The sequence below is a fragment of the Ruegeria profundi genome (assembly GCF_020171505.1).
In the GTDB taxonomy this organism is placed as follows: Bacteria; Pseudomonadota; Alphaproteobacteria; order Rhodobacterales; family Rhodobacteraceae; genus Ruegeria; species Ruegeria profundi.
Map to the genome: position 1 here is coordinate 1094219 of NZ_JAIUZS010000001.1, position 82159 is coordinate 1176377.

General features: G+C 57.8%; 83 protein-coding genes and 1 riboswitch (1 of these 84 only partly in view). Of the genes, 38 read left to right on the forward strand and 45 right to left on the reverse strand.

From position 1 onward, the window contains the following. Positions 1-318, reverse strand: partial view of a redox-regulated ATPase YchF gene (gene ychF / locus LCM21_RS05265; protein ID WP_068337730.1) — the 5' end (the start) only. 780 nt of this gene lie to the left of the window's left edge; the window shows 318 of its 1098 coding nt (coding positions 1-318); its start codon is at positions 316-318; its stop codon lies beyond the left edge, outside the window. Positions 319-516: 198 nt separating this feature from the next. Between ychF and LCM21_RS05270 the strand changes: the two genes are divergently transcribed. The 7 genes from LCM21_RS05270 to LCM21_RS05300 all read left to right on the forward strand — a co-directional run bounded on the left by LCM21_RS05270 (position 517) and on the right by LCM21_RS05300 (position 6532). Then, positions 517-1002, forward strand: coding sequence for an acyloxyacyl hydrolase (locus tag LCM21_RS05270; RefSeq protein WP_224889623.1), 486 nt, complete (start codon positions 517-519; stop codon positions 1000-1002). Positions 1003-1081: 79 nt separating this feature from the next. Beyond that, entirely contained in the window at positions 1082-1873 is a 792-nt protein-coding gene (gene trpA, locus LCM21_RS05275; protein WP_224889624.1) for a tryptophan synthase subunit alpha, read from the forward strand. A 137-nt stretch (positions 1874-2010) separates the two neighbouring features. Next, a complete protein-coding gene (locus LCM21_RS05280; protein ID WP_224889625.1) occupies positions 2011-3177 on the forward strand; it encodes an alpha-hydroxy acid oxidase in 1167 nt (388 codons plus the stop codon). Between the two features lie 247 nt (positions 3178-3424). Beyond that, positions 3425-4084, forward strand: coding sequence for a 50S ribosomal protein L25/general stress protein Ctc (locus tag LCM21_RS05285; protein WP_224889626.1), 660 nt, complete (start codon positions 3425-3427; stop codon positions 4082-4084). A gap of 135 nt (positions 4085-4219) precedes the next feature. Then, positions 4220-4900 (forward strand): aminoacyl-tRNA hydrolase, encoded by a 681-nt coding sequence (gene pth / locus LCM21_RS05290; RefSeq protein ID WP_224889627.1) that lies wholly within the window; start codon positions 4220-4222, stop codon positions 4898-4900. Positions 4901-4981: 81 nt separating this feature from the next. Continuing rightward, a complete protein-coding gene (locus LCM21_RS05295) occupies positions 4982-6145 on the forward strand; it encodes a serine hydrolase domain-containing protein (RefSeq protein ID WP_224889628.1) in 1164 nt (387 codons plus the stop codon). Between the two features lie 9 nt (positions 6146-6154). Beyond that, a complete protein-coding gene (locus LCM21_RS05300; RefSeq protein ID WP_224889629.1) occupies positions 6155-6532 on the forward strand; it encodes a DUF2237 family protein in 378 nt (125 codons plus the stop codon). Between the two features lie 178 nt (positions 6533-6710). Here LCM21_RS05300 and trpB read toward each other — a convergent pair whose 3' ends face one another. From trpB to rpsA, 6 genes are all read right to left on the reverse strand, one after another. After that, positions 6711-7958, reverse strand: coding sequence for a tryptophan synthase subunit beta (gene trpB, locus LCM21_RS05305; protein ID WP_068337744.1), 1248 nt, complete (start codon positions 7956-7958; stop codon positions 6711-6713). A 67-nt stretch (positions 7959-8025) separates the two neighbouring features. Next, positions 8026-8361 (reverse strand): hypothetical protein, encoded by a 336-nt coding sequence (locus LCM21_RS05310; RefSeq protein WP_224889630.1) that lies wholly within the window; start codon positions 8359-8361, stop codon positions 8026-8028. Between the two features lie 46 nt (positions 8362-8407). Beyond that, positions 8408-9049: a phosphoribosylanthranilate isomerase gene (locus LCM21_RS05315; protein WP_224889631.1), complete on the reverse strand. Its 642-nt coding sequence runs from the start codon at positions 9047-9049 to the stop codon at positions 8408-8410. A gap of 9 nt (positions 9050-9058) precedes the next feature. Continuing rightward, positions 9059-9409, reverse strand: a complete 351-nt coding sequence (locus LCM21_RS05320) for a lipopolysaccharide assembly protein LapA domain-containing protein (protein ID WP_068337892.1) — start codon at positions 9407-9409, stop codon at positions 9059-9061. Between the two features lie 6 nt (positions 9410-9415). Beyond that, entirely contained in the window at positions 9416-9700 is a 285-nt protein-coding gene (ihfB, locus tag LCM21_RS05325; protein ID WP_037310872.1) for an integration host factor subunit beta, read from the reverse strand. A gap of 266 nt (positions 9701-9966) precedes the next feature. Beyond that, complete coding sequence (rpsA, locus tag LCM21_RS05330; RefSeq protein WP_224889632.1) at positions 9967-11643, reverse strand: 30S ribosomal protein S1; 1677 nt, start codon at positions 11641-11643, stop codon at positions 9967-9969. 355 nt (positions 11644-11998) lie between these two features. Between rpsA and LCM21_RS05335 the strand changes: the two genes are divergently transcribed. After that, on the forward strand, positions 11999-12406 hold the full coding sequence (locus tag LCM21_RS05335) for a hypothetical protein (RefSeq protein WP_224889633.1): 408 nt from the start codon (positions 11999-12001) through the stop codon (positions 12404-12406). 103 nt (positions 12407-12509) lie between these two features. Here LCM21_RS05335 and LCM21_RS05340 read toward each other — a convergent pair whose 3' ends face one another. Further along, positions 12510-14195 (reverse strand): tryptophan halogenase family protein, encoded by a 1686-nt coding sequence (locus tag LCM21_RS05340; protein WP_224889634.1) that lies wholly within the window; start codon positions 14193-14195, stop codon positions 12510-12512. 312 nt (positions 14196-14507) lie between these two features. On the opposite strand from LCM21_RS05340, the gene LCM21_RS05345 reads away from it, so the two are divergent. Beyond that, positions 14508-14987, forward strand: a complete 480-nt coding sequence (locus tag LCM21_RS05345; protein ID WP_068337754.1) for a YHS domain-containing (seleno)protein — start codon at positions 14508-14510, stop codon at positions 14985-14987. A gap of 17 nt (positions 14988-15004) precedes the next feature. Here LCM21_RS05345 and cmk read toward each other — a convergent pair whose 3' ends face one another. From cmk to miaB, 10 genes are all read right to left on the reverse strand, one after another. Continuing rightward, a complete protein-coding gene (cmk, locus tag LCM21_RS05350; RefSeq protein WP_224889635.1) occupies positions 15005-15622 on the reverse strand; it encodes a (d)CMP kinase in 618 nt (205 codons plus the stop codon). After that, entirely contained in the window at positions 15619-16965 is a 1347-nt protein-coding gene (aroA, locus tag LCM21_RS05355) for a 3-phosphoshikimate 1-carboxyvinyltransferase (protein WP_224889636.1), read from the reverse strand. The genes cmk and aroA overlap by 4 nt, the downstream gene beginning before the upstream one ends. Positions 16966-17035: 70 nt before the next feature. Then, complete coding sequence (trmB, locus tag LCM21_RS05360) at positions 17036-17746, reverse strand: tRNA (guanine(46)-N(7))-methyltransferase TrmB (protein ID WP_224889637.1); 711 nt, start codon at positions 17744-17746, stop codon at positions 17036-17038. A gap of 132 nt (positions 17747-17878) precedes the next feature. Then, positions 17879-19060 (reverse strand): methionine adenosyltransferase, encoded by a 1182-nt coding sequence (metK, locus tag LCM21_RS05365; RefSeq protein ID WP_224889638.1) that lies wholly within the window; start codon positions 19058-19060, stop codon positions 17879-17881. Positions 19061-19065: 5 nt separating this feature from the next. Further along, positions 19066-19115, reverse strand: a riboswitch (SAM-SAH riboswitch). Between the two features lie 42 nt (positions 19116-19157). Next, positions 19158-20654 (reverse strand): apolipoprotein N-acyltransferase, encoded by a 1497-nt coding sequence (lnt, locus tag LCM21_RS05370; RefSeq protein WP_224889639.1) that lies wholly within the window; start codon positions 20652-20654, stop codon positions 19158-19160. Then, the gene (locus LCM21_RS05375; protein WP_224889640.1) at positions 20651-21538 is read right to left on the reverse strand and encodes a hemolysin family protein; all 888 of its coding nucleotides are present in this window, start codon (positions 21536-21538) and stop codon (positions 20651-20653) included. Before LCM21_RS05375 ends, lnt begins: the two co-directional genes overlap by 4 nt. Positions 21539-21573: 35 nt before the next feature. Next, positions 21574-22068, reverse strand: a complete 495-nt coding sequence (ybeY, locus tag LCM21_RS05380; protein ID WP_224889641.1) for an rRNA maturation RNase YbeY — start codon at positions 22066-22068, stop codon at positions 21574-21576. A 33-nt stretch (positions 22069-22101) separates the two neighbouring features. After that, entirely contained in the window at positions 22102-23124 is a 1023-nt protein-coding gene (locus LCM21_RS05385; RefSeq protein WP_068337767.1) for a PhoH family protein, read from the reverse strand. A gap of 134 nt (positions 23125-23258) precedes the next feature. Continuing rightward, a complete protein-coding gene (locus LCM21_RS05390) occupies positions 23259-24023 on the reverse strand; it encodes an outer membrane protein (RefSeq protein WP_224889642.1) in 765 nt (254 codons plus the stop codon). Between the two features lie 174 nt (positions 24024-24197). Then, the gene (miaB, locus tag LCM21_RS05395) at positions 24198-25517 is read right to left on the reverse strand and encodes a tRNA (N6-isopentenyl adenosine(37)-C2)-methylthiotransferase MiaB (RefSeq protein ID WP_224889643.1); all 1320 of its coding nucleotides are present in this window, start codon (positions 25515-25517) and stop codon (positions 24198-24200) included. Between the two features lie 120 nt (positions 25518-25637). Between miaB and LCM21_RS05400 the strand changes: the two genes are divergently transcribed. Continuing rightward, positions 25638-26501 carry a hypothetical protein gene (locus tag LCM21_RS05400; RefSeq protein ID WP_224889644.1) on the forward strand — a complete coding sequence of 288 codons (864 nt, stop codon included), beginning with the start codon at positions 25638-25640 and terminating at the stop codon, positions 26499-26501. A 2-nt stretch (positions 26502-26503) separates the two neighbouring features. Here the strand turns inward: LCM21_RS05400 and LCM21_RS05405 are convergent, their stop codons facing one another. Together LCM21_RS05405 and irrA are read right to left on the reverse strand one after the other, a co-directional pair. Then, a complete protein-coding gene (locus tag LCM21_RS05405; protein ID WP_224889645.1) occupies positions 26504-27301 on the reverse strand; it encodes a phytanoyl-CoA dioxygenase family protein in 798 nt (265 codons plus the stop codon). A 253-nt stretch (positions 27302-27554) separates the two neighbouring features. After that, entirely contained in the window at positions 27555-27971 is a 417-nt protein-coding gene (irrA, locus tag LCM21_RS05410; protein WP_224889646.1) for an iron response transcriptional regulator IrrA, read from the reverse strand. A gap of 188 nt (positions 27972-28159) precedes the next feature. On the opposite strand from irrA, the gene fabA reads away from it, so the two are divergent. The 4 genes from fabA to LCM21_RS05430 are packed head-to-tail and all read left to right on the forward strand — an operon-like array spanning position 28160 to position 30989. Next, positions 28160-28669, forward strand: a complete 510-nt coding sequence (gene fabA, locus LCM21_RS05415) for a bifunctional 3-hydroxydecanoyl-ACP dehydratase/trans-2-decenoyl-ACP isomerase (RefSeq protein ID WP_224889647.1) — start codon at positions 28160-28162, stop codon at positions 28667-28669. Between the two features lie 48 nt (positions 28670-28717). Beyond that, entirely contained in the window at positions 28718-29947 is a 1230-nt protein-coding gene (gene fabB / locus LCM21_RS05420; protein WP_068337775.1) for a beta-ketoacyl-ACP synthase I, read from the forward strand. Between the two features lie 5 nt (positions 29948-29952). Continuing rightward, on the forward strand, positions 29953-30744 hold the full coding sequence (locus tag LCM21_RS05425; protein WP_224889648.1) for an enoyl-ACP reductase FabI: 792 nt from the start codon (positions 29953-29955) through the stop codon (positions 30742-30744). Between the two features lie 59 nt (positions 30745-30803). Then, positions 30804-30989, forward strand: a complete 186-nt coding sequence (locus tag LCM21_RS05430) for a hypothetical protein (protein WP_068337776.1) — start codon at positions 30804-30806, stop codon at positions 30987-30989. Positions 30990-31013: 24 nt separating this feature from the next. Here the strand turns inward: LCM21_RS05430 and LCM21_RS05435 are convergent, their stop codons facing one another. After that, positions 31014-31442, reverse strand: a complete 429-nt coding sequence (locus tag LCM21_RS05435) for an FKBP-type peptidyl-prolyl cis-trans isomerase (RefSeq protein ID WP_224889649.1) — start codon at positions 31440-31442, stop codon at positions 31014-31016. Between the two features lie 127 nt (positions 31443-31569). Between LCM21_RS05435 and LCM21_RS05440 the strand changes: the two genes are divergently transcribed. From LCM21_RS05440 to LCM21_RS05475, 8 genes are all read left to right on the forward strand, one after another. Next, positions 31570-32256, forward strand: a complete 687-nt coding sequence (locus tag LCM21_RS05440) for a haloacid dehalogenase type II (RefSeq protein ID WP_224889650.1) — start codon at positions 31570-31572, stop codon at positions 32254-32256. Continuing rightward, positions 32256-33083 carry an alpha/beta fold hydrolase gene (locus tag LCM21_RS05445; RefSeq protein WP_224889651.1) on the forward strand — a complete coding sequence of 276 codons (828 nt, stop codon included), beginning with the start codon at positions 32256-32258 and terminating at the stop codon, positions 33081-33083. Before LCM21_RS05440 ends, LCM21_RS05445 begins: the two co-directional genes overlap by 1 nt. After that, positions 33080-34054: a threonine ammonia-lyase gene (locus LCM21_RS05450; RefSeq protein ID WP_224889652.1), complete on the forward strand. Its 975-nt coding sequence runs from the start codon at positions 33080-33082 to the stop codon at positions 34052-34054. Before LCM21_RS05445 ends, LCM21_RS05450 begins: the two co-directional genes overlap by 4 nt. Before the next feature lie 59 nt (positions 34055-34113). Continuing rightward, on the forward strand, positions 34114-34902 hold the full coding sequence (pcaD, locus tag LCM21_RS05455) for a 3-oxoadipate enol-lactonase (RefSeq protein ID WP_224889653.1): 789 nt from the start codon (positions 34114-34116) through the stop codon (positions 34900-34902). Positions 34903-34914: 12 nt separating this feature from the next. Further along, positions 34915-35637 (forward strand): alpha/beta fold hydrolase, encoded by a 723-nt coding sequence (locus LCM21_RS05460; protein WP_224889654.1) that lies wholly within the window; start codon positions 34915-34917, stop codon positions 35635-35637. Between the two features lie 71 nt (positions 35638-35708). Then, on the forward strand, positions 35709-36908 hold the full coding sequence (locus tag LCM21_RS05465) for a TCR/Tet family MFS transporter (RefSeq protein WP_224889655.1): 1200 nt from the start codon (positions 35709-35711) through the stop codon (positions 36906-36908). A gap of 81 nt (positions 36909-36989) precedes the next feature. Then, positions 36990-38084 (forward strand): Zn-dependent alcohol dehydrogenase, encoded by a 1095-nt coding sequence (locus LCM21_RS05470; RefSeq protein ID WP_224889656.1) that lies wholly within the window; start codon positions 36990-36992, stop codon positions 38082-38084. A gap of 16 nt (positions 38085-38100) precedes the next feature. Continuing rightward, on the forward strand, positions 38101-39333 hold the full coding sequence (locus LCM21_RS05475; protein WP_224889657.1) for a mandelate racemase/muconate lactonizing enzyme family protein: 1233 nt from the start codon (positions 38101-38103) through the stop codon (positions 39331-39333). Between the two features lie 93 nt (positions 39334-39426). On the opposite strand, the gene LCM21_RS05480 is transcribed toward LCM21_RS05475, so the two are convergent. After that, complete coding sequence (locus tag LCM21_RS05480; RefSeq protein ID WP_404818116.1) at positions 39427-42423, reverse strand: ABC transporter transmembrane domain-containing protein; 2997 nt, start codon at positions 42421-42423, stop codon at positions 39427-39429. A gap of 243 nt (positions 42424-42666) precedes the next feature. Here LCM21_RS05480 and LCM21_RS05485 point away from each other — a divergent pair, with 243 nt between their 5' ends. Continuing rightward, positions 42667-43026 (forward strand): DUF3307 domain-containing protein, encoded by a 360-nt coding sequence (locus LCM21_RS05485; protein ID WP_404818117.1) that lies wholly within the window; start codon positions 42667-42669, stop codon positions 43024-43026. Between the two features lie 4 nt (positions 43027-43030). On the opposite strand, the gene LCM21_RS05490 is transcribed toward LCM21_RS05485, so the two are convergent. The 7 genes from LCM21_RS05490 to LCM21_RS05520 all read right to left on the reverse strand — a co-directional run bounded on the left by LCM21_RS05490 (position 43031) and on the right by LCM21_RS05520 (position 51000). Next, on the reverse strand, positions 43031-43762 hold the full coding sequence (locus tag LCM21_RS05490) for a hypothetical protein (RefSeq protein ID WP_224889660.1): 732 nt from the start codon (positions 43760-43762) through the stop codon (positions 43031-43033). A 51-nt stretch (positions 43763-43813) separates the two neighbouring features. Beyond that, entirely contained in the window at positions 43814-45118 is a 1305-nt protein-coding gene (locus tag LCM21_RS05495; protein WP_224889661.1) for an NAD(P)/FAD-dependent oxidoreductase, read from the reverse strand. Next, positions 45115-45789, reverse strand: coding sequence for a TetR/AcrR family transcriptional regulator (locus tag LCM21_RS05500; protein WP_224889662.1), 675 nt, complete (start codon positions 45787-45789; stop codon positions 45115-45117). The genes LCM21_RS05495 and LCM21_RS05500 overlap by 4 nt, the downstream gene beginning before the upstream one ends. Then, positions 45790-47343, reverse strand: a complete 1554-nt coding sequence (locus LCM21_RS05505; RefSeq protein WP_224889663.1) for a trimethylamine methyltransferase family protein — start codon at positions 47341-47343, stop codon at positions 45790-45792. Further along, positions 47343-49745 (reverse strand): GcvT family protein, encoded by a 2403-nt coding sequence (locus tag LCM21_RS05510; protein ID WP_224889664.1) that lies wholly within the window; start codon positions 49743-49745, stop codon positions 47343-47345. The genes LCM21_RS05505 and LCM21_RS05510 overlap by 1 nt, the downstream gene beginning before the upstream one ends. A gap of 111 nt (positions 49746-49856) precedes the next feature. Next, the gene (locus LCM21_RS05515) at positions 49857-50486 is read right to left on the reverse strand and encodes a glutathione S-transferase family protein (protein ID WP_224889665.1); all 630 of its coding nucleotides are present in this window, start codon (positions 50484-50486) and stop codon (positions 49857-49859) included. Between the two features lie 16 nt (positions 50487-50502). Beyond that, positions 50503-51000: a class I SAM-dependent methyltransferase gene (locus LCM21_RS05520; RefSeq protein WP_224889666.1), complete on the reverse strand. Its 498-nt coding sequence runs from the start codon at positions 50998-51000 to the stop codon at positions 50503-50505. Between the two features lie 232 nt (positions 51001-51232). On the opposite strand from LCM21_RS05520, the gene LCM21_RS05525 reads away from it, so the two are divergent. From LCM21_RS05525 to LCM21_RS05545, 5 genes are read left to right on the forward strand one after another with little or no spacing between them, the layout of a single operon-like run. Next, positions 51233-53005, forward strand: coding sequence for an ABC transporter ATP-binding protein (locus tag LCM21_RS05525; RefSeq protein ID WP_224889667.1), 1773 nt, complete (start codon positions 51233-51235; stop codon positions 53003-53005). Continuing rightward, entirely contained in the window at positions 52998-54908 is a 1911-nt protein-coding gene (locus tag LCM21_RS05530; protein ID WP_224889668.1) for an ABC transporter substrate-binding protein, read from the forward strand. The genes LCM21_RS05525 and LCM21_RS05530 overlap by 8 nt, the downstream gene beginning before the upstream one ends. A 14-nt stretch (positions 54909-54922) precedes the next feature. Further along, positions 54923-55951, forward strand: a complete 1029-nt coding sequence (locus tag LCM21_RS05535) for an ABC transporter permease (RefSeq protein ID WP_224889669.1) — start codon at positions 54923-54925, stop codon at positions 55949-55951. Continuing rightward, positions 55948-57102: an ABC transporter permease gene (locus LCM21_RS05540; protein WP_224889670.1), complete on the forward strand. Its 1155-nt coding sequence runs from the start codon at positions 55948-55950 to the stop codon at positions 57100-57102. Before LCM21_RS05535 ends, LCM21_RS05540 begins: the two co-directional genes overlap by 4 nt. Further along, the gene (locus tag LCM21_RS05545; protein ID WP_224889671.1) at positions 57099-58454 is read left to right on the forward strand and encodes a CoA transferase; all 1356 of its coding nucleotides are present in this window, start codon (positions 57099-57101) and stop codon (positions 58452-58454) included. Before LCM21_RS05540 ends, LCM21_RS05545 begins: the two co-directional genes overlap by 4 nt. Before the next feature lie 89 nt (positions 58455-58543). Here the strand turns inward: LCM21_RS05545 and LCM21_RS05550 are convergent, their stop codons facing one another. Then, positions 58544-60910 carry a mechanosensitive ion channel family protein gene (locus LCM21_RS05550; protein WP_224889672.1) on the reverse strand — a complete coding sequence of 789 codons (2367 nt, stop codon included), beginning with the start codon at positions 60908-60910 and terminating at the stop codon, positions 58544-58546. A 368-nt stretch (positions 60911-61278) separates the two neighbouring features. Between LCM21_RS05550 and LCM21_RS05555 the strand changes: the two genes are divergently transcribed. The 7 genes from LCM21_RS05555 to LCM21_RS05585 are packed head-to-tail and all read left to right on the forward strand — an operon-like array spanning position 61279 to position 67774. Then, positions 61279-62493 carry a glycosyltransferase family protein gene (locus LCM21_RS05555; RefSeq protein ID WP_224889673.1) on the forward strand — a complete coding sequence of 405 codons (1215 nt, stop codon included), beginning with the start codon at positions 61279-61281 and terminating at the stop codon, positions 62491-62493. After that, positions 62490-63737: a glycosyltransferase family 4 protein gene (locus LCM21_RS05560; protein WP_224889674.1), complete on the forward strand. Its 1248-nt coding sequence runs from the start codon at positions 62490-62492 to the stop codon at positions 63735-63737. The genes LCM21_RS05555 and LCM21_RS05560 overlap by 4 nt, the downstream gene beginning before the upstream one ends. Then, positions 63737-64813 (forward strand): glycosyltransferase family 4 protein, encoded by a 1077-nt coding sequence (locus LCM21_RS05565; RefSeq protein ID WP_224889675.1) that lies wholly within the window; start codon positions 63737-63739, stop codon positions 64811-64813. The genes LCM21_RS05560 and LCM21_RS05565 overlap by 1 nt, the downstream gene beginning before the upstream one ends. Next, positions 64810-65394: a histidine phosphatase family protein gene (locus LCM21_RS05570; RefSeq protein ID WP_224889676.1), complete on the forward strand. Its 585-nt coding sequence runs from the start codon at positions 64810-64812 to the stop codon at positions 65392-65394. Before LCM21_RS05565 ends, LCM21_RS05570 begins: the two co-directional genes overlap by 4 nt. Then, positions 65391-66530 (forward strand): glycosyltransferase family protein, encoded by a 1140-nt coding sequence (locus LCM21_RS05575; RefSeq protein ID WP_224889677.1) that lies wholly within the window; start codon positions 65391-65393, stop codon positions 66528-66530. The genes LCM21_RS05570 and LCM21_RS05575 overlap by 4 nt, the downstream gene beginning before the upstream one ends. Then, positions 66527-67297, forward strand: coding sequence for a polysaccharide deacetylase family protein (locus tag LCM21_RS05580; protein WP_224889678.1), 771 nt, complete (start codon positions 66527-66529; stop codon positions 67295-67297). Before LCM21_RS05575 ends, LCM21_RS05580 begins: the two co-directional genes overlap by 4 nt. Then, the gene (locus LCM21_RS05585; RefSeq protein WP_224889679.1) at positions 67298-67774 is read left to right on the forward strand and encodes a class I SAM-dependent methyltransferase; all 477 of its coding nucleotides are present in this window, start codon (positions 67298-67300) and stop codon (positions 67772-67774) included. On the opposite strand, the gene LCM21_RS05590 is transcribed toward LCM21_RS05585, so the two are convergent. Then, positions 67775-68914: an alpha-D-ribose 1-methylphosphonate 5-triphosphate diphosphatase gene (locus LCM21_RS05590; RefSeq protein ID WP_224889680.1), complete on the reverse strand. Its 1140-nt coding sequence runs from the start codon at positions 68912-68914 to the stop codon at positions 67775-67777. 52 nt (positions 68915-68966) lie between these two features. On the opposite strand from LCM21_RS05590, the gene LCM21_RS05595 reads away from it, so the two are divergent. Further along, positions 68967-69650, forward strand: coding sequence for a DUF1045 domain-containing protein (locus LCM21_RS05595; protein ID WP_224889681.1), 684 nt, complete (start codon positions 68967-68969; stop codon positions 69648-69650). Here LCM21_RS05595 and phnN read toward each other — a convergent pair. The 7 genes from phnN to phnG are packed head-to-tail and all read right to left on the reverse strand — an operon-like array spanning position 69632 to position 74624. Then, the gene (phnN, locus tag LCM21_RS05600; protein ID WP_224889682.1) at positions 69632-70180 is read right to left on the reverse strand and encodes a phosphonate metabolism protein/1,5-bisphosphokinase (PRPP-forming) PhnN; all 549 of its coding nucleotides are present in this window, start codon (positions 70178-70180) and stop codon (positions 69632-69634) included. The two genes, LCM21_RS05595 and phnN, sit on opposite strands and share 19 nt — an antisense overlap. Then, positions 70177-70860 carry a phosphonate C-P lyase system protein PhnL gene (gene phnL / locus LCM21_RS05605; RefSeq protein WP_224889683.1) on the reverse strand — a complete coding sequence of 228 codons (684 nt, stop codon included), beginning with the start codon at positions 70858-70860 and terminating at the stop codon, positions 70177-70179. The genes phnN and phnL overlap by 4 nt, the downstream gene beginning before the upstream one ends. Before the next feature lie 11 nt (positions 70861-70871). Then, complete coding sequence (phnK, locus tag LCM21_RS05610; protein WP_224889684.1) at positions 70872-71642, reverse strand: phosphonate C-P lyase system protein PhnK; 771 nt, start codon at positions 71640-71642, stop codon at positions 70872-70874. After that, complete coding sequence (locus tag LCM21_RS05615) at positions 71639-72499, reverse strand: alpha-D-ribose 1-methylphosphonate 5-phosphate C-P-lyase PhnJ (RefSeq protein ID WP_224889685.1); 861 nt, start codon at positions 72497-72499, stop codon at positions 71639-71641. Before LCM21_RS05615 ends, phnK begins: the two co-directional genes overlap by 4 nt. Next, entirely contained in the window at positions 72496-73587 is a 1092-nt protein-coding gene (locus LCM21_RS05620; RefSeq protein WP_224889686.1) for a carbon-phosphorus lyase complex subunit, read from the reverse strand. The genes LCM21_RS05615 and LCM21_RS05620 overlap by 4 nt, the downstream gene beginning before the upstream one ends. A gap of 3 nt (positions 73588-73590) precedes the next feature. Further along, the gene (gene phnH, locus LCM21_RS05625) at positions 73591-74166 is read right to left on the reverse strand and encodes a phosphonate C-P lyase system protein PhnH (RefSeq protein ID WP_224889687.1); all 576 of its coding nucleotides are present in this window, start codon (positions 74164-74166) and stop codon (positions 73591-73593) included. Further along, positions 74166-74624: a phosphonate C-P lyase system protein PhnG gene (gene phnG, locus LCM21_RS05630; protein ID WP_224889688.1), complete on the reverse strand. Its 459-nt coding sequence runs from the start codon at positions 74622-74624 to the stop codon at positions 74166-74168. Before phnG ends, phnH begins: the two co-directional genes overlap by 1 nt. A 103-nt stretch (positions 74625-74727) precedes the next feature. Here phnG and phnF point away from each other — a divergent pair, with 103 nt between their 5' ends. Next, entirely contained in the window at positions 74728-75438 is a 711-nt protein-coding gene (gene phnF / locus LCM21_RS05635) for a phosphonate metabolism transcriptional regulator PhnF (RefSeq protein WP_224889689.1), read from the forward strand. A 163-nt stretch (positions 75439-75601) separates the two neighbouring features. Here the strand turns inward: phnF and LCM21_RS05640 are convergent, their stop codons facing one another. The 5 genes from LCM21_RS05640 to phnC all read right to left on the reverse strand — a co-directional run bounded on the left by LCM21_RS05640 (position 75602) and on the right by phnC (position 80340). Then, positions 75602-76216: an LbetaH domain-containing protein gene (locus LCM21_RS05640; protein ID WP_224889690.1), complete on the reverse strand. Its 615-nt coding sequence runs from the start codon at positions 76214-76216 to the stop codon at positions 75602-75604. 22 nt (positions 76217-76238) lie between these two features. Further along, complete coding sequence (gene phnE / locus LCM21_RS05645; RefSeq protein ID WP_224889691.1) at positions 76239-77606, reverse strand: phosphonate ABC transporter, permease protein PhnE; 1368 nt, start codon at positions 77604-77606, stop codon at positions 76239-76241. Further along, complete coding sequence (gene phnE, locus LCM21_RS05650; RefSeq protein WP_224889692.1) at positions 77603-78484, reverse strand: phosphonate ABC transporter, permease protein PhnE; 882 nt, start codon at positions 78482-78484, stop codon at positions 77603-77605. Before phnE (LCM21_RS05650) ends, phnE (LCM21_RS05645) begins: the two co-directional genes overlap by 4 nt. A 67-nt stretch (positions 78485-78551) precedes the next feature. Then, the gene (gene phnD / locus LCM21_RS05655; protein ID WP_224889693.1) at positions 78552-79454 is read right to left on the reverse strand and encodes a phosphonate ABC transporter substrate-binding protein; all 903 of its coding nucleotides are present in this window, start codon (positions 79452-79454) and stop codon (positions 78552-78554) included. Positions 79455-79518: 64 nt separating this feature from the next. After that, a complete protein-coding gene (phnC, locus tag LCM21_RS05660; RefSeq protein ID WP_068337855.1) occupies positions 79519-80340 on the reverse strand; it encodes a phosphonate ABC transporter ATP-binding protein in 822 nt (273 codons plus the stop codon). A gap of 163 nt (positions 80341-80503) precedes the next feature. Between phnC and rpe the strand changes: the two genes are divergently transcribed. Beyond that, positions 80504-81193, forward strand: a complete 690-nt coding sequence (gene rpe / locus LCM21_RS05665; RefSeq protein WP_224889694.1) for a ribulose-phosphate 3-epimerase — start codon at positions 80504-80506, stop codon at positions 81191-81193. Between the two features lie 121 nt (positions 81194-81314). Here rpe and LCM21_RS05670 read toward each other — a convergent pair whose 3' ends face one another. Next, positions 81315-81887, reverse strand: coding sequence for a carboxymuconolactone decarboxylase family protein (locus tag LCM21_RS05670; protein ID WP_224889695.1), 573 nt, complete (start codon positions 81885-81887; stop codon positions 81315-81317). A gap of 172 nt (positions 81888-82059) precedes the next feature. Next, positions 82060-82159 (reverse strand): EF-Tu C-terminal domain-related protein (locus LCM21_RS05675; protein WP_216602326.1); only part of this gene is annotated, 100 nt, incomplete at its 5' end.

An 82159-nucleotide genomic window follows, 5' to 3' on the forward strand; every position in this document is an offset into this window, starting at 1 on the left:
GCGCAGGACATGGGCGATGGCGTCGGTCTCACGGATATTGGCAAGGAACTGATTGCCCAGCCCTTCGCCTTTGGACGCGCCTTTGACCAATCCGGCAATGTCCACAAACGTCATGCGCGTCGGGATAATCTGCTTGGACGACGCAATCGCCGCCAACTTGTCCAGCCGCGCGTCAGGAACCGCCACGTCGCCCACGTTGGGCTCAATGGTGCAGAACGGGAAGTTCGCCGCCTGGGCAGCGGCGGTTTTGGTCAACGCATTAAACAGGGTCGACTTGCCGACATTCGGCAGACCCACGATTCCCATTTTAAAGCCCATCCTGCCCTCCTGAAGCGATACGACGGCGTCTTCTAGGCGTGTCCGGGGAAATGCGCAAGCCGGACTGCTGATTGGTCGGTTAGCCCGATTGGAAACATCACGTAAACGTTCGTCATCTGTGAACTTGGGCTTATTGAAAACCACGGCATAGGGTCGCCACGTAACAAGCCGAAATCAAACAAATAGTGAATTCCTGACATGAAGAAAACTATCGCGCCGCTTGCGCTTATGCTTGTGGCCCAGACAGCACAGGCGCAGTCCATTGTCTTTGGTGCGGGGTATGCAGATTTTTCTCACAGCGCGGCCAGCGATGAAGCCGTCTTTTCGCTTGAGTACCAGCATCGTCCTTTTCATGAGGCTACACGCTTTTCCGCTGCATGGGGAACGGCTCTGACGGTGGATACAGCCGGCGATGTCCATGCTGGGTTCGGTTTGATCGGGTTTTACACGTTTGCGGACCGTTGGTTCGTTGAAGGCAGCGTTATGCCTGGCTATTATTCCGAAGGCAAAGACAGGAATGACCTGGGGGGTGAGTTCCAGATTCGCAGTCTGCTGGGCATCGGCTATACGCTGATCAACGGCGACAAGCTGTCTTTCGCAATTACCCATAAATCGAATGCCAGCACGCAGCATGACAACCCGGGCGTCAACGAAGCTTTGCTAAGATATCACTTCACCTACTGAGGTGTTGCAGCAGGACCGGGATTGATTTTCGCGCAAAGTTTCTGCACATCAGGTCGAAACCTGAATGCAAGGACTGCAGATGACCCGTATCGACGCAAAGTTCGCCGCCCTCAAGGCCGAAGGTAAAAAGGCGTTTGTCGCCTATATCATGGCGGGTGACCCGGATTTCGACACATCGCTTGAGGTCGTGAAGGGACTTCCCGGTGCCGGGGTGGACGTCATTGAACTGGGATTGCCCTTCACGGACCCGATGGCCGATGGGCCGACCATTCAGGCGGCTGGTCAGCGGGCCCTGGATGGGGGCATGACCTTGCAGCGAACCCTGGATCTGGCTCGCGCCTTCCGCGAGACTGACGATACGACCCCGATTGTTCTGATGGGGTACTACAACCCGATCTACAGCCGTGGTGTTGAAAAGTTTCTGGATGACGCCAAGGCCGCAGGCATCGATGGCCTGATCGTGGTTGACCTGCCCCCGGAAGAAGATGAGGAACTGTGCCTGCCAGCCCAGGCCGCGGGCCTGAACTTTATCCGCCTTGCCACGCCTACCACCGATGACAAACGCCTGCCCCGCGTTCTGCAGAACACGTCGGGCTTTGTGTACTACGTCTCGATCACCGGCATCACCGGCGCGGCCGAGGCGCAGGCCACGAATGTCGGGCCAGAAGTGGCGCGGATCAAGTCGGCAACCGACCTGCCGGTCATTGTGGGCTTTGGCATCAACTCGCCGGAAAAATCCAACGCAATCGCCAGCGTTGCTGATGGCGCGGTCGTTGGTTCAGCTATCGTCAGTCAGATCGCGGCAGGTAAACCCGTGGCCGAGGTTCTGGACTTTGTAAAGTCACTGGCCGACGGTGCGCACTCGGCCTGACCGCCCGGCAAATAAGCTATTCAAGAGACACCGCAGCAAGCGAACAGCGTGCTGCGGTTTTTCATGCCAGCGGACGATTGCACCAAGCGGATTGCGCCAGTAAAACTGCGTGACCCATTCACCAGAGGCGCTGTTTAATGTCCGTAATCACAACCATCGAAGACCTGCGGCACATCTACGAACGCCGCGTACCGCGTATGTTTTACGACTACGCCGAAAGCGGCAGTTGGACGGAACAGACCTTTCGGGAAAATAGCTCGGATTTTTCGGATATCCGCCTGCGCCAACGTGTTGCCGTCGATATGTCCGGGCGCTCGACCGCCTCGCAAATGATTGGTGAAGACGTGGCCATGCCTGTCGCGCTTGCCCCGGTGGGGTTAACGGGCATGCAGCACGCGGATGGCGAGATGAAGGCTGCCAAGGCCGCCGAAGAGTTCGGCGTGCCGTTCACCCTGTCGACCATGTCGATCAACTCGATCGAAGATGTGGCTGAACACACCACGAAACCCTTCTGGTTCCAGCTTTATACGATGAAGGATCAGGACTATGTCAGCCGCCTGATCCAGCGCGCCAAAGATGCAAAATGCTCGGCGCTCGTGATCACGCTGGACCTGCAAATCCTTGGACAGCGACACAAAGATCTGAAGAACGGCCTGTCAGCGCCGCCGAAACTGACCCCCAAATCAATCGCAAACCTGATGACTAAATGGTCCTGGGGGATCGAGATGCTGAACGCCAAGCGCCGCGAGTTCGGCAACATCGTTGGGCATGTTGACGGTATCTCGGACGCTTCGTCGCTGGGTGCATGGACAGCTGAACAGTTCGATCCCAGCCTTGATTGGGCAAAGGTCGAAAAGCTGATGCAGGAATGGGGCGGCAAGGTCATCCTGAAGGGTATTCTGGATGCTGAAGACGCCAAGAAGGCCGTAAAACTAGGTGCTGATGCCATAGTCGTTTCAAACCACGGCGGGCGTCAGTTGGACGGCGCACTCAGCTCAATTCGCATGCTGCCGCAAATCATGGATGCGGTCGGAGGGGATATTGAGGTTCACATGGACGGTGGAATTCGGTCTGGTCAGGACGTCCTGAAAGCCATCGCCTTGGGTGCCAAAGGCACGTATATCGGCCGCGCCTTTGTATACGGGTTAGGCGCAATGGGACAGAAAGGCGTAGCGACTGCGCTGGATGTCATCCAAAAGGAACTGGACACAACAATGGCGCTGTGCGGAGAACGCAGTGTTGGCGATCTGGGGCGGCACAACCTACTGATCCCCGATGACTTCGGCGGCCGCTGGCAGGATTGACCGCGTAAAAAAAAGGCGCTCTGCCCCGACCGTCTTCTGGGCAACTCCCCTTGGACATTTGCGGCCAGATGAAGCAACGGGTTCCGCATTCATCTGGCCCAAAATATCCCGGAGCGCGAGGCAGAGCCTCGCAAAAGGTCATAACGGCCAAAAAGACCTTTCCAATCACAGTGAATCAAGCTAAGGACGCGGCTTCACGCGGGCATACAGCCTTGGAGGATGCCCGCCCTAACATTGGAGATATATCATGGCTGGTGAGATTCCTGATCTCGTAGCTCTGGAACGGACGGGGACAGGCAAGGGCGCCGCTCGTCAAGCACGCCGCGACGGCATGGTTCCGGGCATTGTTTTTGGTGGCGACAAAGACCCGCTGCCAATTCAGATTCCGTTCAATGAACTGTTCAAGCGCCTGAAAGCTGGTCGGTTCAAGTCGACCCTGTGGAACCTTAAGGTTGATGGCCACGAAGACGTGCGCGTCATCTGCCGTGACGTTCAGCGTGACGTTGTCAAAGACCTGCCAACCCACCTGGACCTGATGCGCCTGCGCCGGACGACCAAGATCGCGTTGTTCATTCCCGTTGAATTCATCAACGAAGAAGCGGCACCCGGCATCAAAAAAGGCGGCGTTTTGACCGTTGTGCGCCCCGAAGTCGAACTGCTGTGCACCGCCGGCGACATTCCTGAGAAGATCACTGTTGATCTGACTGGCATGGAAATCAACGACGTCGTGACAATCTCGTCGGTGGACCTACCCGAAGGCACCAAGCCGACCATTGACCGTGATTTCGTGATCGCAAACGTCTCGGCACCGACCGGTCTGGCGACCAGCGATGAGGAAGAAGGCGAAGAGGCCGAAGTGGCGCCCGACGAGGTTGAAGTCGTCGGCCAGGAAGAAGCCGAAGAATAAATCCGGGGTCATATTCCGGAAATTTGAACGGGGCTCAGATCGGGCCCCGTTTTCTTTTGTCGACCGCACTGGAAAACGGGGGCCATTCCGTGCGATCACCCCCCTGTGCATATCGCTGTGAGCAAGGACAAAACTATGAAGCTGTTTGTCGGATTGGGAAACCCGGGGGCGAAATATGCCCGCAACCGACATAATATCGGCTTTTTGGCCGTGGACCGGATTGCCGAGGATCACGGCTTTGGCCCATGGAAAAGCAAGTTTCAGGCTGAACTCGCGGAAGGTCGGCTAGGCGGTCAGAAAGTGCTTTTGATCAAACCGCAGACTTTCATGAATCGTTCGGGCCAGTCCGTTGGTGAGGCGATGAGGTTCTACAAACTGGATTCGACCGATGTGACGGTATTTCACGACGAATTGGACCTCGCCCCTGGCAAGGTTCGGGTCAAGGCGGGGGGCGGCCATGCGGGCCACAACGGCTTACGCTCAATCCACGAACATATCAGCCCGGCCTATGACCGGGTGCGTCTGGGTATCGGCCATCCCGGTCGAAAAGAACTGGTCTCTCCCTATGTTCTGAGCGATTTTGCCAAGGCTGACGCCGATTGGCTGGACGACGTGCTGCGCGGTGTATCGGATGGTGCTGGATTTCTGGCTGACGGGGATGGCGGAAAATTCATGAACGCCGTCGCTTTACGCACGGCCCCGCCCCGGTCTTCCAAATCATCACCACAGCCAGACAAACCAGCCGAAAACCCAGCCCCTGCACCAGAGGTCGACAACCGCTCAGCTATGCAAAAGCTGCTGGACAAGTTCAAATAAGGCTGTTCACCTGACCGTAACGTCCCAATTGTGCACTTATTTCTCGTGCGCTCCAATACTGCGGCGATGGCGGAGGCAAGTATGACAGCAGTGTTGAAACGGCTTTTGCGTATCGTTCTGATGCTGGTGCTGGCCGCAAGTGTTGTGGGTTTCTGGAAACGCGAAGAGATACAGCGCCTGATGGCTGTTAATTCTTTGTTTTCCGAAGAGAAAATTGTTCAAAACTTCTCTCATATGAACGAGACCTTTCTGACGGTCGCGCTGCCCCGTGGCAATGGCCCAACATGGGAGCTGCCTTATGGTCCCGCATTTGATCTGCCAGAAGGCGCCGATGCATGGATAAAAGAGCGTAAAGTCACCTCTCTGCTTGTGATGCAGGCCGGACAGATCCGGTTCGAGGAGTATTATCTGGGCACAGCGCCCGAAGATCGGCGGATTTCCTGGTCAGTTGCCAAAAGCTACCTGTCAGCGCTCTTGGGCATCCTTGTGGACGAAAGTGCAATCGATTCACTGGATGACCCGGTCGTGAAATACGCGCCAAAACTGGAAGGCACCGCCTATGAGGGCGCATCCATCCGCAATGTTCTGAACATGGCCAGCGGTATTACCTTCGACGAGGATTATTTTGATCGCAATTCAGATATCAACCGGATGGGTCGTGTTGTGGCTTTGGGGGGTGAGTTGGACGACTTCACCGCGTCTTTTCAGAACACCTTCGCCACACCGGGCGAGACCTGGCAGTACGTATCGATCGACACCCATGTCATTAGCATGGTGATCCGCGGCGCAACTAGGCGGAGCGTGGCTGAATTGCTGACTGAGAGGATCATTCAACCCCTGGGTTTGGAGTATGACGGCTATTACCTGACGGACGGTGCCGGAGTTGCCTTTGTTCTTGGCGGGTTAAACTTCACCACCCGCGATTTTGCGCGTTTTGGCCAGATGATTTTGCAGAATGGTGTGCGTGACGGACAACAAATTGTCCCAGCAGACTGGATCGCCGACTCTGTTCTGCCCAGCGCACCAACCCCGTCTGGCAAAATGGGATATGGGTATCAATGGTGGGTACCAATTGGCGCGCACGAGGGCGAGTTTCTGGCCCGTGGTGTTTACGGTCAGTATATCTATTTCGATCAGCCGCGCGGTGTTCTGATCGTCACGACCGCCGCAGATCGCAAGTTCCGTGATCCGGGCATCAATGAGGAGAACATAGAAATGTTCCGCAAGATCGCCCAAAGCCTGTAAGGTAGCTCTATGCAAAAACAAGACAGTATCAATGTATTAGGGGGTGTGCTCGCCCCGTGTTCACGTGATCCGCTGACCGGATTCTTCCGCGATGGCGCGTGCAACACCTGCCCCGAGGATCAGGGCAGCCACACGGTTTGCGCTGTAATGACGGCCGAGTTTCTGGCCTTTTCCAAATATGTCGGCAACGACCTCAGCACGCCACGGCCCGAGTTCAACTTTCCCGGATTGAAACCCGGTGACAGTTGGTGTCTGTGCGCAGGGCGCTTTATGCAAGCCCATGACGAAGGCTGCGCCCCCAAGGTTCATCTTGAGGCAACCCATCAACGGGCCTTGGATGTGGCACCGCTGGATATCCTGAGCCTGCATGCTGTGACCGCGGATTGACTCCGGTCACGGGACCTGCACCAAGCAGACGCCAAACGACAAGATGAAAGTACGAGATACACCCTGAGCTTAAATGCACTGATGGGTCCGTCCAACCTCGAAGGTTTCAACCGCTTTGTAAAAAGAAAAAACCGGCCCTGTGACGGGGCCGGTTCTATCTTTTCTGGCTTCTCGGCGTTCAGTCTGCCGTGCGGCCTTCTGTATCGGACATATCGAAGTTCAGATACTTGGCGACAGTTTGGACGTCCTTATCGCCGCGTCCGCACATATTCATGCAAATCAAGTGATCCTTGGGCAGATCAGGCGCAATCTTCATCACGTGCGCCAGTGCATGAGAGGGCTCCAACGCCGGGATAATTCCTTCGGTCGCGCAGCATAGCTGGAACGCCTCCAGCGCCTCTTTGTCTGTGATCGAGACATATTTCGCGCGGCCAATATCATGCAGCCAGGAATGCTCGGGGCCGATTCCGGGGTAATCCAAACCGGCCGAGATCGAATAGCCTTCCAGAATCTGGCCGTCGTCATCTTGCAACAGGTATGTGCGATTGCCGTGCAATACGCCCGGACGACCACCGGTCAGCGAGGCGCAATGCTCCATCTTTTCGTTCACGCCTTTGCCGCCAGCCTCAACACCGATGATGTTTACGTCTTTATCATCAAGGAACGGATAGAAAAGGCCCATGGCGTTTGAACCGCCACCGATTGCGGCGATGATCGTATCAGGCAGACGGCCCTCGGCCTTCATCATCTGCTCTTTGGCTTCCTTGCCAATGATTGACTGAAAGTCACGCACCATCGCTGGATACGGGTGTGGACCAGCCACGGTGCCGATGCAGTAGAACGTGTCGCGTACGTTGGTGACCCAATCCCGCAGAGCATCGTTCATCGCGTCTTTCAGCGTGCCGCGCCCTGATGTCACCGGGATAACCTCAGCCCCCAGAAGGCGCATCCGGAACACGTTTGGGGCCTGACGCTGCACATCATGCGCGCCCATGTAAACCACACATTTCAGACCGAACTTGGCACAGACCGTTGCGGTGGCCACACCATGCTGCCCTGCCCCGGTTTCGGCAATGATCCGCGTCTTGCCCATGCGGCGTGCCAGAATGATCTGACCCAGCACGTTGTTGATCTTGTGCGCGCCGGTGTGGTTCAGCTCATCCCGCTTGAGATAAATCTTCGCGCCGCCCAGATGCTCGGTCAGGCGTTCCGCATAATACAAAGGTGACGGGCGGCCCACATAGTTGGCCCATAGATCGTCCATTTCGGCCCAGAATGTGGGATCATCCTTGGCCTTCTCATATTCCTCCTCCAACGACAGGATCAGGGGCATCAGCGTTTCACTGACAAACCGCCCGCCGAAAATACCGAACCGGCCTTGTTCATCCGGGCCGGACATGAAGGAATTGAAAAGATCGTTGGCCATGGGTGTCTCCATCGTCGTACCCGTTGTTCATAGGAGGTGGCGACGGGATTTGCCATCGCAAAACGCATTATTCCGCCGCTTCAAAATGTTGCGCCCAGACCTTTAGCGCTTGCTCTCGGCTAGGAATGGCGATGCAGGGGAAATGATGAAACTGGTTCACGTCCGCCAGCCGCGACGTGACCTGAATTACACGGCGATGAGGACCGGAATGGGCAAAGGTCAGCATGGCCTCGACGTCGTGCCAAACGCTCAGTGAGAAATAAAGGCCCCGGTGTGTGAACACGTCCGCTTGCAGACACAGCGGATCACCGCGCGCCTGCAGCAGCGCCTGACGCGCATGCCAGAGCAGTTCGGGGCCGTAGTACCACCGTTTCAATGAAACGCCGCCAATTGCTGCAAGCATAAGTGCGCCCTCCTAAACGGAGATACGCCGCGACCCAGCGTTCAGATCACTGCGTTGCTTCAATAAATGCCCGAATCTTAGCCGCGTCTTTGACACCTGGTGCACTTTCCACGCCTGATGACACATCAACTTGCCGGGCGCCGGTCATGCGTATCGCCTCAGCGACGTTGTCAGGCGTTAATCCACCTGCCAGCATCCATGGACGCCGCCAATATTTGCGCCCAGCCAGCAGGCGCCAGTCAAAAGCAAGGCCGTTGCCACCGGGCAATTCAGACTGGCGCGGGGGCTTGGCGTCGATCAGCAATTGATCGGCCACCTCGGAATACAGATCAATCGCGGCCAGATCCTCGGCGTCGGCGACGCCCACGGCTTTCATGACCGGTAAGCCATACCGTGCGCGCAACTCGGCCACGCGGTCCGGGCTTTCTTTCCCGTGCAGTTGGAGCATATCCAGCGGTACATTAGCAGTGATGCGATCCAACTCCTCATCGGTCGCATTCACGGTCAGCGCGACCTTGGCGACGCCAGGGGGCACCAGATGGGCAAGCTTTGCCGCGCCCTCAATAGTCAGATGTCGCGGCGACTTGGGGAAGAAAACAAAGCCACCATACCGCGCCCCGGCCTCCGCCGCTGCGCGCACATGATCAGGTGCGGTCAGACCGCAAATTTTAACAGACGCATCAGACATGAGAGGGCTTCAGTTGGTCTCATCCAGCAATGCCAGAACGTCGTCCTTGCCTTCGTTCTGTTTGTTCTTGAGCTTTTTAACCTCTCGCTCAAGCTTGCGCACTTCGCCCTTCTTCACCGTGGCATCTTTGCGGTGCTTGTGCTCGCGCAGCCATTCCCACAGGAAGCCAATCACCAGACCGGCCACGACGCCACCCAGAACCACAATGAACAGCGGCAATGATGTTGACAGGTTAAAGCCCAGTAACTCGGACAGGGCATCAGGCATCAGTTTCAGCTCAACAATCTGGCTGTTTCCCAGAGAGATTGACACCAGCACGATTCCCAGGATGCCCAGGAATCCATATCGAAGATAACGCATCATGCCCTAGGCTTTACCGTTCAATCGGTCCCTTAGCAACTTGCCAGTTTTGAAAAACGGTACGCATTTTTCTTCGACCTGAACGGTTTCACCAGTCCGGGGGTTGCGCCCCACCCGGGCATCGCGTTGTTTTACAGAGAAAGCCCCAAAGCCGCGCAGCTCAACACGGTCTCCGCGCGCCATGGCATCCGTCACTTCTTCGAACACAGTATTCACGATCCGCTCGACGTCGCGTTGATACAGATGCGGGTTTTCGTCGGCGATTTTCTGAATCAGTTCTGAACGGATCATGAGCGTTACCCTCCCAGGCGACCTTGGTCATCTCTAGTTGTCTGGCCAGTATAGAAAAAAACCCGGTACGGGGGAACGTCGACTCGGTGTCGAAAGACTTCATTTTTGCAATAAGTCGTGTGATTTTTTGCTTCTAGGTCCGAATTTCAACCAAAAGCGCAAACGACTATTAAAATAACACTACGTTTTGGAACATATTGATTCGCAACAAAAACGGCCCCTCGTGCGTACGAGGGGCCGAAAAATCTTTCGTTAGGCGCTTCGGCTTAGTCGCCGGATTTCAGCGCTGCACCAAGGATGTCGCCCAGCGACGCGCCCGAGTCTGAAGAACCGTACTGTTCCACGGCCTCTTTCTCTTCGGCGATTTCGCGTGCTTTGATCGACAGGCCCAGACGGCGGGTCTTGCTGTCAACGTTGGTGACGCGAACGTCGACCTTGTCACCGACCGAGAAACGCTCAGGACGCTGCTCAGCACGATCACGCGACAGGTCAGAACGACGGATGAACGACTTCATGCCTTCGTACTCGACCTCGATGCCGCCATCTTCGATCGCGGTGACTTCAACAGTGATGACCGAGCCACGCTTCACGCCGCCCACGGCTTCGGCGAACTTGTCACCGCCCAGGGCTTTGATCGACAGCGAGATACGCTCTTTTTCCACGTCAACTTCCGAGACAACCGCCTGAACGACGTCGCCTTTGCGGTAGTTCTGGATCGCATCTTCGCCGCGCTCGTCCCAGGACAGGTCGGACAGGTGAACCATGCCGTCGATGTCGCCTTCGAGGCCAATGAACAGACCGAATTCGGTGATGTTCTTGACTTCGCCTTCGACCTCGGTGCCCTCGGGGTGCGTTTCTGCAAACACTTCCCATGGGTTGCGCTGAGTCTGTTTCAGGCCCAGAGACACGCGACGCTTGGCGCCGTCGATTTCCAGAACCATGACGTCGACTTCTTGGCTGGTCGAAACGATCTTGCCGGGGTGGACGTTTTTCTTGGTCCAGGACATTTCGGAGACGTGCACCAGACCTTCGACACCGGCTTCCAGCTCGACGAACGCGCCGTAGTCGGTGATGTTGGTGACGCGACCCTGATGGACCGAGCCCAGCGGGTACTTGGCAGCAACCAGATCCCACGGATCTTCCTGCAGCTGCTTCATGCCCAGGCTGATGCGGTGGGTATCTTTGTTGATCTTGATGACCTGAACCTTGATGGTTTCGCCGATCGTCAGGATCTCGGACGGGTGGTTCACACGGCGCCATGCCATGTCGGTGACGTGCAGCAGGCCGTCGACGCCGCCCAGGTCAACAAATGCACCGTATTCGGTGATGTTCTTGACAACACCCTCGACGGTCTGACCTTCGGACAGGTTGCCGATAACTTCGGCACGCTGCTCGGCACGCGATTCTTCCAGGATTGCGCGACGCGACACAACGATGTTGCCACGGCGGCGGTCCATTTTCAGAATCTGGAACGGCTGCTTCAGACCCATCAGCGGGCCAGCGTCACGCACGGGGCGAACATCAACCTGCGAGCCGGGCAGGAACGCAACTGCGCCACCCAGATCGACGGTGAAGCCACCTTTGACGCGACCAAAGATTGCACCTTCGACGCGCTGGTCGTCGGCATATGCTTTTTCCAGACGGTCCCATGCCTCTTCACGGCGGGCCATCTCACGCGAGATAACAGCTTCGCCGCGGGCGTTTTCTGCGGCGCGCAGGTAAACTTCGACCTCGTCACCGACAGCGATTTCAGGGGCTTCGCCGGGATTTGCGAATTCTTTCAGATCAACGCGGCCTTCCATTTTGTAGCCTACGTCGATGATGGCCTGGCCGGCTTCGATCGCCAGAACCTTGCCTTTGACAACAGACCCTTCCTCGGGTGTGTCCATTTCGAAGCTTTCATTCAGGAGGGCTTCGAATTCCTCCATGGATGCGTTAGCCATGTGGCGTTGTTTTCCTTTACATAACGTTTTTGCTGGCCGAGCGGTTGTCTCCGCCGGTCTTGTTTCCTGATGTCATCCGGCGTGATCCGGGGCGCATCCGACTACACAAACACAAAGGGCCGAGGAAACCCGGCCCTGCTCAGATACGTCATCCGGACGTTAACCGCCCATGTTTAGACGGGTGCTCTATAACGGCTCGGGCGCTGCCCCGCAAGTCGAAAGCTGCATAGTGCCGCGTGTCGCGCGCGAAACCGCCCGCTTCACATCGGCTTGATCACGCGTCATACCAGTTGTCCTAAAATGCCCAGCGCGGCACTACACAACGTATTCCCTTTAACACAGGAGCAACCGGGCCATGGAAGACTTCAACCTGATCGTTGCGCAGCAGCCTCAATGGATTCAAATCTGGTTGAATATCTTGTCCTTCGGCGCCTTTCTTTTACCGATTTCCTTGCTGATATGGCGCCAATCGCGCGTGGCCTCAATCATCACCTTGATCAGCAGCATGTTGGCCGCAGCGGGTGTAATTTTTATTTTCAATCAGCTTGGATATGTTCGGTTGATGGGATTGGGGCATATCATTCCCTGGACGCCTCTTGCATTTTACCTGTGGTACCAGCAAGCCCGCGCCGACATGCCTGAACCACCCAGACGGATCATCCGCTTTATCCTTCTGACGATTACGATCTCGCTGGTTTTCGACTACGCAGATGTCGTGCGCTATCTGCTGGGCGAGCGGGCAGCATTCACTGCTCCGGCCTAGGTTCCGGTCTGAACACCGAAATTGAGTCACAGAAGGCAGAGGTTTAAGGCCCTGCCTCCCGAGCTTTTGTCGAAACACCTTACGGGTTGAACGCACAGATACGTTAGAAAAGTTGCAGATCTTTCTTGCCGCTCTGAATTTCAGCAAGGTTTGGCATGTTCTGAATTGTTATGGGTTCCGGTGCCGCACCTGGTACTGCGACTGTTGGTTTTGCGGCATTTGCCATAACAAAGGCTGGTTGCTTCAGCTCGCCACGGATATCGCGCAAAAGCGTTTTGTGATCCGGCATTGTATTGATGATCTGAGCAAGATCCGCTTTGGCGCGCCTCATACCCTGTTCCCAAATCTGCTTTTTCAGCGGCCGAACACGATCTCGGATACCAGTCCCATAACCGGTATCGTAAGACTGTTTACCCAACAGAACCGTCTGATAGACGCGATGGTCAAATAGCGTGGCGAACTCGACATCGTGTTGCATCGGCAGACGGTGCTGCCACAACTCCAAGTTCTCGGCCAACCGATCCGGCACCTTCATTTCAGTACGCGCGTCGATCCAATACTGGTCATCCTTGCGATTGCCCAACTTGTAGTGCAGGCAGATAAACTCCAGAACCTCGTTATACAGCTTGTCCATCTGCCGGTTGTACCTGGCCCGTAGCGATGGCTCGATGTCTCGCGTGGGCAGGTGTTCGGCAAACCAGCGCACCGCGTGATCAATCATATGAATCGCGGTGCTTTCCAGCGGCTCGATAAAGCCGCCTGACAGACCAATCGCCACGCAGTTCTTGACCCAGGCGTTGCGCACGCGCCCGACGCGCATTGGAATCACGCGCGGCGTTGCGCCCTTGCCGCTGTCACCCAGCCACTCGAGGTATTCATCTGCCGCCTGATCATCCGTACGGTGAGCCGACGAATACACATAACCCGTACCCACACGGTTATAGAGAGGCACACGCCAAGTCCAACCTGCGCCAAGTGCAGTGGATCGCGTGAGGCTTTCGATCTTTCTTGGATTGGGATGTTCGATCTGCAGCGCCATGGCTCGATCGTTTGGCAGGTAGTCCGAATAATCCATAAACGGCTCGCCAAGCGCTTGGTTGATGATCAACCCGCGGAACCCGGTGCAGTCTACGACCATTTCGATGTCGTGGCGACCGGCACGTTCCAGCATCAGATGGCTGACATTGCCCTTTTCATCCAACTCAACCGTTTGGACCTCATCCCGAATATGTTCAACGCCGCGCTGGGTGCAGACCTTGGTGAGCATGCCTGCGAATTTCACGGCGTCCAGATGATACGCATAGCCAAAGCGTTGTTCAAATTCAGGCTGGCCCAATTGCCGCGCGCCCTTGCACAAACGGCCCAGGTGATCATGCGGTGAAATAGATTGCGTGAAATCCCGATCTCCGTTGCCAAAGCGCAAGAAATACTCGGCGGCGTCTAACCCCTCGACCATCTGGCCATGCGCAAACGGGTTCACGTAATCGATGCGATTGCCCTTGGCGTCCTTGTTCCAATTGCAGAACTTCACACCCAGCTTGAACGAAGCGTTCGTCTCGCGGAAAAAATCCCGCTCTGAGATGCCCGCCTGGCGGAGCGTGACCGGCATGCGCGGCACAGTGGCCTCACCAACACCGACTGTTGAGATATTGGGGCTTTCGATCAGGCAGATACTCGGGCGATCTTTGGGGGCAGACGTGCGGGAAAACACCATATCCAGGATCAGCGCGGTCATCCAACCCGCTGTACCACCACCAACGATGGTGATCTTGCGCAAACGATTGTTCATGTTTTTTGGTCCCTGTTAGCTTGGGGAATTTTCTGCGGCATCCTCTTTTGAGGTTTGAGTGCTGCTTTCCCTCTTGGCGATCCCAGAACTATAACAGCTTTCCCGCATCCAGCTAGGGCTTAACCACAGAAGGCCCGCTTTCATCTGACCAAGTAACTCTTGGTGAGGAAAGCGTACCGTACCGCGCCAGCTTTGAACGATCTGCAATGTTTATCGACCGTTCTGCGATAGCACGTTCAAATCAAGCCCCCTAATTCTGTTTCAGCGGTTGGCAGTTCAACCAGCCGAACCTGAACAGAAAAGGAAATCACTATGAAATCTCTGGTTCTCACAGGCCTGATTGCCACCTTGCCCCTGATCGCGGCCCCGGCCTTTGCGGCGGATGAGATCAATGTCTCGAACGGTATTTCGGCAGCCGGTGCGCCCTTGGCTGCGCACGGTGTCGATCTGGTTGCGCTGCTGCAGGACGGCAACCCGGTCGAGGGCTTTGCAACGCACACGGCGACCCATGACGGCGCGTCTTACTACTTCTCCAGCGCTGCAAACCTGGAAGCGTTCGAAGCCAACCCTGCCGCCTATCTGCCGCAGCACGGCGGATTCTGTTCGTTTGGCGTTTCGGTCGGCAAGAAGTTTGACGGCGACCCGGATCAGTACCTGGTCTCGGACGGTAAACTGTACCTGTTCCTGAACGCCGAAACCCGCGCCGCGTTCCTGAAAGACGTACCCGCGACGGCAAAAACCGCTGACGATCAGTGGTCGAAGATCAAGAGCGTTGCAGTAGGCGAACTGTAATACTCTGCCCCGCGGCGCTATTGCGTCGCGGGGCGTTTGCTTTCGATCAGCGCCACGGCCCTTTCAAGCGCCGCCTCGATACTCAGGTCCGAGGTATCCAGACGCACGGCGTCCTCCGCAGGCTTCATAGGCGCCGTGATACGCTCAGCATCTCTGGCATCGCGCTCACGCACATCTGCCAAAACCTGTTCTTGCGTGACATCAGACCCTTTGGCCTTCAATTCCAGATAGCGACGTTCTGCCCGGACCTCGGCGCTTGCCGTGACGAACAACTTGATCTCGGCTTCGGGGCAGATGACCGTTCCGATATCGCGCCCATCCAAAACCGCTCCCCCAGCCCGTCGCGCAAAAGCCCGTTGAAAATCAACCAGCGCCGCGCGAACTTCGGGAATTACCGCGACTTTTGAGGCCGCCTGGGCAATCTCGACCGTCCTGAGATCGCCCTGTTCCAACTCGTCCGCCTTCAAGGCCTGCGCCGCCGCGATGGCGTCCGTGCCATCCAATGTCCGACGCCCTACTGCACGATACAGCAACCCGGTGTCCAGATGCGCAAACCCAAAATGCGCCGCGACACCTTTCGCGATCGTTCCCTTACCGGCGGCAGCAGGGCCGTCAATCGCCACCGTAAAGCTCATGTGCGTTCGACCTTGGCGCCCAGCGAGGACATCAGCGGTTCAAAAATTGGGAAGGACGTCGCAATCGGGCTGCCATCATCGACAGATACCGGTGATTTTGCACCCATGCCCATCACCATAAACGACATGGCAATGCGGTGATCCAAAAAGCTTTCACACGTGCCGCCGCCGGGAATCTTGCCAATGCCCAAGCCTTCGACCGACCACCATTCTTCGCCTTCATCGACGGTAACACCGTTGGCACGCAGGCCTTTTGCCATTGCGTCAATCCGGTCGCTTTCCTTCACGCGCAGCTCTTTAACGCCACCCATCATCGTCGTGCCGGTGGCATTGGCTGCAACCACGGACAGAACCGGGTATTCGTCGATCATCGAGGCCGCGCGGTCGGGCGGCACGTTGATGCCCTTCATATTCGGCGAATAGCGCGCGCGCAGATCGGCGACGGGTTCGCCGCCCTCTTCCCGCTCGTTCTCATAGGTCAGATCCGCGCCCATCTCACGCAGAGTGGTGAACAGCCCTGCACGGGTTGGGTTCAGGCCAATTCCCGGAACCAACACGTCGGAACCGGGCGTAATCAGCGCAGCGCAGACTGGAAACGCCGCGCTGGAGGGGTCGCGTGGTACGGCAATTACCTGCGGCTTCAACTCGGGACGTCCTGTCAGAGTAATAACCCGGCCTTCATCCGTATCTTCGACAGTGATTTCCGCTCCGAAGCCGGCCAGCATCCGCTCTGAATGGTCGCGGGTGGCCTCTTTCTCGATCACAACGGTTTTGCCGGGTGCATTTAGGCCCGCCAGAAGGACCGCTGATTTCACCTGCGCCGATGGCACCGGAACCTCATAGCGCACCGGGATCGGCTCTGCCGCTCCGACAATCGTCATCGGCAAACGCCCGCCCGACCGCCCAACCGATTGCGCGCCAAAAAGCGACAGCGGATCAGTGACCCGTGCCATCGGCCGCTTGTTCAGGCTGGCATCACCGGTAAAGGTCGCGGTGATCGGGCTGGTCGCCATCGCGCCCATGATCAACCGCACACCGGTGCCCGAGTTGCCGCAATCGATCACCTGATCGGGCTCGGCAAAGCCACCGACACCGACGCCGTGCACGGTCCATTCACCATTCCCGTGATCGGTAACTTCGGCTCCGAATGCACGCATGGCCTTGGCGGTGTCCAGAACATCTTCACCTTCCAGCAAGCCGGAAATCCTGGTCTCGCCCACTGCCATCGCGCCAAGGATCAGCGACCGGTGCGAGATCGACTTGTCGCCCGGCACTTCGGCCGTGCCAGTCAGCGGACCGCAGGGATGCGAGGTCATCGGGATGGGCGTGCCGTGTCCGGACATGAAGGCTCCTTAATTGCGCTATCAGTGCTCAAGCCGATTAGCGAATTGGGGCCGGTTGGTCCAGCCGCAATCAGTCTTTGCGCCGGAAGGTCAGGTAATGGGGCGTGCGCCCTTCGCGAAGGGCCTTCTGTTCATACCGGGTGGAAATCCAGTCGTCCCACGGTTCGCGCCAGTCCGAGGGGCGTTCAGCCAGCCATTCAAACCCGGCGCGCGGAACTTCTTCCAAAGTCTGTCGGACATAATCCGGAATGTCGGTGGCCACCCGAAAGATTGCACCGGGCTTCAGAGCGCGGGCCATCGGTTCCAAATGTTCAGGAGTCACAAAACGCCGACGATGATGACGTGTCTTGGGCCAAGGATCGGGATACAGCAGAAACGCACGCGAGATACTGGCTTCGGGCAGTACATCGAACAGGTCACGCGCATCACCTGGATGCACCGCAAGGTTCTTGACCCCGGCATTGCGAATCTTACCCAGCAACATGGCAACGCCGTTGATATACGGCTCAGCCCCGATAATGCCAATTTGCGGATTGCGCGTGGCCTGATGAACCAGATGTTCGCCACCGCCAAAGCCAACCTCAAGCCAGATCTCCTTGCCACCAAATAACGTTTTCAGGTCCAGTGGATGACGTTCCGGGTTGCTCTCCCAATCCACGGCCCCTGGCGACAGGGCATCAAGGTCTTCGTTCAGGTATGCCTTCTGGCTTTGCTTCAAAGCCTTGCCTTTGAAGCGGCCATAGAAGTTTCTGCGGGGGCGTTTGGGTGTCTGGGTGCTCATGGCGGTGCCCATACTGCGCGGGCGACATCGAGGCAAGAGGTGGCCGCGCCCGTTCTGTTAGCGGGCCGCCACTTGCTGCGTTTTCAAACAATCGAGCGCGCCCGCAAGGGCGCACCTTTTGATAGCAATGGTTCAGACGGCTGCTTTCAGCGCATCAGCCAAATCGGTACGTTCCCAGCTAAAGCCGCCATCAGCATCCGGCTCTCGGCCAAAATGGCCATAGGCCGCGGTGCGCTGGTAAATCGGCTTATTCAGCTGCAGGTGTTCACGAATGCCGCGCGGGGTAAGATCCATAACCTGACCGACCGCCTTTTCGATCACCGCATCTGCAATCTGACCGGTGCCATGCGTATCGGCATAAATCGACAGAGGTTTCGAGACACCAATCGCATAGCTCAGCTGGATTGTGCAGCGCTCTGCCATGCCCGCAGCCACCACGTTCTTGGCCAGATAGCGCGCCGCGTAAGCTGCGGAACGGTCTACCTTGGTCGGGTCTTTCCCCGAAAACGCGCCGCCGCCGTGCGGGGCAGCACCGCCATAAGTATCCACAATGATCTTGCGTCCCGTCAGACCGGCATCGCCGTCTGGTCCGCCAATGACAAACTTGCCGGTGGGGTTCACGTGCCACTCGGTTTCGTTTGTCAGCCAGCCTTCGGGCAGGGTTTCACGAATATAGGGCTCAACAATCGCGCGGATATCATCCGAACTCAGCGCCTCATCCAGATGCTGAGTCGACAACACGATCGAGCTGACGCTAACCGGTTTCCCGTCACGATACACCACCGAAAGCTGCGATTTCGCGTCAGGCCCAAGCGCAGGCTCAGTGCCGTTCTTGCGCACCTCGGCCAAACGACGCAGGATTGCATGAGAATACTGGATCGGTGCCGGCATCAGCGCAGGTGTCTCAGTGGTGGCATATCCGAACATGATGCCCTGATCGCCAGCGCCTTCTTCTTTTTCGTCCGAGGCATCCACACCCTGCGCAATATGGGCGGATTGTTCGTGCAGCAGATTCGTCACCTCGACGGTTTCGTGGTGGAACTTGTCCTGCTCGTACCCGATATCCTTGATACAGGCGCGCGCGATCTCATCAATGCGGCCCATATAATCGTGCAGCTTTTCCTGATCAGACAGACCTACTTCTCCACCAATGACGACGCGGTCAGTGGTTGCAAAGGTTTCGCACGCCACGCGTGCTTCGGGCTCTTCTTTCAGAAATGCATCAAGTACAGCATCCGAGATTCGGTCACAAACCTTATCCGGGTGCCCTTCGGATACGGATTCCGAAGTGAATGTGTAGTTCTGTCTGGACATGAAAGTGCTCCATTAAGTTTTCCCCCATCACGCCAGGAAGCCGTTGTGACGGGCTTTCGAGGGGATACGCGCAGTAAACCAAAGGGTCAATCGGTAATTAAGAATGATCCCGCCGCACGTTGCGCCAAAGCAGCGCGAACATAGCCCCCAGCAGGACAAATACGGGAACATCCCCGATCCGCGAGTATACAGTTGGGTCATGCGGTGCAGGCAGTTTTGCATCAATGAACCCTGCTTGCCCCAAAGGCAGCGCGTCCGTGATGCGCCCCAACGGGTCGATCATCGCCGACACGCCTGTATTGGCAGACCGCATCATGGGCAATCCTTGCTCAATCGCCCGCATCTGCGCCTGCGCCAGATGCTGATATGGGCCCGACCATGTGCCGAACCAGGCATCATTGGTGACTTGCAGCAAAAAGTCCGCACGCCCCGGTGCGGACAAGATATCCTGTGTAAAAACAGCCTCGTAACAAATCAGCGGCAACGCCTTGCCCAGTTTACCAGCATCCATCAGAGCCGCCCCGGGACCAGAGCTGAACCCATGCCCAGCGGTGGTCGCCATACCGTGAATCCCGAACTCTGCCATGAGGTTTCCCAGCGGCACGTATTCTCCGAAGGGGGCAAGGTGGTGCTTGTCATACAGCCCTGCCTGCTGGCCGGTCTCATCCAAATAGATCATCGAGTTGTAGATACGCGGCCCATCCCCCCGCTGAATTCCCAAAAACACCGGTGTTCCCTGCGCCGCGTCGATAACTGCGTTGAGATAAGGTTGAGCGCTGCCCAACCATGCTGGGATCGAGGTCTCAGGCCAGACGATCAGGTCAGGCCGGGGGGCCGCCGCAGTGAACTCGATCTGACGCGCGAAGAACACAGGCGCATAATCCGGGTCCCATTTCTGATGCTGGGGTGCGTTAGGTTGAACAAGCCGCACGACATGATCAGTCTCTGTCACCTCTGGGCGCGAACTGGCGTAAACCAGTGCAAAACCAGCAGCGCCGACTGTAAAGCCCAGCGGCAGGACAAAACCGCCGCGCTGCGTCAAGGCCGCACCCAAAGGCAGCGTCGCAAGCAGTGTCACTGCCCCCAAACCGTACGGCCCAAACAGCGACAGAACCTGCGCCATTGGCGAGCCAACCCATACCTGCGCCAGCCCCGCCCAAGGGAACCCGGTCAACACATACCCGCGAACGCATTCTGTCAATGATACCGCCAAGGCCAGAAATACCGCCTGACGCACCATGCGTGCGCCCGGGCGCCGTGCGATCCAAAAGGCAAGCGCCCAGAACAGGGCCAGCCCGCCCGCCAAGAAGACCAACGCAAACGGTGCCATCCAGGCGTGCCGCTCGGCATCAACGAAGAAAGGTTCGGTGATCCAACTGAGCCCATGGGCGAAGTAGCCGGTGGCAAAAAACCAACCAATCCACGCCGCCTGACCGCGCGTTTCGGTCGACAGAAACAACGGTGACAGCAGCACCAACGCAACCAATGTTGCAGCCCATATCCCGAAAGGTGCAAGACCAAACGCTGCCACCACGCCAAGCAGCGACGCCAGAACCAGTCTCAGCCAAAACGGCCAACCCTTGGCTGGGTTCATGCGGCGCGGCCCGGCAACATGACCCTCAAACGTTTGATCCGGCGTGCGTCGGCATCAATCACTTCGAATTCCGGACCTTCGGGATGCAGAACAACCTCGCCGCGCGCGGGCACGCGACCCGACAGCATGAAGACCAGCCCACCCAACGTGTCGATCTCTTCCTCATCCACGTCTTCGTGACTGGTAAGCGAGCGTCCGATTTCGGCTTCGAACTCTTCCAATGGAACACGCGCCTGCACGATATAGCAGCCGGGCTTTTCCTGAACCCAAAGCTGATCTTCATCCGCGTCATGCTCGTCAGCGATTTCACCCACGACCTGTTCAATAAGGTCTTCGATGGTCAGCAACCCGTCAACACCGCCATATTCATCAATCACCAGCGCCATGTGGCGACGCTCGGTCTGCATCTTGGTAAGCAGAACGCCAATCGGCATCGAGGGCGGAACAAACAGCAATGTCCGAAGCATTGACACCAGATCGAACTCGGTCGACCCGCCATTGAACCCGTGGGTCAGCGCAAAGTCCTTGAGATGCACGAAACCCAAAGGCGTATCCAACGTGCCCTCGTAAACCGGTATCCGAGATAGGCCGCTGTCACGGAACACCTGCGCCAGCTCGTCTTTCGTGATGCTCGAGGGGACAGAGATGATCTCAGCCGTGGGGATGGCCACGTCCTCGACCCGCATCCGCCGCAGATTGATCATGCCGCGCGGCTGCACCTTGTCGACATCTTGCCCGTTCGTCACTTGGACCTCATCCTCGCTCTGCGGCGAGAACGCATCCACTATTCTAGAGAAGATGCCAGCTTTCTCTTTGCCAGCATCACCGCCGTTCGTAGGTTGCGCGCTCTGCGCCGCCATAGAACTGCCGTCTGTATCACCCATTGTCCTGTTCCAAAAAATCGGCCGTTGTGGCCCGTCTATATCCTATATGGGTCATCGACACCCATTTTGCCAAGTATAGCGACCTCAACCCTTTCCATCAAAGTGGCGTCGGGGTCACGAATGTGATCGTAACCCAATAAGTGTAACGTGCCGTGAACAATCAGATGCCTGACGTGATCATCCATCGATTTTCCGGCCTCTTCCGCTTCTCTTGCGCATGTCTCATAAGCAATCGCGATATCCCCCAGCGCGATTTCCCCTGAGAAATCCGCTGCCGGAGAAGTCGGAACCTGCCCCGGTTCCTCTGCCGACAGATCCTCGGACGGCCAGCTGAGCACATTTGTCGGCACAGGCTTTTCCCGGAACTCCGCGTTCAGCTCAGCGATCCGTGCATCGTCACAGGCCAGCAGACTGATTTCGCACAGATCGATATCCAGGCCGCAATACTCCAGCACGGCCTGGATGGACTGCGTGGCCAAGGGTTCCAGCCCTTGCCAGCGCGCATCTTCAATGGTCAGTTCAAGGTTCATGTTACGACGCCCAAAGCATACAGCCCCGGACGTTTAACCCGCCTCGCGGCCTGAGTCGGCCTCATACGCTTCGATGATGGCGGCGACAAGCGGATGCCGCACCACGTCTTTAGAGGTGAAGTAATTGAAGCTGATATTGGGGATCGTTTTTAGCAGACGCTCGGCATCCGCAAGCCCAGACTGGACCCCACGCGGCAAATCCACCTGCGACCTGTCACCGGTTATCACCATCCGGCTGCCTTCGCCGAGACGCGTCAGGAACATCTTCATCTGCATGGTTGTCGCGTTCTGCGCCTCATCCAAAACCACGAACGCATTGGCCAATGTCCGCCCTCGCATAAATGCCAGCGGCGCGATTTCGATACGCTTTTCCTCGATCAATTTGGCCAGTTGCTTGCCGGGAAGAAAGTCGTTCAACGCATCATAAAGCGGCTGCATATACGGGTCGACCTTGTCCTTCATATCACCCGGCAGATAGCCCAGCTTTTCACCAGCTTCGACCGCGGGACGGCTGAGGATGATCCGATCTACATGCCCGCCGATAAACATCGAAACGCCAACAGCTACGGCCAGATAAGTCTTGCCAGTACCGGCCGGGCCAATGCCAAAGGCCAGTTCGTTGCTGAACAGCGATTGAACATACGCCTTTTGCGCATCCGTGCGTGGTTCAACCAGTTTTTTCCTTGTCTTTATCTCGACCGTGCCGCCTCTGAACATCTCAAGCTGATCACCGTCGCGGCTGCCGGTTCCTTGTTCCGATACGCCCATCCGAAGCTCACGGTCTACATCAGCGGCCTCTACATCGCGACCGCCTTCCAGACGGGTATAGAGCGCCTGCAAAACCTCGATCGCCTGTTTCTGAGCGTCCTCATCGCCCATGACGGCCAACTGATTGCCGCGACGCACAATCTGGACGGACAACTTTTGTTCGATGTCGGTTAGATTGCGGTCATACTCGCCGCACAAATCAATCAACAACCGGTTGTCAGGGAATTCAACAAACGCCTCGCGCGGGGGCATGTCATCTTGCGGTGGGGTAAGGGCACCGATGGCCAATCCGTTCTCCTGTCTTGGCGTTAATGCTCCAAGCGTAGACAACAATTCTTGGTGGGCGCAAGCCACAGTTTCAATTTTTCCGAAACGGATGGTAAAACCGCCGAAACCAGGTCCGTCTACAACAGTTGGCGGTCTCAGAACGTATAGTTCAACCCAAAGCGTAAACCGCGGTATTTAGGAGTTGATTTGGTCGAGAAGCCATTGCCGAATTCAACCTCACGCGAGTCGAACTGCACGTATTCAAACTCACCCGTGATGGACCAATTGTCATTCAGCCTGTGTTCTGCACCAATGCTCGCCGAGAAGCCATCGCGCGTGCCGCTGTCTGAAAAAGTTTGAATCGTCGGCCCCAATTCCAGACCGCTTGTGGTTGTCACGTCGCCCTGCACATAACCGACAGTAAGAAAATACAGGATCTTTCCGCTTTTGTTCGTTAAACCGTTGCGAAAGCGCAACGAGAGGATGTCCGAAACTTCGGACCCTCCAGAAACCGTAACAGAGCCAATATCTGTCGATGCGTCGTCTTCTATCTTGCCAAAATCGTATCCGATTTCAAATCCATAGACATAATCGCGCCCGCCGGTCACAGGTACACTGCCACGCCATCCCCCGCGGAGACCACCATAGCCGCCTTTCAAATCCAGCTCGCCTATCGCAAATAGATCTGCAGGGGTGCGAAGACCAAACTGGTCCGTTCCAGTGGACGCGTAGCCCGCGCTCAGCCCAAGATAGAACGCGCTTACATCAGCATCCAGGCGTTTCGGACTGGCAACCGGTGGATCAGTCAGCCCAGTATTCAGGTTGCCTGCAAACGTCGCACCGGAAAGAAATGAAAGCACCAGCACGATCGGGGCTAAGAATCGCATGTTGGGTGCAAAGCAACGCGTCAGGGTTTCCACTCGTCTCCTCCATCGACCCAACAAACGGGTCAGCACAGTACGCAGCTTTAGGAACCAAAAGACACAGCCCCAAAAAACTAATCTTTCTGGGAACATAGTTGCCAGTCATAAATCAAGGGTTAACGACTGGAATAAATCCTGACTATGGCTTTCAAACAGCACTTGTTTTCAGCTTCAGATCAGTTCACCAGCAAGCGAATTCGCACCTGAGCTTGTGATCCGTACGTCCCTTAACTCGCCCACAGCAACATCGGCATCGGATACGTGAACCGAATGTAAATACTCGGATTTTCCGACCATTTGCCCTGCTAGACGGCCGGGTTTTTCAAAAAGCACGCTGACCTTGCGCCCAACCATTGCATCCTGAATTTCGCGCTGATGCTGCGTGATCAAAGCCTGCAAACGCTGTAGGCGATCGTCCGCTGCATCAGGGTCCACCTGGGGCCGCTCGGCTGCAGGTGTGCCCGGGCGGGTGGAGTATTTAAACGAGTATGCATAGCCGTATTTGACTTCTTGCACGAGGTCCAAGGTCGCCTGAAAATCTTCTTCGGTTTCTTCAGGGAAGCCGACGATGAAATCGCCAGACATCACGATATCAGGACGTGCGGCGCGAATACGCTCGATCAGACGAAGGTAGCTTTCGGCTGTATGGCTGCGGTTCATGCGCTTTAGAATACGGTCTGATCCCGACTGCACCGGCAGGTGCAAATAAGGCATCAGCTTGTTGCAGGTTCCATGCGCTTCGATCAGGTCATCTGCCATGTCATTGGGGTGCGAGGTGGTAAAGCGGATACGTTCCAACCCATCAACTTTATTCAATTCCCAGATCAATCCGGCTAGGGTCATATCGCCCTTGGGTCCGGCCCCGTGATACGCATTCACGTTCTGACCCAACAGAGTGATCTCGCGCACACCACGTTCAACCAGATCTTGCGCCTCACGAATGATGCGATCCGCTGGGCGGCTGACCTCGGCCCCACGGGTATAGGGCACAACACAGAAGGCACAGAATTTGTCACAGCCTTCCTGAACAGTCAGGAACGCTGTTGGGCCGCGTTTTGCCTTTGGGCGGTTCTTGAGCTTTTCGAATTTGTCTTCCTCGGGGAAATCCGTATCCAGCGCTTTGGCGCCAGTGCGCGTCTTCGCCTCCATCTCGGGTAACCGATGGTAGCTTTGCGGCCCCACAACCAAATCGACCAAAGGCTGTCGGCGCATGATCTCTTCGCCTTCGGCCTGCGCAACACATCCTGCCACGCCGATCTTGAGGTCGGGCTTTTCCGCCTTCAACCCTTTGAACCGGCCAAGCTCGGAATAGACCTTTTCAGCGGCCTTTTCCCGGATGTGGCAGGTGTTCAGCAGGATCATATCCGCGTCTTCCGGGCTTTTGGTTTCAACATAGCCCTGCCCGCCCAGCGTCTCGGACATACGTTCGCTGTCGTAGACGTTCATCTGGCAACCATAGGTTTTGATGTACAGCTTTTTGGGTTCTGACATGGGTATGGCCTTTGCGTTCGCGGGATCGGCGTCATCTATACCCGACGAACGCCGCTTGCAATGCCAAGGCGGATACCCGATTTTGAACGCAGATTCCAGCCAAGTGGAACCGGACAGGCAATGCAATACGACTCATTCGACGTTTTCCTGAACTCAGGTAGATCAGCCCTTGCCGAAGGTCCTGTTGCGCTCATTTTTGCCGAGGACAACATCGAGGTCGACAGCACCCTCCGGCATCATCTGCATCTTGGCTTCAAGTCTGTGATTGCCTTCATGCCGCAAGATTTTACGCTGGACCCCGCGCTTGTGGACCGTATCCACCGCGTCAACCTGACCTGTGTTCCCGGCGCGATCGTCTTCGACACCATCAACCGGATCATTCAGGCCGCTCCGAACATCTGGATGTACTACTGCTACAACGCCGAATACCTGTTCTTTCCGTTTTGTGAGACCCGCACGGTTGGCGAATTGCTGACTTTCCACGCCGAGGAACGCCGGGACGCGATGCTGAGCCACGTAATCGACCTGTATGCCGATGACCTGAACAGTTCTCCAAATGGCGTGTCCCCGGAACGCGCGATGTTGGACAGAACAGGATATTATGCCCACACGCGCCACGACGCAGAAGGGCACCCGGTCGAGCGGCAATTGGATATGTCGGGCGGTCTGCGCTGGCGATTCGAGGATCACATTCCATATGAGCGCCGGCGAATTGACCGCATCGCTTTGTTCAAATCGCAAAATGGTCTGGAACTCCGCCCCGATCACACGTTCAACGAGCCGGAATACAACACCTATTCCTGCCCCTGGCACCACAACCTGACCGCAGCCATATGTTCATTCCGCGCGGCCAAGGCACTGAAAAGCAACGCAGGCTCGACCTTCGATATCCCAAGCTTTTGCTGGCAAAACTCGGTGCCCTTTCAGTGGACGTCAAGCCAACTGCTTGATCTTGGTCTCATCGAGCCGGGGCAGTGGTTCTGAGGTCAACGCCTGAGCAGAACTGGGAACCAATCTTCACGCAGGCGCTGGCCGGGCGTCATATCGTGTCCGGGAAACGGCGGCGACGTCCGGCCCGGACGTTCGACATAGCGCGCGTCATCCCCGACCAGGCGCAATGAAAACGCCCGGCGACGACTATCGGACCGGTTCCCGCGCGCGCCATGAAGCGTGCGGTAATTGAACGCCACCGCGTCACCCGGCTCCATTTCGTACTCGACGACCGTCATCCCCTCGGCATCCGGGTCCGGAACGGGAATGTACTGACCCTCATCCGGAAAGAACCCCTCTTCCGACACCCAACGGGTGGGCAAGACCTCTTTCTCCCACAGATGCGACCCAGCCACACAGCGCAGCGTGGCTTCTCGCACCGGGTCAAGTGGAGACCAAAAGCTGATCGTTTGCTGACCTTCGACAAAATAGTACGGCCCGTCCTGATGCCATGGTGTGGCCATCGACGTGCCGGGCTCTTTCACCAGTACATGATCGTGGAATACCTGCACGGTTCGCGATTGCATCAAGTCCGCCGCGACTTCGGCGGCCGGAGAGTTTTCGATGACATCTCGGAACTGATCAATCCGCGACCAGTTGCAATAGTCATCGAAGAACAATCCCGTCTCGCCCTGTTTTCTGTTGTCTGACGCGTACGGTCCCGGATTCGCCATGTTTTCGGCCACACCGTCTCGGAGATCTTCAACATGATCAGAGAAAAGACCCTTGATCAGGATAACACCATCGCGCTGATAGGTATCGATCATGTCTTGCGTGACCAAAGGGTGAGTCATGCCTGTCTCCGTTACATGGGCCTGCGCGATCTGGGCATGAGACTGCCCTGCGTTCAAGCCATATCTTCAAGGCAACACTTGGTACTGGATATCTGACTACTGCCGCACAACTCCGCACCCGGCGGCTGGCTTTGCTCAACACTGGAGTTCCGGCGATGCTATCACCAAGTCACCTTTTGTCCGCGCACACATGCTAAAACGCCGCAATTCAGAGTTTTCCAAATTACGCTCTGCTCACAAAAGAAACGTTACGTTATTTTTTTCGCAGCCGGATCACGACGTCGACCGAGGCGATTTCAACCCCGTCTGGCGCTTCGGGCAGGCGTTGAATCACAAGCTGATCTGACGGCGCATCGCTGAGACGGCCCTCATCCTCCCAAAAGAAATGGGGATGATCATGCGTGTTGGTATCGAAGTAGCTTTTCGACCCATCAACGGTGATTTCCTGTAACACACCAGCGTCGCAAAACGCACGCAGCGTGTTGTAGACAGTTGCCAGAGACACGGCATCGCCGTTTTTTTTAGCCGCTTCAAAAAGGCTTTCTGCCGTGACGTGGCGGTGAAGCCCGTCCCCAACCAGCAGCTCCGCCAGTGCAACGCGCTGACGCGTCGGACGCAACCCTGCGTCGACCAACCAGGTGGTGGCTATGTTCTGGCTCTGAGGTGTCATATATCCGATACCTATTCTTTGCTTGACTATATATAAGTGCTGTGGACGGGCAATTTCAAATGAAATTCAGTCGCAAAGAACCCTCGGAACATCTCATGGTACGGGCGACCGCTCTTGCAGGACCTTGCATACGGGTGCTAGACGAGGCCAGATAACACAAACAGACCCCTGGCAGGAGAGGCGGCATAATGGCCCAATTCCCGAGCAGCTTTGACAAGGACGATCTGCTGAAATGCGCCCGTGGCGAGTTATTCGGCCCCGGTAACGCGCAGCTGCCTGCCCCGCCAATGCTGATGATGGATCGTATTACCGAGATTTCTGGCGATGGTGGTGCGCATGGCAAGGGTCACGTGATAGCCGAATTCGACATCACTCCGGATCTTTGGTTCTTTGACTGCCATTTCCCCGGCAACCCGATCATGCCGGGCTGTCTGGGCCTGGATGGATTGTGGCAACTTACCGGTTTCAACCTGGGGTGGCGCGGCTGGCAAGGGCGCGGCTATGCGCTGGGTGCGGGTGAGGTCAAGCTGACCGGCATGGTCCGCCCGGATCGCAAGATGCTGAAGTATTTTGTCGATTTCACGAAGGCCGTTCAAACCCGACGCCTGACCATGGGTGTGGCTGACGGCCGGGTCGAAGCGGATGGCGAAGTCATCTATCAGGTCAAGGACATGAAAGTTGCATTGTCTGAGAGCTGACCCCAGCTTTCGTCAATGAAAAAGGGAACGGAACACAGGAGTACGCATATGCGTCGCGTCGTCGTCACCGGTATGGGGATCGTCTCCTCGATCGGGAACAATGTCGAAGAGGTCCTCGCCTCGCTCAAATCAGGCAAATCCGGCATTGAGGCCAACGAGCAGATGGTCGAACATGGCTTTCGCAGCCAGATCGCCGGATCTTTGAAAATTGACGTGGCTGAGCACGTGGACAAACGCACCTTGCGGTTCATGGGCCCTGGCGCAGCCTATTCGCATATCGCCATGACCCAGGCCATCGCGGATTCCGGCTTGACCGAAGAACAGGTGCAAAGCCCGCGCACGGGTGTTGTGGCAGGCTCAGGTGGCCCGTCGACGAGCGCGTTGCTAACGGCACATCAGACCGTGATGAAAACCGGTGCCACCAAGCGGATCGGACCGTTTGCGGTTCCGAAATGCATGTCCTCGACGATCTCGGCCAACCTGGCGACGGCCTTCAAGATCAAAGGCCTCAATTACTCGATCACCTCGGCCTGCTCGACCTCGCTGCATTGCATCGGCAACGCAGCCGAGCAGATCATGATGGGCAAGCAGGATATAGTATTCGCCGGCGGCGGAGAGGAGCTGGACTGGACGCTCTCCTGCCTGTTTGACGCCATGGGCGCGATGTCATCGAAATACAATGACACCCCAGAGAAAGCCTCGCGGACTTTCGACGCGAACCGCGACGGTTTCGTAATCTCCGGCGGCGGCGGCATCGTGGTGCTGGAAGATCTGGAACACGCGCTGGCTCGCGGCGCAAAGATTTATGCCGAAGTGACCGGCTTTGCGGCCACGTCGGACGGGCATGACATGGTTGCCCCCTCGGGTGAAGGTGGTGAGCGAGCGATGCGCTTGGCGATGGCCTCCTTGCCGGAAGGCCGCAAGATCAACTACATCAACGCCCACGGCACCTCGACCCCGGTCGGCGATGTGGGTGAGGTCGAAGCAGTCCGCCGCATCTTTGGTGAGGGCAACGTGCCTCCGATTTCATCGACCAAGTCGTTGACGGGCCACGCACAGGGCGCAGCCGGCGCGCTTGAAGCGGTTTTCTGCCTCTTGATGCTTGAGCATGACTTTATTGCGCCGTCGATTAACGTAGAAACACTTGCCGAAGGCATCCAGCCCGGTGAAATTGCCACTCAAGTGGTTGAAAACGCAGGTTTGGACAGCGTGATGACCAATAGCTTTGGCTTTGGCGGAACAAATGGGTCCATGGTCTTGTCAAAGTATAGCGGGTAACAATGATGTCGGATCTTTTAAAGGGCAAGCGTGGCCTGATCATGGGCGTGGCGAATGACCGGTCAATTGCGTGGGGCATTGCCAAAGCCATGCACGAAGCGGGCGCAGAGCTTGCATTCACCTATCAGGGTGAGGCTTTCGGCAAACGTCTGGAACCATTGGCCGCAAGCATCGGCAGCGACTTCATGGTGGATACGGATGTCACCGATGATGCCTCGCTGGATCGCGCCTTTGGCGAATTGGCTGCGCGCTGGCCAACCATTGACTTTTTGGTTCATGCCATCGCCTTTTCGGACAAGTCCGAATTGACGGGTCGGTTTCTGAACACTTCGCGTGCGAATTTCAAGAACTCGATGGATATCTCGGTTTACTCATTCATCGAGGTTGCCCGCCGGGCGCATCCGATGATGAAAGAAAATGGCGGCTCCCTGATCACATTGACCTATCAAGGCTCGAACCGTGTGGTTCCGAGTTACAACGTGATGGGCGTGGCCAAGGCCGCATTGGAATCGGCAACACGCTATCTGGCCAATGATCTGGGCCCCGACGGTATCCGCGTGAACGCAGTCTCACCCGGGCCGATGAAAACGCTCGCCGGGGCAGCCATCGGTGGCGCACGCAAAACCTACAAGTTTTGCGACCAGAATGCGCCCATGCGGTCTAATGCAACGTTGGAGGCGGTGGGCGGCACAGCGGTCTACCTGGCCTCTGACGCCGGGATGTGCACAACGGGTGAAATCATTCGCGTCGACGGAGGTTTCCACGTTCTGGGTATGCCACAACCCGATCATATGTGACCTGAACTTTCCCTGTCCTTGCCAAGATTTAACCATCTTTCGTCGGCAAGGATAGCGGCATGAGCAAAGCAGACCAAATCATCGCAAACACCTCAAAGGTGTCCCGTCGCAAATCGGGGTTCTTGGGCCGTCGCGGACGTATCGCGTTGCTGGCCCTCACCACATTGCTGGTGCTTTTCGTGTTTCTCACACAGCCCAATACACGCGAAGCCCTTGCAAACTGGACCAGCCTGATTTCAGGCTGATCTTCAAACACCGACCCAAATCACCTAGTTGATCAAGACGACTTCGATATCGAAAATCAGATCCTGCCCTGCCAGAGGATGGTTGGCATCAAGGGTAACGGTCGCGTCGTCCACATCCACAACCGTCACAGGCAGGGCTTGCCCATCAGGCGCCTGCATCTGCAACTGCGTACCGAGGTCCAAAGGGATGTCATCCGGGATACCTTCACGTGGGATCTGCTGCCGCATCGCGGGATTGATCGGCCCGTAGGCGTCGACACAAGCGATCTCAACGCGTTTTTTCTCGCCTGCCGTCAAGCCAGGCATAGCCGTATCCAGTCCCGGAATGATCTGGCCTGACCCGACCACGAACTCCAACGGATCACGTCCTTCGGAACTGTCGAAGACGTTACCGTCCAGCAGTGTCCCTTTGTAGTGGATGCGAACTGTGTCGCCTTGCTTGATCTCGGTCATGGGTGGCCTCCGGCCTTTGGAAAATTGAACGGCACAACTTAGGGTCTGTCACGGCATTGTAAACCCTTCCCCCTTTTGCGCCCTGAACTCTTGTGACACGCTGCGTCTGACCAAGGGAGAAGATTTGATGCCTATCACAACCTGCGTATTCGACGCTTATGGTACGCTGTTCGACGTGGCCGCAGCCGCGCGACAGGCTGCAGCCGAACCCGGATTCGAGAAACTGCAGCAGAAATGGCCTGAACTGGCCAACCACTGGCGGCTAAAGCAATTGCAGTATACGTGGCTGCGCGCAATCACGGGTGCCCATGCCGATTTCTGGGACGTCACACAAGATGGGCTGGATTGGGCGCTTGAGGCCTCGGGGCTGGACGGAGACGCGGCCTTGCGGCAGCGTCTGCTGGACCTGTACTGGCAATTGCAGGCCTACCCAGAAGTTCCCCAGATGCTGGCCGATCTGAAAGCCAGCGGCCTGCAAACCGCGATCCTGTCGAACGGTTCATTGCCGATGTTGGACGGCGCGGTGCAGTCGGCTGGTATTGGCGACGTGCTGGACGACGTACTTTCGGTCGAAAGCGTCGGCGTCTTCAAACCGCATTCCAGTGTCTACGATCTGGTGCAGAAACGCTTTGGCGGCGAACGCGATGACGTTTTATTCGTCAGTTCGAACGGTTGGGATGCGGCAGGCGCCAGCGGGTACGGGTTCGTCACGGCATGGGTAAACAGAGCCAATGAGCCAATAGACCGCTTGCCTTGGAAACCAGCGCATGTACTGTACGACCTCACGACGATCCCTCAACTCGCTGGGCTTTAATGGCTTTTTTCACCACCTCCGATGACAGACGCCTGTTTTATTCGGATACCGGCGCAGGAATCCCGCTGCTCTGTCTTGCCGGTTTAACCCGTTGCAGCCGGGATTTCTCGTTTCTCGCACCGCATGTCACTGATCTGCGAATGATCACATTGGACTACCGGGGCCGTGGCCAATCGGATCACGATCCGGATTTCATGAACTACAACATCTTTCGCGAATCTCATGACGTAATCGAGTTGTTGGATCATTTGGGCGTTGAGCGCGTGGTCGTTCTTGGCACCTCGCGCGGGGGTCTGATCGCCATGGCGATGGCGGCCAGCCACCCCGAGCGTCTTTCGGCTGTGATCCTCAACGACGTAGGCCCGGTGATCGAACCCGTCGGCATCGCCAAGATCATGGACTATGTAGGCAAACAACCCGCCTCAAGCACCTATGATGAGGCCGCGAAGGCGCTACAGCATGGAATGGCGCCGCATTTCCCCGGTGTGTCGCTGGAACGTTGGCGGCAGCAGGCTGAAATACAGTACGAACAGACCGACACGGGGTTGGTCCTGCGCTATGACCCGGCGTTACGGACTGCGCTTCTGGATCAGGCAGCGGCGGGTGCTATGCCCGATATGTGGATGTTCTTTGACGCACTGCGCGACATCCCGACCGGAGTTATTCGTGGTGCGAACTCAGACGTCTTGGGCAAGAACACGCTTGATGAAATGCACAGACGCCATCCCGGTCTTATATCCGCCGACATACCGGATCGCGGCCATGTGCCGTTTCTGGATGAACCGCAGTCTCTGGACCTTATCCGTAAGGTAATTGGCAAACTATGACGACATTGCAGATGATCGAAGCCGCCGCCGGGCGGTTACAGGGCCACATTCGGGAAACGCCTATGCTAACCTCGCCTTTTCTGGATGAGCTGGCCGGGCGGCGTGTCTTGGTCAAGCCTGAATGCTTGCAGCATACCGGCAGTTTCAAATTCCGCGGCGCATGGTCGGCAATTTCCGCGCTCAGCGATGCGGAACGGCAGCGCGGCGTGATTGCGTATTCCTCGGGCAACCACGCGCAGGGGGTCGCCCATGCGGCGGCTTTGCACGGGATATCGTCGGTGATCGTCATGCCCTCGGACGCGCCACGGCTGAAGATCGACAACACCCGTGCGCTGGGTGGTGAGGTTGTCTTGTACGATCGATCAAACGAGAGCCGCGAAGAAATCGGCGAGGCACTGGCGACTGAACGTGGTCTAACCCTGATCCGCCCCTATGATGAGCCTCAGGTGATTGCCGGTCAGGGCACAACCGGGTTGGAGATCGCCAGGCAAGCGGCTGCCATGGGCGTGGAACAGGCCGATGTTCTGGTGTGTTGCGGTGGTGGCGGTCTAACCTCGGGGATCGCGCTGGCACTTGAAGGCCACGCACCCGGACTGCGCACCCGCCCGTGTGAGCCTGAGGGCTTTGATGATGTCAAACGATCCTTGGCCACGGGGCAGATACAAGGCAACACCGCGACTGCGGGCAATATCTGCGACGCGATCCTGACGCCGCAGCCCGGAAAGCTCACCTTTCCGATCATGCACCGCCTGTGCGGGCCGGGTCTGACGATCACCGAGAAAGAAGCGATGCATGCAATGGCATTGGCGTTTCTGCGTTTGAAAATCGTGCTGGAACCCGGAGGCGCTGCATCGCTGGCTTCGGCACTGTTTCGAAAGGATGAAATCGAAGGTGACGCAGTGATTGTCGTGGCGTCAGGGGGCAATGCAGACCCCGAAGTCTTTGGCAAAGCACTGAAATTCTTGACCTGACGCAGGTCAATAGTCCAGTCTCTTTGCTACATCAACGTATGACGATAGGGGATTAAGTCATGCACATCTTGGATACAGGAGAGGTGCGTCTGCACTATCGGGTCGATGGTGATCCGAGCGGCGCACCAATCGTTTTTGCCAACTCGCTGGGTACCGATCTGCGCCTTTGGGATGCGGTGCTGCCTCATCTTCCCGCAGGTTTGCGCATCATCCGTTTTGACAAGCGAGGGCATGGCTTGTCGTCACAACCGCCGGCCCCTTATTCCATGGGTGCACTGGTCCGCGATGCCGAAACCCTGCTGGATCATTTGGAAGTTCGGGATTGTGTCTTTGTCGGCCTTTCCATCGGTGGTTTGATCGCGCAGGGGCTTGCCGTAAAACGTCTGGATCAGGTACGTGCTTTGGTCCTGTCGAACACCGCCGCCAAGATCGGCACGCCTTCGATCTGGCAAGAGCGGATGGATGCGGTCCGCCAAAGTGGGGTCGAGGCGCTGGCCGATGCAACGATGGAGCGGTGGTTTTCCAGATCATTCCGCGCTTCGCCGGATCACCTGCTGTGGCGCAACATGATGGTACGGCAGCCAGTAGACGGCTATCTTGGATGTTGCGCCGCAGTTTCTGGCACCGATTTCTACACGCCCACCAGCGGCCTGCGCCTTCCCACACTGGGAATTGCAGGCAGTGAGGACGGATCGACTCCGCCCGACCTCGTGCGGGAAACGGTCGACCTGATCCCGGGTTCCAAGTTCGAGCTGATGCGCCGGGCCGGTCACTTGCCCTGCGTTGAACAACCGGTGGAATACGCGGCGCTGCTGCGCAGTTTCCTGACCGACATCGGACATATTTGAAGGAGCACGATTGTGGCAGATTTTCTGTTGGTCCATGGATCTTGTCATGGCGCCTGGTGCTGGCGTGATCTGATCCCGGCGTTAACCGCACTTGGACATACTGTTCGCGCCATAGACTTGCCAAGCCACGGCTCGGACCCGACACCGATTGCAGATGTCACGTTGGACAGTTGCCGCAACGCGGTGTTGTCGGCATCTGCGCCGGAGACAATTGTCGTTGGGCATTCCTGGGGTGGTTATCCTGTCAGCGCCGCTGCTGAGGCCGACCCCAAAGCCATGCGCGCGCTGATCTATCTGTGCGCCTATGTCCCGCAAGACGGCCTTTCCATGATCGAGATGCGCCGGAGATCTCCGCGCCAACTCATCACCGACGCGATTGAAAAGTCAACCGACGGTCAATCGTACACTGTCAAACCGGGCGCTGTGCGCGATATCTTCTACCATGACTGTCCGCCCGAAACGGTGCCCTATGCCCTTGCGCGCCTGTGTCCGCAGGCCATCGCGCCGCAAGATACGCCTTTGTCTTTGACCAACAAGTTTACACACGTTCCCAAGGCCTATATCCGCGCGACGGATGACCGTACGATCCCACCGGAATACGAAGAGCAGATGAGCCACATCGCACCCGAAGGATTACGCAGGGCGATCGACAGCGCACATTCCCCGTTTTTCTCGCACCCGCGTCATCTGGCGGAGGTTCTGAATGACTTGGAACAAAGTCTGCCTGCGGCATAACCAAGCGGCGCAAGTGCTTCACAGGTGAACAAGGCGTGATAGGGTCACGGTGAAACTCACGAGCGGTCACCATGCGTTTGCCCTTTCTCTTCATTCTCGGCACGGTCATGATTGATGCCATGGGCATCGGTTTGGTGTTGCCGATCATGCCGGAATTGATTGTTGAGGTTCAGGGCGGCACACTGGCCTATGCGGCAATTTGGGGCGGTGTTCTCAGCACGGCTTTTGCCGCGATGCAGTTTGTGTTCGGGCCAATTCTGGGCAATCTGTCTGATGCTTATGGACGACGCACGATTCTATTGGTTTCGCTGTTTGTCATGTCCCTCGACTATGTGGTGATGGCGCTGGCCGGCAGCATATGGCTGTTACTGATTGGACGGATTGTCGGCGGAATCACGGCCGCCACCCATGCCACCGCGGCCGCCTTCATGGCAGACGTCTCAAAGCCCCATGAAAAGGCCGCGAACTTTGGCCTCTTGGGCGCGGCGTTCGGTGTTGGTTTCGTGCTGGGCCCCGTGATCGGAGGAGGGTTGAGCGAATATGGCACCCGCGCTCCATTCTGGGCGGCTGCCGTATTGTCAGCCCTGTCTTTTCTCCTCGGCTTGATAGTGATGCCGGAAACGGTGACCGACAAAACACGCCGTGCATTCAGCTTGCGACGCGCCAATCCCGTGAACTCTTTGCGCGCAATCGCAGCGCTGCCAGGCATCCGTCCGATGCTGTGGGTTTATTTACTCTATTCGGTTTCTATCTACGTCTATCCTGCAATCTGGGCCTATTTCACGACTGAACGATTCGGCTGGTCACCCCAGATGATCGGCCTGTCGCTGGGCATTTACGGAATTGGCATGGCCGCTGTACAAGGTGGCCTGATTCGCCCGGCAACGCGGTATCTGGGCGAGCGTGTCACAATCATCTACGGAATGATGTTCGAGATCGTCAGCTTTGTGCTACTGGCCTTTCTCACCAACGGGTTCATCGCGCTTATGCTGATCCCCATCACTGCGATCAGCGCTGTCGTCACCCCTGCCCTACAGGCGCTGACGTCCCGGGCGACCCCAGACTCCCAGCAAGGAGAGTTGCAGGGCGTGCTCACCTCGCTACATGCTTTGTCGATGGTAATCTCCCCGCTGGTGATGACGACGGTTTTTGCGCAATTCATAAGACCGGACGCGACATTCTACCTGCCCGGCGCGCCTTTCCTACTTGCCATGTTGCTGATGTGCGCGGGTTTCGCGATGTTTTTGCGCGCGCGCCCTGCCGTGGCGTAACAACGACGCATTGATGACGGTTTCTGTCTTGCGGCCCGCGGTTTCCCGCGCCACCGTGCCGAAAAGGGAGCAAATACCAGCATGCAAAAAATAAAAGCCGCCGTATGTCGGGCATTTAACGAACCTCTGGTTATTGAGGATATTCTGATCGCGCCCCCTGCAACGGGTGAGGTTGAGGTAACTCTGGACGCGGTCGCGATCTGCCATTCCGACATCACCTTCGCCAGCGGCGCTTGGGGTGGCCATCTGCCCGCCGTATACGGGCATGAGGCTGCCGGAGTCATTACGGCAACCGGTGACGCTGTGGGCGACTTCAAGGTTGGGGATGCCGTTGTTGTCACCCTGATCCGTGCGTGCGGGACTTGCCCGTCCTGTGCGGGCGGGCAGCCGACCATATGCGAGACACCGTATGACACCGTGAAAGGCCCATTGCGGACCGCGGACAACGGGCCACTGGATCAGGCGATGGCCTGCGGTGCCTTTGCCGAAAAGGTCGTTGTAAGCCACCGGCAAATCGTCAAAATCCCATCGGACATGCCGAAAGATGTAGCTAGCCTTCTATCGTGCGGGGTCATCACCGGGGTCGGTGCTGCGGTGAATGCCGCCAAGCTTCGTCCGGGTCAGGACGTGGTTGTGATCGGCGCTGGCGGCGTGGGGTTGAACGCCATTCAGGGCGCACGCCTTGCCGGCGCACGGCGGATCGTGGCCGTCGACATGACCGAGGAAAAGCTGGAAATCGCCAAGGAGTTCGGGGCAACGCATGGTGTGTTGGCCAGCACTGAGCACCCCTGGAAAGCCGCCTTCAAGGCGCTGGGTGGGCGCGGTGCAGACGTGGTCCTGATCACTGTTGGTGCGATCCCGGCCTATGATCAAGCGCCACGATATCTGGGGCGGGGCGGCAAGGCGATCATGATCGGCATGCCGCATTCGGGTGATATGTCCACCTATGAGCCGGTCGTTCTGGCGGCGTTGGGCCAGGGGATCGTTGGCTCGAAAATGGGTGATGTGGTGATTCAGCGGGATATCCCGTGGATGATCGACCTCTATGATCAAGGGCGGTTGAAACTGGACGAGTTGATCTCGGGCCGATGGTCGCTGGATCAGATCAATGAGGCGATTGCGGACACCAAAACCGGATCGGCAAAGCGCAACGTGATCCTGTTCAACAGAGACTGACCAGAAGGGGCTTGGGATGAAACTGCAGGACCTCGACGTCATCGTAACCGCTCCGCCCGCGCCGGGTTGGGGCGGGCGGTATTGGATCTTGGTGAAAGTCACAACCGATACCGGTATCACCGGCTGGGGCGAATGCTATGCCTCTTCGGTCGGACCCGAGGCGATGCGCCATGTAATCAGGGATGTCTTTGAACGGCATATGCTGGGCGAAAACCCCGAGAATATCGAACTGATGTTCCGCCGCGCCTATTCCAGCGGTTTTACACAGCGCCCGGACCTGACCGTGATGGGCGCATTTTCGGGGTTGGAAATCGCCTGCTGGGACATTCTTGGCAAAGATCGCAACCGCCCCGTCTATGCTCTGCTGGGCGGTCTGATGAACCAACGAATCCGGGCTTACACCTACCTTTATCCCCTGCCCCAGCATAACCTGACCGATTTCTGGACCTCTCCTGAACAAGCCGGAGAATGCGCGTCAGAGATGGTGCGCCGCGGGTTCACAGCGGTCAAGTTCGATCCTGCCGGCCCATACACGATCCGCGGCGGGCATATGCCCGCGATGTCCGATATCGCGATGTCGGTGGCCTTTTGCAAAGCAATCCGCGAGGCTGTTGGCGACAAGGCCGATCTCCTGTTCGGCACCCATGGTCAGTTCAATACCGCAGGCGCCATTCGGCTGGGGCAGTCGCTGGAGCCCTATTCGCCGCTTTGGTTTGAAGAGCCGACCCCGCCCGACATGATCGAGGACATGGCCCGCGTCGCCCGCAACGTCCGCATCCCGGTCGCGACCGGGGAACGCATGACCACCAAAACCGAATTCGGGGCCGTCCTGCGTGCAGGCGCCGCCGAGATCCTGCAGCCCGCCCTAGGCCGCGCCGGTGGCATTTGGGAGATGAAGAAGGTCGCAGCCATGGCCGAGATATTCAACGCTCAGATGGCACCGCACCTCTATGCTGGACCCATTGAGTGGGCGGCCAATATCCATCTGGCCGCATCGATCCCAAACCTGTTGTTGCTAGAAACTATTGAAACCCCTTTCCACGATCAGCTGATCAAGGGCACGTTGCGCGTCGACCAAGGCTTTGTGACGGCCCCAACCGCACCGGGTCTTGGGATCGAAGTAGACGAAGATTTGGCGCGCGCAAACCCTTACTCGGGCGACGGCCTGCATCTGCAAATGCAGGAAGACCCTTGCGACTATGCCAACGGTAACGCCTTTCAGGGTGGCGCACCCGCGACCGAGGGGTAACAAACACCCCCGTTTCGAAGACAATACGGAAAAAGCCACAGTAAACGCGCAGGACACCAAGAGGATCTGTCATATTCCATTCCACGCCGACGTTTAATTCGTGACGTATCCCGCGATCACCTGCATCAGCTTGAACGCGGTCGCGGCGTCGTTTTCAACCACCGCCAGGAATTCTTCCTCACCGATCCGCAGGCAGGACAGTTCGGATTCGGCAATCATGGTCAGGGCCCGGGGTTCTTTGCGGATCAGTGCCAACTCTCCGACCAATGCCCCCGGCCCGACCTTGGTGATCAGCTGATCGGGGCCTTCCATCTGCGGCAGGTACAGCGCGGCCTCACCCTTGAGCACCACATAGGCACCATCAGTGGGTTGGTCGTCTTTCAGGAACACAACCTCACCCGGTTTCGCGTCAAACCATTGCGCACCAAAAGCCAGAAGGCGAATCTGTCTACGGTCGAGACCTGAAAACAGCGGTGTCCGCTCCAATGCGCGCAGCTTTCGCGCCAAGTCAGCCGAGGCGGCGCTGTCCTCTTCCACGGTCGCATCCCCTTCATCCGAAACCACCCGACCCTGCCGGATTTCGACATAAAGGTCGAATACATCGGGATTCTCGAAGTGATCGTTCAGATAAATTACCGTTGTATCCGGCAGCAATTCCCGCAGGTTTTTGTAAACAGAGACCTGAGTGGCCATGTCAAAACTGGCCAGGGCGTTTTCGAGGATCAGGATATCCGGCTTTTTGATGGTCGCACGAGTAAAGGCTAGAGGCTCGGCAAGAACTGCTGGCAAGTTCTGACCACCGATGGCAACCGGCATATCATAAATCAATTCGACCACGAGCGATCGCGCACTGTTTTTGTCCAGAACATCGACAATCAGCTTGCGCGCGTCATCCGAGCGTCCGCCCCCGATCTGGCTGACCTTGCCGAACAGCGCGTTTTCCATCACCGTCAGTCCGGGTGCAAATTCGTCTTTGTCCAGCGGCACAAAAACATCTTGCAGCCGCTCCAACAGTTTCTCGGAATGGCTGTGTCTTAACTCAAGAATACGATCTTTAAGCTCTTGCGTGAAGGCGGGCCCGATTTGTTCGGCTGAAATCACGAAGGGTACGGCCAGCAGATTGGCCAGCTGCTCGTCATCAAGCCCGGATACACCTTCGTTCCGTGTCCGCTCGACCAGTTCTAACGCGGCCTCATAGGTATGGGCTTGTAGTCCGAGTTTGCGGAACAGCGGGTGGTCGGTGCCATCAATGCCAAAGATCTGGCGCAGCATCTCGATCACGTCGCGGGTCAGGCCGACCAAAGTTTCATCCAGCCCCAACTCGCGCAGTTGTCCAAGAAAAATCGTTTGGCTGGCCAACAGTTCTTGCGTGACCGGAACCCGCGGTGTTGCGAACAACAGGTTTTCCGCGACGGGCAAGGCCGGGTTGTAATTGCTGCGATCGAATATCAGTGCCTGTTGTTCCAGCCCGGCCTTTCGCACTGCCTGCTGAACCAGAGGCCGCACCTCAACCAGTTTGTGCGCCAATTCCGGGTGCTGAGTGGCATCAAAGATTTGCTCGGACCCACGCCGTAAAAGAGCAGCCCCCGACCCCATGCCATCAATCAGGCGTAACCACCAGTCACGCAGCTCCTTTGGGGTGCTCAAACCCGCCAGGGAGGGGTCCAGCCATTCGACGTTGAACGGATCAGAGCTATTGCCCGCGCGTTGAGTCTCGGCAAAGTCGGGATCATCGTTCTCCAGCGTCACGGGCTTTTGCCGTATGGGCATCATGACGTTATCCCCCAAAGTGCCCTGGAACATAACGGGGCGCGACGAGGCATAGCCAATGCGTGCGGCCACCACGGCTTGATGCAGGGTCGAAAGGTTTTCGCCCCCAATCTCAACCCGGCCCGAACTGGGCAGAATTTCCCGCGTCAAAAGTTCGGACAGGGCACGCCTGTCCTCCTCGCTCGGGGCAGCGATGCCGACGGTTTTTCCGCCCGAAAAGCTAAGGTTCAGATCGTCAAGTACCTGATTGCCGTCCATATCCCGGACGGAAACGCCATCCAGAACGATATCTCCCTTCAGACGTGGTCGCGCCTCAGGCTCACCTTCAAACAGCTTTTCGTCGGGCATTCCCGGCGGGGCAAAGCGTTCGATGACCACGTCCCACCGCAAAGACATATCCTGCGTCTGGTTGTAATAGGTCAGCAGCTCTTTCCACGGCGCGCTCAGATCCTTGTACGCTGCCAGCGCCGCCACCAGGGCACCCAGCGAAACAGATCCTTGCAGTACCAGAATGCCGCCAACCAGATAAAACAAGAAAGGCGTCAGTTGCGATATGAAGTTGTTTATGAACTTCATGAAGAATTTCTTCTGGTAGATCTGGAAGCGAATACCAAACAACCGCCCAAGCTGCTCTGAGATCATGGCCCTGCGATAGCGCCAACCGCCATTTGAGCGCAGAGTCGAAGCCCCCGCGGCGTTCTCACCGATCTGTGCCGCCAGGACGCGGACTTCCTGTATACGTTTCTTGTTCAGAAGATTGATCTGGCGCTGCAGTTTGGGAATAAGCCAGGCCTGAAGCGGTATCAGCGCGACGGCGGCCAATCCAAACCAGACGCTTTGCAGAAACAGGAAGGACAGGATCGTAATCATCTGCCCGGCTTGCAGAACCGGCTGGCTGATTGCATCCCCCATCAGCCCGCCCATCGGCTCACTTTCCGCTGTGATCATCGAGACCATTTCGCCTTGGCTGACCCGTTCGAAATATGGCTGGGGGAACCTCAGCGCGCGATTGATCAACTGGTACCGCAGCCGGCGCAGCATCCGTTCGCTCAGCACACCTTTCATGGTGTTTATGCGCATCTTCATCAAGCCGTGGGCAAGCACAGCCGCCAGAAACGCGAAACACAGGATCACAAGAAACGTCGTCTGCGTCAGTTCATAACCCAGAAAATCCACGATCGGACTGGCGGCACCGATTGCGTCGTTGATGATCCGCTTTGGTAATTCCAGTGTCAGATACAGCAGCGGAAAGAGTGTAGCCGTCACGGCCAACAGAATTAGCTGATCGCGCTTTGAATACTTCCAAATAAACTGGAAAATTGAACGTTCTATATAACTTGCCCCTGGTTTGGATCACCGATCCGATCTTGACGACAGCGCCGCAAATCCAACACCCTGAATTTATCGCAACCGCGACATAAGACGCAAATAATTTCCAGTTTGGTCATTTATTTGCCGTTTGTGAACTAGTTCATTTGCGCCGCACCTGTTTAGCGCCTAAACTTTCCAACGGAAGATATCGGGAGGAACAATTTGACTGCCAGCCTGAGTGCAGTGCTATTGATGCTCTGCTTGTTGCAAATCAAGCATATGTTTGCGGATTTCTACCTCCAAACTCCTAAAATGTTGTCAGGCCGTGGCGAGTACTTTCATTGGGGCCGTGCGCAGCATGCTGGTGTGCACGTTATCGGGTCGGTCATCGTTTTCTTTCTGTTCGGCGCGCCGTGGTCGTTTATCCTGATCATTGCAGGGCTGGAATGGATCGTGCATTTCAATATCGACTTTGCCAAGGCCAGCTATTCTGACAAGAAGCAGTTATCCCCAACGCAGGCCGCGTATTGGCGTGCCGCGGGGCTGGATCAATTCATGCATAACCTGACCTATATTGCCATGGTCTGGGCGTGGGTGAAATTTACTACGTAATTGTCTAAGCAACATTCTCATACGCGGCCGGGCAATACGCTGCCAACCATTGCTGATCCAAGGCATCCAGCTTGGCAGCGTCAAAGGTTTCCGCGGCCTCCCAATACCGCCCGGACGGCACAAAATACCCCAAATCTCGTTCCGCCTGAAGTATTCCGACCATCCCGCCAGTCTTTGGCAGATCGCACGCCGCAGGGGTATTCCGATCAACTGATGGAAACAGCAAGCGGCTTTCACCCTTTGACAGCCTGACAACCCGGCAGCCCTGAGCTGCGCCAAAAAGGGCCAGACGCGCTGATTTGGCCTCCAATGACCGCAAGGATATGTCCGCTCGTAACGGGTCCGCTGATCCGGTCCCGTAGAAGTGCGTTTTTCCGGTTTCAGGATAAATCATGTCGCACCCGAAAAACGCCATGACCGAGGGGCGCAACGCTGCCAAAGCCCAGTAGCCGGCGGTAAATGCCATTGTTCCGCCAGCATAGACAAATCCGCCGAAGCTATTCTGTGCCGGAACATATTCCTTTGCCGTCACAACGCGCTGATGTGGTGCCAAGCGGCCCGGCTGATTTTGGGTTGGGAAATCCTCTGGGTGGATCAGCACGTCCCAATCTGGCCGGATGCGCCACGCGTTGTTGATTGCAACGATATGGGTAAAGGGAGCGCGCGCCCAAGATTTCGCCTCGGCCGCACTTGGCGCGCTTCCCAGTATCAGAACTCGGTTCATTGGCTCGGTCATTCTGGGTCCCTTTTTGGTTCCCAGAAAGCTTAGAGCGTTTTCCAGGGGCGGCTAGCCCAGAACCGAAAAACTGCTTTCTTCGTTTATCGGGCGTTTGCGGGAATAGAACCCGACATCAATCATCCGCTTGATATAGGGCAGTTCAAACTGCAACGGTTGCGCATCGTGATCCGCGCCGCCCTCGCAATAGTCGATCAGGGCCGCCATCATCTTGCCCGCAATCGGCGCGTTCTTGTACTGGTTCCCGCTGGTACCGCAGGCCATGTAGAAGCCCGGCAAACTGGATTTATCGTAAATCGGAATCCAGTCGGTCGAGGCGTCATATAGGTCCACCACACCGCGTGTTTTGGAAGGGATCCCAAGGCTGGGGACGCGCTGAGCATAGCGCATCGCCTGCGTCGTCCACTGATCGGTGAAATCGTGATTGTAGTGGACGTCGTCCTCACACCACTGATGCGGGTCACATTCCGGGTCTTCTGAACCGACAAGGATGTGGTTGCCATGTTCGGGGCGGCAATAACAGGCGATATCGCTGTCCGAGACGATGGTTCCGTCATTCTCGAAATCGAACCCCTCGGGCGCGGGCACGTGCACAACCTCTTGCCGAAGCGGGCGTGTTTCGATGGTCATGTCATCCAGAACACCTGCCATCTTGTTTATGATCGCTGATCCCGGCCCGGCCACGTTCACCACAACCTTGGCCCGGATTTCTTCGCCCGAGGCCAGCTTCACGCCAGCCGCGCGGCCTTCGTCGATCAATATTTCAACCACTTCGGCGCCGGTGCGAACTTTGGCCCCGTGCAGCTTTGCTGCGTCCATCAGGTTTTGCGCCGACAGGGCCGGGTCCGTGACATAGCCCGCCTGCGGCCAGAACACGCCGCCCTGCATCTTGCGCCCGTTAGGATGGCCGAATTCCGGATCATCCATACGTTTGGGCGGTGTGAAACTGTCCAGCGAATAAAAAGGTAGACGTTCGGTGATCTTCTCGGGCGACCAGTCCTCGAACGGGCAATCCAGATCGGCACTGTTCTGTTTGTGTTTTTCCAGCATCCCATTGGCGTCGGTTTTCATAACCAGGCAACCCGTCTCGCGGAACTGCGCCAGATTGGCATCTGCGGGCAGCCCAAGATACTCAGCCCAATCCCGCCAATAGTGATAGCCCTCCCACGCAAAGGCGGTGCCGTCGAAGGTTGAATAATGCATACGAATGATCGCGCATGATCCAGCGGTCGAGCCGTGGCCGACCTGGCTGTTGCGGTCAAGCGATAGGGTCTTCCACCCGGCCTTGGCCATTTCGAACGCCACGGCGGCGCCAATGACACCGGTGCCGATGATGATTGCGTCTGGTTGGCTCATTCTGTGTCTCCTTCCCAATAGCGCTTTGAATAGGCGCTGAATTCCTCGACTTCATCGGGCTTTGGCTCAACCCCAGTGAAGACGTATAGATAGTGCGGCACCATCGACAACCGCGTTTCCATCGGCTCGTTCAACTGGGCAAGATCGTAACCGATTTGCATGTAGTAGAGTACACGCGCGCGGGTCTCGGCCTCGACCTCGGAATAGCCGTACCGGGTGAACATCGCGTGCAAAGCTTGAAGACGCCGTGCGTCCGACTGATCCAGCGCACGCCGCACTTTACCCGATTTACGCGCCCAGTCCCGTACGGCAAAATCCAGCGCCGTATCAAAGAGATCAGTGTTCACCACACAACGATGAACATTGCAAACCGCCCCTGTGATCGTATCCGCGGGGGATTCGGCCTGTGCGACAAGCGCAGCGGTGTTGGTCGCCTGCCAGCGCGCCAGCAAGGCATCCAGCAGCTCTTGCCGGGATTTGAAATACCAATAGAAAGAGGACCGCGACACCGCCATCCGCTCGGCCAGGTTCAAAACCTTGATCTGATCCACACCGTCCGAGATCAGCACATCCATCGCCACGTTCAGCCAGTCTTCACGCGTGACCTTGATGTTGCCGACCAACGGCTCGGCTTCGGGGTCGTCCCGGTGCAGGATGGGTTTGGTGCTCATTCAACTCTCCGGCGGCGCGCCGCCTTCGGACGTGCGGCGTGCGATCAAGTCCTGCAAGGCACCCATTCGGTCACTGTCTGTCGGCGGTGCCTTAAACTCATCCAGAATCTGTTTCCAGACAGCCGTTGCACGATGATTGGCGTCAACCGATCCGCGCTCGGTCCAGGTTCCAAAATTGGCATAGTCGTGGACATGCGGCTGGTAGAACTCGGTATTGTACCGTTCCATCGTTTGGCTCGACGCAAAGAAGTGCCCGCTGGGCTCGACCTCTCGCAACGCAGTGTCAAAACCGATCTCGGCCGTGCCAGCCTGTGCCCCGGCGCAAAGCTCGGCGACCATGTTCAGCACCTCGGCGTCACAGATCAGTTTCTCGAAGGACACGGTCAGCCCGCCTTCAAGCCACCCGGCAGAGTGGATTACAACGGATGCCCCGGCCATCAGGCAACCCCACAGGCCAAACTGATTTTCGTTTGCCGCCTGCACATCGTTGACGTTCGACGCCGACCCGGCTGCAGATCGCCAGGGCAAGCCCAAATGCCGTGCCAATTGCCCCGCCGCCAGCGAGGCCTGAAAATGCGAGGGCGTTCCGAAGGCTGGCGCACCCGATTTCATGTCTACGTTGCTGGTGAAGGTTCCATAGCAAACAGGCGCGCCAGGATTGGCCAATTGGGTAAGTGTCAGCGCCGCCAAGGCCTCGGCATGGGACAGGGTGATTGCACCTGCCACGGTAATCGGAGCCATTGCACCCATCAGAGTGAATGGCGTGATGATCGACATCTGACCATGTCGGGCAAAATCGATCAAGCCCTGCGCCATTGGAATGTCCAGCGTCCGCGGACTGTTGGTATTAATGATCGTATAACAATGCGCGTTGCCGCGAAAATCGTCATCCGCCAATCCCCGCGCCGTTGAAAGCATCTCAAAGCAATCCATCACTTGCGGCGTCCCGCGCGAGAAGAAGAACGGGAACTTGTCGGTCAGCTCCATCTGCGCCTGTGTCGTGAAATAGTGGCGCAGATGAGTCGGTACGTCCTGCGGCTCGACCTGAGGCGAGATCATCTGGAAGACGTCGAAGTGATGCGTCAGCTTCAGAAATTCCAGATAATCCTGTCCGGTGGCGGGCCGGCGACCCCGTTCCAGATCGGTGGCGTTCGGGGCCCCTGCACCCGGCTGAAACACAAGGCTGCCCAGTTCCAGCGTAAAGTCGCGATGGCGCGCACCCGCACGGCACAAGATGGACTTGGGGGCTGACGCAACCGCCGCGTCGACAATCTCGCGCCCGATGAAGACCATTTCGCTGTCCTCATCCACACGCGCCCCGCCCGCAGCAAACAACCGACGCGCTTCGGGCAACAATACCTTGACCCCAAGTTCCTGAAGCGTCCGCAGAGCGGTTTCGTGCATGTCCGCGACATGCTCTGCCGGAAAAACCTCCATCTGCGGGAAGGGGTTTTTCAATTGACGGTAATTCACATTGCGGCTGGGCGGAGGTGCTGCGTCAGCGCTACGCCCACGCCGACGCCGACCACGCTCGGACGTTTGTGAGATCACCATCAGCCCCTCATCGCCTTGCCCTGCGGATCGTATGGGGACGCAGCGATGACGCGCGCGGGGCGTTCGACACCGACCACATGCACGGTCAGCTCTGTGCCCGGTTCAGCCTTGTCGCGGTTTACCAACGCCATCGCCAGCGACTTGCCGGTGTAATGCCCATAGCCGCCCGAAGTCACGAAACCTACGCGATCCTCACCCGACCAGATCGGCTCGTACCCGCTGGCATCGGCGTCTAACGCGTCGACTTCCAGTGTCACCTGCACCTGTGCTGGGCCATTGCCGTCGCGCTCGGCCACGGCAGCCTCTTTACCAACAAAATCCTTGTCCCAGTCGATCCAGCGATCCATTGCGGTCATCCCCGGCGTGTAAAGCTGGGTAAATTCCGCCGACCAGATGCCGAAACTCTTCTCTAACCGGGTTGAGAGCATCGCGTTGAAACCGCATTCTCGGATGCCTTGATCAGCCCCCGCTTCAAGCAGCATTCGGCGCAGTTTGATATGGTCGCCATAGCGGCAGTTGATCTCATAGCCCTTTTCACCCGTCACCGACATGCGTGCAACACGGGCGCGGACCAGCCCGATATCGAACTCTCCGCACCCCATGAATTTAAGGCCCGAGATGTCCTGTTCAGCCAGTTTCTCAACCACGGCCTGCGACTTCGGTCCAACAACAGCAAAGCCGCAATATTCCTCACCCAGATCGCGGACGTTAACGCCCTTGATCATGTGATCGTCGAACCAACGCATATGCCAGGCGCGCAAGTAGTAGCTGCCCATGATCCACCACGTGCCATCGCCCCAGTTGAGCACAGTCAGATCACCCTTAAGACGCCCGTTCTCGCCCAGCATCGGGGCCAGCTTGGCCCGCCCCGGCGCGGGCAGTTTTGAGGCCATCACTTTATCCAACCAAGCCTCGGCATTCGGGCCTGAAACCTCGAACCGCGAAAAGCCTGTGATATCCATCAGGCCCACGCCTTCGCGGATCACCTTGCATTCCTCGGCCACAATATCATGCGCGTTCGACCGCTTGAGAGTCGGCGTTTCCTCAAACCCTTTCGGCGCGAAATAAAGCGGCACTTCCAGATCCCAGCTTACGCCCCATTTGCAGCCTGCCTCGGTCATCGCGTCATGGGCCGGGGCCATTTTAAGCGGACGTCCGGCGGGCAGTTGTTCATTCGGGTAGGTCATCACGAAACGGCGGGAATAGAACTGACCGGTTGTTTCGCGAATGTAGCGTTTGTTCTGCGCGAAATCGCCATAGCGCGCCACATCCATTGGCCATGCGTCTGCCTCGGGCTCACCGTGGATCATCCATTCGGCCAGAGTCTTGCCAACACCGCCGCCCTGCAGGAACCCGGCCATTACCGCACAGGCCGACCAGTATCCGCGTTTGCCGGGCACCGGACCGACCAGCGGGTTGCCGTCAGGCGAGAAGGTAAACGCACCGTTCACCCATGTCTTGATGCCAACATTCTGAATCGACGGATAGCGTTCAAAGCCAAGCGTCAGTTCGTTCTCGATGCGGTCGAGCTGTTCCTGAAACAGCTCCTCACCATAGTTCCACGGGGCACCGTCCATGGCCCAGTGTTCGTGGTCGACCTCATAGATTCCGACCAGAACCCCCTTCTGGTCCTGCCGCATATAGGTGAAGCCTTCGAGGTCAACGGTCATCGGCATCTCAAACTCTGCCTCGGCCACCTCGGGCACCGTATCCGTGATCAGATAATGGTGCTTAAGCGGAGAGACCGGCAGCTCCACGCCGGCCATACGGCCAACCTGCTTGGCCCAAAGACCCGCCGCATTGACGACGTGTTCACAGGTGATTGTGCCTTTGTCGGTCACCACTTGCCAACCATCCGCGGTCTGCGTCAGACTTTCGACCTTGGTTTCCTCGTAATACTCAGCGCCCCGTTTCTTGGCCGCCGTGGCATAGGCCTGCACGGTACCAGTTGTGTCAATGTATCCTTCACGATCCGCCCACATGGCACCTAGTACACCATCGGTGGACATGATCGGGCAGCGTTTCTGCGCCTCTTCCGGGGAAAGCAGCTCGCAATCATCAATGCCGATGGATTGGAAGATGCGGTAATTGGCCTGCAACCATTCCCACCGTTCTGGCGTACCCGCAAGGGTCAGGCCGCCAGTCATATGCAGGCCGATATTCTGGCCGGATTCCTTTTCAATCTCGCTGAGCAGGTCAATGGTATAGGCTTGCAAAGACGCCATGTTCGGATCGGCGTTCAACGCATGGATACCTCCGGCGGCGTGCCAGGAGGAGCCGGACGCCAGACGCCGACGTTCCAGCATCACAACATCCGACCAGCCGAACTTGGCCAGATGATACAGAACCGAGGCGCCAACAACGCCGCCCCCAATGACCACAACGCGATACTGAGATTTCATCCTGCCCTCTCCTGCGTGACTCGGGAAGGACGCTAGACACACTGTTCACTTCTGTCTAGACATTAATGTACAGTCCGGACCGCGCGTAATGTTTCCGTGAACGCAGCGTGTCTAGAGTTGGGTGCTGGCCCGTGCGCTGACCTTCTCGAACCACGCAAGCGAGGCATTGTTTTCCTGCGGAATCCGCTTTTTTATCACGCGTGCGAAGTCGACAAAGACAAAGGCTGTGATATCGGCCAGCGTGAATTCAGACCCTGCCAAGAAGGCGCTTTGCGACAGCCGCGCCTCCAGCAAGTCAAAGAACTGGTCAACCCGCGCTGTTCCGCGCTGCGCCAGTTCGGGGATTTGCGCGTGATTTACAGGTCCGGGAAGCGCCCGGTTGGCAAAGGCAGGGTGCGTGTTGCGCAAGGTCTCGGCTATTGGCAGGCCGCCCTGTTGCTCAACAATACTGTTCCACATCAGCACCATCCCCTTTTCATCCGGGGTGCGCCCCATCAAGGGCGGTTCGGGAAAGCGCGCCTCAAGATAGGCCGCGATACCTAGGTTTTCCGTCAGCACGGTGCCGTCATCCGTGACCAGCACGGGCAGGGTTGCATTCGGATTGACCGCCTTAAACGCGTCGCTGAGTTGTTCACCCTTGGCGATCGAGATTTCGCGGGTTTCAATCTTCAACTCTTTTTCCGCGATGAACATGCGCGCACGACGCGGGTTAGGGGCGGTTGAGCAATCGTAGAACAGCATGGGGCGCTCTTTCAGGTCAGCGGCGGTAGACAAAACAACGACCCTGAACCGCACCGGGCGGCAGGGGCAATTCGGTCAGGCCATCGAAATACATCCGATCACTGGACACCATCATACCCCCCGTCGCCAATAAGGGCTCAACAAGGGGTGAGATGAACCTGGCGAAGGCATCATTCTTTTCCCTGTTATGGCCACCAAGATCCGCGTGAATCAGGCTTGCAGTGTCTCCAAAGCGCGCCAAGGCGGCGGGCAACGTCTCGCGCACATCGCCAAGAATCACCCGATCCTCGGGTGGAGTCGATTCTGGATGCGATGCCACCGCGCGTTCAAACACATAGACCGGGCGCTTGTTAATATACTGCAGCATATGGTGGTACGTACGCCCATTGCCCAATCCCAATTCAAACACCGGGCCAGCCATACCGCGCGTTTCAGCGATGGCAAAATCCAGACAGGCGCGCTGAGACACCATTCGATCAATGAATAGATCCAGGCGGCTTTGGTCGTTGGGCACGGGAAATCTCTCCTTGATATCAATCGACTTGCCAGATGGGGTCGACGACGCATGTGATGGCAAATCTTCAAGTATTTGTGTAGTCAAATTGGTATCGTTTTCACGATTCCGCGACAATTCGGGTGAAGAACGGGTTTGACTAGCGTGCATCAACCGCGCGAAACTGACGGAAAAAACACAGGGAGTTGATCAAGCCGATGCCGACATACGGCCGAACGGGTGGAATACCCGCATGACAGCGTTGTTGTCTGTACGTGATTTAAGCATCGGTTTTGGTGCGGGTGAATCCGTTGTCAAAGGCGTGAGCTTCGATGTGGCGGCGGGTCAAACGCTGGCGCTGGTCGGAGAGTCCGGGTCGGGCAAGACCATATCATGCCGCGCGGCCCTTCGGATTTTGCCACGTACGGCGCAAATTCGCAGCGGTACGATCACGTTGAACGATTCAAACGGTTCGGTCGATCTGACAAGGATCAGCGAACGCCAGATGCGGGATATCCGCGGAAACAGGGTCTCAATGATCTTTCAGGAGCCGATGCGGTCCCTGTCCCCGCTGCACAAGATCGGCAATCAGGTCAGCGAAGTTCTTTGGTTGCACCGTGGCGCATCCGAAGCGCAAGCCCGCAAAGAGGTTCTGACTCAGTTCGAACGCGTGGGCTTCCCCGATCCGCAACGCGCTTATGACTCCTACCCGTTCGAATTGTCCGGCGGTATGCGGCAGCGCGCCATGATCGCGATGGCGATGGTCGCGCGGCCGGAACTGCTGATCGCGGATGAGCCGACGACCGCGCTGGACGTGACAACGCAGGCGCAGGTGCTGGGCCTGATCAAAGAGCTACAGCGCGAAACCGGTATGGCTCTGATCCTCGTGACCCATGATCTAGGCGTCGTCGCCAACATGGCCGAACAGGTGGTTGTCATGCACAAGGGGCGCGTCATGGAGTCGGGTGCCGCGGCCCCGATCCTTACCTCACCAGCCCACCCTTACACCCAACAACTGTTCAACGCGGCACCCTGTATTCCCGATGAGAACGCGGTTGGCATCCCCATGTCCGACGAGGACCTGATTCTGGAAATGAAAGGTGTCTCCAAAACCTACACCATGCGCTCCAGCAGAGGCTGGCAGGGTGAGAGGTTGATCCATGCCTGCCGGGGTGTCGACCTGAAACTTGCCCGCGGCAAGACGCTTGCCATCGTGGGTGAAAGCGGATCTGGCAAGACAACGGCGGCCCGCATAGCACTTGGCGCCGAACTGCCCGATCCCGGAGGAGAGGTTCTGTTTCGGACCTCAGCAACCGAAGATCCGATCACGGTACACCACATGACGCGCGCCCAGCGCACCGCCTTTCAACGTAAAGCTCAGATGGTTTTCCAAGACCCCTACAGCTCTCTCAGCCCGCGCATGCGCATTCAGGACGCCATGACCGAGCCGTTAGAGATTCACAATATCGGAACCGCGTCAGAACAGCGGGACAAAGCCGCCGATATGCTGAAGCGGGTTGGTCTGAACGCAGACATGCTGAAACGCTATCCACATGCGTTCTCCGGCGGTCAGCGGCAGCGTCTTTCCATCGCGCGCGCAATGATGCTGGACCCGCAGCTTATTGTCTGCGACGAGCCGACCTCGGCCCTTGACGTATCCGTTCAGGAACAAATCCTGACGCTTCTGGAAAACCTGCAGGATAGTCTGAACCTGTCCTATCTGTTCATTTCTCACGACCTCGCCGTCGTGGCCCGCATCGCTGATGAGGTCGCCGTGATGCGCCGGGGACTGGTCGTTGAGCAAGCCCCGCCCGAGACGCTTTTCTACAACCCCCGCCATCCATACACCAAGGCGCTGATTGCAGCCCAACCGGAACCTGACATCAACCGACCCATCAACCTGAAACTGGTTGCGTTGGGCGCAGGTTCACCAGACAGTTGGGATGACGCCTTCCGATTAACCGACTCCGTGATACCTTCACTTGTAGAGATGGAGCCCGGCCATAAGGTAAGATGCCATGTTTAAGACCACTCGCCCCCTTTTTCTGGCTGCCGCACTGGCCGTTGCGGGGATGCTGCCCGCCACGGCAGACACCCCCACCCCGATAGAAGGGCAATTCTGGTCCTCTGAAGTGAAGGCTGGACATTTGCCGCCGGTCCAGGAACGACTGCCCGCAGAACCGCTGGTTGTTGATCTGGCTGCGAAGGGTCGGGAATTCGGCACGCCGGGCGGCACTTTGCGAACGATGGTGACCCGGTCAAAGGACATCCGTCAGATGGTCGTGTACGGCTATGCCCGTCTCGTTGGATTTAACGAGAAGTACGAGCTTGTGCCCGATCTGCTGGAATCTTTCGAAAACGAGGACAACCGCAAGTTCACCCTGAATCTGCGCGAAGGACACAAGTGGTCGGACGGATCGCCCTTCACCTCGGAAGACTTTCGCTACTGGTGGGAAGATGTTGCCAATAACGAACTTCTCAGCCCCTCTGGTCCGCCGGATTTTCTTATTGTCGAAGGCAAACCTCCGACCGTTTCCTTTCCCGACGCCACTACCGTAGTTTTCGAGTGGGATGATCCCAATCCGAAATTTCTTCAATCTCTGGCACAGGCACGGCCGCCATTCATCTACCGCCCTGCCGAGTTTCTGAGGCAATACCACGAAAAATACGCTGACGCCGAGGAACTGGCCTTTCTGGTCGACGATGCGCGCGTCAAAAGCTGGGCGGCGCTGCACAACAAACTGGACAACCTGTACAAGTTCGACAACCACGAACTGCCCACGCTTCAACCTTGGCTGAACGCAAGCTCGGGCAAGAAAATACGGCATAACTTTGTCCGCAACCCGTACTACCATCGTATCGACAGCAATGGGGTGCAACTGCCCTATATCGACGTGGTCGAAATGGAGATCGTCGCTCCGGGTCTCGTTGCGGCGAAAGCAAACGCAGGCGAAACTGATCTCCAGGGGCGTGGGCTGTCCTTCCGCGATGCGTCGATCCTGAAAAAAGGTGAAAAGGTTGGAAACTACAAAACGCTGCTGTGGAAAACCGGCGTCGCCTCGCAAATTGCGATTTATCCAAACCTGAACTTTGCAGATGAGGCGTGGCGCGAGGTTTTGCGCGACGTGCGTGTACGCCGCGCCCTGTCGCTGGCCATTGACCGCAACACGATCAATCAGGCGCTGTATTTCAAGCTGGCGCAACCTGGCGCCATGTCGGTGCTGCCTGCTTCTCCGTTCTACTCTGAAAAGAATGCCGAAGCTTGGGCGCAATACGATATCGAACAGGCCAACGCCCTGCTTGATGAGGCCGGCTTGGCCGAGCGTGACAAAAGCGGGATCCGCTTGCTTCCCGATGGACGCCCGATGGAACTGATCATCGAAACCGCGGGTGAACGGCAAGAGGTTGAGAACGCCCTGCAAATCGTTACCGACACGTGGCGCGAGATTGGCGTTGATCTGGTGATGCGCCCGCTGGATCGGGATATCCTGCGCAATCGCGTTTTTGCGGGCAACACCATGGCCTCGGTTTGGTACGGCTGGGATGATGGAATTCCGCAGACCCACACCTCACCCGCCTATCTGGCACCGACAGATCAGGTCTTTCTGGCCTGGCCGAAATGGGGCCAGTATCACCAGACAGGCGGGGATGTCGGCGAAGCGCCCGACATGCCCGAGGCCGAGCGTTTGATGAAATTGGCCCATGACTGGGAAATTGCCACAACGAATGAAGAGCGTGAGGCCGTCTGGACCGAAATGCTCAACATTCACGCCGATCAGGTTTACGCGATCGGCATATTGAACGGCGCGCCTCAGCCAATCGTGGTGTCCAACCGTCTGCGCAACGTACCCGAACAAGCCATGTGGGCGTGGGAACCCGGAGCGCATTTCGGCGTTCATCGACCAGACGAATTTTTCTTCGCTGACTGATCAGGAGCAGCTAAATGGTTATGCTGCGTTATGCAGTCTATCGCTTTTTCACGATGCTGCTGACGCTGGTAGTAGTGTCGGTGCTGATCTTCGTGATCATCAACCTGCCGCCCGGCGACTATCTCAGCAACCAGATCGCTGAACTTCAGGCCTCGGGTCAATCTGCCGGCGTACAAAAGGCTGAATTCCTGCGTAAGGAATACGCGCTGGACCGGCCTATTTGGGAACAATACCTGATCTGGATGGGGTTCTGGCCCGGCCCGCACGGGTTTGATGGTCTGTTGCAAGGCAACTATGGCTGGTCTTTTGAATTCGATCGCCCCGTGGCCGAGATCGTTGGCGATACGCTTTGGCTGACCGTTGTGGTCAATCTGGCAGCGATCCTTTTTGTCTATGCGGTTGCACTGCCCCTAGGTGTTATCGCTGCGGCGCGGTCGCGGACGTGGATTGACTATACTTCGGCTTTTGTCGGCTATCTTGGTCTGGCCACACCAAACTTCTTGCTGGCACTGATCCTGTTCTATTACGGCCACCAGTATTTCAACCTTCCCATTGGCGGCCTGATGGACCCCGCTTTCGAAGGCCAGCCGATGAGCTGGGATAAGCTGAAATCCATCCTGGTCCACCTGATCGTCCCAACCTTTGTGATCGGTACATCGGGCGCATCGGCCATGATGCAGCGCCTGCGCGCCAATATGCTGGACGAACTGGGTAAGCCCTATGTAGAAACCGCAATTGCCAAAGGTATGTCACCCTCGCGGATGTTGACGAAATACCCGCTGCGCGTGGCCTTTAATCCGTTCGTTGCCGATATCGGCAATCTGCTGCCGTCGATGGTATCCGGCTCGGTTCTTGTGTCGGTCGTCCTGGGCCTGCAAACCATCGGCCCGACCCTGCTGACGGCGCTGAAAACGCAAGATCAGTTCCTGTCTGCGTTCATTCTTATGTTCGTGGCGCTGCTGACTCTGATCGGTACCATGATCTCTGACATCCTGCTGGTCATGCTCGACCCGCGCATCCGATACGAGGGGCGAGACGCATGACCCAACGTCCAGATGGTCGCTTTGTCGACGACGCCCCATTCGACCCGGATGCTGCCCTGCAACAGCTTGAACGCGCCGATCTGGACGCGCCGAACTGGGTACTCGTCTGGCGAAAGTTCAGAACCCATAAACTGGGTCTGATCTCGGGCATCTTCCTGCTGCTTTGCTATCTTATGCTGCCGTTTGCCGGCTTCATCGCGCCCTACGGGCCGAATGAACGCAACGGTGAGCACCTCTATGCTCCACCGCAAAGCGTCAATTGGTTCTACGAGGGTAAGTTCATCGGGCCTCACGTTTTCCCCATCGTGGCCGAGGCGGATTTGGAGACCTTCCAATGGAAGTTCGTCCCCGACCTTGAAGACCCGCGTCCGATCAAATTCTTCTGTGAGGGGGCCGAATACAAACTGGCTGGGCTGATTAGATCGGACACCCATCTTTTCTGTCCTCCGGAAGGCGCAACACTGTTCCTCTGGGGTTCTGACCGTCTGGGTCGCGACATTTTCAGCCGCATCCTCTACGGGGCGCAACTGTCATTAACCGTTGGTCTGATCGGTATCTCGGTGTCTTTCTTTCTGGGCATCATATTCGGCTCAATGGCGGGATATTTCGGTGGCAAGATCGATTGGGTCATCAACCGCGTGATCGAGATTCTCCGCTCGTTGCCGGAATTGCCACTTTGGCTGGCCCTGTCCGCTGCGGTGCCTTCGAACTGGAGCCCCGTCGCAGTGTTCTTCATTATCTCGATCATCCTCGGCATTCTCGACTGGCCCGGCCTAGCCCGCTCTGTCCGCGCCAAATTCCTGTCCCTACGCGAGGAGGAATATGTGCGCGCGGCCGAGATGATGGGCGCAAGCTCGGGGCGCGTCATTCGCAAGCACCTGCTGCCGAACTTCATGTCGCATCTCATCGCGTCCGCCACCCTGTCCATTCCAGCAATGATTCTTGGAGAAACGGCGCTCAGCTTTCTTGGCCTTGGCCTCAGGGCGCCCGCCGTCAGTTGGGGCGTAATGTTGAACGACGCACAGAACCTCGCTTCGATCGAGATATATCCGTGGACGGCAATCCCAATGCTGCCGATCATAGTCATCGTATTGGCCTTCAATTTCCTCGGCGACGGTCTGCGCGACAGTTTGGACCCATATCAACAATGACCTTGATGTCCGCCCTTCCCGCATCAGACAGCTACAAGTCGATTGGCAAGGGCGCACGACCCAGCGTTTTTGCTGTAAGTGAGCTGGCAACCGCCAGCTTCGCCGCCGTAGGACAGGAATTGGCGCGTCTTGTCAGCGCGTTGAACCTTGCGCCCAAGGCACCTGAGGTTTCTGTCGATCACCGATTGGCCTCACTGTGGTATGGGTTTTCTTTCAAGCCAGACGGGTGGGAGATGCCAAGCCTTTGGGATGCTGTAGCCGGAGATTATCAGGCGTCCGACGGCTGGATCAGGCTGCATACCAATCTGCCGCGCCACAAGGCCGCCGCTCTGAAAGTGCTTGGTGTTCCGGGCAATCGCGATGCTGTGTCCCAAGCTTTGAAAGAGTGGTCTGTCGCGGACCTGGAAACCGCGATCGTGGCCGAGGGCGGGGTGGCTGCAGCCATGCGCAGCCGTGCGGAGTGGCTTGAGCATCCGCAGGGTCGGGCAGTCTCCCGCGACCCGCTGATTGGCTGGCACAGCCCCCGTCGTATCGTTGCACGAGACCGGCCGGAAGCCACCGCCCAACGACCACTGTCAGGCTTGCGGGTTCTGGACCTCACCCGCGTTCTGGCGGGGCCGGTCTCGACCCGAACGCTTGCTGGTTTCGGGGCCGAAGTTCTGCGCGTTGATCCCCCCGGATGGGATGAACCCGGCGTGATCCCGGATATCTCATTGGGCAAACACTGTGCGTATTTAGACCTGAAATCCCCTGTCGGCATGAAAAAGCTGGAACACTTGTTGTCACAGGCGGATGTATTCGTACACGGCTACCGGCCCGGCGCTTTGGATGCGCTTGGTCTGCCAAAGACCAAGCGGGATGATCTGGCGCCCAACCGGATTGAAGTCACGCTGAACGCCTACGGCTGGCAGGGGCCGTGGTCGTCCAGACGCGGCTTTGACAGTCTTGTGCAGATGAGCGCAGGCATCGCTGATTCTGGCCGCGCCTGGGCCAAGGCAGATAAACCAACACCGCTGCCGGTTCAGGCGTTGGACCACGCGACAGGCTACCTTATGGCCGCTGCGGTCCTGTCTGCGCTGGCTGAGGCCGCCTCTGGCAACTCCATAATGCTCGCACAATTGTCTCTGGCCCGGACCGCAGATCTATTGGCCGCCCTGGCGAAATCCGACACCTCAGAAGAGATCACGGACGCGACGCCCGCAGACTATGATACAAAGCCCGAAGCGTCGGGTTGGGGGGCTGGCCATCGCCTGAAATCGGCTCTGACCGTTGGGGCCGCCAATATGCGTTGGGCCCTGCCCGCCGAAAACCTAGGCACATCTCAACCCGTCTGGTCATCGCTTTCCGGCTAGCGCAACCGCCGCGCGGTACGCGCGGCCTGACCCAACGCTTTGCGGGGCGTCTCGGCAGAGACGCACACCAAACGGGCGGGAGAGCCCCGCTAGCGGTCGTCCCCTCCGGGTCCGATATCGTCTAGGTAATCCTCATCAATGGCTGCCTGCACTGCGCCCGTGACCGCTTCGCGTTGTTTGGGCGTCAGATCCTCCGGCTCTTTGCCTTCAGCGAGCCGAACGGTGACTTCGCGGTGAGCAAAATTGATACCTTCCCGGGCAAAAAGCTCGCGGATTTCCTGATAGACTTTCTTGCGCACCAGCCACTGATCCCCCGGCTTGGTCATGAATTTGACCCGAATGATCATCGCTGAATCCTGCATCTCGATCACGCCTTGCGACTTCAACGGCTGGATAAAATTCTCACCGATCACCGGGTCGCTCAGCAACTCCTGACCCAGTTTCTTGATCAGCTTCCGCACCTTTTCGACATCGGTGTCATAAGTCACCCGCAGCGGCAGCTTCATGATCACCCAATCGCGGGAATAGTTGGTCAGCACCTTGATCTCACCAAAAGGTATTGTGTTCAGCGCGCCGAGATGATGCCGCAGTTGGAACGACCGGACCGAGATCTTTTCAACCGTTCCCTTAACATCGCCAATGTCGATATATTCCCCTTTGCGGAACGCATCATCCAGCAGGAAGAACGCCCCCGAAAAAATGTCCCGCACCAGCGTTTGCGAACCGAACCCCACTGCCAGTCCGACCACACCGGCACCTGCGAAAAGCGGGCTTACATTAATGCCCAACTCCATCAGAACAATCAGAACAATGGTGACGACAACCACGGCCAGGATCGCCCCGCGGAACAACGGCAGCAGCGTCGCCAAACGGCTTTGCCCGCCCTCACCGCCCTCATCACCCAATTCAGCCTCTTCACTGCCGTCATCAATCTCTTCCGCGATTTTCGAGTCGATCCAGATGCGGAAGAAGTGGAACAGGATATAGCCGATGAACAAGATCGTCATCACGTCCAAAGCCCGGTCAATCGGCAGGTCTTCAGTCCAGTCGATTCCGGGATTCCAGATCACGACCAACGCATAGAGGCCGACAACGAAGGCCAGTATTCCCGCCACACGGCGGGCGAGGTCCTCATATGTCAGGATCGATTGTTGCTGCCTGTCTGGCTTTGGTTTCTCGACGGGTTCATCGATATCCTCGGCCGCGTCCGCGTTCATTCCGTCCATCTTGCGGTTGCGATCAAAATACCGCTCGAGCAGGTAGTTCATCGCCCCGTATGCAACGACCACGGACATGAAGATCGCATAGCTGCTGGCGACGATCGGCAGCGAGTGCTCATGCTCCAGAACCAGATCAACCGCCAGTTTGAACCAACTGAAAACAATATAGACGATCACGACCGGCGCCCACGCGAATGAGACAAAGCGTAACAACCACGAAACCCGATCCGGTGACCGACCCCCCCTAATGGCATTGGAAATCGCCCGCGCGTTGAACAGGATCATCAAAACGTTGCCCAGCGCGCCGACCATGGTCAGGCTGCCATAGACCATCGCGTAGATGTTGTAGTTCAATCCAAAGTCAGCAACCCAGGTCGAAAACAGCACAACCGAGATATCATAGGTCGCAATCACCGACGCCCATATATACAGGCGCTTCGCGTCGCGATCCGAAAACGGCGGCAGCCGGTACTGGCTGAGATAGGGCGACAACACCATGCGCCACAGGTCGGACACGGTGCGCGACAGGAAAAACGCGGTGAAGATCGCCGTGACCGTGAACTGGATCGAGATGTCTTCGGCCTCACCAAAGATCAAGTACCCCACGATCAGCGCCATCACCATCGCAAAGACAGTGGCACCTATGCCCATGAAGAACCGGAACACCAGGAAGGGCATTTTTTCGCGATAGCCTTTCGGGTCTTCCTTGGTGCGCGCCACTACGAACCGGCGTGCGATGCGCTTGCCGTAGATTTCGGCAGACAACCAGCGCCCCAGCAGCAGGAACAGAATGTTCCAGAACAGGACTTCAAGATATGTCTGAATCCGGCCATCCGGGCTGGTTTGGCGCAAAATATACTGCACTTCGAAAATTGAATAAGGCAAAGCCTGCAAGCGCGCATGCATGGATGCGCGAAAATCCGACAACCTCTCCTGCGCTTTCATCAGCTGCGACCCGCCCCCCATCGGGTCGAGTGTGTCGGACTCAAGAGCCTCGTCTTGAGTACCCGAAGATACGACCTGCCCGGTGCTGTCTATAACAATCACGCTGGCGCCAGATTCGGTCGCGGCTCGGATCGCGGCGGCCAGATCGCTATCCGTGTTCGCATCTGACTCAGTGGCAGACCCCGACCCATATCCCGGGATCAAGGATGTCTGTGCCGCTGCTGTGGTAACGAAGGCGGCTGCGAAAGCCCAAACAAGAATGGCTATAACAGCGCTGAGATTAAGTTTCATTAAGCAGCCTATCCAATTCTCGTATTGCTAAAAGACTACAGAAGCACCTGAGCGTATTCAAATATTCAGCCTTTTTCTTCTCGTGATCGTGTCATTTCGTGTTCCTGCTGCACTGCGAACAACAAGAGTGTTTTCAACCTAGGAAAAACTGAATATGACCGGCCCTGCAATTGCGTGGAACAGCAAGTCCGATATCAGGCTGATGGGGGTGATTTCCCCTGACCTAGCCGCGTATCGAATGTTGCTATTCCGCCATGGTTGACGAATTTGCCCTGTCTTGGAAACCCCTTTGGCAAGCGGCGTCAAAAAATATACGGTAACGGGGGCAAACGCGCGGAGTTGAACCCAAAAACACGATAGGCGAAAGCATGAGCCTGGGAATACAAGATAAAACGACCGGCCGGGCGCCGCGCATTCTGCTCTATAGCCACGATACGTTCGGGCTGGGCCATCTGCGTCGGTCGCGCGCCCTTGCAGCGGCTATCACGCAAGCCAACCCGGACGCATCCGCCCTGATCCTGACAGGATCGCCGGTGGCGGGGCGATTCACCTTTCCGCGCCGGGTTGATCACGTACGACTGCCGGGTGTCACCAAACGCGCCGATGGCTCTTACGCGGCGCGGACGATCGGAATGGGCATAGAAGAAGTGACCGAGCTGCGTGCGGGCCTTATCCAGACTTCTGTTGAGCAATTCGATCCCGATATGCTGATCGTTGACAAGGAACCCACCGGATTTCGCGGTGAGCTTCTGCCGACGCTGGAAACTCTTCTGCAGTCGCAGCGCACCAAACTGGTTCTTGGGCTACGCGATGTGCTTGATGAACCCGAAGTGCTGGCCGCTGAATGGGAGAGGAAAGAAGCCGTCACCGCGACAGAGCGGTTCTACCATGAAATCTGGATATACGGGCTGCGCTCGATCTATGACCCAACCCAAGGCCTGCCTCTGAGCAGAGCAGCGCAGTCGCGCATTCACTGGACCGGGTACTTACGACGAGACCTCACCCCTGTGGGTGAGCCGCCCGAGAAACCTTATATTCTGATCACTCCGGGTGGCGGCGGCGATGGCAAGGCGATGGTGAACCTTGTTTTGTCAGCCTATGAAAAAGACCCTACCCTGTCACCGCGTGCCGTACTGGTTTACGGCCCCTTCCTGTCTGGGGAACTGCGGGAGGAGTTTGAGACCCGCGTTGCAGCGCTTAACGGTCGGGTAACCGCCGTTGGGTTCGAATCCCAGATCGAAACCCTTTTTGCCGGTGCCTCGGGTGTTGTCTGCATGGGCGGCTACAACACCTTTTGCGAGGTACTCTCGTTCGATAAACGCGCCGTCATCGTGCCACGCTCGACTCCCCGGCTAGAGCAATGGATCCGAGCGTCGCGCGCCGAAAGTCTGGGGCTTGTCCGCATGCTGGACGAAAATCGGGACGGCTTGACGCCAGACGCGATGATACAGGCAATTCGCAACCTGCCCGAACAACCGCTTCCATCGCAGGCTATTCAGGACGGGCTACTGGACGGGTTGGACTATGTCGTTGATCGCGTAGACGCGCTGTTGGGCGAGGAACAGAAACGGGCCACCGGATGACCTCAACACAGCCGAAACTGGCGGTGCTGGTCAAAGGATGGCCGCGCCTGTCCGAGACGTTCATAGCCCAGGAACTTGTCGCCCTGCAGGATGCCGGGCACAGCTTTGATATCTGGTCCTTGCGTCACCCAACTGACGTCAAGCGCCATCCGTTGCACGATCGGTTCCAGGGTCAGGTGCATTACTTGCCTGAATATCTGTACGATGAGCCGCAGCGCGTCTGGGCCGCACGGGAAAAGGCGAAAACTCTGCCCGGCTACGCCGAGGCCTACCAGATTTGGCGTGCGGACTTGCGGCGCGATCCCACCCATAACCGCATCCGCAGGTTCGGGCAGGCCTGTGTTCTGGCCGCCGAATTGCCCGAAGCGACAAAAGTGATGTATGCGCATTTCCTGCACACTCCATCCTCGGTCGCCCGTTATGCTGCGATCATGCGTGGCCTGCCATGGAGCTTTTCAGCCCATGCAAAGGACATCTGGACCTCGCCCGAGTGGGAAAAACGGGAAAAATTGCAAGAAGTGACACATGGTGCGGCCTTTGGCGCGACCTGCACGTCCATCGGGGCCGAACATTTGCGTGGCCTTGCTGATGATCCGTCGCGGGTTGACCTGATCTATCACGGACTGGACCTTTGTCGCTTTCCCGACCCCCCAAACCGTAAGCCGCGCGCCCCGAGCGGGCCGTTTCACATGCTGTCCGTCGGCCGATTGGTCGAGAAAAAGGGCTTTGATCGCCTGATCGACGCTTTTGCGCTGTTGCCTGAAACACTCGACTGGCGCTGGACGCATATCGGAGGCGGAACGTTGAGCGGCGCGCTCCAAAGCCGGGCCGCGGCCGCTGGTCTGGCGCAACGGATTACTTGGAAGGGTGCCTGCGATCAGCCCGAAGTCATCGCAGCAATGCGCGCTGCCGACCTGTTCGTGCTACCGAGCCGGATTGCAGCGGACGGAGACCGCGATGGCCTGCCCAACGTTTTGATGGAGGCTGCATCCCAGCTGTTGCCAATTCTTTCGACGCCCGTGTCGGCCATCCCGGAATTCATTGAAACCGGAACCCACGGGGTGCTGTCCGATGACGACCCGAGCGCGCTGGCCTCGGCTATTGTCCGCCTGGCCGCTGACCCCCAGAAAACCGCGTTGATGGCTGTGGCGGCCTATGACCGCCTGATCTCTGACTTCCGCATGGACCCGGGGATCGCCCGTCTTTCCAATCGGCTGCGCGCATTGGGTGCGGACACAAACTGATGGCTCGGGTTGCCTTTTACTGTCCGATGAAGGCACCCGACAGCCCGGTCCCATCCGGGGATCGTGAAATGGCGCGCAACCTTATGCAGGCGATTGCCGCGCAGGGGGACACCGTCGAGCTGGCCTCACGACTGCGCATCTACGACAAATCTGGTGATGCGCAGCTTCAGACACTGTTGAGCGCCAAGGCACAGGCAGAGGTGCACCGCCTTGTCGCTGAGATGCCCTTGGACACGTCCCTTTGGGTGACGTATCACAACTACTACAAAGCGCCCGACCTTGTGGGCCCGCGCGTTTGCAAGGCGCGGAATATCCCTTACGTCCAGATCGAAAGCACCCGCGCTGCCAGCCGACTAGATGGTCCTTGGGCCAGTTTTGCCCAAGCCGCGCATGATTCCTGCGACGCGGCGCAAGTGATTTTCTATCATACGGCCAATGACCTGATTGCGCTTGAACGGGACAGGAGCGGGGATCAAAACCTTGTCGAGTTGCCACCGTTTCTTCCCCTGTCGGACTTGCCGCCTGCGTCAACGTGTGATGGCCCGATGCTGAGCGTTGGGATGATGCGTCAGGGTGACAAACTGGCATCTTACGACCTTATTGCCCAAACCCTGACCCTTCTGGATGGGGATTGGAGCCTGAATATTGCGGGCGATGGTCCGGCCCGTGGCGAAGTTGAAGCTCTGATGGCACCGTTCGGATCGAGGGTACGGTTTCTGGGGCAGTGCGACCGCCAAGCGCTGCAAGAACTTTACAGTGCGGCATCGGTTCTGGTTTGGCCCGGCGTGAACGAAGCTTTTGGGATGGTCTATCTTGAAGCACAAGCCAGCGGTGTGCCTATTGTTGCGCAGGATCGGCCAGGCGTGCGGGATGTGCTGAGTCCGTCGGACTACCCGCCTGTCAACTGCGGTGCTAAAGGGCTGGCCACCCGATTGCGTAGGTTACTAGATGACCTGTCGTTTCGTCGGTCACTGGGGGCCGAGGCCCGCACTCGGATGGCCGAGCGTCACTTATTGCCTGCGGCGACCGAGCGGTTCTGGCGATCCGCACGATCATTGGTGGAGGCCCAAAGATGACTCGTTTAGCCCTGCTCAGACATGGCCACACGCACTGGAATCGCGCAGGCCGCATTCAGGGGCGCAGCGACATTCCGCTGGATGCGGATGCCCGGGCTGAACTTGCGAGCACACGCCTGCCTGACACGTGGAAGGACGCGACCCTGTGGTCCAGTCCGCTGCTACGGGCCAGCGAGACCGCACGCCTTGTTGCCGGGCGCGACCCACGGACCTCGGATGCACTGACCGAGATGAACTGGGGTGATTGGGAGGGGTTGCGCGGTGTCGATCTGATAGCAGACCCTAAAAGTGGATACCGCCATATTGAGGATTGGAGCTGGGAATTCCGTCCGCCGAACGGTGAAAGCCCGGCCGAGGTCTGGTCACGGCTAATGCCCTGGCTGGATGGGCTATCCGGCGACACGGTTGCGGTCTGCCATATCGGTATCATGCGGGTCATTCTGGCACGTGCCTGGGGTTGGGATTTCGACGGACCCGCCCCATTCAAAATCAAGCGCAATCGGCTGTATATCGTTGACATGCCATCCCTCACGCCGTTGCCAGAACCCATCCGCCTGATCCGGTCCGAGGCCAACCTATGAAGGTGATGATCATTGTCACGCACCTGCTAGGCACCGGGCACCTTAGTCGGGCTTTGACGCTGGGCAAGGCATTTGAACGCGCGGGGCACGAGACCTTTATCGTTTCGGGTGGAATGCCTGCGCCGCAATTGGACAGTACCGATATCAGCCTATTTGGGTTGTCGCCACTTCGCTCGGTCGGAACCGACTTTACTCGGCTTTTGACCGCAAACGGTGACATCGCCGACGCGGCCTACCTGAAAGCGCGTGAAACTGCACTGGTGAAAGCCGTTGAAAGTTTCGCGCCGGATGTTCTGATAACTGAGCTGTTTCCCTTTGGCCGCCGGTCACTGGCGACCGAGTTCATCGCGGCGCTTGAGGCTGCCCGCACCCTGCCGCACCGCCCGACCATTTTGGGCTCGATCCGGGATATTCTGGCCCCACCGTCGAAAGAGTCCAAAGCGCAACGTACGGAAGAGATCGTGCTCCGGTACTACGATGGTATCCTCGTCCATGCAGATCAAGATGTTGTTCCGCTGGATGTCAGTTGGCCGGTTACCGATCGCTTGCGCAAGCGGCTGTTCTATACCGGTTTCGTCGCACCCGAAGCCCCCGTGCCGCACCCGGATGCGGTTGGCAAAGGCGAGGTGCTGGTCAGCGCCGGCGGCGGATCAGTGGGCCAGCCGATCTTTCGCGTGGCCATCGAGGCCGCCCGCAAGATGCCCAACAGGCGCTGGCGAATGTTGGTGGGCGGTCAAGACGCACGGCAGCGCATTGCCGATTTGCAAAACGATGTGGGTGATGCCCCGGTGACGCTGGAACCTGTTCGTTCGGATTTCCGCCAGATGCTGCCACTGGCCGCAGCGTCCGTCAGCATGTGCGGCTACAATACCGCGCTGGACATTCTGCAATCCGGCACTCCAGCCGTATTCATTCCGTTTGACGATGGCAAAGAGGTCGAACAGACACTGCGCGGGACTAGTCTTGCCGGTTTGTCCGCAATCGAACTTCTACCCAGCAACGAACTTGATGGCTCTGCTTTGGCGCGGGCTGTTGAGGCCGTGATCCTCCATGGCCCGCGTCCCGTTTCCGCCACGGGCTTTGACGGGGCGGACAGATCCGTCGAAATTGCGGTTAAGCTGAGGTCGCAAGCATGACGATTGACTGGCGCCCTTTGGACTCCGAACTAGACCGCTGGCGTACACAGAACCTTTCGCTGCCACTGTGGTGGCGCGACGACGACGCCGTCTCCGGGACGCCACAGCTAGAGATGCTGACAGGCCTGTCCCAGTCTCTTGACCTGCCCGTTCATCTGGCGATCATTCCGCGCAACGCCGATAGTCGGCTGGTGGATTACGTGGCGCGGTATCGGACGCTGATCCCGGTGGTGCATGGCTGGGCCCATCAGAACCACGCGCCTGAGAGTGAGAAAAAATCCGAGTTCCGACTGCACCGGCCCATCGAAGACATCACTGCGGATGCCCAGACCGGGTTGGATCGCTTGCGCAAACTGTTCGGTGACCGGCTGTGCCCGATGTTCGTGCCCCCTTGGAACCGCATTGCGCCCGAAGTGGTCGAACACCTACCCGAACTTGGGTTCCGCATCATCTCGGCCGCGACACCACGCAAAACGCGCTGGCCTATGCCCGGACTGGAACAGATCAACACCCATCTGGATCCGATCGACTGGCGCGGAACGCGCGGGCTGACGGCAGGGGACAAGCTGATTGCCCAAACGGTCAACCTGTTGCGTGACCGACGTGAGGGACGCACCGACAATGCCGAACCGTTCGGTGTGTTGACGCATCATCTGGTTCATGATCAAGACATCTGGACCTTTACCGAAGGGTTGCTGCGCAGATTTCTGGACGGCCCCGGCCGCATTTGGGTCGCACCATCTGAAAACCAACCCTGGGAGACCTGAATGAGCCGACTAGATTCCATGCTGCGCCGGTTGACGGCACAACGCGACGGGTTGAACTGGGCGGTCGCGCAGATCAGCGACATGGATGGCGACGTTCTGGATATGGGTCTGGGCAACGGGCGCACCTATGACCATCTGCGGGAAATCATGCCAGACCGGCGCATCTGGGTCATGGACCGGGTACTGCAATGCCACCCATCCAGCACCCCTCCGGCCGAAGATTTCCTGCAGGGCGAGGCTGAGCCAATGCTTAGAAAGCTTGCAACAGGTGGCCCAAAGATCGTGCTGGCGCATTATGATTTTGGACGCGGAATCAAAGAAGAAGATGTCGCAGAAGCAGCCCACCTGAGTCCCTTGATCGCGCAGGTGATGCGGCCCGGCGGATTGTTGATATCTGGGCAGCCTTTGGTGGGGTTTGAGCAGATCAGCGGCCCGGATACGATCGCGCCGGACAGGTATCTATTCTACAGGGCCTGATCAGGCAACGCGCCGTCCGCGTGACCAGACACCATTCAGAGCAGGTGCACCTTCCCGCAATCGGAACCGGATCACATCAGCCCGTGCACCGATGCGCAGCTCGCCACGATCCTCCAGACCAACGGCCTGTGCAGGGGCTTGGGTCACGGTCCGTAAACCGCGGGACATATCGCCCCACTGCTCACCTAGACGCGCCGCTGACAGCAGCAAGGCGGCGGGCACATAGTCCGAAGACAGAATGTCGAGAAGGCCAAGATCAGCCAACTCTTGCGCGGCGACATTTCCGGAATGCGACCCGCCCCGGATTACGTTGGGCGCACCCATCATGACCTTGATACAGTGATCATGGCAGGCCCGTGCGGCCTCTACGGTTGTCGGAAACTCGGCCAGTCGAATGCCGTGACCAGCGGATACAGCCACCTGTTCCTGCGTGGTATCATCGTGACTGGCCAGGATCGCGCCAAAGCGTTTTGCTGCTTTAACGGTTTCAACCTCGTGCCGGTCACCATACCGGTCGCGCAGCGCCTTGAGCTGGGCCACATGCTGCAGAAAGTCGTCGTCGGACATGCTGTGCTTGCCCTTCATATAAGCTTCGAGCTGCGACATGTTCCGGAACTGCCGCTGCCCCGGCGTATGATCCATAAGAGACACCAGCCCCACACGATCTTCGGCGCTGAACTCATCCAACTCATCCACCAGTGTTTCCGAGCACACCTCGGCCCGGAGATGCAAAAAGTGGCTGATCTTCAACGCGTCCTGTTCGCGCAGCTGCCATAGCTCACGGGACAGATCGCGGGCGTATTTCTTGTAGCGGTTGCCACTTGGGATCGAACCGATGCGCATCGCATCAAACACGGTGGTGATCCCGGTACTGGCCAGTTCGGCATCATGGGCCAGAATGGCCGCCGCATGGGGCCAGTCGACCTTGGGGCGCGGCTGGATGTGGCGTTCAAGGTTGTCGGTGTGCAGCTCAACGAGACCGGGGCTGACATAGTCGCCTTCGCAGTCTATGGCACCGACGGGAATGGCCGGGCCGGTTGCGATGTCTGCAATCGTCTCGCCTACAATACGGACGCTGCCTGTAACCGTCTCATTCGGAAGAACAAGCGTGGCATTGGCAAGGATCATTTCTTCTGTCATCTGAACTTCACACGGTCTGAGATATTGAGAAGGCCACGCATAGGAGGCCAATGTGACATTCACGCGATACGCGATCTATTTTGCGCCACCAGACGCGGCTGAATGGGCGCAATTCGCCAACAGCTGGCTGGGTTGGGACATCGAGACCGGCACCGCCCTTGCGCATCCCGTGATCGACGGCGTTGATGTTGCAACCGTAACCGAGGTGCCGCGCAAATACGGTCTGCATGCGACAATCAAACCCCCGTTCCGGCTGCGGGATGGTCAGACGGTTGAGGCGTTGCACGACGCCTGCGCGCGGGTTGCAGCTTCGCAGCCCGTTGTGATCCAAGGCGGGCTGACGATCGCCCGACTTGGCCGATTCCTTGCCCTGCGCCCACTGGGGGATGAGGCCGCGCTGAACGCTTTGGCCGCCGCTTGCGTGCGCGAGCTGGACAGCTTTCGCGCGCCGCCTGCACAGTCCGAGCTTGACCGGCGCCGCGCCAGTGGCCTGACCGCCCAGCAGGACGCCAACTTGCTGCAATGGGGTTATCCTTACGTGATGGATGCGTTTCGCTTTCACATCACGCTCAGTGGTAAATTGAACAAGGCCACGCTGACAACGGCTGAGGCGGCGCTGCAATCGCGGCTTGCCCCATTGCTGCCGCAGCCGTTTCAGATCGATGATCTGGCGTTGGTGGGTGAGGCCGTGGATGGGCGGTTTCACCTGCTGCATCGCTATGCCCTTTCCGGTTGAAGGTGGTCGAGGATCGTATCGATCGTAGACTCCAGCGACCCGGAATTGTCGATCTCCAGGACCCGCATCAACCCCTCGGGCAAACGCGCCTTTGCACGTGTCATCCGCCGCGCCTGCTCGGCCGTGCTTTCGCGTCCGCGTGCTGACAGGCGGTGCGCAAGAACCTCGGGGGTTGCAGTCAGCGAGATGACTACCAGATCGCCGAACACCTCTTGCGCCTGTAGCAAAACAGACCGCGACAGGTTCACCAACACCCCATCCGCTTGCTGTCTAAGCTCCTCAACGGTCTTGGGCACACCGTAGAACAGGCCATGCGCAGGCCAATGCAAAGCAAATGCACCCTGTGCAACCATCTGCTGAAAGCTTTCAACGGACACCCGGTCAAAGTCTTCGCCTTGTTTGCCTTCGGGCCGCGTGATGACCCGGCGCACCCGGTGAAAACCGGGAACACGCGCGTCTAGCGCTTCGATCACGCTGTCCTTGCCGACGCCTGATGGGCCAACAATTGCTATGACCGGAGCAAGGCTCATCCCAGCACTCCGGGCGTGAAGTCAGAGACGTTGACCTCGCGATCACAAACCCGGTCTCGCGCGCCGACATCGTGAAAAATCCCGACAATTGCAGCACCGCGCGCCTTGGCCTCTTCGATCAATGACAGCACTGTCTCACGGTTCTGTACATCCAGCGAGGCGGTGGGTTCATCCAGTAGCATCGCGGGATAGTCATGCGCGAAACCGCGGGCTATGTTCACCCGTTGCTGCTCGCCCCCCGAAAAGGTCGTTGGACTCAGCCCCCACAGGTGCTCAGGGATGTTCAGCCGCGCCAACAGCGCTGCCGCTTTTTCCAGCGCCACCTGCCGCTCGCAGCCTAGTGACAGTAATGGGTCAGCCACCACCTCAAGCGTCGGCACGCGCGGGACAACGCGCAGGAACTGGCTGACATAGCCAAGAGTTTCGCGCCGCAGGGCCAGAATCTGGCGCGGCTCGGCCTGCGCCACGTCAAGCCCGCCCACCAAAACCTGCCCGGACGCCGCCAGGTAGTTCCCATAGATCACCCGCATCAGGGTTGACTTGCCTGCCCCGGACGCTCCGGTCAGGGCAATGCACTCTCCCGGCGCGACGGTCAGCGACGCGCCCTCCATCACAGGGATCACCGCACTACCCTGATTGTGCAGGGTAAAGCTTTTGCTCACATCTTTCAGCTCGATCATCGCCGCCATCTTCACACCTGCAACACGCTTGAGACCAGCAACTGCGTATAAGCGTGCTGCGGATCGTCCAGAACCTGATCGGTCAGTCCGCTTTCGACCACGTGGCCGTCTTTCATCACCATCAAACGATCCGCCAGCAGGCGCACCACGGCCAGATCATGAGTGACGATAATCGCGCTCAGCCCCATCTCGCGCACCAGCCCGCGCAACAGGTCCAGCAGCCGCGCCTGAACCGATACATCCAGCCCGCCGGTTGGTTCGTCCATGAACACTAGCCGAGGTCCCGTGACCAAATTGCGCGCGATCTGCAGGCGCTGCTGCATTCCGCCCGAAAATGCAGTCGGGCGATCATCGACGCGAGTCCCGTCAATCTCTACGCGTCCCAGCCAGTCGATGGCATTGTCGCGGATATCACCATAGTGGCGGTCACCCACGGCCATTAGGCGCTCACCAATATTGGCGCCTGCACTGACCGACATGCGCAACCCGTCCCGTGCATGTTGATGCACAAAGGCCCAATCTGTTCGCCCCAGCATCCGGCGTTCAGGCTCAGACATGGTGACCGTGTCCACTGGCCCGTCAACGCGGGTGTCAAAAATCACCTGCCCTGCATCCGGTTCCAGATGGCCAGCCAGGCAATTCAACAGGGTCGACTTGCCAGACCCGCTTTCACCAACGATCCCCATCACCTCGCCGGGGTAAAGATCGAAACCAACACCCGTGCATCCGATGCGGGTGCCATAGCGCTTTTCGATCCCTTTGACCTGCAGTAAGGGCGTCATGCCACGCCCTCCGTAGCCATGCGTCCCTGATGGCCCGCCTGACGGCGCGAACGGCAATAATCGGTGTCAGAGCAAACGAACATCCGGTTTCCCGCATCATCCATGATCACCTCGTCCAGATAGCTGTCCTCGGCACCACACAGATCGCAGGGATGGTTGGCCTTGGTTGCTTCGAACGGGTAGTCTTCGAAATCAAGGCTCACCACCCTGGTATGGGGCGGCACCGCGTATATCCGTTGTTCCCGCCCTGCACCGAACAGCTGGATAGCATCCATTTCCAGTTTGGGGTTGTCGAATTTCGGGATCGGCGACGGGTCCATCACATAGCGCCCCGACACCTTCACCGGATAGGCGTAGGCGGTCGAAATCGCCCCGTGCTGGCTGATGTCTTCGTAAAGTTTCACATGCATCAGACCATATTCCTCAAGACTGTGCATCTTTCGGGTTTCAGTCTCGCGCGGTTCTAGAAAGCGCAAGGGTTCAGGGATCGGCACTTGGTAGACGAGGATCTGATCCTCGCGCAGCTTGGCCTCGGGGATGCGGTGGCGCGTTTGAATGACGGTGGCCTTTTCGGTTACCTCGGTGGTCGCGACCCCCGCGGTCTTTTCAAAGAACTTGCGGATCGAAACTGCATTCGTGGTGTCATCCGCGCCCTGGTCGATCACCTTGAACGTGTCACCCGGTGTCAGTGTCGCCGCCGAGACCTGAACGCCGCCAGTACCCCAGCCATAGGGCATCGGCATTTCCCGGCTGGCAAAAGGCACCTGATAGCCCGGAACAGCCAGACCTTTCAGTATGGCCCGACGGATCATCCGCTTGGTCTGTTCATCCAGATAGGCAAAGTTATACGCGCTCATTCCGCGGCCTCCTTGGGTGAGATACGGTCTTCGGCCTCGCGCCGCAGCTTACGCACCAGTTCCAGTTCAGACTGGAAATCCACGTAATGCGGCAGTTTGATATGTTCGAGAAACCCGGTCGCCTGGATGTTGTCCGCATGGCTCAGGACAAACTCTTCGTCCTGCGCCGGGGCACCTAGGTTGTCCTCGCCCAACTCTTTCCAGCGCAGGGCACGGTCCACCAGCGCCATGGCAATCGACTTGCGTTCAGATTGGCCAAACACCAGACCATAACCACGCGTGAATTGCGGTGGTTCCACTTTTGAGCCTTTGAACTGGTTGACCGTCTCGCATTCGGTCAGTTCGACCTCACCGATTTCGATGGCAAAGCCCAGTTCGGGGATTTCCATCTCAACCGCGACCTTGCCGATCCGCAGCTCGCCTACAAAGGCATGGTTGCGGGCATAGCCACGCTGGGTCGAATACGCCATGCCCAGCACGAACCCTTCATCCCCGCGCGTCAGAGATTGCAGGCGTAACGGGCGCGTGGCCGGATACTCCATCGGTTCGCGGGTCAGATCGCCCGGGGCCGCGTCGCTGGCAGGTTCGTCCTGAAGAATGTCTTCAGCCTTGAGGAACCCGGATATATGCGGAGTGGAACCCGTACGCGGCTGGCCTTCGGGTGCTGGGGCAACTTCACCCTCAGCTGCCAGTTTGAAATCCAGAAGACGATGCGTATAGTCGAATGTCGGGCCCAGAACCTGCCCCCCCGGCGCATCCTTGAAGGTGGCCGAGATACGGCGATCGCAGGTCATCTCACCCGTATCCACAGGGTTCGAGTACCCGAACCGCGGCAGGGTCGTACGGTAGGCACGGATTAGAAAGATCGCCTCGATCAGATCACCGCGTGCCTGTTTGATCGCCAGCGCCGCCAGATCAGGGTCAAACAACGATCCTTCGGCCATGACCCGGTTTACCGCAAGGCTCAGTTGTCCACGGATTTGCGCGATGCTGAGTTCGGCGACATCTGTGTCGCCCCGCCGCTCTTCAGCCAGCCAGGCATGCGCATTTTCGATGGCTTTTTCGCCACCTTTGACAGCCACATACATCGCTTATCCCCTGTCCTTGATTTGTGTGCTGCGCGGCAACGCTGCGAGCTTGTCGCCGCAGGTGAAAAAGAAGTCACACCCCAACGGATAAAGCGACGCGTTGGTCTGAAGCGCCCGAACATCCGGCAGCGACAAATGCGCCGTGCCCTTGATCCCCGGTCCGGTAAGTCCGGGACCCGTCTTGTGCAGCGCTTCGCATTCGACGATCAGGGTCGCTGAACGGTCAGGGTATTCGGGCGTTCCGACGCGGTATTGGTTCAACGGCCCCAGTGCCTGCCACGTTCCAACGGCAAAATCCGCTTCGGTCGCATCGGTCAGCGGCGCACCGGTGTGGAAGGTCAGCCATTGCCGCACCGCATCTGCGTCGGTCGCACCCGCCAAATGCACCTTGGTGTCCGGATCGCAGAGCGTCAGGAGCAACGTCCCCGCCGCGACGGACAAAGGTGCCGGGGGCTGGCAGCCGGAAACCGAACGGATTTCGCCCGGCCGTGCCATGACTGTCATAGCAGCCCTAAAGGCATGGGCCGCATCAACGGGAGCGTTTTGGAAACCGCCTGAGAATTGGATATGCGCAGCCATCAATCCTCTCCCCGAACCAGCGTGAAGAATTCAACCTTGGTAGCCGCAGCCTTGGCGGCCCGCGCCGTTTTGGTGGCCTGCATTTGCTGCGCAAGCGGATCAAGCACCCGCTCCCGGATTGCGCCGGCGGCCTTGGTCTGCATCAAGGCGTCAATCAACGCCGCGGCCTCGGCCTTGCGTTTCGACCGACCCTGCACATGGCCATGCCCGACAGTTCCATCCCCTAGCACCAAGGAACATCGCGTAACTGTCATCTCACCAAGGTTGAACGGGGCACCCGACCCACCGATCCGGCCACGCACCATCACACCGCCTACTTCCGGACGACGAAGCCAGTCATAGCCAGGACTCGTGTCAATTTCATCCCACAGCGCCATCAGCGCCCCTTCCGGGGCGCGGGCCAATAGACCCATCCACTCCTGCCGCTTGGCAACCGCAATATTTGTCTGATCTGTCATCGAAGCCTCTTGGCTGAGTTGTCTACTTTAACTATACAACTAGACAAATATTACATCCCGGAGGGCAGAATCGCAATCCGCGATACTGTGAAAGTTTGGTGACATGAGCAAAACGCCCGTCTGGAAAAGCATCGCTCTCAGCCTGACCGCCGACATTGCTGAGGGAAGATACAACAGCGGCGACCAGCTTCCGACCGAGGCGCAACTGGCGGCACAGCACGGAGTCAATCGGCACACCGTTCGCCGTGCGTTGTCTGACCTCGCAGAGCAAGGGCTGGTACACTCACGGCGCGGTGCAGGTGTTTTTGTAACCGCGCGTCCGACCGACTATCCGATCGGCAAGCGCGTACGATACCACAAGAGCATTTCAGCAAGCGGCAAGATACCGGGTAAAAAGATACTCTCATTGACCACACGCGCAGCGGATGATGCTGAAGCAGAAGCGCTGGATCTTGAAGCCGGAGATAAGGTTCATGTCTATGACGGTCTGTCGCTTGCCGACGGCCAACCCATCGGGGTGTTCCAAAGCGTTTTCCCGGCTGATCGCTTGCCCAGCATCCTGGCTGCGTTACAAGACACCCATTCCGTAACCGAAGCTTTGCAACGATGTGGCGTTGCTGATTACACACGCGTGTCGACGCGGCTGACCGCGCGGGCCGCGACAGCGACACAAGCCCTGCATCTGCATCTCACCGAAGGTGCACCGGTCCTCTTCTCTGCGGGGATCAACGCTGACCTGAACGGCGTGCCGGTGGAGTATGGCCGCGCAGTCTTTGCCGGAGACCGGGTCACTTTAACCTTGAACGATGACTAAACTTCGACGTCCTCCCGCCCGTCTTCAACCTCCTGTCGGAGGTCTCATCCCGTTGGGCATAGCGCCGCGCTTTGCGCGGCGCCGAGCCCAAAGCCGCCAAGGAGGGTCGGCGCAGCCGAGGCTCCTGCGGGTGCGGGAGCTTTTCCGTTACTTTGCTGCCGGATCATTCATATTTTTCTAGGAATGCTTCGACGCTTAACGCGCGAAAATCAGCTAGAGCCGCGCGCAGGCGCAGGTTGTCCCAATCCCACCAAGCCAAGGCAAGCAGACGCATTACAACCGCTTCAGGAAAGCGGCGGCGAATTGGTCTGGCGGTCACACCGCCGACGATCATGTACGGGGGAACATCCTTGGTGACCACTGCACCGGACGCGATCACCGCACCGTGGCCAATTGTAACTTCGGGTTTGATAATCGCCGCGTGACCGATCCATGTGTCGTGACCAATTTTTGCCAAGCGACTGGCGCGATGTGCGAACCAATCCGCGTCATCCTGCGCATCATCCCAATAATCCGCTGAACGATAAAGGAAATGGTGCAAGGACGCCTTTTCCATCGGGTGATCCGTGGCCCCTATTCGCGTGTAGCTGGCGATATTGGCAAATTTCCCGATCTCTGCATTGGCAATATCACACGTCCGGTCGCAGTAAGAATAATCCCCCCAAACCGAATTTGTAATCCGGCTGCCCGCGCCAATTTCCACGTATGCGCCGAAACTGCTGCCGGTGATCTGGCAATCCGGGTGGATGAATGGCCGGTCAGGGTGCAGGCGTGCCATGGTCTTTGTCCTTAATTGTCGGTCAGGGCAGCAGAAACGGCTTGGATCCAGGATCAGCCGGTTTTCGTTTTTTGCCCGTCTCACCCTTAATCAGCTTTTTGCGCAGCCAGCCCGAGAACCAGTCCATCAACATCACCATCAAGATGATCAGGACGATATAGTAGGCGACCTCTTCCCAGTCCTTCTGCGTGATGATCGCCTGCGTCAGCAACAGGCCGATCCCGCCGCCTGTAATCGCACCGATCACGGTGGCGCTGCGGGTGTTGGATTCAAGGAAGTACAGCAACTGGCTCAGCAGGATCGGCGTCACCTGGGGGATCACGCCGAACCGATAGCGCTGAGGCGCGTTTGCTCCGGTCGATTGGACGCCTTCTATCTGCTTTTGGTCAACGTTCTCCAGCGCTTCCGAGAAAATCTTGCCGAATGTACCGGTGTCCGTAACCAGAATTGCCAGAGCACCCGTCAATGGACCCGGGCCAAAGGCGCGCGCCAGAACCACAGTCCAAATTAACGCATCCACGCCGCGGACAAAGTCAAACACGCGCCGCGTTGCGAACCGCACGGACTTTAAGGGGTTGAAGTTGCGCGTCGCCAGAAAGGCCAGCGGCAAAGCAACCATCGCCGCCCCGAAGGTTCCCAGAAAGGCCATCAGGATCGTCTCAAAAATGGCCCAGGCCACATCCTGATGCCGCCACATCTTATTGGTCCAGAAATCATTGAAGATCGCGCCCGCCTCACCTTTCGCGGCCAGCCCGGCAAGTTCGCCGAAGGATTTGCCATAGTAAGGGCTGTCCAACGTGAACCAGAACAGCTCCCACCCGGTAAAATATCGAAACACCTCCGACCGGTTACGGGTCACGGTCAGGCGCCCAGCATCCGTGGTCACAGCCAGACGGTTTTTCGAAACGTTGATCCACTCCGGCACCTCGCCCGGAGGCAGTTCTGCCTGTACGCCAGCCGAACGAGAGGGCGTTGCCCGAACGGTGCCATATCCCGGAATGTCATACGTTACGGTTTCCGGACCGAAGCGCACGATATGACCGTCTTCGAGGTCAATCACTGTCGTCTCGCCCAGAGTAACCCAATCGGGCGCTTCACCTTCTGGGTAGGTGCCCTTGCGCTCACCTTCGATGGCGGCAGACACTTCGCCCGTGCGATTGTCGCGTTCGATATGAGTTTTGTAGCTGTAGCTGTCCGAAACCAGCGTCTTGCCGTTTTCCCAATTCGCCCGTGCAGCCAGCCCGACCACATCGAAGGCAAAGAAAACATAGATCAGGTAAACCAATACCAAGGCTGGCAGGCCAAAATTCATCACCCGTTTGCGGCTGAATAATCGATCCGCTTCGGCCTTCAACTCGGCAGTGGTCAGGTCGGTTGCAAATGTGCTCATGCCGAGGCTCCTTTTTCGGACCCGTGGGTCAGGCGGTCCCGCAGATAGCCAGACAGCTGGTCGACGACGACAATTGTAACGAACAACAGGATGAATATGGCAGCCGCTTCGTCATACCGCCCCTGCCCCCAGGACATGGCATTGCGCAGCTCATAGCCCAGACCACCGGCCCCGACAAAACCAAGAATCGCCGACGCGCGGATGTTGATTTCGAAGCGAAGCAAGGCATAGCTGACATAGTTCGGCCCGACCTGCGGGATCACGCCCAGATACATTCGCTGTGACCAGTTGGCCCCAACCGATTGCAGCCCTTCCACCGGTTTTAACGAGGCATTTTCGTTCACTTCGGAAAACAGCTTGCCCAGCGCGCCAGCAGTATGGATCGCGATGGCGATCATCGCAGGCACCGGGCCACCGCCAAGGATAAAGATCAAAACCAACGCGATGACGATTTCCGGAACCGCCCGGAACACGTCCGAGATCCGTCGGAAGAGCGGGATCAAAGACGGCCAATAGGCCATCCCCCGCGTCGACATCAGAGCCAGAAACGTTCCCAATATCGTCCCGGCCAGCGTTGCCGCCGCGGCGATGTTCAGGGTTTCCACAAGTGCAGGAAAGAACGTGACCAGATTCGCCGGCATCTCGGCGATTTTTTCCCAGGCTTCCGACAGAACCTCGGACGGGTAGTCGAGAATGCGGTGCCAGCCGTCAATAAAGCTGCCTGCATTGCGGCTGTCGGCTGTCCGGAACCCGGCAGCCATCATGACAACAAAAAGGATCAGGAGGATGCCACCATAGACCTTCTTGCGCCGCGTCATCGCAGTGTATTCGTCGCGGATATCCTCGACGGTCGGAGTACCGGCAGTCAGCTCTGTCATGAAATTCTCCTGAAAGGCAGACCGGGGTCCGGCTTGTCACCGGACCCCGTTCAATTCACGCGCTGCCTTAGTTGGACTTCAGCTTGCGGGCTTCAATGATGATTTCATAAGCGTCGTGCGTGATCGGCTCGAACGCCTTAGCCTCGCCTGCGGCCACGCCATAAAAGCAGTCAGCGTCTTTTTCATGCAGACCGGCCATCAGGGCCGTCATCTTCTCTTTCACGTCCGCAGGCAGGGCGGTACGCAGAACAACCGGACCTTCCGGGATCGGCTGCGACTGCCAGATCATGACCAGGTCGTTCATATCGACCAGACCCGCATCAACGGCCCGGCGCAGCGCACCCGAGTTGAAACCGTCTTCCCAATTGCCCAGACCGTCGGCCCATGTCACGCCGCCGTCAACGTCGCCGTTGTTGACCGCAACGATAGTCTGCTCATGACCACCGGTGAACTTTACCTCACCGAAGTAGTCGCCCGACTCCATGGTCGCGCCAGTCGCCTGGGGAATTTCAATCGACGGGATCAGGTAGCCTGAGGTTGAGTTCGGATCGCCAAAGCCAAAGGTCTTGTCCTTCATATCTTCCAACGAGGCGATGCCGCTGTCCTTACGGGCGAAACCGATGGAGTAATAGCCGTACCCGCCATCCAGGTTCACTTTGACCAGAACCGGCTCAACAGCTTCGGGGTCGCTCAGATAGGTTTTCGCGTAACCCGACGCGCCCAGCCAGGCCATATCGATTGTACCACCCAGCAGACCCTGGATCACACCGTTGTAATCGGCCGGAGCAAACAGCTTGGTTTCAACACCCAGCTCTTCCTCGGTATATTGACGCAGGCATTCGTTGTTGTTCAAACGATCCTGAGCGTTCTCACCTCCAAGAATTCCAATGCGGAATTCGCTTATCTCTTCGGCCGGGACCGGTGTGGCCAGTGCCGTTGTGGCCACCAGGGCAGCAATCAGTTTCTTCATCTGTCTCTCTCCAGGTTGATGTGCCGGCCTCTCATCGGGCCGGGCGATGAAAGGGTGGGTGGGCCTAGATGGTGGCTTCAGCTTCCATCAGCGCTTTCTGGGTGGCGTCCAGCGTGTCAATCTCGGTTGATGTCGCCGCTTCCGAAAAGCTGGCATCGGCCCCATAGATTTCGCGCGCGACGCCAGTGGTCAGCTGTTCGGGAATACCGTCAAAGACAATGCGCCCGTCGCGCATACCAACCACCCGGTCGCAGTAGCGTCGCGCTGTATCCAAAGTGTGCAGGTTGGCAATGACTGTCCGGCCATCCTCTTCGTGGATGCGACGCAAGGCCTGCATCACCACCTGCGCATTCATTGGGTCCAACGAGGCAATGGGTTCGTCGGCCAGAATGATTCTGGGATCCTGCATCAATGCACGCGCAATCGCGACGCGTTGCTGTTGACCGCCTGACAGGGCCTCTGCCCGCTTTGGCGCGTGTTCAGCGATCCCGAGGCGATCAAGAATATCGATGGCGCGGTGGATTTCTTCCATCGGGAAAAGGTTGAACATGGTCGCCAGCGTCGAGTGTCGGTTCAACGTGCCATGCAACACGTTCGAAACCACATCCAGTCGTGGCACAAGGTTGAACTGCTGGAAGATCATCGCGCAGTCCGCTTGCCAGGCGCGCTTATCACGGCCCTTCAGCCGAGTGACATCGCGGCCATCACACAGAATCTGCCCATCGCTGGAGTCCGTCAGACGGTTGATCATCCGCAACAGCGTCGATTTGCCGGCACCCGATCGACCGATGATCCCGATCATGCAGGGTTTGTCTACATCCAGCGACGCGGCGTCTACGGCCACATTGTCCCCGAAGCGTTTGGTCAGTTTTTCGATGCGCAGCACGTGCCACCCCCAAGTCGTGTTGGCGGTGGGGTACAGACACTGCTCAACGGCTATGTGTCAGAGCAGTGAAAGTTTTGTAACGGAGCCCGCGTTACGGGGGCTACCCTTTGCAGCACGGCGCAGGTATACGCAGGCCTAACCCGTCATCTGACCTGAGGCCGCAATGAGCTTTGACCGCACCATCAAGATCGCTCCATCAATCCTGTCTGCCGATTTCGCGAATTTCGGGCAAGAGATTCAGGCCATCGAAGCGCAAGGCGCAGATTGGGTCCATGTCGACGTGATGGACGGCCATTTCGTTCCAAACCTGACTTTCGGACCACCTGCCGTCAAAGCGTTCCGTCCGCATGTGAAAACGGTCATGGACGTGCACCTGATGATCACCCCGGTCGATCCCTATATTCAGGCTTACGCGGACGCCGGCGCGGACATACTGACGGCGCATATCGAGGCCGGGCCGCACACACACCGAACGCTTCAGGCCATCCGCGCCGCTGGCATGAAAGCGGGCGTGGCGCTGAATCCCGGCACCCCTGCCGAGGCAGTTGAACACTTGCTTGATCTGACCGATCTGGTCTGCGTCATGACCGTGAACCCAGGCTTCGGCGGTCAGAAGTTTATCGACCTGACCAGCAAGGTGCGCAAACTGCGCCAGATGATTGGCGACCGTCCGGTACATATCGAAATCGACGGTGGTGTCGATCCGCAAACCGCTCCGCTTGTGGCAGCCGCGGGTGCCGATGTGCTGGTTGCGGGTTCTGCGGTGTTCAAGGGCGGCTCGGTGGATAGCCCCGAAGTATATGGCGAAAATATCCGTGCCGTGCGGGCGGCGGCTGAGTCAGGACTGTCCTGAAACTAAAACGCCAAGCACCTTGTCCAAAGCTTGCTATTAAGAATTCGCGTTCAACTGTCGTTTGGCGCGGATAAAGAAACTTGGTGCAATGGCCACTTAGCTGTCAGAGCGCGCTTAACCTTTAAACATCCAACCCGTTGGCGCGACCGAAGTCAGTGTAGAACGTCTCGCTGCGAAACTTGGCAAGCGTTTGTTCATCAACATCATTGGGATCATTGCCAACTCTGCTGATGCCTGTTCCCTCAACCAGTCTGTTCACCAAATTGAAAACCCCGCAAACCTGTATCGCATCGAAAAGCGCATCTTCAGACCATCCCGCCCTGTATACTGCGTTTGCATCCTCTTCGGTCATTCGGGAAGGTGACAGTGTAAGTTTTGCGACATAGGCGAGGATTGGCTTGAACCTTTGATCGACAGGCGCTGAATTGAGATCCTCCACAAGCAATTCAATCAGTTCCGGATCAATGCCATACGCACGGGCGAACACGGTATGGGCACCGTGGCAATAGGAACATGCGTTCAGTCCCGAAACGTAGGCCGCGATCAACTCACGCTCGGCAAAGGAAAGGTCGCTCTTGCCACGCATGACGAGGCTTTCATATTCGCACCATGGGGCAAGCTTGCCCGGAAACAAGCTGAATACACTGCCCAGCGTCGCGTCTTTGGATAGAGATGGGAACAATTTCTTCATCATTACCCCGTCAATCTAGGGAACGTTGACGCTCCTCCGATCCCGTCGCCATTTAATGTGTGCAGAGTAACAGCATTTCTCTTGTAGGAAAACGCGTGCCTATTCCCAAGACGAGGCATACGAAAAAGGGCGCCCCAAGGGACGCCCTTTCCGTTCGATCATTCGCTAGCGCGAATTACTCGATGATCTTCGACACGACGCCGGCGCCGACGGTGCGGCCGCCTTCGCGGATGGCGAAGCGGAGGCCCTGCTCCATCGCGATCGGGGCGATCAGC

Bases quoted from the DNA above. Each gene is read 5' to 3' on its own strand.
- LCM21_RS05475 (WP_224889657.1), top strand. From the start codon at position 38,101: ATGAAACTGCAGGACCTCGACGTCATCGTAACCGCTCCGCCCGCGCCG.
- LCM21_RS05315 (WP_224889631.1), bottom strand. From the start codon at position 9,049: ATGTCTGATGCGTCTGTTAAAATTTGCGGTCTGACCGCACCTGATCAT.
- LCM21_RS05570 (WP_224889676.1), top strand. From the start codon at position 64,810: ATGACTCGTTTAGCCCTGCTCAGACATGGCCACACGCACTGGAATCGC.
- rpsA (WP_224889632.1), bottom strand. From the start codon at position 11,643: ATGGCTAACGCATCCATGGAGGAATTCGAAGCCCTCCTGAATGAAAGC.
- LCM21_RS05500 (WP_224889662.1), bottom strand. From the start codon at position 45,789: ATGAGCACCAAACCCATCCTGCACCGGGACGACCCCGAAGCCGAGCCG.
- phnL (WP_224889683.1), bottom strand. From the start codon at position 70,860: ATGATCGAGCTGAAAGATGTGAGCAAAAGCTTTACCCTGCACAATCAG.
- LCM21_RS05320 (WP_068337892.1), bottom strand. From the start codon at position 9,409: ATGCGTTATCTTCGATATGGATTCCTGGGCATCCTGGGAATCGTGCTG.
- phnE (WP_224889692.1), bottom strand. From the start codon at position 78,484: ATGACAGAGCTGACTGCCGGTACTCCGACCGTCGAGGATATCCGCGAC.
- LCM21_RS05670 (WP_224889695.1), bottom strand. From the start codon at position 81,887: ATGATGAAGAAATTGTTCCCATCTCTATCCAAAGACGCGACGCTGGGC.
- LCM21_RS05430 (WP_068337776.1), top strand. From the start codon at position 30,804: ATGAGCAAAGCAGACCAAATCATCGCAAACACCTCAAAGGTGTCCCGT.
- ybeY (WP_224889641.1), bottom strand. From the start codon at position 22,068: ATGAACCTTGAACTGACCATTGAAGATGCGCGCTGGCAAGGGCTGGAA.
- LCM21_RS05440 (WP_224889650.1), top strand. From the start codon at position 31,570: ATGCCTATCACAACCTGCGTATTCGACGCTTATGGTACGCTGTTCGAC.
- phnG (WP_224889688.1), bottom strand. From the start codon at position 74,624: ATGACAGATCAGACAAATATTGCGGTTGCCAAGCGGCAGGAGTGGATG.
- LCM21_RS05490 (WP_224889660.1), bottom strand. From the start codon at position 43,762: ATGACCGAGCCAATGAACCGAGTTCTGATACTGGGAAGCGCGCCAAGT.
- LCM21_RS05340 (WP_224889634.1), bottom strand. From the start codon at position 14,195: ATGAACAATCGTTTGCGCAAGATCACCATCGTTGGTGGTGGTACAGCG.
- LCM21_RS05295 (WP_224889628.1), top strand. From the start codon at position 4,982: ATGACAGCAGTGTTGAAACGGCTTTTGCGTATCGTTCTGATGCTGGTG.
- phnN (WP_224889682.1), bottom strand. From the start codon at position 70,180: ATGAGCCTTGCTCCGGTCATAGCAATTGTTGGCCCATCAGGCGTCGGC.
- LCM21_RS05310 (WP_224889630.1), bottom strand. From the start codon at position 8,361: ATGCTTGCAGCAATTGGCGGCGTTTCATTGAAACGGTGGTACTACGGC.
- LCM21_RS05300 (WP_224889629.1), top strand. From the start codon at position 6,155: ATGCAAAAACAAGACAGTATCAATGTATTAGGGGGTGTGCTCGCCCCG.
- miaB (WP_224889643.1), bottom strand. From the start codon at position 25,517: ATGTCAGAACCCAAAAAGCTGTACATCAAAACCTATGGTTGCCAGATG.
- trmB (WP_224889637.1), bottom strand. From the start codon at position 17,746: ATGAGCACCCAGACACCCAAACGCCCCCGCAGAAACTTCTATGGCCGC.
- LCM21_RS05450 (WP_224889652.1), top strand. From the start codon at position 33,080: ATGACGACATTGCAGATGATCGAAGCCGCCGCCGGGCGGTTACAGGGC.
- LCM21_RS05515 (WP_224889665.1), bottom strand. From the start codon at position 50,486: ATGCTGTTCTACGATTGCTCAACCGCCCCTAACCCGCGTCGTGCGCGC.
- pcaD (WP_224889653.1), top strand. From the start codon at position 34,114: ATGCACATCTTGGATACAGGAGAGGTGCGTCTGCACTATCGGGTCGAT.
- LCM21_RS05615 (WP_224889685.1), bottom strand. From the start codon at position 72,499: ATGAGCGCGTATAACTTTGCCTATCTGGATGAACAGACCAAGCGGATG.
- phnF (WP_224889689.1), top strand. From the start codon at position 74,728: ATGAGCAAAACGCCCGTCTGGAAAAGCATCGCTCTCAGCCTGACCGCC.
- rpe (WP_224889694.1), top strand. From the start codon at position 80,504: ATGAGCTTTGACCGCACCATCAAGATCGCTCCATCAATCCTGTCTGCC.
- LCM21_RS05560 (WP_224889674.1), top strand. From the start codon at position 62,490: ATGACCTCAACACAGCCGAAACTGGCGGTGCTGGTCAAAGGATGGCCG.
- LCM21_RS05435 (WP_224889649.1), bottom strand. From the start codon at position 31,442: ATGACCGAGATCAAGCAAGGCGACACAGTTCGCATCCACTACAAAGGG.
- LCM21_RS05575 (WP_224889677.1), top strand. From the start codon at position 65,391: ATGAAGGTGATGATCATTGTCACGCACCTGCTAGGCACCGGGCACCTT.
- phnD (WP_224889693.1), bottom strand. From the start codon at position 79,454: ATGAAGAAACTGATTGCTGCCCTGGTGGCCACAACGGCACTGGCCACA.
- LCM21_RS05540 (WP_224889670.1), top strand. From the start codon at position 55,948: ATGACCCAACGTCCAGATGGTCGCTTTGTCGACGACGCCCCATTCGAC.
- LCM21_RS05530 (WP_224889668.1), top strand. From the start codon at position 52,998: ATGTTTAAGACCACTCGCCCCCTTTTTCTGGCTGCCGCACTGGCCGTT.
- LCM21_RS05485 (WP_404818117.1), top strand. From the start codon at position 42,667: ATGCTCTGCTTGTTGCAAATCAAGCATATGTTTGCGGATTTCTACCTC.
- LCM21_RS05580 (WP_224889678.1), top strand. From the start codon at position 66,527: ATGACGATTGACTGGCGCCCTTTGGACTCCGAACTAGACCGCTGGCGT.
- LCM21_RS05345 (WP_068337754.1), top strand. From the start codon at position 14,508: ATGAAATCTCTGGTTCTCACAGGCCTGATTGCCACCTTGCCCCTGATC.
- trpA (WP_224889624.1), top strand. From the start codon at position 1,082: ATGACCCGTATCGACGCAAAGTTCGCCGCCCTCAAGGCCGAAGGTAAA.
- aroA (WP_224889636.1), bottom strand. From the start codon at position 16,965: ATGTCCGGACACGGCACGCCCATCCCGATGACCTCGCATCCCTGCGGT.
- pth (WP_224889627.1), top strand. From the start codon at position 4,220: ATGAAGCTGTTTGTCGGATTGGGAAACCCGGGGGCGAAATATGCCCGC.
- LCM21_RS05445 (WP_224889651.1), top strand. From the start codon at position 32,256: ATGGCTTTTTTCACCACCTCCGATGACAGACGCCTGTTTTATTCGGAT.
- LCM21_RS05495 (WP_224889661.1), bottom strand. From the start codon at position 45,118: ATGAGCCAACCAGACGCAATCATCATCGGCACCGGTGTCATTGGCGCC.
- LCM21_RS05280 (WP_224889625.1), top strand. From the start codon at position 2,011: ATGTCCGTAATCACAACCATCGAAGACCTGCGGCACATCTACGAACGC.
- lnt (WP_224889639.1), bottom strand. From the start codon at position 20,654: ATGAACCCAGCCAAGGGTTGGCCGTTTTGGCTGAGACTGGTTCTGGCG.
- metK (WP_224889638.1), bottom strand. From the start codon at position 19,060: ATGTCCAGACAGAACTACACATTCACTTCGGAATCCGTATCCGAAGGG.
- cmk (WP_224889635.1), bottom strand. From the start codon at position 15,622: ATGAGCTTTACGGTGGCGATTGACGGCCCTGCTGCCGCCGGTAAGGGA.
- irrA (WP_224889646.1), bottom strand. From the start codon at position 27,971: ATGACACCTCAGAGCCAGAACATAGCCACCACCTGGTTGGTCGACGCA.
- trpB (WP_068337744.1), bottom strand. From the start codon at position 7,958: ATGGCCAACGATCTTTTCAATTCCTTCATGTCCGGCCCGGATGAACAA.
- LCM21_RS05270 (WP_224889623.1), top strand. From the start codon at position 517: ATGAAGAAAACTATCGCGCCGCTTGCGCTTATGCTTGTGGCCCAGACA.
- LCM21_RS05470 (WP_224889656.1), top strand. From the start codon at position 36,990: ATGCAAAAAATAAAAGCCGCCGTATGTCGGGCATTTAACGAACCTCTG.
- LCM21_RS05510 (WP_224889664.1), bottom strand. From the start codon at position 49,745: ATGAAATCTCAGTATCGCGTTGTGGTCATTGGGGGCGGCGTTGTTGGC.
- LCM21_RS05640 (WP_224889690.1), bottom strand. From the start codon at position 76,216: ATGGCACGCCTGCACCCTGACCGGCCATTCATCCACCCGGATTGCCAG.
- LCM21_RS05375 (WP_224889640.1), bottom strand. From the start codon at position 21,538: ATGGGTGATACAGACGGCAGTTCTATGGCGGCGCAGAGCGCGCAACCT.
- phnE (WP_224889691.1), bottom strand. From the start codon at position 77,606: ATGAGCACATTTGCAACCGACCTGACCACTGCCGAGTTGAAGGCCGAA.
- fabB (WP_068337775.1), top strand. From the start codon at position 28,718: ATGCGTCGCGTCGTCGTCACCGGTATGGGGATCGTCTCCTCGATCGGG.
- LCM21_RS05565 (WP_224889675.1), top strand. From the start codon at position 63,737: ATGGCTCGGGTTGCCTTTTACTGTCCGATGAAGGCACCCGACAGCCCG.
- LCM21_RS05285 (WP_224889626.1), top strand. From the start codon at position 3,425: ATGGCTGGTGAGATTCCTGATCTCGTAGCTCTGGAACGGACGGGGACA.
- LCM21_RS05590 (WP_224889680.1), bottom strand. From the start codon at position 68,914: ATGACAGAAGAAATGATCCTTGCCAATGCCACGCTTGTTCTTCCGAAT.
- phnH (WP_224889687.1), bottom strand. From the start codon at position 74,166: ATGGCTGCGCATATCCAATTCTCAGGCGGTTTCCAAAACGCTCCCGTT.
- LCM21_RS05465 (WP_224889655.1), top strand. From the start codon at position 35,709: ATGCGTTTGCCCTTTCTCTTCATTCTCGGCACGGTCATGATTGATGCC.
- LCM21_RS05555 (WP_224889673.1), top strand. From the start codon at position 61,279: ATGAGCCTGGGAATACAAGATAAAACGACCGGCCGGGCGCCGCGCATT.
- LCM21_RS05525 (WP_224889667.1), top strand. From the start codon at position 51,233: ATGACAGCGTTGTTGTCTGTACGTGATTTAAGCATCGGTTTTGGTGCG.
- LCM21_RS05535 (WP_224889669.1), top strand. From the start codon at position 54,923: ATGGTTATGCTGCGTTATGCAGTCTATCGCTTTTTCACGATGCTGCTG.
- LCM21_RS05425 (WP_224889648.1), top strand. From the start codon at position 29,953: ATGTCGGATCTTTTAAAGGGCAAGCGTGGCCTGATCATGGGCGTGGCG.
- fabA (WP_224889647.1), top strand. From the start codon at position 28,160: ATGGCCCAATTCCCGAGCAGCTTTGACAAGGACGATCTGCTGAAATGC.
- LCM21_RS05620 (WP_224889686.1), bottom strand. From the start codon at position 73,587: ATGTATGTGGCTGTCAAAGGTGGCGAAAAAGCCATCGAAAATGCGCAT.
- LCM21_RS05400 (WP_224889644.1), top strand. From the start codon at position 25,638: ATGCAATACGACTCATTCGACGTTTTCCTGAACTCAGGTAGATCAGCC.
- LCM21_RS05545 (WP_224889671.1), top strand. From the start codon at position 57,099: ATGACCTTGATGTCCGCCCTTCCCGCATCAGACAGCTACAAGTCGATT.
- ihfB (WP_037310872.1), bottom strand. From the start codon at position 9,700: ATGATCCGTTCAGAACTGATTCAGAAAATCGCCGACGAAAACCCGCAT.
- phnK (WP_224889684.1), bottom strand. From the start codon at position 71,642: ATGACGCCCTTACTGCAGGTCAAAGGGATCGAAAAGCGCTATGGCACC.
- LCM21_RS05585 (WP_224889679.1), top strand. From the start codon at position 67,298: ATGAGCCGACTAGATTCCATGCTGCGCCGGTTGACGGCACAACGCGAC.
- LCM21_RS05335 (WP_224889633.1), top strand. From the start codon at position 11,999: ATGGAAGACTTCAACCTGATCGTTGCGCAGCAGCCTCAATGGATTCAA.
- LCM21_RS05550 (WP_224889672.1), bottom strand. From the start codon at position 60,910: ATGAAACTTAATCTCAGCGCTGTTATAGCCATTCTTGTTTGGGCTTTC.
- LCM21_RS05405 (WP_224889645.1), bottom strand. From the start codon at position 27,301: ATGACTCACCCTTTGGTCACGCAAGACATGATCGATACCTATCAGCGC.
- LCM21_RS05505 (WP_224889663.1), bottom strand. From the start codon at position 47,343: ATGGTGATCTCACAAACGTCCGAGCGTGGTCGGCGTCGGCGTGGGCGT.